Source organism: Sorangium aterium, from assembly GCF_028368935.1.
In the GTDB taxonomy this organism is placed as follows: Bacteria; Myxococcota_A; Polyangia; order Polyangiales; family Polyangiaceae; genus Sorangium; species Sorangium atrum.
In genome coordinates this window covers 1,152,596-1,235,000 of sequence record NZ_JAQNDK010000005.1, presented here as the reverse complement: position 1 = coordinate 1,235,000, position 82,405 = coordinate 1,152,596, and the positions used below count along the sequence as shown (strand labels likewise).

The window sequence follows — 82,405 nt, the reverse complement described above, 5'->3', positions numbered from 1 at the left end:
TCTCCCTCGTGCTGTGATCGCCGCGTCGCGCGCCGAGCTCAGCTGAGGGCCAGCATGCGATCGATCGGGACGCGCGCGCGCTCGCGCAGCTCGGGCGCCATCTCGAGGCGCGGGGCGAGATCGCGCAGCGCGAGATAGACCTTCTCGAGCGTGTTGAGCCGCATGAAGGGGCACTCGTTGCAGGCGCAGTTGCCCTCGGGCGGCCCCTCGATGAACTCCTTCTGCGGCGACGCCTTGCGCATCTGGTGCACGATGCCGCTCTCCGTCGCGACGATGTACTTCCGGGCGTCGTCCGCGGTGGTGTATTTGAGCAGCGCGGTCGTCGAGCCGATGTAATCGGACATCCGCAGGATCGGCTCCTCGCACTCCGGGTGCGCGATGAGCTTCGCGTCCGGGTGGCGCTCGCGCAGCGCGACGATCTTGCGCAGGCTGAAGGTCTCGTGAACGACGCAGCTGCCCTGCCACAGGCGCATCGGGCGGCCCGTCCGCTCGACGAGCCAGCGCCCGAGGTTCTTGTCGGGCGCGAAGAGGATCTCCTGCCCCTCGGGGATCGCGCGGACGATCTTCTCCGCGTTCGACGACGTGCAGATGTAGTCGCTCTCCGCCTTCACCTCGGCGGAGCAGTTGATGTACGAGATCGCGACCGCGCCCGGGTACCGGGCGCGCCACGCGCGGAAGCGGTCGACGGGGCAGCCGTCGGCGAGCGAGCAGCCCGCCGCGAGGTCGGGGACCACGACGATGCGCTCGGGGTTCAGGATCTTCGCCGTCTCGGCCATGAAATGCACGCCGGCGAACAGGATGACGTCCGCGGTCGTCTTCTTCGCCTGCTGGGCCAGCTGCAGGGAGTCGCCGAGGAAGTCTGCGAGATCCTGGATGTCGCCGTCCTGGTAGTAGTGGGCCAGGAGGACGGCGTTCCTCTCCCGCTTCAGGCGGCTGATCTCGTCGTGCAGATCCAGGCGCGGATCGATGGCGGCAGGCTGGGGCGCGGCGCTCGTCATGGCTACCTAAGGTAGGCACCGCGCGGCGCGCTGACCAGGGCCCCCGAGCCGCGCGGTGCTCGCCGGCGCTCCACGTCGCATCGCGCGCATCTCGCGCAGCCCGCGCCGCGCTCGGCGCCCGTCGGCACCCCAGAGCCCGCCGCGTCCGTCGTTGACAACGGCCGGCACCGGTTCACGATCGAGGCCCGCGGTGGGCCTGGGGAGGAGCTCTCGTCGTGGGCGGCCACCCATGTCCCTCCTGATCCCCGTCGCCCTGCTCGCCCTCGTCGTGCCGCTCGTCGTGGCGCTCCTGCGCGCAAATGAGCTATTTTGCGTGCGCGTCGAGGGGCGCAACGTCCGGCTGCTCCGGGGCCGGATGCCGCAGCGGCTGCTCGACGACATCACGGACGTCCTCCGCGCAGCGCCGGTCGGGCGGGGCGCGGTGCGGGTCGTCGTCGAGGACCGGCGCGCCCGGGTCCACGTGGAAGGGGATATCTCTCCCGAGCAGGCTCAGCAGCTGAGGAACACCGTCTCCATGTGGCCGGTTCCGAAGATCCGCGCGGCCCCGAAGCGCCGCGCGGGCGCATGACCCCTCCGCGCCGACATTTCCACCCTAGCGAGTCAGTCCCGCATGGCCGACGACAAACCCCGAGACAATCCGCCGACCTCCAAGCTGGGGCGCCTCGCGCGCCTCGCCGGCCTCGCGCCCCGCACGATCCCGTTCGCCATCGAGGGCGCGAAGCGCGTCCTCGGCGCGACCCGGACCGAGGAGGAGGAGGCCGAAGCGCGGCGGAGGATGGCCCAGGAGGTCAAGAAGACCGCCGAGGCGATGCTGAAGACGCTGGGCGAGATGAAAGGCCTGCCGCTCAAGTTCGGCCAGATGGCGAGCTACATCGACGGGCTCGCGCCGCCGGGATACGAGGAGAAGTTCCAGGCCACGCTGAAGAAGCTGCTCGACAAGGCGCCGCCCCTGTCGCCGGAGGCCGCGGAGCAGATGATCCGCGAGGAGCTCGGCGCCCCGCCCGAGCGCGTGTTCGCGGCGTGGGAGCGGGAGCCGTTCGCGGCGGCGAGCATCGGACAGGTGCACCGGGCCACGACGAGGTCGGGGGAGCGGGTCGCGGTGAAGGTGCAGTACCCCGGCATGGACAGGGCCATCGAGAACGACCTGAAGAGCGTCTCGATGCTCGAGGCGATGATGGCGCCCATCGCCAAGAAGCTGCACGCCCGGCAGACCGTCGACGAGCTCCGCAAGGTCTTCCTGTCCGAGCTCGACTATGCGCGCGAGGCCGAGATGGCGGACCTGTTCCGCCGCATGAACGCCGGGGACGAGGACGTCTACATCCCTCGCATCCACCACAGCCTCACCACGAGGCGCGTCCTCACGCTCGAGCTCGTCGACGGCATGAGCTACGCCGAGTTCTGCGAGCGCGGCAGCCAGGAGGCGAAGAACCGCGCGGGCCTCTCCATCTGGCGCTTCACCTTCCGCTCGATGCTCCGGTACGGCTGGCTCTACGCCGACCCGCACCCGGGCAACTACCGCTTCCACGAGGATGGCCGCGTCACGATCCTCGATTTCGGCTGCGTGAAGCAGCTCCCGCCCGACCTCGTGGAGGGCATGAAGCGCTACATGCGCGCGGCCATGGACGCGGACTGGAAGGAGTTCGACCGGGCGTGCGTGGAGGTGCTCGGCTACGACCCGGCCGACGAGAGCTGGGATCTCTACCGGAGCTACACGATGGAGCTCATGGTCCCGCTGTGCACGCACGGGACCTGGAAGTGCTCCCCGGAGAAGGCGCGCGAGACCGTGGCGTACCTGACCCGCGGCATCCGGGGGCTCGCCCTCAAGGAGGGAGAGAAGATGCCCACCATCCCCCACGTGCCGAAGATGCCGCAGGACTTCACGTTCGTGAATCGCCTGCAGTGGGGGCTCGCGTCCGTGCTGGCGGGGCTCCGGACCGAGGCGGCGTTCCGGCGGACCATCGATCCCTGGGTGCGCGACGGGGTGCACCCTGTCCCCGATTGAGCGAGGATCGCTGGTAGGCTCGTCGGCGCGGAGAGGCGCGCCGAGGTCGCTTCCGCCGCGGCTCTCACCTTGACCTCGATCCCGCACGCTGTGACATTCGATCGGGGCATGGACGACGAGAGGGCGGCCTGCGAAAGGCGCGTAGGAACGACCCTGCGGGGCAAATGGACGATCGATCGCCTCGTCGGGATCGGCGGGATGGCCGCCGTCTATGCCGCGACCCACAAGATCGGGCGGCGCGAGGCGATCAAGATCCTCCACCCCGAGGTGGCGCGCTCGAAGGACCTGCGCGCCCGGTTCGAGCGCGAGGCGCAGGCCGTCAATCGGTTCCAGCACCCCGGCGTGGTCGAGATCCGCGACATCGACGTGACCGAGGACGGGGCGCCGTTCCTCGTGATGGAGCTCCTGGACGGCGAGTCGCTCGCCGACCGGCTCCAGCGGCTCGGCAACATCGAGATGGGGGAGATGCTGCGGCTCATGGATGAGCTGCTCGACGTGCTCGGAGCCGCGCACGAGCAGGGGATCATCCACCGCGACATCAAGCTCGACAACCTCTTCGTCGAGAAGACCGGGCGCCTCAAGGTGCTCGACTTCGGCATCGCGCGCATGCGCGACGGCGTGAAGACGGCGATGCGGACCCGGACGGGCGCGACGCTCGGGACCGTGTCGTACATGGCCCCGGAGCAGGTGCGCGGCATCTCGGTCGACCACAGGGCGGATCTCTTCGCCGTCGGCGCGACCATGTTCCGGGTGATCGCGAAGCGGCGCATCCACGAGGCGCGCACGGAGTCCGAGCTGCTCGTGAAGATGGCGACCATGGCGGCGCCGCCGCTCGCGAGCGTCGCGCCGGAGACGCCGCACGGGCTGTGCCTCGTCGTGGACAGGGCGCTCGCGTTCGATCGCGACCGACGCTACCCGGACGCCCGCACGATGCAGGCCGACGTGCGCGCGCTCCTGCATGGAGCGGCGCCGCCGCACGCGTCGGCGCGCCTCGCGGCGGGCGACGTGCCGTCGGCGGGCGCGCCGCAGCTCTCCCCGATGCTCCTGGCGGCGGCCGCCTCGGCGGACGCGCAGGCCGAGCCTCCGCCGCGGCCCGCGGCCCCGTCGGGCGCGAGATGGAACGAGATGGGCCCGGCGCCCGCGATCGGATCGGAGCTCGGCCCAGGCAACAGCGGGGCGCCCTCGTGGGAGGCCGCCACGATGGCGGCGCCCGGAGCTCCGCGCGGGAGCGCCATGGATGCGGCCCAGGCGCACGGAGGTCACCCCGGCATGGCGCAGGCCGTCCCCGGCGCTCCGAATGGACCGCCGTCGGCCCTGTACAACACCGGAGCCGGCCACGCCGGAGCGCACGGCGCGCCCGCACCGCGGCAGGGCGCCGGCGCGCCGCACAGCGCGCCAGCCTCGCTCCACAACACAGGCTCGGGCCTGCACAACGTCGGCCCGGCCTACGGCGCCCCCGCCTCGGCGCACGGCGCCAGCGCGCCCCACAGCGCACCGGTCTCGCTCCACAACACAGGCTCCGGCCTGCACAACGCCGGACCGGCCTACGGCGCGCTCGCCCCGGCGCACGGCGCCAGCGCGCCCCACGGCCCGCCAGCTTCGCTCCACAACACAGGCTCCGGCCTGCACAACACCGGACCGGCCTACGGCGCGCCCGCCTCACGGCACAGCGCCGGCGTGCCGCATGGCGCGCCCGCCTCGCTCCACAACACCGGCTCGTCGCTGCACAACACCGGCTCGTCGCTGCACAACACCGGCTCGTCGCTGCACAACACCGGCTCGTCGCTGCACAACACCGGCTCGTCGCTGCACAACACCGGCTCGGCCTACGGCGCGCCCGCGCCGCCGCACAGCGCCAGCGCGCCCTACGGCGAGCAGCCGGCCGCCGCGTGGGCGCCGCGCCACGCTCAGCCTAGGCTGCCGCCGAAGCTCGTGATCCCGCTCGCGCTCGGCGGCGTGGCGCTCGTGCTCGTGAGCGTGCTCGCGGTCTGGATGGCGCTCCGCGACGAATCCCAGAACGACGCGGTCCGGCACGATCTGCTGCCGGCCCAGAGCGCGAGCGCCGGGCCGACCCAGCTCTCCCCGTCGTCGGAGAGCACCGACGAATCGCGGAGCAACGCGAACGAGCCAGGAGCGCGGAGCAACGCGAACGAGCCAGAGACGATGCGCCCGGACGCGCCGAACGCTCCGGCGAGCGCGCCGCCCGCGAGCACGTTCATCATCGACTTGACCAAGAAGAAGCAGCGGACGAGAAAATCACGCCAGGACTGAAGCCAGATCGCCGAACATGGAGCTCCGCCCCCTCATGGTGACGAGGACAACCCCGCGCGCGCGATCGATGCTCGTCGGGTCTGCGCTGGTGCTCACGCTCTCGGGAGCGTGCTCGGACCCGGTGCCGATCGGCCCACGTCCCGACGCCGGCGGCGACGGTGGAGGCGGCGACGGTGGAGGCGCGCCGCTCTGCAGCGTCGGCGACGTGCAGCCCTGCTATCCCGGCCCGGCAGACACCGAGGGTGTCGGCGTGTGCGCGGCGGGCGTGCGGAGGTGCCAGCCAGACGGCCAGAGCTTCGGCGAGTGCGAAGGCGCCGTGGTCCCGAGGCCCGAGGACTGCAGCACCACCGTGGACGACGACTGCGACGGCGCGACGAACGAGCCCGACGCAGGGTGCGTGTGCACCCCGGGCCAGATCAAGACTTGCTACAGCGGCCCCGAGGGGACGAGCGGCGTGGGGCTCTGCGCGGTGGGGCTGCAGATGTGCGACCTCTCGGGCACGTCATGGCGGCCGTGCGGCGGCCAGGTCACCCCGCAACGAGAGACATGCACGGACGACACCGACGAGGACTGCGACGGCTTCGCCTGCAGCACGCCGCTCTGGGGCGCCCTCTACGGTGACCAGAACACCCAGAGCGCGACCAGCGTCGGCGTCGACGCGCAGGGAAACATCTATATCGGCGGCACCTTCTCGGGGACCATCAACCTGACCGGCAAGGAGACGGGCGCCCTCGTCAGCATCGGCACCTCCGACGTGTACGTCGCGAGCTTCGACCCCTCCGGACAGCACCGCTGGAGCGTGAGGTTCGGCGGCAGCGGCGCCGAGACGCTCAACGGGCTCGCGGTGACGCCCGAGGGCAACCTCGTGCTCGGCGGGACGTTCTACGGCTCGTTCACGTTCGGCGGCACGACGCTGAGCAGCGTCAACGCGCTCGACACCTTCGTGGTCACGATGAGCGGAGAGAAGGGCGAGCAAGGCTGGGCTCGCCAGCTCGGCGACGCGGCGGATCAGACGCTGCGCTCGATCGCGGTGGACCCCGCCGGAAGCATCGTGATCGCCGGCTACTTCAGCGGATCGCTGGTCTGCGCGCCGTCGCCCGTCCCGGGCGGCGACCCGATCTGCGCCACCAGCAAAGGCGGCACCGACATCTTCGTGCGGAAGTACGATCCGCTCGGCGCCGTCGTGTGGACGAGGATCTATGGAGACGACAAGAACCAGTTCGCGACCAGCGCCGCCGTCGGCAACGACGGCAGCGTGTTCGTCACGGGCCGGTACAACGGCACCCTGACCGTCGGCTCCCGGCAGGTGAAGAACACCGGGCTCGGGCCGAACCTGTTCGTCCTGAAGCTCGACAGCAGCGGGAACGGCGTCTGGCTCTCGGACTATGGAGACACGGCGTCGCAGGCAGGCACCGGGATCGCCGTCGCTCCCTCGGGCGCGGTGCTCGTGACCGGGACGTACATGGGCGAGCTCAACTTCGGGCCGGCCGGCACGCTCCCCGCCAACGATGTGCAGACGGCGTTCGTAACGTCGATCGCCACGGACGGCGTGCCCGTGTGGGCGCGGTGGTTCGCCGGAGACGGCACGCAGGAGAGCACGTCGATCGCCACGGACGCGGAGAACGCCGTGGTGGTGACCGGCTCGGTCCAGGGCGTCGTCGACCTCGGCGGCGGGCCGCTGCCCGGCGGCGGCGGCTTCGACGCCTTCGTGGCGAAGCTCGACCCCGATGGCAACCACCTCTGGGGGAAGGTGCTCGGCGCCGCCGGCAACCAGAAGTCGAACGCGGCGGCCATCGCGCCGAGCACGAAGGTCATCGCGCTCTCTGGCACCGCCGAGGGGAAGATCGACTTCGGCCTCGGCGAGCACGCGGCGAACGGCACCGACGCGTTCGTCGTGCTCCTGTCGCCGTAGACCGGAGCCGCCGCCCCGGTCACGGGGCGCCGCGAGCGCCCGCAGGGACGAGGTCGACGCGGCCGAGCTCCTCGTTGGTCGCCGCGATGGCGGCGCGGATCGGCTCGCCGACGCCGTAGCGACGGCTCGCGCCGACCAGCGCCTGGGCGGCGACGTCGATCCGATAAGGGCCGCCCGGCAGCGCCTCCAGCGCGATCGTGCCCGTCGCGCCGGACTCGACCATCTGGACGACGAGGCCGAACGGCTTGATGGAAACGATGTTGCCCTCGATCTCCTCGCCGACGCGGGAGGCGAACAGGCGCGCCACGAGCATGCGGTGCCGCTCCGTCTCGGCCTTGGCGGCGCTGCGCGCGCGCGCGTTCAGGTGGTGGGCGAGCGACGCGAGCGCCTCGGCGTCGACGCGCTGGTCGCGGTGGCCCTGGAGGTAGCGCTTGACCACGCGGTGCACCGCGAGGTCGGCGTAGCGGCGGATCGGGGACGTGAAGTGCAGGTACAGCGGGGCGCCGAGGCCGAAATGCAGGCCTCCGGCGGCCGTGTACCGGGCAGGGCCGAGCGCCTTGCCGAGCACGGTGCGGATGCCCGGCGCGAGCTCGGAGCCCCTGTACTGCGCCTCGAACGCCGCGAGGCCGAGGGGGCTCAGGCGCGCGCCGAAGCCGGCCTCGACGCCGAAGTTGTGCGCGAACTGCTCGAGCGCGCGGATGCGATCCTCGGTCGGCTCGTCATGGACACGAAAGATGCAGGGGAGCCCGCGCGCCACGAGCCAGCTGGCCACGGCCTCGTTCGCCGCCACCATCAGCCGCTCGATGAGGCGGTGCGCGCCCGTGTCGGAGCGCGGCGAGACGCCGGTCGGCTCGCGCGTCTCGGCGTCCAGCGTGACGTACGCCTCCTCGCGATCGAGCTCGACGCCGCCGCGCGCCGCGCGGACCGTCGACAGCCGCGCGGCCGCGGTGCGGAGCCAGCGCACGACCGGCCGGGCCGCCTCGGGGATGCCGGCGGAGCGGCCCGTCGTCAGGAACTCCTCGACGGCGTCGTACGAGAGGCGGGCGTGCGAGCGGATCACGCTCTCGTGGAGGTCGATCGACCGGATGCCCCCCTCGGGATCGATGCGCAGCTCGACCGTGACCGCGAGCCGATCGACCCCCGGCAGCAGGCTCGCCGCCTCGCTGGAGATCGCGTCGGGGAGCATCGGGATGACGCGGCCGGCCAGGTAGACGCTCGTGCCCCGGGCGCGGGCCTCGAGATCGAGCGGCGAGCCCTCGGGGACGAACGCGTCCACGTCGGCGATCGAGACGAGGACGCGGAGCGCCCCGTCGGGCCCGGCGGGCAGCACGGAGACGGCGTCGTCGATGTCCGTGGTGACGGGCGCGTCGATCGTGACGGTGATGACGTCGCGCAGATCGCGGCGGCCGCGCGCGAGCTCGCGCTCGACCGACACCGCCGCCACCGAAGCGCGCGACGCCTCGAGGACCTCGCCCGGGAACACGGCGCGCACGCCGTTGCGGGCGAGGCAACGCTCGATGCCGAGGTCGGCGCTCGACGAGACGACGCGGGCCGGGACGACCGCGGCGCCCTCGATGACGGCGACCACCGCGGCGCCCTCGGGGAGGTCGTCGGCGCTGCCCGGCTTGAACGGCCAGTCCGTGTTGGAGACGAGGCGATCGACCCGGAGGTGCGGCCGCTTCGCGTGCGATACGACCGTCCCGAAGAGCTCTGCGCGATCGCGCTGGACGAGGGCGAGCTGCGACGCGCTGAAGCGGCCCGGCTCCGCCTCGACGACGACCGCGTCGACGACGTCGCCGTCGAGGAACGGGTTCAGATCGGGCGGCGCGATGAAGGCGGTCGCCGAGCCGAGGGCAGCCCAGCCCGGCCTGCCCGGCGCCCCCGCCTTCTCCGGAGAGGCCTCGATGTTCAGGAACCCGAAGCCACGGGGGTTGACCGAGATGCGTCCACGAACGGGTGCGTGCATAGGCGCGGAAGGTACGCCAGATCCCGGCGCTTTCGAGCACAAGCTGCCCGCCGAGCCCGCATTGATGTCACAGAATTATTGCAACACGGTAAACAGGCAGCGGCGCGACGCCGTGGCTTCGCGCGCTGCATGCCGAGATGCGCTCGGGGCCCAGGGTGCCTCGCGCTGCGCTGCAACGACGTGCGGGCGGCTTCGCGGTTCCACGTGCGCCGGGCCCCGTGCGTGGGCGCGACGCCACGGCAAAAGTGCCTCCGTGGACGGTCCGCGGCGCCGGATCGGCTTATACTCGGCACATCGTGGAAGACGCAGGGGACATCATCGAGCTAGCGCGTGTGATGCCTCGGGACCGCTTCGTCCGCCAGGTGACGAACCTGCTCCTCGTGGTGTCCGAGGCTGGTCCGGACAACCAGCAGATCGCATTCCGGACGGTCGCCGCATCGCCGGCGGCGCACCGGAAGCCGCCGCCTCCGCCCGGTCCAGCGAGCGAGGTGTTCCAGCTCGTCAAGGCGAAGGGCAATCCCTATCTCGACCAGATCTCGGTGGGCCGCACGCGCAATTGCGACGTGGTGCTGCGCCACCCCTCGGTGTCCAAGCTGCACGCGCACTTCCGGCGGAATGAGCAGGGGCAGCTCGTGCTCATCGACAACGGCTCGCAGAACGGGACCCGCGTGAACGGCAAGGTGCTCTCCGAGAGCGAGCCGCAGGAGGTCGCGGTGGGCGACGTGATCCAGTTCGGCCGGCTCACGACGTCGCTGCTCGATGCGGCGGCCCTCTTCGACCTCGTGCGCGAGCAGGCGCGCCTCGCGAGGGATCAGGCGAGCCGGTGAGCGCCGCGCGCGGCGGCGCTCAGAACCGGTATCCCACGGAGACGTTCGGAAAGAACATCGTGAACGTGCCGTGGGCGAGCTCCTCGAACACGACCTTCTTGTCCGGCGCGCAGTCGACCGTGGGGTGCGCCGCGTCGCACTCGGCGGCCCCGACCACGTAGGTGTTGCCCGTCTCGAGCGGCGGGCCGTCGACGAGAAAGAAGCCGACGCCGAGGCCCGCGCTGGCGCTGAGGCGCCCGAGCTTCAGCCGCAGCCTCAGCTCGGGCATCGCGAACGGGGCGGCGGCGCGGACGGCCCTGCCCGCGTTCTTCACGGCCACGCCGACGGTCCTCTCCGCGTCCGACGCCGTGCCGGTCACCTCGTCGCTCATCTCGGCCAGCACCACGCCGAGCCCGAGCGCGCCGCCGACGTCGAGCCACGACGACAGCCCGTAATAATAGCTGCCGCCGACGATCACCGTCACGCCGGCCATGCCGATGTCGTCGTGAAAGCTGTAGCGGATGGGGAGCCTGCCGTTGCCCCCGCCCGGAGCGGCGTACGTCGCGTCGAGCGAGCGATCGAGCGTCGTGCGGAGGCTCAGGTACCCGGCCGTGAGCTCGATGGCGGCGCCGATCGGGAACTGGTAGCTGCCGCGCACGCCGGCCAGGACGCCGGACGGGCGCGAGATGCCCGAGCAGCTGTAGCTCTCGCAGCTCCGCTCGGCGTCGCTCTCGAGCGACGAGGCGAAGGCATAACCACCGGTCGCCTCCAGCCGGAAGACGCCGACCCTCCGACCCCAGCGCGGGTGCGCGTCGTCGATGGCGAGCGGCAGGACGATGTCGCCCGTCGTCGTCCTGTCGACGGTCGCGCGGAGCGTGCGCGCGAAATAGCCCGGCTCATGCGCCTCGAAGGTGTGGCGCCCGAGCGGCAGGGCCCCGCGCCACTGCCCCTTGCCGACCGGGACGCCGTTGATGGTCAGCTCCGCGCTCAGCGGCTGGGCGACGACGCGGACCTCCTCGCCGAGCGGCCCCGCCTCGACCGTGGCGACGGCGAGCTGCCCCGCGATGACGCTCGCCTCGCGGGGCGCAGAGCCGAAATTGCCCTTGCGCACCGAGTAGAAATGCGGGCCAGGCGCGAGCGCGCCCTCCCAGGGCAGCTGGCCGATCAGCGCGCCGTCGATGGTGAGATCGGCGCCGACGAGCCGCTCGTCCTCGATCTTCAGCCGGCCCGTGCTCGCGAGAGGATCGAGCTTCGCGTCCACCGACGTGGTCTCGGCGACGCGGACGGTCAGGATCCGCTCGAACGTGTGCCAGCCGTCCTTGACCACGCGGAGCGTGTGATCCCCGGGGAGCAGCCGGACCGGGCCGGCGAGGGGGAGCCGGCCGCGCGACCTCCCGTCGATGAGCACCAGGCCGTCGACGTTCGACGAGACGACGACGCTGCCGATCCGCGCTCGCAGCGTGGCGATCGCGGACGCGACGCTCCGGCGCTCCGGCTCGCCGAGCTCCGCGCGGAGCTCCGTGAGCAGCGTCTCGTAGAGCTCGAGCGCCTCGTCGTAACGCCCGAGCTGATCGAGACAGAACGCGGCGTTGAGGGTGTTGGGCACCGACGCGACGACCTGGCGCGATCTCAGGTAGAGCTCGAGCGCGCGCTGGAAGTCGCCGATCTTGCGCAGCTCGTTCCCTTCTTGAAAGAGCGCCTTGGCCCGGGCGAGCGCCTCGTCCGTCGACGTGGGCGACGCGGGTGACGCGGGCGCTGTGGCAGGCGGCTCGGGTGGCGCGCCCGGGACAGCCGCTGGCGGGGGCTGCGCGCGGGCCGGAGACGCAGGCGCCGCGCTCGCCACGGCGAGCGCGCACGCCGCAAGGCAGCGCCGCAGGGCGCGACGGGCGCGCGGCATCGGTCTCACCACCGGTCGACCGGCACCACCGCGGTCGGAGCCGGCGGAGCCATAGGCGCCCCCGTGGCGGAGGGCGTGGCAGGGTCCCCCACGGGAAGAGCGCCGCGCGGGGCGCGGGTCTTCCTGTCACGGCGCGGGGCAGGCTCGGAGGCCGCGACCGACGCAGAGGCCGGCGCGGGCGGCTGGAGATCGATGCGATCGGGGCGGACCGTGCCGTCGCTCAGCATGAACACCGTCCCCTTCGTGGTCGCTTCGCCGCGGGTCACCTCGATCTCGAACGTGTCGCCGGCGTTGCCCGTCAGGTCGAGCCGGCCATCGCTCACCGGGCGCGCCGCGCCGTTGACCCGCGCCGTCGCATCCTTCGGGAGCGTCACGACGGCGGTGAAGGACGCCGGCGCCGGCGCAGGCGCAGGCGCAGCCGCGACGGGCAGCGCGGGCTCGCTCGGCGCGGCTGGCGACGCGCCCCGATCGTCGCCCGTCGAGGCGCGCAGCGCGAGGCCGCCGCCGAGCGCGGCCAGGGCGGCCACCGTGACCGCCGCCCCGACGAAGCGCCGCCGTGTCGCGCCGGAAGGCGCGTTCACCGCGGTGAAGGAGCTGCCGCCGATGGAGCGCTCGTCCCCCTCGACCGATCGCGAGAGCCTGGACTCCTCGCGCAGCGCGGAGATCGGGGTGGCGCCGGCGCGCCGCTCGGGGTCGATGCCCCGCAGCTGCTCCAGCGTGACGGCGCCGGAGCCCTCCGCGTGCGGCTCGAGCGCGGCGATGAGCTCCTCCATGCTCTGCCAGCGCTCCGCAGGATCCCGCTGGAGGCCGCGGTGCACGACGGCCGCGAGCGCCGGGGAGACCCACGGCGCGGCCCCGGAGAGCGGCGGCACGCGCTCGGTGCAGATCGCGAGCAGGAGCTCGGCGAGCGAGGCGTCGGGATCCCAGGGGCAGCTCCCGCAGAGCGCCTGGTAGAGCGAGACCGAGAGGCTCCAGATGTCGGAGCGATGATCGACGTCCTTCGCCATCTTCGCCTGCTCGGGAGACATGTAGATGGGCGACCCGAGCACGCCGCCGGCGCGCGTGAGCTCGTGCGAGACGCCATCCCCCGTGCGCTTCGCGATGCCGAAATCGCACACCTTGACCACGATCCTGCGATCGCTCGACGACGGCGGGCGGATGGATCCGGACGGGCGCCGGCCCGACGGCGGCGGTCGGACCGAGCCGGACGAGCGCCGGACCGACGGCGGCCCCGCGGCGAGCGAGCCGCGCTGGGTGGACGGCGGCGCCGACGCGAGCGGGCCGCGCCGGGTGGACGGCGGCGCCGACGCGAGCGGCCCGCGCCGGGTGGACGGCGGGGCGATCGAGGTCGACGGGCGCTGGGCCGCGCCCTCGAACGGCGCGTGCAGGAAGAGGTTCGCCGGCTTGATGTCCCGGTGCACGATCCCCTCGGCGTGCGCCGCCGCGAGCCCGCGCGCGGCCTGGATGAACACGCGCACGACGGGCTCCGGCTCCAGCGGCCCGCGCATCCTGAGGAGCTTGGCGAGGTCCACGCCGTGCAGGAGCTCCATGACGATGAACGGCGTCGCGAGCGTGAGGTCCATGCCGAGCTCGAACGTCTTGACCACGTGCGGGCTCTGGATCGCGGTCACCGCGCGCGCCTCGCGGATGAAGCGGCGCACGGCGTGGTCGTCCTGCCCGACGGCGCTCTTGAAGATGACCTTGGCCGCCACCCGCCGCCCTTCGGGCGACTCCGCGTCGTAGACGGCGCCCATCCCGCCGCGCCCGATCAGCCGGCGCACCGCGTACCGGCCGCCGAGCTCGCGGCCGACCAGCGGATCGATCTCGGCGCCGGCGCGCTCGGCGACGGCCTCGCGCAGCTCGGGATCGAGCGGCGTCAGCATGTCGATGGTGATGCGCTCCTCGCTGCCGGACGCGGCGCGCAGCGCCTCGGCGAACGCCTCGATCGACGGGTAGCGCCGGTCCACGTCGCTGTGCAGCGCGAGCGAGAGCGCGGTCGCGAGGCGCGCCTCGATCCACGGGGCGCGGTCCTGGATCGACGGGAACTGCGCCAGGGACGGCGCCGGCGCGTCCGCCGCCGTGTCCGCCGGGCCGAGCTCGGCGGTGTCCGCCGTGACGTCGAGCTCGGCCCACGGCGAGACGCCGCAGAGCATCTCATAGAGCGTCGCCGCGAGGCCGAACACGTCGCCCCGCACGTCCGCGGAGCGGTCCCGCGGCCCCGACTCCTCGCGCAGAGGACCGGTGCTCCTCGCCGCCTTGCCGGGGGCGGAGGTGGCCGTGTCACAGCCCTTCGAGAGCCCGAAGCCAAAGACGCGGACGAGGATCTCTCCGCTCGCGAGGTGCTCCAGGAAGATGCGCGGCGGCCGCACGTCGCGGTAGACGAGGCCCGCGGCGTGCCCCGCCGAGAGCCCCGCGGCGGCCTGGAGCGCGATCCGCACGGCGACCTCGGGCGCGAGCGGCCCCGTCTCGGCGAGCAGGGCGGCGGCGTCGGTCCCGTCGAGCAGCGGCATCACGAGGTAGGCGAGATCGCGCTCGAGGTCGTGGCCGGCGTCGACGATCGGGACGACATGCGCGTTGTCGAGCTTCGCGGTGACGCTCGCCTCGCGGGTGAGCCGTGAGAGCGTGTCCTCGGTGACGACGTCGGGCCGCAAGACCTTCAGCGCGACGCGGCGACCCGAGGGGCCCCTGGCCTCGAACACGACACCGAAGCCCTGCGCGGAGAGGACGCGGACGATCCGATATCCGCCGGTGAGCGCGCCCCCCACGAGCGCCGTCGGATCCGCCAGAGGTGCTGTCCGGCCCATGTCCTCAAGCATACGACGGCCCATCGCGCCCCACAAAGCATGAGTGCCACGCGACCTCGGAGGCGCGCTGGGCGCGGGCGCCGCACCGCCGCGGAGCGCCGGCCACGCACCTACAACGACGCCACGCGCGGCGCGGCGCGGCGCGACCGCCGAATGTAGGCGCGACAACCGCAGATAATGCGATGAACGGACCGCCGTATACGCAAGAACACGCGGGGACACGCGAGGACACGCAAGAACACGGGGGGATACGCGGGTATACGCAAGAACACGCGAGGACACGCAAGAATACCGGGGGATACGCAAGAACACGGCGGGACACGCAAGGACACGCAGTAAGCCCTTTGAATCATGGAATATTTATCTAATTTGTCTTGCCGGCCGGAAGCTCGCGAGTTTAGATTCCCATCATCCGATTCACAGCCGCTCGATCAGGATCTGAGCAGGACTGGTTGATCTCAAGCGCGCACCCCGATGTGCGCCTCCCCCGCCGGGGGAGCCGGAGGCACCATGACCCTGCGATCCCTCGGGCGCGCGCTCGCCGCCCTGACGGCCTTTCTCGTCCTCACGCTCGTCCTGGCGCGACCTGCGCGCGCCAAGGGCCCTTCCGTCGATGAGCGGCTCGCCAAGGTCCTCGCGCGGCACGGCTTCACCGGAGAGATCGAGTCGACGCTGGAGTCGCGGCTCGGGCGGAAGCTCGACAAGAAGCTCGCGAAGCTCGGGCGTGACCTGTTCTTCGACAGCCTCCTCGGCCTGAACGACGACAACTCGTGCTCAGGGTGCCACGCGCCGACTGCGGGCTTCGCCGACACGCAGTCGATCGCCATCGGCATCGACAACAACGGCGTCGTCGGGCCGCACCGCACAGGGCCGCGCAACCAGCGCCGTGCCCCCACCATCATCAACACGGCCTTCTATCCCACGCTGATGTGGAACTCTCGGTTCTTCGCCGTGTCCGGCGACCCCTTCGACAACAGCCAGGGGTTCTCGTTCACCGCGCCGGAGGGGACGTCGCTCTCTTCCCTGCCGCACCTGCTCAACGCCCAGGCGTTCATCCCGCCGACCGAGGTCACCGAGATGACCGGGTACGAGGCGCCGCAGTCGCACGACGTCGTGCGCGAGGAGGTCACGGAGCGCGTGAACGACGTGAAGGCGTACCGCAAGCGGTTCGCCAAGAGCTTCCGGGCGGTGAAGCGAGGGGACGACATCACCTACGAGATGATCGCGGCCGCCATCGCCGAGTTCGAGATGTCGCTCACGTTCGCCGACGCGCCCATCGACAGGTTCGCCCGCGGCCGCCGGAACGCGATGACGCTGGAGCAGAAGCGCGGCGCGCTGCTCTTCTTCGGCGAGGCGGGGTGCGTCAGGTGCCACGCGGTGTCGGGGGAGTCGAACGAGATGTTCAGCGACTTCCAGCAGCACGCGATCGGCGTGCCGCAGATCGCGCCGACCGACGATCCGGCGCACTCGAACGTGGTCTTCGACGGCCCGAACGCCGATGAGGACTTCGGCCTGGAGCAGGTCACGGGCGATCCGGCCGATCGGTACAAGTTCAGGACGTCGCCGCTGCGCAACGTCGCCCTCCAGCCCACGTTCTTCCACAACGGCTCGTTCACGTCGCTGGAAGGCGCCATCCGCCACCACCTCGACGTCTACACGTCGGCCACGGAGTACACGAACAAGCGCCTCGACCGCGATCTGCGGGGCCAGATGGGCCCGCTCGCCCCGGTCCTCGCCGCCGTCGACCCGCTGCTGGAGCAGCCGATCGACCTCACGGAGGAGGAGATCAGCTGGCTCTGCGCCTTCGTGGGAGAAGCGCTGCTCGACCCGCGCGCCACGCCGAAGCGGCTCGCGGCGCTCATCCCGGAGGAGCTCCCGAGCGGGCGCGAGGTCCACCGCTTCGAGTAGCCGCGGGCCGGGCAGGCGGCGCTCCCCCGGTCGAGCGCCCGCCGGCACCTCGGATCAGCTGCGGTCGAGGCAGCTGTTCAGCGACTCCTTCTGGATGCTGCACTCCTCGTCGTACTTCGCGGGATCGCAGTTGTCCTCGGCGTGGTTGCGACACTCGAGGTACGAATCCCAGGCGTCGTGACAACCAGCCTCCTCGGCGGCCTCCGTATCGGCGCTGCACATCGCGAGGCAGCTCTGCTCCGTCGTGGCGTCCCCCGGGCACTCCACGGCTTGCTCGCAGAGCTCAGGGCAACCCTCCTCCTCGCCGTGCTCGTCGCTGCAGCCCAGGGCGACGAGGGCGAGCACCATCATTGTCATTACCTTCATCGGCCCACCGTATCACGAGAGCGACGCTGCGCGCCGGCGCGGCCCAGGTGGGCGCCAGTAGGCGGCCGCCTGGGCGGCGCGCCGGCTCGCTCCGGCGACCGCTCCCGGGAGGGCGCAGATCAAGGCAGAAGGCGGGAGAGGAGGCTCCACTTCGCCGAACGACCGGACTTCATGGCGAGGACCGTGGTCACGCCGATCACGCCCGCCGTGAGGGCGATGTTGAGCGGCCCCATGACGCCGAGGAGCCGCTGCCGCGCCGTGGCCCTCGCGGGCCAGCGCGGCCCCGGCGCTTCGTCTTCCTTGAGGAGGGGCGCCCCGCCGTCGGGCGCCTCCTCGCGCATCTGCTGTCCGCCCATCATGCTGGCGACGCTCGTGGCGAGCGTCGCGCCCAGGAGGATGTCCTTCAAGCGCACGAGATCGCGGGTCTCACGGTCGATCGATCGCCCCGAGATCACCGTCCGCCCGATGAACCAGGTGGCCGCGGCGGTGCCGAGCGAGATCGCATTGACGAGGTTGTACCGCTGCCAGGCGTCAGCGAGCACCTTGCCCCGCTCGGCCTCGGAATGGATATCCTTGACCGCCTGGCGCAACGCCAGCCGACCGAAGAGGGGGCCGCCGAACCCCGCGGCCAGACCGAGCTCATGCAGCACCCATGCAGACGTCGAGAGAGTAGCCATGTCGTTCCACCTCGTCGCGACGCGCCAAGCAAGATCGTGCCCAGGGCTTGACTGCGCTCCATGATCCAGGTCGTCGCAGGCGCGCCGTCTCGGCAGCGCGCCGGCGTCCGCGAGGTCGGGCCCGGCGCGGCCCCCACGAGAACGGCGTTTGCCCGGCGAGAGCTCAGGTCGACAGGTACGTCGCGCCGCCGCGCAGCACGGCGTTCCCGCGAGCGCCGCTGAACTCTCGTCCGGCGGATGAACCACGCTCGTCGACGAGCGCGGCGGCGGCGGGGCGGAGCACGTCGGCCACGGCCTGCTGCCGCAGCCGGTGGAGCTCGTCGGCGGCGAGGAACCCGTGGGAGGGCGGGAGATCGCTGTCTGCGATGCCCGGCGCTCCGGCGCCCACCTGGTCGAGCGCGCGCGAGAAGGCCCCGGCGACGCGCTCTCGAAGGCGCGCGCCGCCCGTCGTGACGGCCCAGCGGACGAACGCCCATGCGAGCTCTGCGTGGCGCGCCTCGTCGCGCGCGATCGCCTGGAGCGCCATGCGCACCGCCGGCGGCCGCGCCGCCTGCGCCGCGATCTCCGCCTCGATGGCCGAGAGGGTCTCTCCGACGCAGCCCTCCACGACGGTCGCCAGGGTGAGGGCCTCGAGCGAGCCGAGGTCGTCGAGCGCGCCGTGCAGGGGCAGCGGGCCGACGCCCACCGGCTCCCCCGCGTACGCCGACGCGATCGCGAGCGCGAGGCGCGCGTGCCGCACCTCGTCGAGCGCCGCGCGGTGCGCCGCTTCGAGCAGCTGGGGCGGGGCGCCCTGCGCCATCAGCGCGAGCGCGAAGCGGCCGAAGGAGGCGACCGAGGCGTGCTCGTTCTGACCGCGCTCGGCCCAGCGCCGGGCGAGCTCGCGGCGCTCCGCGGGCGCGAGCTCGCTCAGGTCGGTGTCGGCGAGCGCGCGCTCGAAGCGCCGCACGTCGGTCTGCGACCACGCGCTCGGGGCGTGCGCGAGCGGCGCGACGCGGGGCTCGCCCCGGACGAGGAGAGGGCGCCCTTCACAGGAGATGGAGCCGACGAGGTAGCAGCAGCTCGCCGGATCCGACGCGGTTCGGTTCGCGTAGGGGCCCTGGATCCACCCGGCCGCGCCCTCTCCCTCGGCGCTGCACGTGCATGTCCCCGAGCCGGGCGGCAGGTCGTCGAGGTGCGGCGCAGCCTCGGTGGCCGCAGGGCAGGCGCCGCCGACCGGCGCCGTGCAGTGCACCTCGTAACAGCACTGGCCGTAATAGCCACCATCGTGAAACGGTCCAACGCAGGTCGGATCCGGATAAGGGTCGAGCGGCGCCGAGGCGTCGGGAGGATCGACTTCGCCACCTCCGCCGGCCCCCGATGTCACGCCTCCCGTCGAGCTCGAGCTGGAGCTCACCCCCGATGCCGCGCCTCCCGTCGAGCTCGAGCTCGCCCCCGACGCCGCGCCTTCAGGCGCGCTGGAGCTAGGGCCGGACTCGACATGCGTGCCGCAGCCCGACACCAGCGCGAGGCTCGCGCCCCACTGGGACGCGACCAGGATTCGAAGCAGGAAGTTTCGCATGGACGGCGACAAGCAAGGCATGTACCGGGCGAACACACGTCGTTTCGGCCGCCGAGCGAGCCCGCCGTGCCAGCGTGTGCCATCGTCCTGCCGTCAGGCATGCGGCCTCGGCCCTCGCCGCCGGTCGACTTTCCATCTGGCCGCGGTCCTGGATACCGGGTCTCGATGTCACCAAACCACCGGCCTGCCGGCCAGATCTGGAGCGGTGCGGGGGTGCGTCCCTACCGATGAGGCCTCATGCGGATCGTTCTCGATAGCTCCGTCGCCATCGCCTCGATGAAGCCCGCAGAGCCCGGGCACGCGGACGCGCTCGCCTTTCTCGAGCGCGCCCGCGCCGCCTTGGCCGCGGGCGCGGCGCGCGTGCTCGCGCCGCCCGAGCTATGGCTCGAGGTGTACGTCGCCGAGCAACGGCTCGCGGTGTCGCGGCGGGCCGCGCCCGCGGCCACGAGCCCGCTGGGAGGCCTCGCGATCGAGCTTGTCGCGCCCGAGGACGCGGGCGCCATCACGGAGTTCCTCGCCCAGCTGACGAGGCGCATGCGCGGCCGCAGGCCCTTCGCCAACGCGACCGACCTCGTGTATCTGTGGGCCGCCCGCCGCGCGGATGCGACCGTGGTGACGCTCGACGAAGGGCTCCTCAAGTACCACGGTGTCGTCTGCGATGTGACAAGGCCGCAGCACGTTCGGTTCGGATAACGCGCTGCAGCGAGCGGCAATCCACTTCGCGACACACGCCGTGCCAGAAACGTCGAAAACAGCGTCTCTGGATGCTCACGGCGCAAGTTTACACTCCGTGCATATGCACTTGTCGCACCCGGCGAGGGCAGCTATCCCTGAGCGTCGCAGCGGAGCGCGCGGAGCTCGCGGGCCTGAGCTGCGCGGCGAGGCGCATGCGAAGTACATCGCTTATTTCACCGGTCCTCTCGGTGAGCTTGGCCCTCTTGACCACGCTGGCTGCGTCGCAGGCCCACGCCCGCCGCTCCGGGATGGCGGTGGAGGGGTGCAACGGCTGCCACACCGGCGGCGCGGTGCCGGATATCACCATCGACTATAGCCCCAAGAACCCGGGGGCCGGCGAGGCGGTGACTCTGCAGGTGCAGATCCGGTCTGCCAACATCAACGCCGGGGGCGTCTATCTCCTCACCGAAACAGGCCGGCTCTCCCCCATCAACGGTCAAGGCACCAAGCTCATCGACGAGCACCAGCTCGTCCACGACGCGCCGAAGCGAGCGAGCGGCGGGGTCGTCCGCTTCGACGCGCAGTGGATCGCGCCGGGCGCGCCGGGCGGGGTCGTCGTCAAGGTGTGGGCCCTCGCTGCCAACGGCGACAACAGCCCGCGCGGAGACGGCGCTTCGTCCGCCGACACAGCGTTTGCCTACGGATGCACCGGGACGACGTATTACCTCGATCGCGACGCCGACGGATACGGCGACTCCAGCGCGCCCAGGGTCGATTGCACCCGGCCGGCCGATCACGCCGACCGCGGCGGCGATTGCGACGACTACAGCGTCAACATCCATCCCGGTCAGGAAGAGGCGTGCAACGAGATCGACGACGACTGCGACGGAGAGATCGACGAGGAGCTCGCGGTCACGACGCAGTATGAAGACGCCGACGGCGACGGCTACGGCTCGTTCTTCGGCGCGACCGTCACGGCGAAGTGCCCCCCCGAGGGGTACGCGCCGAGCTCCAACGACTGCAACGACAGATCCCCCGACGTCCACCCGGACGCGCCCGAGATATGCAATCTCGCCGACGACGACTGCGATGGCCGGATCGACGAGGGCGTGCGCGAGGTGTGCGGCGTCGGGATGTGCGCGCGGGAAGCGAGCGCGTGCACCCCTGGGTCGTGCACGCCCGGCGAACCGACCGCCGAGGTGTGCAACGCGCTCGACGACGACTGCGACGGCGAGGTCGACGAGGACCCAGGCCTCTGCGCGCCCGGCGAGGGCTGCCCGAGCGGCACGTGCAGCAGCAGCAGCAGCGGGACCGGCGGCGGCACGGCCGGGAGCACCGGCAGCGCCGGAAGCGCCGTTGCCTCCGCGGGCTCCGCGGGCGGCGGCGCGCCGGACGAGGGTGGAGCGGACAGCGGCGGTTGCGCCGTCGACGCCGGCGCCCCCGGCGGCGGGTCTCCGTGGCGCCTGCTCACGCTCGTCTCGCCGTTCGCCCTCCTCGCGTTGCGGCGCCTGCGGAAGGGTGGCACCCTACGGTAAGCCTTCCTTCCGAGCCCGAGGTCGACACGCATGCTCTACCGCCGCTTCGGTCGCACCGAGATCAAGATGCCTGTCCTCTCGTGCGGAGGGATGCGGTACCAGCAATCCTGGAACGACAAGGACCCCATCTCGCCCGCGAGCCAGCGCAACATCGAGGCGTGCATCGAGCGGGCGATCGAGCTTGGAATCAATCATATCGAGACCGCGCGAGGGTACGGCACGAGCGAGGAGCAGCTCGGGAAGATCCTGCCGACGCTGCCGCGCGAGCGGATCATCGTCCAGACGAAGGTCAGCCCCGAGGCGGATCCAGCGGAGTTCCTTGCGACGTTCGAGCGGTCGATGAAGCTCCTCCGGCTCGATCACGTCGACCTGTTCGCGCTCCACGGCGTGAACGACGAGACGCGCCTCTCGTGGTCGCTGCGCAAAGGCGGCTGCCTGGACGCTGCGCTCGAGCTGAAGCGGCAAGGCCGCGTGCGCGCGGTGGGGTTCTCGACGCACGCGGCGCCGCGCGTGATCACCGCGATGGTGCAGGACGGCCGATGCGATTACGTCAACCTGCACTGGTACTACGTGAATCAGCTCGCCTGGCCGGCCATCCAGGCTGCGGCCGAGCAGGACATGGGGGTCTTCATCATCAGCCCCACCGACAAGGGAGGCAGGCTGTACGAGCCGAGCGACAAGCTCGTGCGGCTCTGCGACCCGCTCTCGCCGATCGTGTTCAATGACCTCTTCTGCCTCGCTCGTCCCGAGGTCCACACGATCAGCGTCGGGGCGGCGCGCCCGGCCGACTTCGACGAGCACATGAAGGCCTTGCCGCTGCTCGACGGCGAGGGCGCCGCGCAGGCCGCGCTGGCGCCGATCCTGCGCCGGATCGACGAAGAGCTCGAGCGGGTGCTCGGCCGGGCGTGGCTCGAGACATGGCACGTCGGCCTCCCCGACTGGGAAGCCGTCCCCGGGCACGTCAACATCCGCGAGATCCTGCGGCTGTACAACTTCGCCCGCGCGCTCGACATGACGGCCTACGGCAAGATGCGGTACAACCTCCTCGGCGGCGGCGGCCACTGGTTCCCGGGGAACCGCGCCGATCGCGTGCGGGAGCTCGATCTCGCGCAGGCCCTCGCGGGCGCGCCGCAGCGGCACCGCATCCCCGAGGTGCTGGCGGAGGCGCACGCGCTGCTCGCAGGGCAAGAGGTGAGGCGCCTCGGCAAACACTGAGTCTGAGCTTCGCGCGAGCGCGGCGAGCGGCTCCACGGCGGGTGAGCCGGGCGCGCGCCTCCGTCGGCCACGGAGGCGAGCCCCCGCGTTGCAAAAGCGGGAACGGCCGACAGCGCACGGTTCTTGCCGCGTCCTGCCCTTGTTCGACATCCTCCCCTGGTGGGTCGGGGACAGTCGTTCCAAGGAGGTCTCTCATGCGCATTCACGGTACAGGGACGATGGCGCTCCTCTGCGCGCTCGCGTTCGCGGCAGGGGCAGGCTGCAATTCCGGCGGAGGGGATAGCGGAAGCGGCGGAGCGAGCGCAGGCACCGGCGGCGCGAGCGCGGGCACCGGCGGCGCGGGTGCTGGCAGCGGCGGCGCGGACGCCGGCAGCGGCGGCGCGGGTGGTGGCACGGGCGGCGCAGGCGCTGGCACCGGCGGCGGGGCGGAGGAGCTGAGGTGGTATCTCACATGCGGCGATCCGGTATGCAGCGGGCACCGGCCGCGCGACGGGGTGAAGCCATGCACCGACGAGAAGGAGGGGGCCCCGTGCGCCGCACCGGACGCGACGTGCGATCCCGCGAACGACTGCAACGCGCAGCTGCTCTGCACCAGCGACGATCCGACGCAGCGTCCGGGGGGTTGCCCCAGATCCCGCGCCCGGTACAAACACGATATCCGGTACCTGCCGGAGACCGAGCTCGCGCGCGTGCGCGACGAGCTCGTCGCCACGCCGCTCGCGACCTGGCGTTACAACCACGAGGGCGGGCACGGCCGCGAGCATCTCGGGTTCATCATCGACGACAATCCGGCGAGCCCGGCGGTCGCGAGCGACGGCGATCACGTCGACCTGTACGGATACACGAGCATGGCCGTGGCAGCGATCCAGATGCAGCAGAAGCAGATCGCCGCCCTCGAGCGCGAGCTCGCGGCGCTCCGCAAGGAGCTCGACTCGGCGCGGCAGGCGGCACGCCCGCCGGCGTCCAAGGCGGCCGGCCGGGCCCCACGATAGAACAGCCGCAAACGCTGGGAGCCGGGGTCAGTCGTCTTCGAACGCGTGCCGCCGGAGCTCCGCGTCGATCCGCACCACCGACCGGGCGTGCGCGCGGCGCGCGTCGGCGAACACGGCCGGGTGAGCGCAGGCCGCGAGGATCTCGAGCGACTCCACGATGCGGGGACCAGGGCGATTGAAGAAGGCGTTGCCGTCGGCGACGTACACGCGGCCTTGCGCCACGGCCCGATACGTCGCCCAGGGCAGCACGCGGGGGAGGAGGTCGAGCTCATCGAGCGTGCGCTCGAGGGTGAAGCCGCACGGCTTGATCATCACCACGTCGGGATCGAGCGCGGCGAGCGCGGCCGGCGAGAGCGTTGGCGCGTGCTCACCGGGTCGCGTCACGAGGGGTTCCCCGCCTCCAAGGGCGATGAGCTCCGGCATCCACGTGCCGCCGATCATGACAGGATCGATCCACTCGACCGCGAGCACGCGCGGCCTGCCCGGCGCCGCGGCCGCGCGCGCGGCGGTGACGGCGACGCGCGCGCGCAGCCGGTCGACGAGCGCCTCGCCGCCTGCCGCGCGGCCGATCCCCTCGGCGACGCGGCGAATGTCGGCCCAGATGTCGTCGAGCCGCGTCGGGTGCAGGTTGATGATGCGCACGTCCTGCCGCGCAAGGCGGGCGACGGCCGCGCGGACGTCATCGAACGAGACCGCGCAGACGTCGCAGAGGTCCTGCGTCACGATCACGTCCGGCCGCGCCTCGCGGAGGGCGTCCAGATCGAGGTCATAGACCGCGAGCGCGTCCCGGAGGACGTCGCGGACCGCGGCGTCGATCTCCCGGCTGGAGCGCGCCGGCCTGAGCCGCGGGCGCGTGAGCACCGGGAGGCCGGTCAGCCCCTCGGGGAAGTCGCACTCGTGAGAGACACCGACGAGCTCGCTCTGCGCGCCCAGCGCGCAGACGATCTCGGTCGCGGACGGCAGCAGGGAGGCGATGCGCATGCGCGGTATTCTATCTCCTGGCGATCCCCGCGGGGCGCGGCGGGCACAATGCTCGTGAAGACAGGAGGTCCCCATGAGACTGCAAGGCAAGATCGCGCTGGTCACAGGGAGCAGCCGGGGCATTGGCCGCAGCATCACTGTCCGGTTCGCCCGGGAAGGCGCCGACGTGGCGCTCACGTACCACAAGAGCAAGGAGGGCGCCGAGGAGGCCCTCGCCGAGGTCGAGGCCGCTGGAAGGCGAGGTCATCTGTTCGCCGTCGACGTCGCCTCCGTCCAGAGCGTGCAAGGGCTCATCCAGGAGGCCGTCGCGCGCTTCGGCCGGCTGGACGTGCTTGTCAACAATGCCGGGCTGGAGAAGCGGGCGCCGTTCTGGGAGGTGACCGAGGAGGACTACGATGCGGTCATGAACACCAACCTCAAAGCGGTGTTCTTCGGGAGCCAGGCGATGGTCCGTCACCTGCGCGAGTCGGGACGCCCCGGCAAGATCATCAACATCAGCTCGGTTCACGAGGATCTTCCGTTTCCCCACTTCGCTTCGTACTGCGCCAGCAAGGGCGGCGTCCGCATGCTCACGCGCACGCTCGCCGTGGAGCTGCGCGGCACCGGGATCACCGTGAATGCCATCGCGCCGGGCGCGATCGAGACGGCGATCAACGCCGCTCTGCTCAAGGATCGCGAGAAGCTGAGCGCGCTGCTCGACCAGATCCCGCTGGGCCGCCTGGGAAAGCCAGAGGACGTGGCCGGGCTCGCCGTGTTCCTCGCCTCGGCGGACGCCGATTACGTGACCGGCTCGACGTACTTCGTCGATGGCGGGCTGACGTGGAACTACGAGGAGCAGTAGGCGGGGCACGGCCCCTCGCCGAGGAGCGGCGTCGTTAGACCGCCTGAGTCGAGAAAAGTTTCCGACAGGATGCAATGCAGCGTGGCCGAGGCCGGCGCCGGCGCATGCCGCTGCGATACCTCGGCGCGGAACGTCTTTTGCTCATACGTGACTGGCGTAACCGGCGTAACCCGCCACGACATATCGCATTTTTGCGTCACGCAGCCAGCTCCTTGTGGCACCATGCGCGCATGACGGAGATCAAGACCTATACAGGTGGCTGTCACTGCGGGAAGGTTCGCTACGAGGTCAAGGTGGACCTGAGCAGTCCCGTGGTCATGTGCAACTGCTCGCGCTGTTCGAAGCTGGGCGCGATGCTGGCCTTCGCGCCGGTGGACCAGCTCACGCTCAAGGAGGGTGGCGACGTTCTCACCGATTACCAGTTCAACAAGAAGGTCATTCACCATGTGTTCTGCTCGGTCTGCGGCGTCGAGTCGTTCGCGCGGGGAGTCGGTCCCAACGGACAGGAGATGTGCGCCATCAACGTCCGTTGCCTGGACGACGTCGACATCGACGCGCTCAAGACGATGAAATTCGACGGGAAGAGCCTGTAGGCGCGCCCAGGCAGTCCGGGTCCGCGGCGAACGCGGCCGAGGCCGGCGCAACGGGCCGCGGGCCCGGAGGCTGCGGCCGACCACCGCCGGCCCTGCGCCCGCGCTTGCGCACCTCCCGCCCGCGCCCCTTGCCAACCCGCAGGCGCAAGCCCCGGCCACACGGGTAGACTGGGCGCCCGATGTCGATCGAACAAGCAAGCGCGCTCCTGGCTTCGGCCCGCTCAGCCCTCTTCATCACCGGCGCGGGGGTCTCCGCGGCCTCTGGCATCCCCACCTACCGCGGGATCGGAGGGCTCTACAGCGAGAAGGCGACCGACGAGGGGCTCGCCATCGAGGAGGCGCTCTCGGGCGAGATGTTCCAGCGGCGCCCCGAGGTCACGTGGAAGTACGTCCACCAGATCGAGCGCGCGTGCCGCGGCGCGCGGCTCAACGCAGCGCACGCGGCGATCGCCCGGATCGAGCGCCGCCTCGCGCGCTGCTGGGTGCTCACCCAGAACGTCGACGGGTTTCACCGTGGCGCAGGGTCCACGAACGTCATCGACATCCACGGAGATCTCCACCGCATCCTCTGCACGCGCTGCCCTTATGAGGCGCACGTCGGCGATTACGCGAAGCTCGCCCCCTGCCCGCGCTGCCCGGCGTGCGCCGCGGTGCTCAGGCCCGATGTCGTCCTCTTCGGGGAGATGCTCCCCCTGGAGAAGGTCGAGATCCTCCGGCGAGAGCTCGCGCGGGGCTTCGATGTGGTCGTCTCGATCGGGACGTCGAGCCTGTTCCCCTACATCACGAGGCCGGTCCTGGAGGCCGCGCACTCCGGGGTTCCGACCCTCGAGATCAACCCGGCGCTCACCGCGATCTCCACCGCCGTTTCGGTGCGGCTTCCGATGCGCGCTGTCGAGGCGCTGGAGGGGATCCTCTCGCGCATCGAGCCCGGCAGCTGACCTCGCCGCACGCGGCGCGTGGCCCGCGTAGGACGTCGGCGAGCTGGGACCGTCCGCCGGCACCGACGGATTCGAGAGCAAGACCCGGAGTGCGGCGATAGTCGCGCGCGTTAAGCTCGCCTCGTGACCCGCAAGAAGCGCCGGAAGGAGGCAGACGACATGTCGGGAAAGGCCCATGCGCTCGCCGTCGGGGTGAAGAGCGACCCTCGCTGGGCAGCCGTGATCGCCCGCGACGCGAGCGCCGATGGCAAGTTCTTCTACTCGGTCAAGACGACAGGCGTGTACTGCCGTCCGTCCTGCGGCGCCCGGCCCGCGAGGCCCGAGAACGTCGGCTTTCATCCGACCTCGGCCGCCGCCGAGCGGGCGGGCTTCCGGCCGTGTCTGCGCTGCAAACCCGACCAGCCCCCGCTGGCCGAGCGCCAGGCGGCCCAGGTCGCCCAGCTGTGTCGGCTCATCGAGAGCAGCGAGCAGGTGCCGAGCCTCGAGGAGCTGGCGCGCCATGCGGGGCTGAGCGTCTTCCACACGCATCGTGTCTTCAAGGCCGTGACGGGGGTGACGCCGAAAGCGTATGCAGCGGCGCACCGCGCCAGGCGGGTGAGGGCCGAGCTCGGCAAGAACGGCACCGTGACCCAGGCGATCTACGCGGCCGGGTACGGCTCGGGCGGGCGCTTCTACGAGCAATCGAACCAGGTGCTGGGCATGACGCCCACGAGGTACCGCGCCGGAGGTGCACAGATGGAGATCCGGTTTGCGATCGGGGAGTGCTCGCTCGGCTCCATCCTGGTCGCCGCCACGGCGCGAGGCGTGTGCGCCATCCTGCTCGGCGACGACCCGGCGGAGCTGGCGCACGATCTCGAGCGCCGGTTTCCTCGGGCCCACCTGCTCGGCGCCGACGCCGGGTTCGAGCAGCTCGTCGCAAAGGTGGTGGGCCTCGTGGAGCGCCCTCGTGCCTCGGTCGAGCTGCCGCTCGACATCCGCGGCACGGCGTTCCAGCAGCGCGTCTGGCAGGCGTTGCGGGACATCCCTGGCGGTACGACCGCGAGTTATGCGCAGATCGCCTGCGCCATCGGCGCTCCGAGGGCGGTCAGGGCCGTGGCCCAGGCGTGCGCGGCCAACGCGCTGGCCGTGGCGATCCCGTGCCATCGTGTGGTGCGGAACGACGGCGGCCTGTCGGGCTATCGCTGGGGTGTCGAACGCAAGCGCGCGCTGCTCGACCGGGAGGCGGGCGCTTGAGCGCGCGCCGCGACGACGTCCCGACCGCGAGCGGCGTGGACGAGCGGGTGGCGGCGGCGGACTGGGCGCGCGTGTCGCAGGACCTCGACGCGCAGGGCTGCGCGGTGATCGAGGGCTTGCTCGCCCGGACCGAGTGCAACGATCTGGCCGCATTGTACGCGCGCGATGAGCTCTTTCGCAGCCGGGTGGTGATGGAGCGGCACGGGTTCGGGCGCGGGGAGTACAAATACTTCGCGCACCCGCTGCCCGCGCTGATCGCCTCGTTGCGGACCAGCATCTACCCGCGCCTCGTGCCCGTCGCCAACCGCTGGAGCGCTGCGATGGGCCTCGAGGTCCAGTATCCGGAGGAGCACGCGCGCTTCGTGGAGCGCTGCCATGCCGCAGGCCAGGTCCAGCCGACACCGCTCCTGCTGCAGTATGGCGAGGGTGACTACAACTGCTTGCACCAGGACCTCTATGGCGAGCACGTCTTTCCGCTCCAGGTCGCGGTGCTTCTCTCCGAGCCCGAGCGCGACTTCGCGGGCGGCGAGCTCGTGATGACCGAGCAGCGCCCGCGCATGCAGTCTCGACCGATGGTGGTGCCGCTGCGCCAGGGTGATGCGGCGGTGTTCGCGGTCCGTCATCGACCCGTACAGGGCACGCGGGGGATGTACCGGGTCAACGTCCGGCACGGCGTCAGCCGCGTGCGCTCGGGGCATCGCCACACGGTGGGCATCATCTTCCACGACGCGGCGTGATGGCGCGCGAGGGGAGCGCAGGCGAGTCCGTCGTGCAGAATAGCGCACCGCATCAGACGCCCCCGGAGCCTCCCCGGGCCACAGCTCAATCGCTCGCGGAGGGCGCGAGCGGCACCTTGAGATAGACGCGATCGACGTGGATGACGACGCCGACCGACTCGCCCCGTGGGCGTGATCTTGACGCGCATGTCGGAGGTGTGGACCTCGCAGGCGCGAGCGAGCAGCGCGTTGCCGAGCTCGCGCTGGATGTCCCCGGCCAGCAGGCTGTGCGCCCGGGTGCAGCCCGATATCGCGAAGATCTCGCCGTTCGCGTACTCGTACTTCTGCCCGGAAGCCCGCTCGAACGCGAGATACTCCGCGGGCGAGAGCCCGGTGCGCCTGGCAGGATGCGCCATCTCGCGGACAGCTCAGGGCTTCCGCCCGGCGGAGGCGAGGCGCCCCCGGCGCGCCCTCCCCTACTCCCCCTCTACCCCGGCTCCGCCGCCGCCCCCGGCGGCGCGGCCGGCTCGGCCTTCTTCGGCTGCTTCTTCCTGCGGCTCTCGAGCCACGCCCTGCGCTTCTCCACCCACTTGGCGAGATCCTTCGCAAGCCAGCCGCCCTTCTGCCGCCCCACGATCTCCCGCAGCAGCAGCGCGGCCTGGCCGTGCCCGATGCGCATCGCGAACAGATCGTCCATCACGATCTTCGCCCACCGCGTCCGGCGCACCGAGTCCATGTGATCGACGAACTGCTCTATCCGGAGCAGCACCTTCGTCCCGACCCCCGTCTTGCCCGTCACCACGAGCGCCGCCGTCTTCTCCTTGTCGAGCGCCTCGAGCCTGCGGATCGCCCCGTCGATCAGGTTCGCGTGCTCCGCCCACCCGGCGCCGCCCTGCTCCTTCGCCGCGCGCGTCGCGGCGAGCGCCTCGCGCAGATCGATCAGGCCGAAGTCCGAGTACGAAAGGAAGAACGTCAGCACCTCGCGCCGCGCCGACGCGTTGCTCTGCATCCGCTCGATCGCGGTCCTCACGCGATCCATCGAGAGCCACCGGTAGACGAAGTCGAGCCCGGTCCCCTTGATGTTCTGCGACCCCATCAGCCGCGCGTCGAACCCCGGCGGGATCTCGCGCGTGATGAAGTCGATCACCTTGTCCCCCTTCGCGTCGGCGTTCCACAGGACCGCGATGCGCTCGAGGCACAGCTCGCGGAACGCCACCCGGAACGCCTGGTTGGCCTCGGCGTCCGCGCCCCGCGACAGCGCCGCCTCCACCTCCGCGCGCGCCTTGTCCCGGCGCGCGAGCCGCCGCGACAGCCGCGCCGCGTGGTGGATGATGTCCGGGCGGATGTCGTCCTCCCCCGCCGGCGGCGCGTGCGCCTCCAGGGCCTGCTTCACCGCCGCCTCGATCGCCTCGGGCTCCCCCTTCTTCCCCGCCACCCCGGGGCCGCCCACGATCGCCGCCGCCGCCGCCTCGTCGATCGCCGGCAGCGCGCGCAGCATCCGGGTGAGATCCTCCTCGAAGGCGCCCGCCCGCGCCGGGATGCCCAGCTTCTTCATCTGCTCGTCGAAGCGCTCGAGCGCGCGCTCCTTGCCCCCGTCGCCCGTGATCACCATGTCCCGGAGCCGCGCGTCGAGCCCCTCGGTGATGAACTGCATCATCCCGCCGAGGTTCGAGTTGATCAGCACCACGTGATCGACCCCGATGTCCTCCACGATGATCTGCGCGAACACGCGCGACCGCGCGACCCGGTCCGCGCGGTTGTTCACCACCATCACCGTCGCCTTGCCGGGCGTCGCGTCCATGTCGTGCTTGTCGAACGCGAGCCGCGTCCAGTTCGACATGAACCCGGCGCGCTCGTTCGCGCTCATCCCGTTCGAGAACGTCAGCTTCCGCCCCCGGTACTGCACCGTCGGGTACGTCTTCAGGACGCCGAGATCGAGGATCACGTGATCCGCGATCTCGACCAGCGCGAACTCGCGATCGACGCCGAAATGGTCCGCGAGCGCCAGCACCAGCGCCACGTTGCGCGGGTGCTCCTGGTACGGGAGCCGATCCAGGAGGTCGACCGGCAGGAGGTCCGCGTCGATCGGCGGGATCGCGACGAGGTTCGTCCCCTTCCGCTGCGCCTGGTCCTTGAGCAGCGGGAGCATCTGCTCCTCCGTCGTGAACGACAGCCCGTCCGTGGGCATGAAGCGCGCGATCACCCGGGCGACGTCCTCGCCCCCGGGGCCCTGGATGTCCTCGTGATCCGGGTAGGCGTTCGTCAGCGTCGTGATCTCGTCGCGCATCCACTCGGAGCAGAGCGTGTCCACGAAGAGCGGCTGGAGCGCCATGCACTCCCAGAGGAACACCTGGGCGCGGAGGTTCCGCCCGGCGGTGAGGATGTTCCGCTGCTCCCAGATCGTCGCCTTGTCGTACGGGCGGTGATGAAGATCTCCTGCGCCGGCAGGTCGCGCATGGCGTGGATGAACATCGCCTCGCAGCCGGTCGTCTTCACGACGACGTCGTAGCGGAGCGCGTGGAACAGCGCGGCCTTGAGCCGCTCCGAGCCGCTCTTGCCGCGCGTCCCCCAGCCGCCGATCGTGAGCGGGATGCCCCGGCGGGCGCGCTCGATCTGCGCCGCGATCCACGCGGCCCGCAGCACCATGTACGCGAGGACGAGGAACACGATCCACGCGAGCTGCGTCGGGACGTTGCCCGCCGGAGAGACGAGGTACGAGAAGAAGCCGTCGATCCAGACGGGCACCGACGGGCCGGCGAGCCAGTCGCGGCCGCTCTGGAGCACAGGCGGCAGCGCGACCGCGAGGTACTTGACCGGCAGGTGCGGCTCAATCGCGTACGGGCGCCCCTCGACCTCGCCCCCGGTGTCGCCGAGCGCGACCGTGAAGCCGAGCTCGCCCGTCATCAGCGTGAACTTCTTCTGCTCGGCCGGCTCCTGCGCCACGAGCGCGCGCATGCGGGCCTGGGCGTAGCGGTCGTAGCGCAGCGTGAGCAGGGCGCGGGCGCGCAGCCGGTGCGCGAGCTTGGCCGGGCCGCGCACCGTGACCGTGCCGCGCGCCGTGATGAGGCGGATCTCGCGCTGGGTCAGGCTGGCGGCGGCGAGCAGGTCGTCGATGCGCGGGACGAACGGACCCCAGCCGCCGACGGGCGGGTACACGTGGCGCTCGCCCGGCACGCGCGTCGGCGTGACCTCCGCCATGCCGACCGGCGGCGCGACGAGCTCGCCCGCGAACAGGCGGCCGCTCGTGTGGATCCACCCCTTGCGCTTGTCCGGCATCGGCGTGCGCATCTCGTGGACGAGCCGCCAGAGGCGGAAGCCGCGCGGCTCGCCGCGCGTGAGCAGGTACCGTCCCCGGCCGCGGCGCCGCAGCGTGTACGTCATGTCGCCGCGTGACGCGACCGCGAGCGCGCGCTCGACGTCCCTGGGCTCGGCGTCGGCCGGGAGCTCGACCGGCGCGCTCTCGCCCTCCAGGAGCTCCGACGCCGCGGCGAGGAGCGTCTGGCGGATGTGCTCGGCGACCGGGCGGCTCTCGACCTCGAGCAGCCGCAGCGCGGCGGCGGCCTCGTCCGACAGGTCCGGCGAGATCGCCGGGCGGCTCGCGAACTCGGCGAGCAGCTCGACGAACGTCCCCGGAGGCAGCGGGGCATAAGGCCCGGCGCAGAGCGTGCGCACCGCCTCGAGGGCCGCGCGGGACGCGAGCGGCGGGCCGGGCTTCGCGAGGGCGAACCGGACGGCGCGCTCGGCGAACGGGGCGGCGTCCGCGTGGTCGGTCGCGTGCCGCGAGAGCTCCCGCAGCGCGTACCCGCGGACGCGAGGCGACCCGTCGCCCTCGGCGAGCTCGACGAGCGCCGTGAGGGCGTCGGCGCCGCCGAGCTCGACGAGCTGGCGCACGAGCTCCTGGCGGACGTGCTCGCTCGGGTCGTCGCGGGCGAGCAGCGCGATGGCGAGCGGGTCCACGCTCGCGGGCGCCATGCGGGCAGGCGGCGCGCCGGCCGCGGGATCGGCGCTGAGCCGGGGCGCCGAGTCGGGCGCGGGCGCGTCGGGCGGCTCGGCGCCCTCGGAGCCCTCGCGGGCGCCTCCGGGGGCGGCGGCGGTCTCCGGCGCGATGCTCGACCGGCTGGCGCGGCTGGCCTGCGCGCCGCTCCAGCGGCGCGGGTCCCGCGCCGCGCCGGTGAGGCGCGCCGCGCGATCGAGCAGGATCACCGGGGCGGACGGGCGCGCCGCCGCGCCGAGCAGGCGCAGGGCGTTGCGGCGGAGGATGGGGCCGTCCTTGTCGGCGGCGTCCCGCGCGCGCAGGCGCTCGGCCAGCAGGGAGAACGCCTCGTCGGGGAACAGGAGGACGCCGATCTCGAGGGCGGCGATCTGCACCCAGCGGGACGCGTTGACCCCGCGCGACCACGCGAGCACGGAGCGGGCCGCGTCGAGCCCGAGGTGGCCGAGCCGCTCGCGCGCCGGGAGGCGGTGCAGGAGGGCGACGGCGGCGAGCAGCGCGGCCCGGCGGACGGGCGCGGGGCGGCTCGGCTCGGCGTGCGCCACGGCGAGCCGAAGGACGCCGCCGTCGCGGGCCACGTGCAGCGCGTCGGACGGGTCGTCGAGGTGCTGCGCGAGGTGGGTGAGCGCGTGGTAGGCGATCTCGATCTCGTCGAGGCGGTCGGCGATGGCGGTGGCGAAGCGCTCCTGCGCCGCCTCGAGGTCGAGGTTGCGGCCGAGCGCCGAGAGATCGCCGGCCTGCTCGACGCGCGCCACGGCCCAGCCGAGCAGGGAGGCCGCGCCGCTCCTCGCGCTCTGCCTGCGCTCTCGCGCCCAGACGCGGAGCTGCCGGGCGAGGAGCTCGCGCCGCTCGGCGGGGGTGGCGGCCGACTGGTAGGCGAGCACGAGCGCGGACTCGGCGCTGCGCAGCCGATCGACCTCGGCGGCCGCCCCGTCCGCGCACCGGGCGAGCGCCGCGAGCAGCGCGGGCCTCGGGTACTCCTCGTCGCCCAGGTCGGCCGTGACGCGCGCGACGACCGTGGCGATGGCGCGCGGGCGCAGGCGCACCTCGATCTGAGGGAGGCTGTCCTCGATGACCTCCGGGATCGACCGCGGCGCGGAGGTCCAGGAGTCAGGCGCCTCGCGCGAGCTCACGGCGCCTCCGGGGCCGGGGCAGAGCCCCGAGAGAAATGGAGCGCACGAAGGTGAAGGGGACGCGCACGAGGGCGAAGGCGACCTTGCGTCGTGGAGCGAGGGGCACCGTGCGGCGAGACCATCGGCGGGCGAGCAGCGTACACCGCCGCCTGTTCAGGGCGTGCCCTCCGCGAACGTGTCGCAGTCCTCGACGCGGCCGCCCTGCATGCCGCGCTTGAACCAGGTGACCCGCTGCGCCGACGAGCCGTGCGTCCACGTCTCCGGGTTGACCCTGCCGGTCGCGGCCTTCTGCAGCCGATCGTCGCCGATCGCGGACGCGGCCCGGAGGGCCTCCTCGACGTCGCCCGCCTCGAGCAGGTCGCGCTTCGCCGTGGAGTGGGCCCACACGCCGGCGAAGCAGTCCGCCTGGAGCTCCATCTTCACGGAGAGCGCGTTCTTCTCGCCCGGGCGCGCGGCCTGCAGCTGGCGCAGGCGGCGCTCGGTCCCGAGCACGTTCTGCACGTGGTGGCCGATCTCGTGGGCCAGCACGTAGGCCTGGGCGAAGTCGCCTGGCGCGCCGAACCGCGCCTTGAGCTCGCGGTAGAAGCCGAGGTCGATGTACGCCGTCCGATCCGCCGGGCAGTAGAACGGGCCCATCGCCGCCTCGCCGATACCGCAGCCCGACCTCACGGAGTCGGTGAACACCGTCAGCTGGGGCGCCGGATAGGCCTGCCCCTTCTGGCTGAACACCTGCTTCCACACGGCCTCGGTGTCGTCGAGCACGAAGGACACGAAGTCGACGAGCCGCTCCTCCTCGGGCGAGCTCGTGCGCCCGTTTTGCCCGCCGGGGGTCGCGGCCCCCTGACCGAGCCCCGACAGGAGATCCTTGCCGAAGACCAGCGAGAGCACGAGCAGGATCACCGTCCCGCCGACACCGAGCTTCGCTCCGCCGGATGCGCCGCGGAGGTCTCGGAGGTTCGCACTGCGTTTCCCAGGTGTCCAGCGCATGGCCAGCGCATGTATAGCGTGGACTGCGCATCGGGTGGTACCTTAGCTTTCGGTCAGGACGTGAGGGTATTGCTCGCCTGGCGGGCCGGCCTGGTCGCGCGGCGCGCGAGCGAGCGAATCGCCCCCTGCGCGTTGCCACGAAGAACACGAGGCCTCTCTCGGCGTCTCCCGAGAAGACACCTCTCTGCGCCTTCAGGCGTCCTGGCGGTACCTCTCCTCGACTCGCCCGGTGCTCCGGGCAGCGCTCCGCTCCCAGAGCCCCAGCGCGCGCGCACACGGCAGCACCACCTGGGCGAGCGCGGCGCCCTGCAGCGCGCGCACGTCGGCCCCGCCGAGGTGGCCGTGCGCCGCGAGCGCCGCGGCGCGGCCGCCGCCCGGCTCGGCCCCCGGCGGGGGCGGACGCTGCAGCGACGCCGCGGCGGCCTCGAACACCTCGGCCACGGCGCGGCGGACCGGCTCGCCGCCGGCCCCGATCGCCCACGCCACCGTCAGCCAGGCGAGCTCGGCGTGCCGGGACTCGTCCTCCGCGATCACCTCGAGCGCCGCCCGCGCCGCAGAATCCTCGGCGCGGGCGCGCTTCTCCGCCGCGATCACCGCGGCCACGGTCTCGCCCACGCAGCCCTCCTCCGCGGCGGCGCGCGCCAGCGCCACGAGATCCGCGGCGATCGGCACCGCCGGCGGCATGGGGAACGCCGAGGGTCCGACGGGGGCGCCCCGGTAGGCGGCCGCGAGCGAGAACCCGAGGCGGGCGTGGCCGACCTCGTCGAGCGCGGCGATGTGGGCGGCCTCGACGAGCGACGACGGCGCGCCGTGCGCCATGAGATCCAGCGCGAAGCGCGCGAACGACGCCACCGACGCGTGCTCCTCGAGCGCGCTCCGGAGCCAGCCGCCGGCGAGCGTCTCCCGCTCCTCGTCCGTCAGCTCCGCCAGCGAAGGCCGCTGCCCCCCCGCGCCGCTCGCCGTCGCACGCCCGAGCCATCCGGCCTCCGCCTCCCGCGGCGCCGCGGTCACCCGGTGCCCCTCGAGCGTGAACGGCCGGCCCTCCATGGGGCAGGTATCGCTCAGATCCTCGGCTTTCACCTCGTAGCAGCACGCGCCGTCGCGCAGCTCTCCGTCGCTCTCCACCGACACGACCCTGTCTTCGCAGTGCCAGTAGATGCTCTCGAACTCCTCCCACGCCTGCCGGCGGTCCAGGCACGCTCCGAGGTCCTCGTGCCACTCGAAGCACCGGATGTCGGCGGGCTCGGCTTCGGGCTCCCCGCAGCCCGCAGCTGCGACGAAGAGGGCAGCGGCCGTCGAGGGGCCGGCGCTCAGGAGGAAACGGGCGATGAGCGTTCGTCGAAAGGATCGGTCGAGCAGCATGGCGTGCACCTCCAGCCCATGCCTGCTGCCTCATGAGCGCTGCGAGGAGCCTGGAACAGGGCGGCTTGTGCGGGCCGCTATCGCAAGCCATGTACCACCGCCGGTCGCAGCTCGATCGCGTCGAGATCAGCGGTCTCTGCGGGAAGCGCGGCACACACACCCTCGATCGTCGCGCCGCAGCGCTGACACACTCCGGCACTCCCCGGCCCGGGCGTGACCGCGCCCGGACCTGCGCGACGGCGCCGCCTACTGGGGGCTCACGTTGGTCGTGAACGACGCGTTCCGCAGGATGCGCCGCTGGCCGAGCGGCGTCGTGAAGCCGTTTTCCTTGTGGAAGGTCGAGCCGATCCCGCCGCAGCTCGGATCGTCCCCGGCCCACCGCTCCGGGCAATGCGCCAGGATGTAGTCGCGATCCGGATTGCTGCCGCCGGGGCCCTTCCACCGGGTGTGCTTGACGCAGGCGGCGCCGTCCGCCGTCCACTCGGCCTCGAGGCTCATGCCGGAGCCCACCGTCTCGGTCTGGATGCCGAGCGCATCCCAGACGTCGATCGCCGTCCCGGTCTGCGTGTGCGGCACGCCGTCGCCGCAGTAGTCCGCGCGCACCATGCGGATGCACGCTTGATGGAAGTACGAGAGATCCCTGTCCTCGCAGCCGCTCGCAGCGCACTCCGCCTCGGCCTCCCATTCCCTGTAGCCCCACTCGGCGCACTTCCCGATCGCGGCGCCCTGACAGGCGAACGTGAACATGCCCGCGTCGTCCGAGTGAGCCCCCGTCACCGCGTCCCACGTCCCCTTCACCGGGATCGCGTCGAGGCCCTCGCCGCAGATGTTCACCCAGACCCCGGGGCCGGCGTTGTGCTTCACCGTGTAGTAGAGGAGCCCGTCGCGCTCGACGACGTTCGTGATGCGGACGGCGACCGACGACCCATCGTCCAGGACCGCCTCGATGTCCGCGCCGATGAAGTCGGCCCCGGCGACCGGCGCGCCGTCGCCCTCGCGCGTCCCGACCAGCGTCGTCGCGTCCAGCGAGACCCCGTTGAACCGAACCCCGTTGAAGCGGACCCCGTTGAACCGAACCCCGTTGAAGCGGACCCCGTTCAGGTTCATGCCGTTGAGCCTGCTCATCGCGAACGAGCTCTCCGCCAACGCTTCCTCGTCCTCGCCGCCGTCGATCTCCGCGACGCAGCCGGCGCCGACCGACAGGAGCAAGACCATCGACCCTGCCAGGAACCCTCGCTTCAACATGATCGCCTCCGAACGCTGCCGCTAAAGCCGTGACGCCTTGCGCATCGACGGTCTTCCCTCCGGCGGTCGAGCCCCGATCACGCGAGCGATGAACCCCGCGGCGGTCCGAGCGCCGCGGGCCTCGTCGCCTTCACGGTGGTGGAGGGAACGAGGCGCAGATGCGGAGCCCGATCACCGGGTCGAGGAAGGTGCCATCAACGACGGTCCGGTTGTCACTTCGGACCGAGGTTTGATCATAGATATAAGCACCACCTCGCAACAGCACTTTGTCGGTCTCGATCGAAGAGATGGCCCACTCCAGCACGTTTCCCGCCATATCATCGACCCCGAACGGACTACGTGAGGCAGGGTGCGAGCCCACCTCATCCGGCCCCATCGTGGAGCTCTCCTTGCCGTAGGTCTCATCGAAGTTGGCGTCGCCGGGAGACAGCCTGTCCCCGTGCGGGAAGATGCGGCTGTCGGCGCCCCGCGCCGCGCGCTCCCACTCGTAGTCGGTGCAGAGGCGGGCTCCGCGGACGCGGCCTGTCCTGTGGAGCCACGCGGCATACTCGGTGGCCTGAGCGAAGGAGATGCCCGTGACGGGGAAACGAAGCCAGTCCTGCTGCGCGCGGACCGCCCGCGATGGATACACGAGCGGCTCCCCTGCCCGCGCCGTATACGCCTGCACCGTGGGCTGGATCGTGAGCTGCCACACACCGTTTGGCAGGCGGCGCAGCCCCAGGGCGCCAGTCATGGCGCCATTGCCCGCCTGGATGGACGAGCTGCCGCGGGACTCCTTCGGGAGCGCCTGGATGTGGTCGAGCCACTCCTGGAACGTCGTTTCGTGTCGCGCGATGAGGTACGCGCCTGTGCGGATCTCGTGGAGAGGAACGGTGGAGAGGAACGCCCACCGGTACATGTCGTCGAGGGCGGCGCCGAAGAGGAACCGACCCGGCGGGATGTAGATGTACCCGGGAGGAACGTCCCCGGCGTGCGGCAGCGGGATGGAGAGCTTCAATGACTCTCCGCGTTGGACCAGGAACGGATAACGCACGATGGTGCGATTCCGCGCCTCGCAGGTGAGGAGGTAGGAGCCCTGCGCGAGCGCGATGCTCGCGAAGGGCGTCGTCCCGAGGAGGCGCTGTCCGACCAGCTGCCGGCGCCCCTCCGCGTCGCTCTCGTACCGCTCCAGCGTGATGTCCGCGCCGGGGGGATCGGTCTCGATGGCGACCTCCGCGGGCGCGTTCCATCGCTGCCGGCGCTCGCCGTCGGGATCGTACGTCGTCATGCGCTGGAGCAGCTCGTCGCGCAGCGAGGCGTGGCCGCGCGCGTCCGCGGCGAGCGCGCGCTCGTAGAGCACGTCGCCGAGCCGCGCGCGCGCGTCGTTGCGGGCGCCGTCGAGCGTGAGCGCCGCCTCCAGCTTCTGGCTCACCTGCAGCTGCAGCCGCTCGACCTCGGCGGCGCGCCGCTGCGCGCGCTCCCAGAGCGCCTCTCCCTCGTCACGGAGCCGGCGATCGAACGCGGAGAGCGCCTCCGTGCGGAGCGCCTCGGCCTCGGCGCGCTCGATCGCCGCGGCGGACGAGGTGAGCGCGGCCTCGTGGATCTTCCTGTCCGCCCGCGCGGCGAGCTGGCGCGCCGCCCTGAGCTCCAGCGTGCCATAGAGCATCACGGCGACGAGCGGGACGCCCACGACGAGGGCCCACCGGACCGCGCGCTGCGTCAGGACGGCGCGCCGCGACGCCCTCAGGAACGCCGCCTCGCGCGGCGGCAGGTCGGCCGGGTCGAGGCCCCTCGCCTCCTTGAGCTGGCGCGCGCTGAAGAGCGCGTCGCGGCGCCGGCCGAGCCGCTCCCACTCGGCGGCCGAGGCCTCGAGGCGCTGGCGCGTCGCGCGCTGCTCGCGCTGCTCCTCGAGCCAGTGGCGCAGCGTCCCCCAGCCGTGGATCAGGGCCTCGTGGGCGATCTCGTAGACCGTCCCCTGCTCGCCTTCGCGGGCGAACAGGAGGCGGCCCTGGACGAGCGCGTCGAGCGCCGCACGCGCCGCCCCGTCGCCGCCCTTCTCCGCGAGCTCGCCCTCGGCGCGCCGCGCCCGCGTGCCCTGCGGGGTGATGAGCGCGCCGAGCAGCCGCCGCGCGGCCGCGTGGACCTCGGGCGGCATGCGGCCGAGCACGCGATCGGCGTGGCGTGCGAGCGCCCCCTCGACCCCGCCGATCTGCGCGAGATCGGCGCTGCTGAGCGGCGCGTCGGGCGCGGCGCGGGCGTCCCAGAGCTCGGCGAGCGCGAACTGGAGGAGCGGCAGCCCGCCCTCGGCGCGCGCGGTGGACTCGACGAGCGCGTCGACGACCGCGTCGGACTCGAACGCGACGCCCTTGGCCCGCGCCGGCCCGGTGATGGCCTCGCGGAGCTTGTCCGCCGACATCGGGCGGAGCAGGTAGAGCGCGCGCTCGATGTCGTCGCCCAGGCCGGAGATGCCGGCGACGCGCGCGAGGAAGTCGCCGCGCACCGTGGCGAGCAGGCGCAGGGAGGGCGAGCGCGCCGCGAAGGCGCTGAGCACCTCGCCGACGAGCGCCGCCTCTCCCGGGCTGCTCAGCGTCGCGAGCTCCTCCATCTGGTCGATGAACAGCACGAGCCCGCCGCGCTCTCCGAGCCGCGCGCGCAGGTCCCGGGCGAGGGAGCCCGGCGCGGCGCGCACGGCCTCGGCGATGCGCTCGGCGGGGGCGCCGAGGACCGGCTCGAGCGCGGCGGCCAGCGCGGCGAGCGGGTGCCGGCCCGGCACCATCATGGCCGTCTGGAAGGCGCGCCCGCCGCCGAGGGCGCCCTCGAGCACGAGCGAGAGCACGCCGGCCCGGCAGAGCGAGGACTTGCCCGAGCCCGAGTCGCCGGCCACGACGATCATGGGCTCGGAGCGGAGCCGGTCGAGGATCGTCCCCGTCTCGGAGCTGCGCCCGTAGAACACGGCGCGGTGCTCGAGATCGAAGACGAGGAGCCCGCGGTAGGGGTTGCCCTCCGGGGCGACGGAGGCGTGGCGGCTCCTGGCGAGCAGCTGTTCGAGCGCGTCGCGCAGCTCGTCGCCCGAGGCGAAGCGGTCGGCCGGATCGATCTCGAGGCACCGCTCGATGACGGCCGCGAGCCGCGGGTCGACGCCCGGCGCGAGGGCGGCGAGGGGCCGGGGCGCATCGCTCTGGACGACGAGCGGGAGCTCGCCCATCGGCACGTCGTGGTGCGGCGGGACGCCGGCGCAGAGCTCGAAGAGCAGCGCGCCGAGCGAGTACACGTCGGAGCGGCGCGTCGCGAGCTCGTCGCGCCACAGCTCGGGCGGCAGGTAGTGGGGCGTGCCGCCGCCGACGCTCGTCGTCGCGTCGAGCAGCCGCGCCGCCATCTCGGCCGCCTCGCGGAACTCGCCCTCGAGCGGCTCGTCGCTTGGTGCGATCGCCGCGTCCGTATCGCCCTGCGCCCCTCGCAGGGCCTCGCCGCCAGAGAGCGCATCCGCGCCGAGCGAGTCGGATCGCCCTCCGGGGCTGTCGGATCGGGCCCCGGGCATGTCCGATCGCCCTCCAGGGATGTCGGATCGCCCTCCAGGAACGTCAAATCGCGCTCCAGGGATGTCGGATCGCCCTCCAGGGATGTCGGATCGCGCTCCGCGCGGGTCGGGCCGCACGGCGGGCTCGAGGAGCTTGGCGAGGCCGAAGTCGAGGAGCTTCGCCTCGCCCTCCGCGGTGAGCACCGCGTTGGCCGGCTTGATGTCGAGGTGCAGCACGCCCCGGCGGTGGGCGGCAGCGAGGCCCCGCGCAAGGCCCGCCCCGAGATCGAGCACGCGGCGCGAGGGCATCGGCACGTCGACGCGGTCGAGGCTCTGGCCGCGGACGAACTCCGAGACGACGAACAGCCGCCCCCGGAGCTCGCCCACGCGGAAGACGGCGACGACGTTGGGGTGGTGGATGCGGGCGGCCGCGCGCGCCTCGGCGAGCAGCCGCGCGCGCACCTCGGCGTCCGCGGTCGCCGCGCGGATGAACTTCACCGCGACCATGCGGTCGAGCAGCGTGTCGTGCGCGAGGTAGACATCGCCCATGCCGCCGCTGCCGAGCTTCTGGAGGAGCCGGTACTCGTCGAACCGGCTCGGCGGGTGGAAGCTCGACGGGCCGGGGCTCTCCGGGCCGAAGCTCGACGGCGGCAGGACGTCGCCCGCCCGCGACTGCGTCTCCACGCCGCCGGGGCGCAGGATCGCCTGCGAGAGGGTTGGAGAAATCTTCTCTTTCACGAGGGTCCGCCCCGCGCCGGGCGCGCGGGGAATATACCCGAGCTGAGCGTTCCCCGTGTGGTCTGCCCGACGCCACGCTGCGCGGCGGCTGACTGATCTTCCTCGAGGAGACCACCGGGCAGTTCGTGACCGAGGAGCTGACCGGCGCGGGCACCCCCACCGCGGCAAGCGCGCGCCTGTCAGGCGTCGTGGACCAGGTCGGCTCTGTCGCTCGCCATCGGGCTGCCCTGGGACAAGGCCATGATCGTCAGACCTGTAGACGTGAAAGGAAGCAGCCGCGACGCGTCGCGATCTACGTCAGCGCTTCCTCTGCGCCGGCCGCGGTCACGGCCTGCTCAAGCCATCGGTGCAACGTGGGCATGTCGACGCAGGCGTCGATCTGCGCCTCCAGCGCGGGACCGAGCGTGAGCCCACGCCGCGCCAGCACCGTGCGCAGCGCGGCGCGCGCCTCGGTCAGCCGGCCTTCCTGCTGACCCTCCTCGATGAGCTCCTCCTTCACCTCCGGGCTGTCCGCGAGCAAGGTGCGCAGGATCCCCTGTCGGCGCGCCTCGATCTCCGGATCATCGGAGCGAGCGAACCGCCGCTTCAATTCCTCCTGGGTCCACGGTGACATCAGCATATACTGTAGCATGGAGAGCACCCATTCCACTTCCCGCCGCGGTGCGACCCACCGGGCGAATTCGTCCAGGGCCCGTCCCGAGCGTGCCACCAGGAACGGCACCAGCTCGTCCCGCAACGGCAGCTCGTTGGCCGCGATCCAGAGAAACTGAAACGGCGAGGGGCCGATACGGTAACAGCCAGGCGCAAACCGCTCCAGCGCCCGCACGCCGTGCAGCCACGACGGCACGTGAGGAGCGATGAGCCACAACGGCTCCTCCCCCATCCACGGCGGCACGCGCTCCTCGACCCGCTCGACCTCCCGCGCCTGCCGGCGCAGCAGCGCCCGCTTGAGCTCCACCACGTCCACGTGATCGCCGGGCATCTTCAGCTCGACGAGCGTTTCCTCATGTCCCCGAGCCTCCGGCCATGGCGCAGCCAGGGGAGTCAGACCGTCGGGCCGCAGCACCCGGAGGTAGCCGTCGGCCTGCACCCGATCGAGGCGAACCTCGGGCGCCTCCTGCCATGCGGCGGCGCTGCCCGTGACCCGCACCGCTTCCTCCGCGAACGTCTGCTTCGCGAACCGGTCCAGCTTTCCCACACGGCTCTGATATCGATGCTCGCGCACAGGCGCACTTGAAATAACCACTCTGCTCGACAGAAATAGAGAGATGATTCCGGCAGAACGCGCGTAATTGTGTGAGCCTGAGTGCGCCGGGAGCCCAGAGACTCACGACGGCCGGCGGGCATGGTCATGCTGCCCTCCGAGGACGAGCCCCGCGTGCATCCTCAAACCGATCGGAGCGTTCCCCGGGCGGTCCGCCGCCCGACGCCGCTCGACGGGCTGGCCAACGGGCACGCAGATCTGCTCTGTTACGGTGTTGCGGCTGTTGTCTACACCGGCCACGGCGACCTCGCGTGGCCAGGAGCGATCTCGGGGTGGCAGCGAACATGCGCAGATCTCCGCGGAATGACGCCGGGCTCCCCCGCGGAGCCCGGGCCTGGGAGCCATGAGCGACGTCGACGTCCGGCTCGCCTGCGAGCCGCTGGGGGAGTGCGTCGTGCTGGAGCTCGCGGGGCGCGAGGCCATGGATGCCCTCTCGTCGTGGGAGGTGCGCGTCGCCGTCCCCGACGAGGTGGATCTGGCGGCGCTCCTCCGCGCCCCGGCGACGCTCGCGCTCGTCGACCCTGCCGAGGGCTCCGAGCGGCTCGTCCGCCTCCTCGTCGTCGAGGCGAGCTGCGATCTCCGCCGCGGCCGGGAGCGGATCTACGCGCTCCGCCTCTCGGATCCGCCATGGCTCCTCACGCTGCGCGGCGGCTACCGGGTCTTCCTCGAGAAGACCACCGAGCAGGTCGTGACCGAGGTGCTGGCGGGCGCGGGCGTTCCCGCGGCGGCGATCGAGCCGCGGCTCGCGGGCGCGTACCCGGTGCGGCCCCAGTGCGTCCAGTACGCCGAGGCGGAGTGGGCGTTCATCGAGCGCCTGCTCGCGGACGAGGGGATCTCGTACTGGTTCGACACCACGGCCGAGGGCGAGCACCGCATCGTCCTCGGCGACGGCAACGGCTCGCACGACGGGATCGAGGGCGGCGCGGCGCTCCCCTACGCCGGGCCCCGCGGGGCGAAGCTCGGGGCGCGCGCCCTCTCGTCGCTCGAGTGGGAGGAGCGGGCCGTGGCCGATCGGGTCAACGTGCGGGACTTCGACGTGCGGCACCCGGACGTTTACATCGACGGCCACGCCGGCGAGGGCGAGCTCGCGTGGCTCGAGGTCCCGGCCGGCGTCCCCAGCGCCGAGGCCGCGAAGGCGCGGGCCAGGCGGCGGCTGGAGCAGCTGCAGCGCGACAAGGTCGCCGTCACGGGGGAGAGCGACTGCATCCGCCTCGCGCCAGGGCGCCTCGTGGAGATCACGGGCGCGGGGGCGGACCTCTTCGAGCAGCGGATGCTCGTCGCCGAGCTCTCCCACCGCTACGCGCGGCCGAGCCGCGACGGCGGCGCGGCCACGCCCTATGGAAACCGGATCGCGCTCAGGCCGACGAAGGCCGCGGACGGTGGAGCTCACCCGCCCTTCCGGCCCGCGATCCGCCCGGCGCCCGCGGTGGAGCACATCGACGGCGCGGTGATCACGGGGCCGCCGGGCGAGGAGATCCACGTCGACGATCTCGGCCGGATCAAGCTGCGCTTCCTCTGGGATCGCTCCGGGATCACGGACGACCGCGCCTCGCGCTGGATCCGCTGCCTCCAGCACCCGCTCGGCGCCTCGATGTTCCTGCCCCGCGTCGGCTGGGAGGTCCACGTCGGCTACCTCGACGGCTCGCCGGATCGCCCCTTCGTCCTCGGCCGCGCCTACAACGCGACCGCGGTCGCGCCGTTCCCGCTCCCCGCGGCGTCGGCGACGACCGCGCTCCAGTCCTGGACCACGCCGAGGAGCGGCGAGACCCAGGGGATCACGATGGTCGACGACGCGGGCGCGGAGGCGCTCTCGATCCACGCCTCGCGGGATCTCTCGGTCAAGGTCGGCGGCCCGGAGACGACGCGGATCGACGGCGACGACGCGCAGGTCGTCGGCCTGTCGCTCACCAGCAACGTGCTCGGGAGCCACGCCGCGCGCGTCGGGGCGACCCAGCGCGTCGACGTGGGGCAGGAGATGCTCCTCTCGGTCGAGGGGGCGAGCTCCGAGCTCGTCGGCGGGGCGGAGCTCGTCGACGTCACCGGCAACCGCGCCGTGCTGGCCAGCGGGTCGTGCGTCGAGGTCGTGGGCGGCGGCTACGCGCTGCTCTGCAACCAGTCCAACGTCAACGTCAGCGGCGGCTGCGCCCGGGTGGTGCTCGGGACGACGTCGATCGCGAGCGGCCTCGGCGTCTCCGAGTCGGTCGCGGGGGCGCGCACCTACGCCTGCCGCGGGTCCCGGACGATCCGCTGCAGCAGCTACGCCGAGTCGATCAACGGCGGCAAGCGGAGCCAGGCGGGCGCGGTGCACGAGCGGGCCGCGGGGAACGTCGGCGTCAAGGCGTCGATGGGCACGATCACGGCCGGGAAGGTCTCGATCGGCGCGGGCGGGAAGGTCTCGATCAGCGCGCCGGTGGTGACGATCCAGGCCAGCGGCAGCATCGCGGCGGGCACGATGACGCTGGGCGGCGGCAAGCTGAAGACGACCGGCGGCGTCACCCACGTGGACGGCGGCACGACCCGGCGCGCCAGCGGAAAGGCGGGCAAGTGAGCGAGCGACCCATCCTGCTCGAGATCCCCGGCGTGGACGCCGAGCTCCGCGTCCACGCGTGCCAGGTCGAGGAGCGCGCCTGCGCCCCGACGGTGGCCCACGCGCGCTGCGCCGCCTTCGTGGGCGGCGAGCCCGCCGAGCTTGCGGCGCTCGATCTGATCGGCCGCGCAGCGACGCTCACGCTGCGCTTCCACGGCGTCGAGCGGCGCTTCGCGCTCGCTGTGGAGGCCGTCGAGGAGCGCGACGCCCACGCGCGCGTGACCCTCGCCTCGCCGGTCGCCCGGCTCGACGAGACGCGCGACTACCGGGTCTTCGTCGACGAGAGCGCCACCGAGATCGCGGCGCGCGTCCTCGGCGATCACGGCGTCCGCCTCGACCTCCGCGCCCGCCGCGCGACGGCGAAGCGGCCCCACTGCGCGCAGGTCTTCGAGAGCGACCTCGGCTTCTGCGCCCGCCTCCTCGCCGAGGAGGGCATGAGCTGGTTCCCGGACGACGGCGATCCCGCGCTCCTCCACGTCGCCGACGCGCCCGAGACGTTCCTCGACTCGGGCGCGGCGATCCCGTGGCGCGACGAGGCGGGGCTCGTCCCCGGGCGAGCCCTGTACGCGGCGCGGATCCGCAGGCGGGTGGCGGTCGAGAAGGTCGCGCTCAAGGCGTACGATTTCACGCGGCCGATGCTCGATCTGAGCGGCGCCTCGGGCGAGGGCGCGCTCGAGTGGTACGAGGTCCCGGGCGCCCTCGACGATCCAGACGCGGGCCGCGAGCTCGCGGCGATCCGCCTCGCGGAGCGCCGGGCCGGGGCGACATCGCTCGAGGGCGAGGCCACGGCGCCGGAGCTCCGCGCCGGCGAGATCGTCGAGGTGACCGGCCCGCCCGAGGAGCTCGGCGACGCGCGCTGGCTCGTGCTCGCCGTCGTGCACGAGGCGAGGGCGGAGGGGGGTCCGGAGGAGCTCGCTTACCGCGCTCGCTTCGAGGCGGTCCCGGCGCGCGACGGCTTCCGCCCGGCGCGCCGCGCCCCCGCGCCTCGCGGCGGCGCCGGGACCGCGGTGGTCACCGGGCCGCCGGGAAAGGAGATCGCCCTCGACGAGCACGGCCGCAGCCGCCTCCGGCTCCGCTGGGATCGCCAGGACACGCGCGACACGTCGGACGACCGGAGCTCCGGCTTCGCCCGCGTGACCCAGCCGCAGCTCGCGGGCGCGATGCTGAACCCGCGGGTCGGCTGGGAGGAGCTCATCGGCTTCAGCGACCGGGGCGGGGAGATCCCCGTGATCCTCGGCCGGATGGTCAACGCCGTCCAGGCGCCGCCCGCCGCGCTGCCCGCGAAGAAGGTCGAGACCCGCTTCGGCACGCGGGCGACCCCGGGCGGCTCGGGCGGCAGCGGCGTCGGGATCAGCGACGAGGCCGGGAACGAGCGCCTCGGGCTCGACACGTCGGGCGACTACCGGGAGCGGACCGAGAACGACAAGCGGACCGAGATCGCCGGGCGATCCGAGCGCGTGGTCGGCGGCGCACGGACGGTCGAGGTCAAGGAGCGGCGGGTCGAGAAGGTGGCGGGCGCGCTGTCGCTCGAGGTGGGCGGCGAGCGCAAGGTGGCGGTCGACTCGAACTACGGGCTGAAGGCGGCCTCGGAGGCGATCACCGTGGGGGGCGCCCGCGTGATCCGCGCCGGCGGCGACTACCTCACCGTGACGCCGAGCTTCGTCCGGATGGTGGGCGGCGCGAAGGAGGAGGTCGGCGTCGAGCACCAGAGCGTGTTCGTCAAGGGCGCCTCGACGCTGCTCGTCGGCGGCTCGGTGAGCACCACCGCCGGCCCGTCGGAGTCGGTGGGCGTGGCCGGCGCGGCGATCGTGAAGGTCTCGGGCGCGCAGACGATCGACGCCGGCTCCTACGCCCTCACCGTGCGGGGGCTCTACGCCGAGAGCTTCGGCTCGCGCAGCGTCGCCGCCGGAGGCGACGTCGCGGAGAGCTTCGGCAAGGTGACGACCACCTCGCGGGGCGCCGCCGACATCGCCGGCGCCGAGGTCGCCGTCGAGGCGGCCGCGAAGCTCACGATCAAGGCGCAGGGGGTGACGATCACCATGACCCCCGGCTCCATCACCATCTCGGGCAAGCTCGAGGGTCCGACGTCGAGCGTGGAGGAAGGGGTTCATCACTATGGCTAGGTCGCGCACGGTCCAGCAATCGACCGCCCGCCCCGCGCGGGGCGAGGCGAAGACCCTCGGTCCCGGGCTCCACCCGGGGGTCGTGGAGATGATCGCTGCGCGCGGCGAGGAGGAGAGCGACGCGCGCCCCGCGTTCCAGGTGCGCTCGAGCGACGGGCGCCGGCTCCTCGCGACGCTCGCCGCCGGCGTCTCGCCCGCGTTCATCGAGGAGTGCATGCGCGAGGGCCGCACCGTCGTGCTCGCGGACGCGCCCGGGGGCGTCGCCATCCTGGGCGCGCTCCAGACGGCCTCGGCGCCTGCGCCGGACGCGCACGGGACGCTGGCGCTCGACGCCCGCCACCTCCGGCTCCGCGCCAGGGAGACGCTGGAGCTCGAGGTGCCGGGTTCGAGCCTCCGGATCGAGCCCGGCGGCGCGGTGCGGATCGAGGGCGACCGGCTGGTGATCGACATGGCGGCGCTCGTGCGGATCTTCTCGGCGCGGGTGGAGCTGCCGTGAGCGGCGTCGCGCTGACGATCGAGGGCGATCCGGATCTCTCGCCGTCGCGCGTCCGCGGCGTGGAGCGGCTCGGGGAGGCCTCGGCGTTCGAGATCGATCTCCACGGCCCGAGGGACGCGCTCGTCGCCCCCGGGAGCGTGCTCCGCAAGGCGGGGCGGCTCGCCCTCGACGCCCCCGCGGGGAGCAGGACGTTCCTCGGCGTCGTCGCCCGGTTCGCCGTGATCGCGAGCGATCACGAGCACCTCCGGGCTTACCGGCTCACGCTGGCGTCGCGCTTCGCCCTGCTCGGGCTCACCCGGAGGGCGCGCACCTTCCAGGAGATGACGGCGCCGGAGATCGTCGAGCAGGTGGTGCGAGGGGGCGGCTACAGGACCGTGCGCAAGCGGCTCGCGGCGCCCTACCCGAAGCGCCGCTACGTCGTGCAGTACCAGGAGAGCGACGCGGCGTTCGTCCGGCGGATCTGCGAGGAGCACGGGCTGTATTTCCGGTTCGAGGACGACGGCGAGGGCGAGGTGTTCGTCCTCGAGGACGACTCCGCCTCCGCCGAGGACGCTTACCCGGGCGGCGTCGCGCTGGTCACGCGCAGCACGCTGGACGAGCCGGGGCCCGTCGCGGTGGACGCGGCGCGGCGGATCCGGCGCGCGGCCGGCAAGGTCGTCCTCCGCGATCACAGCCCCGATCAGCCCCGGCTCGCGCTCGAGGCCGAGGCCTCGGGGGGCGTCGAGGCGGAGCGGGACGTGGAGGTCTACGAGGCGCCCGGCGGCTTCGCTTCGCCGGCGGAGGGCGCGGAGCGCGCGCGGATCCGGCTCGAGTCGCTGCGCGCCGAGGCCGCGCGCCTGTCGTTCGACAGCAACGCGCTGGCGCTCTCGCCCGGCGCGCGCTGCCGCCTCGTGGAGGCGCCGGACCACCACGGCCTCGTCCAGGCCGGGGGCGACTTCGTGGTGACCGACGTGGCGCTGCGCTGGGACGCGGGCGATGGGGTCTTCCGCGCGAGTGTCGGGGCGATCCCGGCCAGCGTGCCCTTCCGCCTGCCGAAGGTCACGCCGAGGCCGCGCATCGCCGGGGTGCAGTCGGCCTGGGTCACCGGGGAGCGCGGGCAGGAGATCCACCCCGACGCGCTCGGCCGCGTCCACCTCCGCTTCCACTGGGATCTGCACGGCGAGGGCGACCAGCGGAGCAGCCTGCCCGTGCGGGTGGCGCAGCCGCACCTGCCGGATCCGATGCTGCTGCCGCGCGTGGGCTGGGAGGTCTTCGTGATGTTCGAGGACGGCGATCCGGATCGCCCCGTGGTGCTCGGGCGCTCGTACAACGAGAAGCAGCGGCCGCCCCTCGCGCTGCCCGCGAACAAGACGGTGACCTCGATCGCGACCGACAGCTCGCCGGGCGCGGGGGCGCGGACGGCGATCCAGATGGACGACGCCGCCGGCCGCGAGCACGTCCTCGTGCACGCGCCCTTCGCCAAGGAGACGACGGTCGGGGGCGATCACGAGGCGCAGACGCTGAAGAACGAAGACCTCCAGGTCGGCGCTGCCCTGCAGGCCGAGGTCGGGGGCGACGAGTCGACCTCGGTGCACCTCGGGTACATCGGCGGCTACGGCTCCCGCAGCGTGACGGTGGGCGCCGCGCAGCGCCAGAGCGCGGGGGGCAACTTCGTGAGCGAGGTCGGCGCCGAGACGGCCGTGGTGGGGGGGATGCTCGTGGAGCAGGCCGGCAACCCCGTGAAGGGCGCGGCCAACCTCGCCGCGTCCGCGCTGCTGTCGAAGGTGAGCGCGCGGGGCGCTGCCGGGCAGATCGCGGCGTCCGCGATGGGCGCGTCGCGCGCGGCCTACGAGGGCTACCAGGCGAAGGGCGCGGAGGGCGCGCTCGCCGCGATCAAGGACAGCGCGGCGGGCAGCGCGATGTCGCTGCTGCCGGGGGGCGAGGCGATCCTGGCGGCGGTGAAGGGGTCGTCGAGCCCGATGCCGTGGGATCACGGCCGGCCCGCGCAGGGCGAGGCGGCGCCGGGCGGCGGGGCCGCGGGCGCGAGCGGCGCAGGCGGCGGCCCGGCGGGCCCCGGCCCGGGCCACCGCAGCGTCGTCGCGAGCGGGTCGTACACCGAGGCGGTGGGCGCCCTCTACGCGCTGACCACGCCGGGCCCCGTCTCGTGGGTGACCGCCGGCCCCGCGACGACCGTGATCAACGGGAGCCACACGAGCAGCGCCGCGAGCGCCGGCCTCACGGTGGGCGGGGGCCTCGGCGAGTGGCTCGGATCGCTGAACATCGGCAGCCGGGGGGCGATCACCCGGAGCGTCGCGGGGGCCATGACCTCGGACGTGAAGGGCGCGCTGAGGATCAGCGCGGGCGGCTCGTACACGCTCACCGCGAAGAGCGCGCTCACGCTCGAGGTGAGCGGGAACCTGAAGCTCGGCGGCAGCCCGATCACCTTCCGGTGCGGGGCGTCCGAGATCTCGGCGACGCCGGCGGGCGTCACGATCAAGTCCCCCTCGATCACCATCACCGGGAGCTCGAAGCAGTCGGGCTCGCTCACGCACCGATGAAGCTCACCGTGCTCGGCCTCGGCCTGGTCTCGCCCGCCGGCGCCTCGGCGCGCGATCACGTCTTCTTCCCGCGCGCCGGAGCGCCGCCGCCCCCGCCGTCGCCGTTCATCGGACCCGACGGGCGCCGGATCGACGCGCGCTACTGCCCGTGGATCAGGCCCTCGCAGGCCGACGCGGGCCGCCTCCTCGCGCTCGCGCGGGGCGCCGTCGCCGAGGCGCTCGCGGCGCTCCCGGGAGGCGACGCCGCGGGGATCCCGCGCTTCGTCGTGGCGCCGGCGCCACGGCCGGGGCTGCCCGAGGGAGCGCTCTCGGAGCTGGCCCGCGCGCTCGGCCCCGCGGCGCAGCGCTTCACAGGGGCGGCGGGCGCGTTCGCGGCGCTGGCGCGGATCGCGGAGCTGCTCGCGGGCGGCGCGGGCGGCGCCGCGCTCCTCGTGGGCGTCGACTCGTTCGCCGGGGTGGACGCGCTCGCCGAGCGGCGGCGGAGGCCGGAGAGCCCGTGGCTGCTCGCGCCGCCGCCGCCGTCCGAGGGCGCGGGGGCGCTGCTCGTGGCCTCCGCGGAGCAGGCGTCGCGGTGGGGGTTGGCGGGCGTGGGAGAGATCGTGGCGAGCCGGTACGCGCCGGGGCGCGCGACCGACGAGGACGACGAGCCCGTCGACGCGGCGGCGATGACGGCGCTCCTCCGGAGCCTGCCCTCCGCTGCTGGGTCGATCCAGGCCGTCTTCGGGCAGGGGCGTGTTGGCGCGCTCCGGTGCCGAGAGTGGCAGTTCACCACGGCGCGGTGCGCGGAGCGGCTGTCGCCGAGCTATTTCGATCGCTGCCTGGAGGCGGAGATCGGCGAGCTCGGGGCCGCGGCGGGCGTGATGGGCCTCGCGTGCGCGTTCGCGACGGTCCGCCATGGGGCGGCGCCGCCGGAGGCCGGGAGGTCGTTCGTGGCCTGGGCGATCTCCCGCGATGGCACCCGCGGGATCGCGCTCGGAGCCGCGGCGCGGACGGGAGCAGGCAAGGTCGCGGCGGGAGCGGAGGGGGCGCTTCCGGTGATGACGCCGCTGTCGGGGGCGGTGATCGCGCGGGGGGTGGAGCGCGAGGTGTTCGTGCCGCCGCCGGCTGAGGTGGAGGAGCCGGGAGACGAGGCGTGGATCGAGGAGGGGGCTGGGGTGGCGGGCGCGGCGAGCAGCGGGGCGGCGAACGATGTGGCGCCAGCGCTCCCGGCGCTGCCACGCGAGAGCGCCCCCGCGCCGGCGGTGCGGCTCGACGCGGGGCGCGTGATTGAGGTGACGCTGGCGGGGTTCTACGCGTCGGTCGTCGATCACTGCGCCGAGCTCGTGGCCGCGCTCGCCCGCGACCGCGTCAAGGGGCGGCGTTCGTGGCTGCCGGAGACGGAGGCGCGGATGCTCCGGCAGATCGACGCCATCGTGGCCGCGGGGCCCCGCGCGCTGATCGACGTCGCCGCGTTCTGGGAGCGCTGGATGGACGACCCGTGGAAGTCGTTCGCCGGCGCGCTCTCGCTCGCCGCCTTCGCGGGCGACGACGCGCTCGCCGCGATCCACCGGGCGGCGCACCTGCTCCCGCAGGACGCCGAGGACCATGCGATCGCGGTCGCCGAGGCGCTCGCGCTGGTCGAGCGGCCTGGGCTCGCGGGGCTGGCGCGGGCGCTGTCGGCGTCGGCGCACCCGATCGCGCGGGCTGCCGGCGTGAACCTGCGCTCGATGCGCGGCGAGCTGCCGGTCGAGGCGCTCGCCGCCGCGCTCGCCGACGAGCACGACGCGGTGGTCCGCGCCGGGATCTGGGGCTGTGAGCGGCTACCGCCGGCGCAGCGTGCGCGCTTCGTCGAGCGCTTGCGGGAGCTCTGCGGCGGGGCCTCCCCCGACGTGGCCTGGTCGGCCGCGCGGGTGCTCGTGATCGGCGGCGAGGTGGGGCTGGTGCGCGACGAGGCGCTGAGCGTGCGGCTCGGCTTGCGCGCAGCGGAGCTCTTCCCGCTGGCCGGCGAGCCGGGGGACTGGCCTCGGCTCGAGAGCCTGCTCGGCCGCCACCGGCCGACGCGCGCGGCGCTCTCCGCAGTGGCGCGCTTCGGCTGCCCGGCGAGCGCCGGCTGGATAATCCAGCGGCTCGACGACGAGGCGCTCGCGGACGATGCGGCGGAGGCGCTGCGCACGCTGTTCGGGCAGAGCGTCGAGAAGGCGCGGGAGCTGGACGCTGGGGCTTGGCGGGAGGCGATCGCGGCGCTGCGGCTCGATCCAAAGGGGCGTTACCGCGGGGGGCGCGAGTTCTCGATCGCAGGGGCCGTGGAGGAGTGCGCGTCGAGGAGGCTGTCGCGCCTCGCCGTGGAGGCGCGGATCGACGAGCTGCGCGCGCGTCTGCGGCTACCCGATGCGGTCGACGTGAGCGGGCTCTGGGCGAGGGCGGAGGCGAACCTGGCGGCGTTCCTGAAGGTGGCGCAGAGCCGGGGCTGAGCGCAGGGGGCGAGCGGGAGAGGGAGAGAACGCCGTGGCGACGATCAATTACAAATATATTGCGACGACGCGGAGCAATCACTTCTGTCCGAGCCCGCTCCCTGCCGTCAGCACGGCGCCGCCGCCGCCTCCGACCGGGCCGGTACCCAGCCCGTTTGCGTACGTCGCACTCTCGTCGAGTGCCACGGATACAGGCGAGCGGATCGAGATTGGCGGTGCGCCAGTGCTCCTGCATGGCAGCACGATGGATGTCGAGAAGCCAGGCAACATGCCTTGCCAGGGGACCGGGGGCGACGTGGTGACGCTCGTCGTGAACAAGGCGTGCAATGTCTCCACCTCGTCAACAACCATCAAGTCCAGCGATCGTGGGATCGCCTGTACCGGCGACCAGGTGAGCCTCAACGCGGCTGGCGTGGCTGCAAACGTCTCCCAGGTCAGCGGTGTGCTCCTGGCGGCGGACATCATCCAAGCCACCACGGCCAACAACACCACCGTCAACATGACTGTCGTTCTCGATCCGATCTCCGTCGCATCTGGCGCTATGATCGACGAGACCACGGACATCTCGATTCCCGGCCTCATCCCGATCGATTGGAAGCGCCTCTACAGCTCTTCTCGCATCCGCGAGCACACCCCGCTCGGGCGCGGGGGTTGGACGCACACGTACCACCAGTGGATCGAGCTCGACGGCGACACGCTGCGCCTCCGTGATGCAGACGGCGCGACGATCACCGTGTCCGATACGAAGCCACGGAAGCCAGCGTTCCACCGCGGCAGGCGCCTCGTCATCACCCGCGACCTTCGTGGCGGTGCCACCGTTTTCTCACTCGATACGCGCCTCACACGGACCTTTCGCCCGAGCGGCGGTCGTGCGCTCCTCCACGAAATCGCCAATGAGTCAGGGCAGAAGGTCGTTCTCGAATACGACGCGGAGCGGCTAGCGCGCATCATCGACGCCGCGCGCCGGACGATCGTCATTACCCACGACGGTGACGGCCATATCGTGCGCCTCGATGTTTTTCCCCCTGGCGGCGAGCAGCGCGCTCCGGTCCACTCGATCTTGTTCGCGTACAGCGACGACGGCGAACTCGTGCGCGTCATCGATCCGCTCGGTCACGCGGAAACGTACGGCTACGACGACCAGCGTCGCCTCAATCGCAAGACGCTGCCGACCGGCCTATCGTTCCACTACCTTTACGATCCCGAGTCCGGCCGCTGCATCCGCTCCTGGGGAGACGGCGATCTCCACGCCGGCGATCTCACCTATGATCTCCAACAGGGGATCACTCACCTCACCGGTAACCCGGAGCCCCGCGTCTTCACGTGGCGGCCCAAGGATGGCTCGGTGATACGCGAGGCCACGACCGACGGCCTCGCTGTACGCGATCTCGAGTTCGACGCCGACGGCCTGCTCCTCAAGACAAAGAACGCTGCGGGCGACCCCCTGACATTCACCCGCGACGGGCGGGGGAACATCACCCGCATCACTGATCCTCTCGGCCGCACGATCGAACTCGAGTACTCGGAGGATCTCCTGGTACGACGCCGCGCTGACGGCCTGACCACCGAGTATGGCTACGACTCTCGGAACCAGCTCACCTCGGTGAAATATGCGTCCGGCGCATTCCTCAAGCTGACGTACGACGAGCAAGGACGCCTCGCCGCGGTGCACGGACCGGACGGGCTTCGCGGGGCGTTCATCTACGACGAGCAGCACAACGCAATCGAGGAGCACACGCCCCGTGGAGCGGTCCGCCGGTGGCGCCACGACGCGCTCGGAAGGCCAGTCGTCTATACCGATCCTCTTGGCAGGGTGACGCGCCGCGACCTCGACGCGCTCGGCCGGCCGGTCGCGCTTCACATGCCCGATGGAACCTCGGTGCGCTTCGAGCACGATGCGCTCGGCCGCCTCACTCGCCGCATGGACGCTCTCGGGCGCGTCGAGACGTTTCGCTACGCCGGCCTGAAATCCCCGATCGAGGTGACTCAACCCGACGGGGCGATCTGGTCCTTGTCGTTCGATCTCAACGAGCGCCTGCAGCAGGTGAAGAACCCGAAGGGGGAGACCTTCGATCTCCGGTACGACCGCGCAGGCAACCTCCGCGAGTACCGGTCGTATGACGGCCGCGTCTGTCGCGCGCGCCACGGCAAGAACGGCGGCCTGGCACGTGTGGAAAACCCCGACGGCACCTTCCGCGCACTCCGCCACGACGGGGCGGGGGCGATCGTTGCCGAGGAGACGCCGCACGGAGCCGTGAGGATCGAGACGCCCGAGGAGCTCGTTGTCGAGCACACCGTCGAGGATCCAGCCGGGGAGGTGCGCGTGCGGGTCGAGCGCGATCCGCTCGGCCGTGTGGTGGCCGAGACACAAAACGGACGGACCATCCGCTACGCGTACGATGCCCAGAATCGTTGCATTGCACGCCACCTCCCGACCGGGCACGTGACCCGTTATGCCTACGACGAAGAGGGCAACGTCTCCTCTCTCGATCACGACGGCTACCGCGTGGAGATTCACCGCAATCTCGCTGGCTCGATGATCCGCAAGGTCTTCTCGAGCGCAGGCGTGGAGGCGCGACGCGAGGTCGACCCGATGGCGCGCCCGACGCGCGACTGGGTCGGTGCCGCCGGACGCACGCTCGTGGATCGTCTCTACACCCACGATGCCTCCGGCGCGCTCGTCGAGCGCAACGACCTGCGCTGGGGCGTCACCCACTACCACTACGACAGACTCGGGATGTTGCTCGAGGCGAGCAGCTCGAAAGGGCACGAGTCCTTTGCCTACGACGCGGGGGGATCGTTGAAGCCCGCGGGCTCGTCTTGGAAGACGGCGCCGGGCGGCCTTTTGCTCCGCACCGAGGAGGCCTCGTATACCTACGATAACGCGAACCGACGCACGCGCGAGACACGGTCCGACGGGGAGACCGAGTACCTCTGGGACTGTCGCGGCCAGCTCCGCGAGGTCCGTCGCCCCGACGGCACGCGCGTCCTCTTCGCCTACGATGCCTTCAGCCGACGGATCAGGAAAGAGATCGTCCCGCCCTCCGCCCCGAACGCGCTCGAGTCGGTAGAGGCGCCGATGCCCCGCGTGGTCGAGTACCTGTGGGACGGCCTGTGCCTAGCCGCCGAGCTCGACTCGGAGCGCGGTGTGCGCATCTTCGTACACGAGCCAGGGACGATGAGCCCGCTCCTCCAGCAGGACGGCACGAAGATCTATGCGGTGATCACCGACCACCTTGGCACCCCGACCGAGCTCATTGGCCCGCAGGGTGAGGTTGCGTGGTCAGCACGTCACTCGGCCTTCGGCCGCACCGTCGAGACCGTACGTCCTGCGGGAGGCCCGCCCGTGGCGTCCCCCTTCCGGCTGCTCGGACAGTATCACGACGAGGAAACGGAGCTCTGCTACGTCCGCTACCGCTACTTCGATCCGAAGACGGCGCGCTTCTTGAGCCCGGATCCGCTGGAATTGTTCGGTGGCCGCAACCTGTTCGCCTTTGACGGCAGCCCCACCACTCACGCGGACCCGTTAGGCCTTTCCTGTCTCGTTATCGGCAACCCGCTGCACGACAGTGCCGTCCGTTATGCCATAGGACGCATCGCGCCAAATCCTGCGAATTATCGCATCGTGATCCATGGGGAACCCCACCATGTCGCGTCGTCAGACGTGAACGGGATGAGCACGACACATACACCAGACCAGCTCATTCAGATGATTCAAGCTGCCGGAAACTACAACGGAGCGCTGCTCATCACCCTGAATTCATGCAACACGGGCCGCATGCCGAACGGCGTAGCCCAGCAGGTCTCCGGCGCCTTCCCCAACCGCAACGTCTGCGGCCCGAACGATCTCGTCTGGGGGATCGGCCAACACATTGCACCTCCCATCGGCATTGGGAACAGCGTGACCTGGGCACCTACGCCCCAAGAGTTGGCCGATGCCAAGCCCGATCCGACGCGCCCCGGTCAGTGGAACTGGTTCAGGAATGGCAACCCGCACCAGGAGAGCCACAATGTCTATGACCAGCACACGGCGCTGACCAAGACGCAGCCTCTCAACGTGTCTCCGCCGAAAGATCCGCTGCCCTTCCGGTGAACCCGTGGAGCAGCACCGACGCTCCACCGAGTCTCACGCACCGACCTCGCGATCGGCATCCAGTCAGCGGCATGCGTTACTCAGCCGCGCGCATGATAGAGAACGACATCATTCTGCTTCAGATCTCCGAAGTCAATAGCGAGCCACAGATCGCCCTCCTCGTCGATGCGGAGCTGATAGTCAGATGGAAAGCACCGGTTCGGATAGAAGAAAATCGGAATGGGCTCCCAGACCTGCCCTCCCACCAGCCGACAAATAGACAATGAGCCGAAGCGCTCGAACGAAACCATATAAAATCCGCCCAGGGGCGAGACCACCAGCTCGCGCTGGACCCATTTGCTACTCAATGGCATTTGCGGAAGCATGTGCCATCTTCCATCAAGGTGGTAAGCACCAAAGGGCTCCTCGGACGCCAATCTCCCTTGGGCGATCCAATCATAGGGAGAAGGACCGAAGTTCACAAAGATGCTCGACCCGGCCAACTCGGGGAGCGACTGGAAGTCGAGCCTCTCCCCTTCGCTTCCCCCTCGCGGGAACAACCACCATCCAGGCGCAAAGTGTGGGGACCGCTGGATCTCGAAGAGAATGTCGCCGTCCTTCGTTACCTTATAGGACGACAAACTCAAGAAATCCGGAACGGGGCGCTCGACGAACAGAAGTGGGATGGGTCTGTCCGAGCCATCTACCCATCTGAGCTTGCCGTCGACGGCCACGGCAAGCACCCCGTCCGCCCAACCACGGGCCCACGCGATGCCCGGCTGCTCGACCCATTGCCCACGCCCCTCGTCCCAGCGGAGCATCCCTTCCCTCGGATAAGGCGTTCTGCCCGAGAACGCCCACCCCACTTGAGCCGAGATCCAGGCGCAGTCTGGCCACCGTCCGTCGATGGTACGAATATCTTTCAGGTCGAGAGGGGGCGAGAACACCCCCTGATCATCCGGTGCGGCCACAGCCTCCGTCTTCCGCTGCTCGAGGAGCTGCCCGCCCTGGGCCTTCGCGATGTAGGGGCCCGTGGACGCGATGATCGTTCCCTGGAGCTGGTGCAGCCGGATGGGCTGCCGGGATGATGCGATGGCCGTAAACATGCCTGCCTCACTCCTTCCCCTTCGCGCTCCCTCACCGCTTCGCGCGAACCCGCTCTCCCGCCGCGACCAGCTCCCGCATCCACTTCATCCGCAGCCCCGGCTCCGCCGCGAACCTCGCCTGCCACGCCGCGTCCTCGGCGCCCTTCGCCTCGCGGGTGAGCCCGTAGCGCGCGATAGCCTCCGTCGCCGTCGCGGGGCTCGCCGCGATCTCCGCGAGCATCGCAGCGTAGTCTTCCAGCGAGAGCCGGGGACCATCGGCCGCCGGCGAGCGCGCGCTGCCGCCCGACGACGGCGCGGCGCCCGACGACGGCGCCCCGGGCGACGGGGCGAACGGGAGCGCCGGCTTCGCGGCCTCGAACATCACAGGCGCCGTCCCGACGCCGGGCGTCCCGGCAATCGACTCCTCCAACGCCCCTTCACGCAACGGTGGCAGCCCCGTAGCCGGCAACCCGGAGCGCGGCGCGTCCCGCTCGCCCACGCGCGACCCAAACGGCAGCGCCGGCCGGCTCGGCGCCGGGAACACCGGCGCCGTCTCGGCGATCTCCTTCGGCGCGAGCACCGGCTTCGGGAGCTCCGGCGCGGCCAGCGACGGCAAAAGCGCGGGCCTCGCCGCCGGTGCCGGCGCAGGCGGCTCCACCCTCTCCGCGCCCCCCGGCTGCTTCACGAACGGCAAGATCAGCTTCGATAAATCCCGCGGCAAATCCGCCGTCTCGCCCCGCACCGCCACCACGGCCCGCGCCTTCTTCACGGCCGCCGCCGCGCCGCCACGCGGCCTCCGCGTCGCCGCCCTCAGCGCCGGCGCCTCAGGCCGCACCTCCGGCGCCGGCCCGGGCGCTGCGGCGAGGATCGCCGTCGCCTCGGCGCGCACGCCCCCCTCCGCCACGATCCGCTCCTGCCAGGCGCCCAGCAGCCGGAACACGTCGCCCTCGCCCAGCCCGCGCGCATCGAGGAAACCGAGCGGGTCCTCCGACGCCGTGAACGCGCGGAAGAAATCGAGCCAGGCGCGCAGGTCCGTGTCGAGCGGAGGCACCTTGCGCTCCACGTGCGCCTGCGCCGCGAGGCGGTGCTCGTCGCACGCCGCGATCAGCGCCCCGTCCCCCATCGCGCTCTCGGCGAGGCGCGCGGACCAGGCCTCCTCCGCCGACGGCCAGGCTCCGGCGGCGATCGCGGCGTGCTCCAGGCTCGCCTCGAGCGAGACGCCCTCGGCCGTGTACGCCAGCACCGCCGCATAGGCAGAGAGCGGCACGCCCGCGATCTCGGGGTCCACAGGCCCTCCGGAGCCGCCCGCCGCGTCACCCATCGCCGCGCACCACGACCTCGCGCAGCACCCGCCGGCCGCGGCCTATCGGGAAGACGGCGCGCGCCACGAGCTCCACCCGCCGCGCCTCGGGCAGGATCAGCACAGTGTCGATCGGCGGCCGCACGACCACGCGCTCGCCCGTGTCGTAACGCGCGCTCGCCACCACCGGAAACCCCGGCAGCGCGAAGACGACCGGCTCGAGCGACATGCCGGCGATGCCCACCGGATCCCCGGGCACGAGGTGCTCCTCGAACTGGAGCGAAGGGTGGGCGACGTTGCCGAAGCGGATGTCCTGATCTTCAGGAGGGAGCGGCATCCGCGTCGCCTTCCACCGCTCGTCGAACGTGCCAGCGTGCTCGAGGCGCGGCGACCAGTGCATCATGATCGCGCCGAAGCCCACCGGCGCATGGCGATCCGACGCGGACGCGTGGGGCCGCTCCGGGTGCTCGATCTGCGGAGCCCTCGTGTCCACGAGGTCCGCCGCGCTCCTCGCCGCGCCGACGCCGGCCGGGTTCCGGAGATCGACCACCGAGAGATCCTCCGACATGCCGCCATACGCCCGCTCGTAGACGATCGGCACGCGCTCGAACGGCGCAGCAGGCCCGATCCCGACGCCGAGGACGCCCTTGAAGAAGAAGCGCTGCCCGTGGACGCGCAGGGGCGTCAGCCGCTGCCTGACCCGCACCGCGACGTCGAGCACCCTCACCTTCTCGGGGGCGACCGCGTCGCCGGTCACCACCACGTCCGTGCCCAGCTTGGCGACGCCGAGATCCGACGGGAAGCGGAGGCTGCTCCGCGGACTCTCGGGCTCCCAGGGCTCGTCGGCGACACGGACCGGCGCGGGATCGTCGGCGAGCCTCGAGCCCCCGCTCCGATCGAGGACGAACGTGCCCTTGACGATGGCGACCAGGACATCGTTGCCCTCGCGATCGAGGAGCGGCACGGGCTGGACGGCGAAGGGGGTCTGGTTCGCGATGCTCACGGACGAGGATCCGACGGTGGGTCTTGCATCCTATACGCAGGCACGCCGCAGACACCGAAGATCGCTTCAGAGAAGCCGGCGCTCAGCGCCCGGTCATGTAGAACGTGCCGAGGCACATCTCGTCGGTCGTGCCCTCTCCCCAGACGACATCCCTGGGGACCCGCGGCTGTCCGTCGATGATCGGCTGCTTCTCGGGCGTGTTGTCCCAGTGGCACTCGATCGACAGCTTGTCGCCCGGCTCGAGCACCTTGGGCTCGGCGAGCTTGTAGTTTCCCTGCCAGTGGAAGTCCCAGCGCGGGATGTCGAGCACACACTCCGAGCCGCCGCCGGCGCGCTCGATCTCGAGGCGCGCGCGCGTGCCGAGCGTATGCATGTGGAGGCCCACCCAGTGGATCTCGATCGGCGCGTTGTCCGCGAGCGCCCGGGAGGGATCGGCCCCCCAGCGATGGACGACGTCGCTCTCCAGGGCAGGGATCATCATGGAGTCGCCGCTGAGCCAGGCCGGGTTCGCCCACGGCTGCATCGTGCCCTCCCGCTCGACGGAGCTCTCCAGCGTCACGTCGATCGCGGTGCGATCCGGCAGCTTGCCCGCCGTCAGCGTGTTGTAGTGAACCTGCAGGATCAGCCTGGAGCCAGGCTCGATCCGAGTGCCCGCCCCCGGCGGGAAGATCATGCTCCCGCCGCCGGGCACCCAGCCGCCGAGCCAGCGCGGCTTGAGCCCAGGGCCGCCGTAGCAGGGATATCCCGGGCCCGGGTCGGACGCGTCGAGGGCGTCGAGCTCGGCGAGCTGGTCCGGCGCCGCGATGAAGGCGATCACGTGGTGGACGACGCGCTGCTCGCCGGGCCTGATCCCGAAGCCGGTGACGTAACGCGTGGCCTCCTCCGGCCAGTCGATCACGAAGCAGCGGTACTCGTCGGGCCCCGTCTGCGGGGTGTACTCGACCGGCATCTCGAGCGTCCGGTCCACCCGCGCGAGCGCGCCGCTCGCCGGCGGCTCGATCGGCGGGCCCTCGTCCGCCGGGTCGCCCAGGGCCGCGCCGCCGTCGACCCACGCCGCGATGGTCTGGATCTGCTGCTCGGACAGGGAGCGGTCGCCCACGTACTCGGCGCAGGCGTTGTCGGCCGGCCAGGGGGGCATCGTGCGCTCGACGACGGCCCGCTTGATCGACGCGGCCCAGGACGCCGCGGTCTCGTGGCGCTCGAGCGAGAACGGCGCGACGCCGCCGTCGCTGTGGCACCCCGCGCACCGCGCGTCGAAGATGGGTTTGACGTCCCGGTAGTACGAGACGGCGGCCTGGACGCCGCCTCCTGCAGCGGCCCCGGCGTCATCGCCGCCGCAGGCGGAGAGGGCGGCCAGCGCCGCCGCAAGCCGTGCCCATGAGCCCGTGGTCCCCGCGCACCTCGTCATAGAACACCTGCCCCGCGTCAGCGGCGCTCCTGGACCCCGCCGCCCGCGGGCTCGCGCTGGAGGAAGAACGCGATGACCTCGGCGAGCTCGTCGCGCGCGGCCACGAGGAGCACCGTGGCGCCCCCCGCGACGACGGAGGAGCCGCGCGGCGCCTCGACGCGGCCATCCGGGCGGTAGACGCCGGCGAAGACGCACGACGAAGGGAAGCTCGCGCTGCCCGCGATGGTGCTCACCGTGCGGCCCGCGACCACCGAGTCGACCGGGATGTCGAGCTCGAACGCGACCGACTCGCCGGTGCCGAGCACCATCGCGTGGCGGACGCCAGAGTGCTCGATCGCGGTGGCCATCGCGCCGATGAAGACGTCGATCTCGGAGAGGATCCGGTCGACGCCCGCGCGGACGTACACGCTCCGGTAGGCGGGGTCTCGCATGCGCACCATCACGCGCTTGGCCCCCGCGGCCTGCGCGAGGAGCGCCACGGCGAGGTTGTCGGCGTCGCGGCGAAGCATCGCCACCACCACGTCGGCGCGCGCCACCTCGGCCTCCTGGAGGAGCCCGGCGTCGGTCGCGTCGCCCACGAGCGAGACGAGGCCGTGCCGCTCGAAGGCGCTGTTCGCGATCGACTCGTCGCGATCGACGATCGTCACGTCGTGGCCCATCTTCGCGAGGTGGACCGCGACGCTGAGCCCTGCGCGCCCGGCGCCCGCGATGAGAACGCGCATGTCAGCTCTCTCCTTCGTGCTCGTGAGGGTGCGCGGCGTGTCCGCCGGGGAGCTCCACCATGGCCCTGTCGATCCGGTTCACGTGGGCGTGCGCGGTGTCGGCGGCGATGAGGCCGCGCCTCGCCGCGTCGAGCACCGCCGCCTTCTGCGCCGAGAGGAGGGCGAGATCGGTGAGGTGGTCGCGGACCACCTCGCCCTGCGGCGTCTGGAGCGCCACCTCCGCCTGGATGACCTGCCGCTGGAACGAGGCGCGGCGCTCGGCGTGCTCCTTGCGGGACACGAGGCCCGCCGCGAGCAGATCGTCGAGCTCGGACTGGCCGCGCCGCGCCGCGATGAGCGTAGCCTTCGCGGCGTCGAGCACGCTGTCCGCCGTCGGGATCGCGACCCCCAGGACCTTGAGCAGCCGCGCGAACGGCAGCGCCTGCGCGACCAGCGTGACGAAGGTCACGCCGAAGACGATCGTGATCAGGCGGTCGCGGTAGGGCAGGCTGCTCGGGAGGCTGAGGACCGCCGCCATCGACAGCGCGCCCTTGATGTTGCCGACCAGCATCACGTGCTGCCAGCGGAAGGGCACGACCTCGCCCGTGAGCGCCCGGAGCACGCCGAAGCAGCCGTAGACGGCCACCGCCCTGCCCCCATGCAGGGCGATCAGCGCGAGGCCGATGGACGCCGCCTCGCGCACGAGCATATCCGCCTGGATCTGCATGCCGACGAGCTCGAAGAGCACCACGTTGAGGCAGAAGCCGCTCGTCTCCCAGAAGCCCTGGAGCGCGAGCACGCGCGAGGGCTCGAGGATGCGGCGCGCGGCCTTGCCGACGATCACCCCGAGGACCACGACGGCGATGACCGGCGAGGCGTGGAGCCGCTCGGCGAGCAGGGCCGTGGCGAAGACGAGCACGATGGAGGCGAGGATCGCGGTCAGGTGATCCGGCGTGCGGCGGAGGAGGGACGCGCCGACGGCGCCGAGCGCGCCCCCGACGGCCGCGCCGCCGGCCATGGCCAGGGCGAGGGCGCGGAAGGACTCGGCGCCGTCGAAGGTGCCGCTCACGAGGACCTGCGACGCGAGCACCACGAGCACGAGCGCGGTGCCGTCGTTGAAGAGGCTCTCGCCTTCCATGATGGCCGCCAGCCGGTGCGGCACGCGGACGCTGCGGAAGGCGAGCAGCACGCTCACGGTGTCGGTGATCGAGAGCAGCGCGCCGAGGAGGAGCGCCGCGGCGAACGGGAGCGCGAGCAGCTGCGTCGCCACCGCGGCGGTGCCGAGCAGCGAGATGAGCACGCCCGGCACGGCGAGCGCGAGGATCGGCCGGCTCGCGCCCCTCAGGCTGTCCGCGTCGGCGAACAGGGCGCCCTCGAACACGAGCACCGGGAGGAACGCGATGAGGATGACCTCCGGGTCCATCGGCGCCTTCGGGAGCACGTCGACGACGACGAGCAGCAGCCCCACGAGCACGAGCGCGACGTTGTAGGGAATCGCGACGCGCTTCGCGCCGATCGCGACGCCCGAGCCGACGGCCAGGACGAGGAGCAGGCTCTCGAGCCGCTCCCTCACGGGGCACCTCGCGGCGGCGGCGCGAGCACGAGGGAGAGCGCCCGCGGCGGGCGCGTCGCGATGTGCACGGAGTCCGCGTGAGAGCTCACCGTGGATCCTGCGCTACCTGATCGCCTCCGGAATCGCAAGACGCGAGAGCGCATCGTCGGGCGGCCGAGCGAGAGGCGCGCGCACTCAACGCCGCGCGCGTGCGCCTCTCGCTCGGCCGCCCGGGAAGAGGTGCGATATCGATAGATCACACGACGCGACATCGGGGACATCATCGCTTCCTCGTCGTGGAGCGATCCCCGACACCGGCTCTCAGCGCCCTCGATGCTCTTCTGTCAGCCTGCCGGCAGCTGAACGCAGAACCGGCTCCCCCGCCCCCCGTTGTCCGTCACGTCGATCCTGCCGCCGTGCGCCTCGACGACCAGCCGGCAGAACGTCAGCCCGAGGCCGCGGCCGGCCGAAGTGATCGCGCCCCCGTCGGCGAGCCGCGCGTACTTGTCGAAGATGCGGTCGCGCAGGTGGGCCGGGATCCCCAGGCCCTCGTCGCACACGTTGAGCTCGACCCAGCCCGGGCCGAGCCACCGCGCCTCGAGGCGCACCGCGCCGTGCGGCGGGCTGTGGCGAAGCGCGTTGTCGACGAGGTTCAGCAGAACGCGCCGCACGAGCTCCTCATCGGCGCGGAGAAGGCACCTCGGCATGGCGGGGCAAAGCTCGATGCGCTGCCCGCGCGACGCCGCGAGCGGCTCCAGGATCTCGGCCACACCTTCGAACAGCGACGCAGGGTCGAGCTCGGTGAGCCGCAGGACGAACATCCCGTGCTGGCGGCTCGCCACGTCGAGCAGGTTCAGCGCGGTGCGCTGGATGACCTCGGCCGAGGTGAGGACGGCATTCCATCGGCGCCGCTCCGGCTCCGGAAGATCCTGCTTCTTCAGGCGTGCCTGCGCGGCGAGGATGATACCGGCGGCGGGACTCCTGAGATCGTGCGCGAGGAACTCGCTCAGCGCCTCGCTCTGCCGCTGGAGCTCCTCCAGGGCCTGTTGCCTCTCCGCGAGATCGCGGTTCGCCGCCTCGACCTCGCGCGCCCGCGCCTTGCCCTTCTCCAGGCCGTCGTGGAGCGCGACGTTCTCCAGGGCCACGGCGGCGCTGCCGGCGAGCGCCTGGAGCAGCGTCACCTCGCTCTGCGCGATCTCTCGTATGGAGCTCCAGTAGACCCCGAGCGCCCCGAGAGGAGCGCGCGCGCGGATCGGCACCATCGCCATGCTCCGCACGTAGGTCGGCCGATAGGCGTCGATCGGGACGCGAGGATCGCGCGTGATGTCGCCGATGACCGCCGGCCTCCGATTCAGCATCACCCAGCCGCTGACGCACGCCGACATCGGAAACCGTCTCCCCTGCCAGAGGGGGGCGATCGAGTCCTCCTGCGCATAGTAACAGAGGTCACCGTCGCGGAGCACGAAGGACGCGCCGTCGGCGCCCGTGAGGTCGCGGGCGGCCCGATCGACAATCTGCATGATCGTCTGGAGGTCGCGGGCCAGCGAGAGGTCTTGCACGGCGCTGATGAGGCGCCCGCAAGGATGGAGTTGTCGGAAACTCGGGTCCGAGTCAGCGAAACTCTCGTGGCCCTCGGGTTCCATTCCGTACGATGTCTAACGCGCGCTGGCGCGCACGACAAGGCGAGCGCGACGCGTCAAACGACGTTCCCCGGCGCGGGTCGCCGCCAGCGCCCGCGCGCCCGCCTCGCGCTCGGCGGCCGTGCAGCGGCGGCCGCTCTCCAGGCGGCGAGCCCGAGGCCGACCTCTCGATGGATCACGCGCGTCTCCGAGCGCCGCGCCCGCTCGCGTCCTCGTACAAACAGCAGAACCCACCTTCCGCCACAACCGGTGTCGGCCATCGCTTCATGCCGAGCGCCGAGGGGCGATGTGGTGGGGCAGCGGGCCCTCGCCGTCGGGCCGGGTCGCGCGCGCCTCGATCCGCCGCGGCGCGGCTAGCGATGAGGCTGGCGCCTCGACGCCCCCAGATGATATCACCAGGTTACGGTTCGCCATGGTGCCAGGCTCGATGACCCCAGCGCCGAGGATCAGAGCAGCATCCCACCTCTTCGCACCCGGTGCCCTGACGGCGCTCACAGCGCGTTTGTTCACCTACCGTGAGAGGCGTGAGGCTGGCGCGCCGAGGTTCGTCGCTTCTGGCCTCTTGCAAGGACTCAATGGACGACAGGCTCGCTTCGCTCTCATGTAAGACACTGCTTGACGGCACACCCACACCGCTGGCGTTGCTCTCCAGCGCCGGCGAGGTGGTCGCCTGCAACGCGGCCTGGGAGAGCTGCGTTGGCCCGTCCGGGCGGCTCCTCGAGCGCGTCCACGAGGACGATCGGGGAGAGCTGTCCGCCCGGATCACGGGCGCGCGCGCCGCCGCGGGCAGCGTCTCCGCCGCGGCGCGCGTCGTGGGCGCCCGCGGGGAGATCGTCCAGCTGCACTGGACGCTGTGGCGCGCCGACGACACGGCGCTCTGGGCTGCCGTGAAGCCCGATCGCGGGGCGTGGGAGGCTCAGGCGCGCATCCTCGTCGACGTGTTCCAGACGATGGATGCGATCGTCTGGTGGTGCGATCGGGCGGGCACGCTCCACGTCTCCGACGGCAACGGGCTCGAGAGCATGGGGCTCAAACGAGGTCAGCTCGTCGGAATGAACATGTTTGATCTCTACGGCGCGGACGCGGATATCATGGGCCTGTGCAAGCGCGTCCTCGAGGGGGAGCCGGTCCGCACGGACACCGTGGCCGGGGGCGTGCACTGGATCGTGCACTACGCGCCCCGCCGGAACGATGACGGCGAGATCGTGGGCGTCCAGACGTTCGGCATCAACCTGGCCGACGATGTCAGGCTCGCGGTGAAGGGGGAGCTGCTCCGCGCTTGCATCGACAGCATGCCCATCGCCATCCTGGCGTTCGACAGGACCGGCAGCTGCGTGATCGCGCAGGGCGGAGCGCTCGCGCAGATCGGTTGTACGGAGCGAGGCGAGCTGGGCAAGCACATGCGCGAGCTGTGCGGCGACACCGAGGATGTTCGCGCGGCCTTCGAGCAGGCCCTCTCCGGGGAGATCGCGCAGGTCGAGCAGGTCCGGCGAGACAGGATCTGGCGGACCAGGTTCGTTCCCCAGAAAGACGTCCTCGGGGAGACCACCGGCGTCGGCGCCATCTGCGAGGACATCACGCAGCAGCTCCGCGTCGAGCAGCAGCTCCGGGAGCAGCTGCGGTTGACGCAGGATCAGCAGGAGTCGATCGCGCGGCTGTCGAGCCCCATCATCGAGGTCTGGCAGGACGTGCTCATCGTCCCCTTGATCGGCTCTGTCGACGCGGATCGCGCGGCGATGGTGATGGAGTCGCTGCTCGCGAGCGTGGTGGAGAAACAATCCGCCTTCGCGATCCTCGACCTCACCGGGCTCGATTCGGTCGACACGACGACGGCGCAGCACCTCATCAAGATCATCAATGGGTTGACGCTGCTCGGCTGCAAGGGCGTGGTCACCGGCATCCGCCCGCCGGTCGCGCAGACGATGGTCGGCCTCGGCTTCGATCTCTCGCAGGTCAAGACGCTGCGCAGCCTGAAGGAGGCGCTGCGCTGGTGCATGGGCGCCCGGCGCGGCGGAGGCGCCGCGCCGCACCGCCTGGAGCGCCGCTGAAGCGCCGCGCCGCACCGCCTGGAGCGGGCTGAGGCGCCGCGCCGGCCGCACCGCGCTCCACGCGGTGCGGCCGTCGCTGGCTCGACGCAGCCGACTCAGTGGCTCGTCGGATCCGCGGGATCCGTGCCCGCGTCGCACTCATCGCCGTCGAGGAACCCGTCGCCGTCGCGGTCGATGCCGACGCGCGTGCCCGAGCCCGGCGGCACGCAGGTGTACGTCACCGGGTGCCCGGTGAGCGCGGCGAGCGAGCGCAGGACGAGATCGCTCAAGGGCGGGGCCGCGGCGCGCGCCGTGGTGAACTGGCCACCTCCGATATAGAGCAGGCCTGTCTCCTCGAGGAGGAACGGGAGCTTCGCCACGAGGTCGCACTCTCCGGCCTCGGCGCGCTGGCGCAGCAGGTCGATGCGCGGCCAGGCCGCCGTGGCGTTGTGCGAGCCGAGCGTGACCTGCTGCCCGACGATGGGGGCGAGGTTCGTGTCGAACGCCAGCATGAACTCCACGGCCTGCTCGCGGAGGAGCTCCCCGGGCGCGCCGGGCGGGAAGCCGTTCGGCGAGAACTCGCTCTGCTCGAAGCCGATCGCCTGGTGGAAGCGGAACAGCGTGTCCATCACGCCGTCGTGCATGAACCCGAAGCCGCGGATCTGGTCACCCTTGAAGTCGTTGTCTCCCGGGTGGAAGAGGCTCAGGACCGGGGCCATGCCGAACATGCCGATCTTCTGGTACATGTTCCGCAGGTGCGGGATCTTGAAGCTCTGGCCGTTCTCCTGGCCGATGCTCGCGCCGTCCGTCCCGAAGAAGCCAGGGAAATCGCTGGTGCCGGCGTTCCCGTCCGGGTCCAGGGTATGGCAGGAATTGCACGAGAAGGTCCCTGCGCCGCCTTCGCGGAAGAAGTGATCGCGCCCGGCCTGTTGATCGGCGTTCAGCGAGTTGTCGAGGTTCCGGATCGGGTTCGGCGGATACGAGAGCTGGAGGATGAAGTCCGTGAACGCCTCCATGTCCTCGTCGGGGATCGGCGCGTGCCGGCCGAGCAGGTTGGTGAAGCCGCCCTGGAATTTCTTGAACCCCGCGCGCTCGTCGAAGGCCCCGCTGTCCGGCTGCGCGGTGGACGCGTCGTTGCCGCCCGTGCGGTCGCCGCGCCAGTGCATCGGCCCGTGGTTGGCCATGCCGCGCAGGCTCTGGGTCGTCATGGGCCCTTTCATGGGCTTCAGCGAGGTATCGGCGGGGAACGGCGGGTTGATGTTCGTGAACGGCCCAGGGTTCGTCACGGTCTCCCCGTCGGGGTTGCCGAGGTCCCATGCCAGGCTATCGAGGTCGCCGAAGACGTGGCAGCTCGCGCACGACGAGTCGCCGTGGGCCGACGAGAAGCTCGCGTCATGGAGGAACCTGCGCCCGCGGACCACGCTCTCCGGCTCGGGGTTGTGGAGGGCGATGTGGGCCGTCTCGGCGTGCGTGGCCGTGTTGACGATCGAGATGGAGTTGTCGAAGCGCGTGAGCACGTACAGCCGGCCGCGCGGCTGATCGAGCGCGAGCCCGCTCGGCCCGCCGCCGGTGACCTGGATCTGGCTCGCGAGGCTCGGCGTGAAGGTGTCATTCTCGATCTGGGCCGTCTGGAAGACCCCGACCTTGCTCGACCCGAACGCGGCGACGTAGAGCTTCGATCCGTCGCTCGTCACCGCCATGTCGACCGGCGTGGCCAGGCTCTTCGCGTTCTCGGCGTTGGGCACCGGAGCGCAGCACGTCGAGTAATCGATGTGCTTGTTCAGGTGCCGCGGCAGGACCGAGCCGCCGCTGCCGAGCACGGAGATCCGGCTCTCGTGCAGGTGTCCCCGGACGCTCGTGCCCGCGAAGGTGCCCGGGCCCTCGAAGCGATCGAGGTTGAACGCCTCGGTGTTGGAGACGTAGACCTTCCCGTTCGCCGGGTTGACGACCATGTTGTAGAGGACGGTCCCGACGCCGGTGAAGAAGCCGGCGCTGCCGGGCCGCTGGACAGGGGGATTGGCCGTGGCGTCGATGACGAAGACGTCCTTGTCCGGCAGCGAGAACATGACCGAGTCGTCCCAGGGGTTGCCCCCGGCGTCGACCCAGTGGGCGCCGTTGTGCTGGACGATGAGCGACGTCGTCAGCTGCGGCTCCCCGAGGTGGTTGGTGAACGGCGGCAGCATGCCGCCTTCGTCCTCCACGATCGCGCGGTGCACGGCGGTCGTGCGGTTGCCGGTGTGGAAGCCGGCGGCGTACACCGAGGCCCCGTCCGGGCTGACCGCGAGCGCCCGCGGCGTGTCGGTGAAGAAGGAGAGGATCGTGAGGGGCGTGCCCCCGAGCGACGGTTGGGTCGCGACGGCGTTCGCGTTGAACACCCAGACGTCGGCGCGGCCGACCCCGGGCGTCGTCAGCTGCGGATCGAACGGCGCGTTCTGGCCCCGGTGGGCGGCGGTGATGAACGCGCGCGAACGCCCGGGACCACCGAAGACGATGTCCCGCGGCTCGTCCCCGACGAGGAGCGTGCGCACGACCCGCGGCCGCAAGGGGAACGAGACGTCGACGACGCTGACGCTATCGGAGAGGTGATTGACGACCCACACCTCGCCGTCGTTGCGCGCCGCGACGGCGACGGGCTCGAGGCCCACGCTCACGGAAGAGATGTGCGTCAGACCACCCGACGAGACGTAGAAGATCTCCAGGCGGCCGTCGGGTGTATTGGCCGCGAAGAGCAGGTTACGACTTGGTGAGAGCGCGAGCGGTCGGACCTGACCGCTCTCGAAGAGGGTGTACGACGGAGCCGCCTCCGCGGGGGGTCCGACAGCGAGGCAAACGAGCGTGGCGGCGGTGAAGAGCAGGCGATTCTGGGAGCGCAGTGCACGATGTGGGCGCATACCGACCTCCTTGCCAGGGGGCTTTGGCAAAAGGACTCCTCAGTGTAGGAGTGCACGGTTATCCTTGAGGAATCAAGAACTTCCTAATGCCGTTGGTGTGCTCCCTGTTGTGCAGCCAACAAGGGTGACGTCGTGATGCGGCCGTGTCGCATTCGTCGAGTGTCCAGCCGCATGTCGCGTCGTGTGTTTCATCGTGTGTATGGGCGAATTGCCTACACAGTGGCCGCGTCGACGACTGCGGTGTGCACCAGCGGAGGCGCTGGACTCAGGGGGCGGGATCGCCCGGGCCGAGCTCCGAGATCGCCTGGCGCACGACCCCGCCCCGGACCCAGACCCAGACCTCGCGGGCGTCCACGTAAGCGATGTCCAGGATGGTGGAGAGCTCGGGTGGCGTCGTGAACGACCAGTGAAGGGCGTCGGACAGGCGATAGACATGGATCAAGTTTTCGCCGATCGCATAGACCGCGTAGAAGCCTTCCCCGGCGGCCGAGATCCGGTGTCCGATGCGGGGACCTGGCCGGCGGCTCTTCGGGACGAGGGCCTCGCTCGCCGCCGCGAAAGGGCTGGTCCAGAGGGTGGACGGCCCGTAGAGCTCGCCGTCCGAAGCCGGCCCCGCTTCCAGCCACACGAGCGTCTGCCCGTCGCTCTTGATGTCGGCGATGACCCGGGAAGAGGGCGCCCGGAGCAGCGGCTCGGCGGCACGGGTCTGTCGGTTCCAGATCCACGCCTCCGGGGTGTTGACCTCGAAGAACGCCACGCCGACCGCGCTATCGCCGACCGGAAACATCTGACCGAGCGACGGCGCATCGCCGCCTTTTGTCAGGCCGAACACCCCGGCCTGATTGCTGTTCCTGTCGTAGATGGTGATCGTGCCGCCATCGAGACCCGATAGGACGAGGGTGTCGTCGCTCGCCTCGAGACCATGGCTCGGCATATCGACCGGGATGGGTTGGCTCACGGTGGCGAGGTCGCCGTAGGCGGAGACGAGGTAGGCCGAGGCGGGCGCCTCGACGCTCACCCTCTGCGCGCCGAGCCATACCCGTTCATGGCCCACCGCGGGCACTGTCGGAATGCAGGTCTTGTGCCGCCAGGCGGCGAGCGGTCTCCCGTCGGTCTCGTAAACGCCCGTTCGTCGCTCCCCCAGGCGCCTGATGTACAACCCGACGCGGTAGCCGTCGTTCCAGCGCACCACGCTCGGCGACGCGGTTCGCGGATAGTCGTCGTGATCCCAGTCGATGGCGAGGGACGTGCACCCCGGAGCGCCCCCCGAGCACGGCTCCCAGCGCAACGGGGGCAGCGCCTTCTCCGGCTCGTCGGCGACGTCGATCTGGCACCCATCGAGCCAGCTCACCGCTTTCCAGGCGCTGTCGGCTGGATGCTCGGGCGCGTCGGACGTGGCGTCCGGGCCGGCGTCTCCCGGAACGCCAGCGCCGGTCGCCGCCTCGCTTGCCGTCCCCGACCCGCGCGTGCCGCCCTGAGCCGCGCCATCGGTCGTCGGGTGCCCGCCGGCGCCGTCGGCGAACGGAGGCTCTGGCGGGCCGGGAGAGCAGCTCGCCGCCAGGGCCGACAGGGAGAAGAAGAGCGGCGCCGCGTGCGCCGCGAGACTGGCAAGGAGGTTGTGTCGCATGGCTCAGAAGATCGTGGGAATCTTGTTGCTGGCGGGCGTCGCGAAGCTGCCGAGCGACACCTGGGCCGTCGAAGCGACGTCGACCGAGGCCGCGCGGGTCAGGGCGATGGTGTGTTCCCCCACCATCGGAGCGCCGATGAGGTGGTGCGCCGCCTCCTTGTGCCCAGCGAACGAGAGGGCCCCCGTCGCGCTGATGGTGAACCTGGCGAACGCCGCTTCCGGGTCCGTGCTCGTCGAGCTCGCGGGCGCGGTCGCGGCGAGGACCAGGTCGCCGGCCTCGCCCGGGACCAGCCAGTATCGCTCGAAATGGTTCCACCAGACGGGGAGCTCCGCCAGCGTCTCGACCTCGTGGTTCGGTTTCCACCGCCGCAGCGTGATGAAGTTGCCGCCGTTGTCGATCAGGTAAACGAAGCGGTCTTCCAGGCGAAAGGTCGCGCCGAGCACGGCGCCTGGCCGGGCGTTCCCTGGAATCTCGATCTCCGACCAGAGCGCCGAGTCCACGTCGAGCATCCAGGCCGAAGGGTTGGGCTGCGACCCTGCCTGACCATCTGTGGTCCCGCCGATCACGAAGAGCCGGCGATTGGTCGCCGAGAGCACGAGCCCCTCATTCCCCTGCAGCTCAGGTCCGTTCAACGGCCACGTGCTGCCCTGAACGCCGGCGAAAGGAACGACGAACGGCGCCCCGTCGTGCCCGGCGCTGAACACATGCGCTGCGAGCTGGCTGTCCCCCGCGGCGTCGAGTGCGACGCCTCTCAGGATCGTCTCGCCAGGAAGGCGGTCCCGAATCAACCGCCGGAGCGGCTCGGCGGCGGCGATGTATTTGAAGGTCCCGTTGGCGACATTGCGGTAGAATTTCTCGGTGTCGGTGGTGATCCCGGGCACGAGCTTCAAGCCATTCGGCGTGGCCTGGTAGACCCGGCGCGTAGGATCATGCGGATCATTGATGTGGAATGTGTCGGCGAAGCTCAGCGGACACTCGGGGCAGAACCTCTTCGTATCCAGGGTGATGGCACCTGGCTGGACCGGCGGCCTGTCCCCCGCGTCGATGGACGCGTCGCCCGACAGGTAATAGTTGCCGTACTCGATGGCCTGGGCCGTGTCGTATCCGGCCACCTGCGGGAGGTAGCCGGTCGCGTGAACGAACAGTACCCCCTGGACCCAGCGGCTCGTCGGGCTCGTGTGCACGAAGCTGGTGCCGAGATCGAGGAAGTCCCAGTAGACAGTCCTGTACAAGATATCCGGCGCCCCGGTGAACTGCACGGAGTGCAGCTTGTCGAGCGTCTTGCCGTTCGCCCACCCGCCGTCGGCGGAGCTCGGCCCGTCCGCGCGGGTAGAGAGCGGGTGCCAGTTGGGCAGCGAGGTGAAGTCCTTCGACAGTCGGCCGCAGCCGGTCGTCGCGTCCGTGTCGCACTCGAGCCGCCCCTCCAGGGTGCTCGTGTCGTAGAACGGGCACTCGCACCACCTCGCCCTGAGCGCTCCGGGCGTCCCCAGGACGTCGCCGCCGATTCCTATCGTCGGCTTCAGGGTAATCCGGTTGCGCATCTCCCAGCGGCAGCCCCCCACGGCGGTGCACGTGGGCGAGGTGAGCGGCAAGGGGGGGATCTCGGCCGCGGGCAGCGAGCCGCCGTCGGTCAGGGTCGCCCTTGGGCAAGGCACCGGGTCGCACGCGTTGGGGCGGAACGTGTCCTTGTAGAGCTGCAGATCGGCGGCGAGGGTCGGCGAGTCCGCGCGAATGATCGGCGGCTCGGACTCGGTCCGATAACCGACGGCCATCTCCGCCTCGAAATTGCAGTTGGAGAGCGGCCCTGGCCCCTCGACGGACACGGTGCCTGGGCACAGGTCGCACGCGGCGCCGAGGCCGTCGCCATCAGGGTCGTCGCCGGCGCCGATGGCCTGCTCCGGGTTGGCGATCGTCGGGCAGTTGTCGCACACGTCGATGATCCCGTCGACGTCCGTGTCCGTCTCGTCGCACTGGCCGAAGTTGTCGCACTGGTCGACGAACCTCGGGCACTCGCCGTCGAAGTTGCCCTTCGCGTCGATGATCCGGTTGCCGGCAGGGGTCGTGGCGCCGAGCATGAAGCCCCGCGCCTCACCGCTGTCGAGCGCAGCGAAGACGTTCTCCATGATGTACGTGCCCGGCAACACCGAGGCCGTCGTCTTGCCGCTGACCGCGCCGCACAGCCTACCTTCCTCGTCGAGGAGAGCTCCGCCGGAGTCTCCGTCGTAGCTCCCGTCGTACTCGTCGCAGATGAACGGCCAGTTGATCAGCGTCCAGATCGTTTCGTCATAGAAGATGTCGCCGTAGTCCTCGTGCGAGCGGTCGTACTCCAGCGGACTATGGCTGTACCTGCGCAAGGGAGGGACATCGGAGCAGACGACCAGATCGTCCGCCCCGCTCCCGAACCCCACGATGGTACCGTCGAAGCTCGAGCCGCACGCATCCTCATCCGGGAGGTGGAGAGGCCTGGCCAGCGTGCGCGGGACGCGCGTGTCCAGGCGAAAGACGGCGATGTCACGAGACCGCAGGTCGTCGTCGATCCAGTCGATCGGCACGGTAGACGGGACGAAGACCGGGCCCGACACCGCCGTGGTGTGCGCGAAGCTGAGCTGCGCGCTCTGGGGGTCCGCGGCCAATTCGACGATGAAGTTCCGGTTGATGGGGTTCCCGTTCCCGTCGATGAAGCAGTGCTGCGCTGACACCACCCACTGCGGCGTGATCAGCGTCCCGCTGCAGAAGGGGCGTGGCGCCCCCATGTTGGTCAGACTCACGACGTAAGGATACTGGTTGCCGGTGTCCACGATGCCGTTTCCTACGGCGTACGCTGGACCGCTGAAGCACACGCCGAGCGCCGCGAGCGCGCCGGCGACCGACATCCTTTTCAAGCTCGTTCTCATGGACTGCGCTGTTTCCTTCCCGGCAGCCGGGCGCTCGGGCGCCGTACCCTGGAGAGATCGCGGCTTCGCCGGTAGATCCCCTCGAAAGCGGTCTGGCTGCCATGGTGGGCTCAGGCGGCACCTCGCCGAGCGTGGCCTCCACGACACCGGCCAGCGTCCGTCTGAGCTCCCGCTGTGAGCACCGGTAAATCCGCTGCCTGAACCGGACTCCGCAATGACCGTGCCGGCCGGTGCGCTCCGGGTCTCCGCGCGGCCCACGGCGTCGCGCACCGCGGAAACGAGGAATATCGGCCGATGCGGCGCGTTCCACGCCACACGCCCGGCCGGGGCCCCGGCGGCGCCTCGTGGGTGGGAGCGGCGCTTGTCACGCTCTGGCCGTGACATGTCACGGCGGATGTCACGCTCTGGCCGTGACATGTCACGATCGAGCTCCCGAGAAGCAGGCGGCGCCGCCGGCCGCGACGTGGACACCGCCGCGCAGAGCGCCTGGACCGACGGCGCGGCTCGAGACTAGGATGGTCCCCCGTACACATCGAGCCTCGGGAGATCGCCATGTGCCGGAACATCAGGACGCTGTTCAACTTCGAGCCGCCGGCGACGGAGGAGGAGATCCGGGCGGCGTCGCTGCAGTTCGTGCGGAAGCTGAGCGGCTTCAACCGGCCGTCGCAGGCCAACGAAGCGGCCTTCGCGCAAGCCGTGGACGACGTCGCGGCCGCCGCGCGCGTGCTGATGGCGTCGCTGTCCACGACCGCCGCGCCGCGGGACCGCGAGGTCGAGGCGGTCAAGGCGCGCGAGCGCTCGCGGCTGCGCTTCAGCCGGGGCTGAGGCGCGGGGCCGCCGCGCCGTGCTGAGGCGCGGGGCTGCCGCGCCGTCCGGGCGCGCGCACGCCCGGGAGAGCGCGCCGAGCGAAGCGTTCCCCGGCGCGCGCTCGCCCGCGCCGCGCTCGGCCGGCCCTCCGGCTATCGTGTCGTGCCGCGCGCCTTACGCGCCATTGCGCGCTCCTTGCCCTCGCGGCGAGGGCTCGGCGCGGAGGGCTCTCCTTGCCGTGATTGCGCCGCCTGCAGTGATTGCCCTACCCGCGCTTCCCGGGCTCGCCGCTCTGGCAAGCACACGACGCGCGCGGCGATGGTCATGCCCTCGAGGAAGGCCTCGCGCGTCGCGGCGCCGTACTTCAGGCCGCGCGCCGAGGAAACCAGGGTGTCCGCCAGCTGGCGCCCGGTGACCCCCGCGGGCTCGTAGGCGGCCGCGAGCCCGGAGGCGCGCAATGCCTCGGCCACGGCCTCGACGAACCGCCCCTCGTGCTCGGCGACGAGGGGGCCGACGAGCTCGTTCGCGGCGGTCGAGAGATCCGCCGCGTCGGCCCCGAGCGCGCCAACGAACCGGCCGATCCATGCGTCGAACGCGGCCACGAGCCGGTCCTCCAGGGGGCGCTCCGCGTCGGCGAGCGCGGCGGCGGCGGCGGCGAGCGCGGTGTCGAGGAAGTACCCCACGGACGCGCGGAAGAGCTCCTCCTTCGTGGCGAAGTGGAGGTAGAGGCCCTGCCGCGAGACGCCCGCCGCGCGCGCGACCTCGTCCATCGACGTCTTCCGGAAGCCGAAGCGCAGGAACACCGTGAACGCCGCGTCCATCAGCCTGCGGCGGCGCAGATCCTCGGCGGGTCTGTCGGTGGAGCGCGGCTCGCCCTCGTTCACGATGGTCAGCATTGACAATTGAAGACCAGATTGTCAACAGGAACCTTGACGGTGCGCAGGTGGACTGCCAATAACGTCGGGTGCGCCAGCCCGCCTCCCCGGCCGATCCTCCCGCGCTCTCCCCCTCCCGCGCCGGCCGGGGGGTGAAGATCGGCGTGGTCGCCGCGGCCGCCACGCTCCTCGTCGTCGCCCAGCGCATGGGGCTGTTCGAGCTCTTCGGAGAGCCCGCGCGCATCAAGCAGGCGCTGCTCTCGCTCGGGCCGTGGGGGTATGTCGCGTTCGTCCTGGCGTACGCCGCGCTCCAGCCGTTCGGCGTGCCGGGCACGGTGTTCATCCTGGCGGCGCCGCTCATCTGGCCGTGGCCGGTGGCGTTCGCGCTCTCGATGGCGGGCACCATGGCGGCGAGCGTCGTGGGCTTCTCGTTCGCGCGCTTCGTCGCCCGCGACTGGGTCTCTGCGCGGGTGCCGGCGCGCTTCCGCGCCTACGACGAGGCCCTGAAGCGGCGGGCGTTCCTGACGGTGTTCTTGCTCCGCCTTCTCCTCTGGATGCCGCCCATGCTCCACGTCTTCTTCGGCCTCTCCGGGGTGCGCTTCTGGACGCATTTCTGGGGCTCGCTGGCCGGGTACACCCTGCCGCTCCTGGCGACTGCCTATTTCGGTCAACGGGTCTTCGACGCCCTGCGCGACGCGCCCCCGTCGGCGTGGGCCGGAATGGGCGCCGCCGCGGTGGCCGTCATGGTCCTCCTGTGGCTCGCCAGGCGCTGCTCCAGGCGGGACGTCGTCCCCTCATGAGGATCTTGGCATCGCGACAGGCGCTGTCTCGCGCAAACATGCGCGCCGCTTGCTCACCGATGGCACCGCAGGATAGCGTCCGCCAATGGCGCGAATCCACCTGATCATCGGCCCCGTGGGCGCAGGGAAATCGACGTTCGCACAGCGGCTCTACCGCGACCACGCCGCCCTCCGGTTGAACCTGGATGAATGGATGGCGCGGCTGTTCCGCCCCGACCGGCCCGACACGGGGATCATCGAATGGTATCACGAGCGCACCGCGCGCTGCATCGAGCAGATCTGGAGCCTGACGAGGAGCTCGATCGACGTGGGCACGAACGTCGTGCTGGAGATCGGCCTGATCCGCCGGCGCGACCGCGAGCGGCTGTACAAGCGGGTGGACGCTGCGGGGTACGAGCTCACCGTCTATGTGCTCGACGCCCCCCGGGAGCTGCGTCGCGAGCGGGTCGAGCAGCGCAACCACGAGAAGGGCGAGACGTTCTCCATGGTGGTTCCACCGGACATGTTCGAGCTGGCGAGCGACATGTGGGAGCCGCCCGAGGAGCCCGAGCGCAGCGGGCGCGACATGCGGTTCATCGACACCACGGGCGGCTGATCCGAGCACGGGAGTCCCGGCGGCCGCCGAGCCGTTCCACCCCGTGTCCGGCCTGGACGGCGACGGCGCTGCTCGAAGCTGCCGAGTCGGGGTCGATGAACCGGAATCGACGAAATTTCCTCGCGTCATCGCGCGTCACTGCGCGTCGCCGGGCCGCTGTCCAGGCCCTCTCGCGTTGAAAGCCCGCCGTCGGAGGCTATGCACCAGGCATGCGTGAGCGTCGCCCCAGCCAGACGGCATCCACCGTCGCCCTCCTCCGGGCGCTCGCAGACCAGGGCCTGACCGATGTCCCGGGCTTCGAGGATCCGGTCGCCCACCGGCTGCTGTCGCGCGGGTGGAGCGCCGCGCTGGCGCTGCTCGCGCGCCGGCTCCGGAGCCTGGACCCCGCGAAGCGCGCGCGCGCCCTCGCCCGGCTCTCCGCGGTCCCGCTGCGCGTGATGGCCATCGACATCGAGCTCGAGCGCGCGGTGGAGCTCGGGTGCCGCCAGGTCGCGTGCCTGGGGGCGGGGCTCGACACGCGCGCCTTCCGGATGAAGGCGCTCTCGGCGACCCGCTTCTTCGAGATCGATCACCCGGCGACGCAGGCCTTCAAGCGGCGCAAGGCGGCGGGGCTGTCGCCGCTCGTGGAGCAGCTGACCTACGTGCCCGTCAACTTCGAGCGCGACGCGCTCGCCGCGTGCCTCTCGGCGGCCGGCCATCGACCCGACGAGCCCACCGCGTGGATCTGGGAAGGGGTCGTGATGTACCTGTCGGACGACGCGCTCCGGTCGACGCTGCGGGCGCTCGCCGACGCCTCGGCGCCGGGCAGCGTCCTCCTCGTGAACTACATGGAACCCCCCGCGTCGCGCCGCGGGCAGCGCGTCTTCCACCTGCTCACGTGGCTCTGGAGCGAGCCGCTCATCGGCCTGCGCCGGCGCGAGGTGATGCTCGCGGAGGTCGAGCGGGCCGGGTTCCGCGTGGTGCGCGACACGGGCGCGGCGGACTGGGCCCGGCAGCTCGGCGTCCCGTTCGCGCCGTCCAACCCGGCCGCGAACACACGGCTCCTCGTCGCCGAGCGGCCCGGCCCGGGCGCTGCCCCGCCGCCCGTTCGCCCGCCGACCTGACCCGGCCGGCGGCGCGACTCAGCCCCCGCGCCTCAGCTCCAGGTCGCGGAGCGCCGAGGGTGGCGGGTCTCGATGGCCTCGGCGTGCCCCCGCAGCCCGCGCGCGGCCGGGAGGTTGCCATGCTCCTCGAAGACGTCGGCCAGGGAGAGCCCGAGCACGACGATCTGCTGGGGCTTCTCCAGCGCGCCGACGGCCGGGGCCACGGAGCCCAGCAGCTCGAACGCCCGCCGCCACGCCATCGCCGCGGCGTCCGGCATGTCGGCGTTGAGCGCCGCGTGGCCAGAGCAGCGGTGCATGTCCGCCGCGAACTCGTGGCTCCCGCGGCGGTTCGCGAGCTCTCCGGCGCGCGCGTACGCCTCCGACGCGTCAAGGAAGCGGCGCTGCTTGCTGTGCAGGCTGCCGAGCGAGGCGTAGGCCTCGGGGATGATCGCGAGCAGGCCGCGCCGCTCCGCCTCCTTCAGCGCGGCGACGAACACCCGATGCCCCTCCTCGACCACGCCCGCCGCGATCATCGAGCGCGCGCGCTGCATGGCGATGTGGACGGCCTCCTCGCCCAGCCCCCGGCTCGCCAGCATCTCCTCGGCCTGTTGCTGGAGCCGCGCAGCCTCGGCGTGCCGCCCCGCGTGAAAACACGTGTCCGCCTCGTGCAGGAGGCGCCGCGCGGGGAGGAGCTCCGGGGCGCGGAGGGGCGACTCGGCGGCGATGCGCAGCTCCAGATCGGCGGGGAGGCGCCGCCCGCGCGCCGAGAGATCGGTGAGCACGCGCTCGAGATCGGCGATGGCCGGGCCGTCGGCCTCCGGCCACACGACGCGGGACGCGCCCTCGCCGAGGCGCGCGAGCAGATCGCCGACGCTCGAGTGGACAGGGTCGACGAGGACCCAGCGCACGAGCGCGAGGTCGGGGCAATGCGCGAGCCAGAAGAGGTCGCGGGCATAGGCGCGCGGGTCGTCGATGTGCTGTGGCGCCAGCACGACGACCGCGGTCCCGTCCGGGGCGCTGGCGGCGACGTGCGCCGCGAGGGCGCTGGCGAAGGTGTCGAGCGGCTCGCGCAGCGGGCCCTGCTCGGGCGTCGCGAGCGCCGCCGGGGCGCCGAGCTCACGCGACAGCGAGCGCTCTCGGGCCGCCCAGCCGCGGCTGGGTCCGTAAACCGGATCTGCCAGGACCCACACGGGACGGGGCGCTGGGCCCGCCTCGCCGAGCGCCCGCAGCAGCGCGAGCGTGTGCCCGTGGACGTGTGCCGGCACGATCACGTGCAGCAGTCGGGCTCGCTCGCCCGTGAAGATGGCGCTGAGCGCGCTGGCGAAGTCGTGGATCATGTCGCGGTTCCGGGCGGATTCTTGCTCCGATCGCCGCGGAGGCCAAGCGGAGGCGCCAGCGTCGCGAGGCGGGGCCTCCCCTGCGCCGCGGGCCCCCTCCCGCCCGGGGATCCCTGGCGGGCGGCCAACGCGCGTCGCAGGACGCCACGGTCGAGGCGATGTGTCTCAGGGGGAGCGATCCCCGGGATCCGAGGATGTGGTGACGAGGAGCACGCGCGGGCGCTCGGCGCGGTTTGGCCCGGGCATTGCTGACCAACATGGCCAACGGACATCGTTGACTGAAGGCAGGATGAAGCTGGGAGCTGGACGAGACAGCTCGAAGCCAGCGCAGAGAGTCGTCGAGAAACCGCCGGGCGCGCCGAGGGGGCAGAGCCGCTGGGCGTGGTCGAGCGCGGAGGAGAGGGTACCGTGAAAACAGGGATTCGGTCGCTGCTCCTGGGCAGCATGGTCATCGGTTGCGTCGGTGTGATCGGCTGCGGAGGCAGCAAGCCTCAGCCGGAGGGACCGGCCGAGAAGGCGGGCGAGGCCGTGGACGACGCTGCGCGCGACGTCAAGGACGAGGCGAAGGACGCGGCGGAGTCGACGGGCGACGCCGCCGAGAAGGCGGGGGACAAGATCGAGGAGAAGACGGACAAGTAGCCCGAGGCGATCTCGGGCTGTTCGGGCGATGAGGGGCGAGCCCGCGCGCTCGCCCCTCATCGCGCGTCGAACCATGAACAAGGCTGGCCGGAGCGCCTCGCGCGCGAGATCGCCCCGGCCGGCGATGAAACCCGGACGACCCCGGCCGCGCGGAGGCGCGGCGCACCATGGAGGCAGGAAGATGAAAGCGACGTCATTGCTCGAGAAGCAGCATCGCAAGGTGGAGTCTCTCTTCAAGCAGCTGGAGAGCGGCAGATCGGATCCGGCGCTCGTCCTCGCCGAGCTCGCCAACGAGCTCGCCGCGCACATGGCGATCGAGCAGGAGACGTTCTATCCCGCCGTACAGCAGATCAAGGAGGACGTGATCCTCGAGAGCTTCGAGGAGCACGCCATCGCCGAGCTCGCGCTGAAGCGGCTGCTCTCGACCTCCCCGGAGGATCTCTCGTTCAAGGCGCGGGTGACGACGCTGAAGGAGCTCATCCAGCACCACGTCGAGGAGGAGGAAGGGGAGCTCTTCCCCGCGGTCGAGAAGGTTGTGGACGAGAAGCGCCTCACCGAGCTCGGCAAGTCGATGAAGGCGGAGTTCGAGCAGCGGCTGGCCGAGGGCTACGAGACGCTGCTGCCGGCGGGCTACAAGAAGACGTCCGCGGACCAGGCGAGCCACACGATCCACGAGGGCCACGCGAACGGCGTGGCCCGGGCCTGACGAGGCCCGCTCGAGGGGAGAGGTCGAGCGACGGTCCGGCGGTGAGACATGGAAGACGCGATCGGCTGGG

At 71.8% G+C, this 82,405-nt stretch carries 58 protein-coding genes (2 of these 58 cut by a window edge); 30 read left to right on the top strand and 28 right to left on the bottom strand.

The genetic code is table 11. The features are described from left to right. Positions 1 to 17 carry the end of a hypothetical protein gene (locus POL72_RS42920; RefSeq protein ID WP_272102680.1) on the top strand. It extends 817 nt beyond the left edge of the window, so the window shows 17 of its 834 coding nt (coding positions 818-834); the start codon falls outside the window, past its left edge; its stop codon occupies positions 15 to 17. A 21-nt stretch (positions 18 to 38) separates the two neighbouring features. Here POL72_RS42920 and nadA read toward each other — a convergent pair whose 3' ends face one another. Beyond that, positions 39 to 998, bottom strand: coding sequence for a quinolinate synthase NadA (nadA, locus tag POL72_RS42915; RefSeq protein ID WP_272102679.1), 960 nt, complete (start codon positions 996 to 998; stop codon positions 39 to 41). Positions 999 to 1,227: 229 nt separating this feature from the next. Between nadA and POL72_RS42910 the strand changes: the two genes are divergently transcribed. From POL72_RS42910 to POL72_RS42895, 4 genes are all read left to right on the top strand, one after another. Beyond that, positions 1,228 to 1,566: a DUF3634 family protein gene (locus POL72_RS42910; protein WP_272102678.1), complete on the top strand. Its 339-nt coding sequence runs from the start codon at positions 1,228 to 1,230 to the stop codon at positions 1,564 to 1,566. A gap of 42 nt (positions 1,567 to 1,608) precedes the next feature. Beyond that, the gene (locus POL72_RS42905) at positions 1,609 to 3,000 is read left to right on the top strand and encodes an ABC1 kinase family protein (protein ID WP_272102677.1); all 1,392 of its coding nucleotides are present in this window, start codon (positions 1,609 to 1,611) and stop codon (positions 2,998 to 3,000) included. 108 nt (positions 3,001 to 3,108) lie between these two features. Next, positions 3,109 to 5,271: a serine/threonine protein kinase gene (locus POL72_RS42900; protein ID WP_272102676.1), complete on the top strand. Its 2,163-nt coding sequence runs from the start codon at positions 3,109 to 3,111 to the stop codon at positions 5,269 to 5,271. 34 nt (positions 5,272 to 5,305) lie between these two features. After that, complete coding sequence (locus POL72_RS42895; protein WP_272102675.1) at positions 5,306 to 7,183, top strand: NHL repeat-containing protein; 1,878 nt, start codon at positions 5,306 to 5,308, stop codon at positions 7,181 to 7,183. 19 nt (positions 7,184 to 7,202) lie between these two features. Here POL72_RS42895 and POL72_RS42890 read toward each other — a convergent pair whose 3' ends face one another. Next, on the bottom strand, positions 7,203 to 9,149 hold the full coding sequence (locus POL72_RS42890) for a ribonuclease R family protein (RefSeq protein WP_272102674.1): 1,947 nt from the start codon (positions 9,147 to 9,149) through the stop codon (positions 7,203 to 7,205). 335 nt (positions 9,150 to 9,484) lie between these two features. On the opposite strand from POL72_RS42890, the gene POL72_RS42885 reads away from it, so the two are divergent. Then, on the top strand, positions 9,485 to 9,976 hold the full coding sequence (locus POL72_RS42885; protein ID WP_272102672.1) for an FHA domain-containing protein: 492 nt from the start codon (positions 9,485 to 9,487) through the stop codon (positions 9,974 to 9,976). A 19-nt stretch (positions 9,977 to 9,995) separates the two neighbouring features. On the opposite strand, the gene POL72_RS42880 is transcribed toward POL72_RS42885, so the two are convergent. Next, a complete protein-coding gene (locus POL72_RS42880) occupies positions 9,996 to 11,852 on the bottom strand; it encodes a PEGA domain-containing protein (RefSeq protein WP_272102671.1) in 1,857 nt (618 codons plus the stop codon). A 5-nt stretch (positions 11,853 to 11,857) separates the two neighbouring features. Further along, positions 11,858 to 14,656, bottom strand: coding sequence for a serine/threonine-protein kinase (locus POL72_RS42875; protein WP_272102670.1), 2,799 nt, complete (start codon positions 14,654 to 14,656; stop codon positions 11,858 to 11,860). A 510-nt stretch (positions 14,657 to 15,166) separates the two neighbouring features. On the opposite strand from POL72_RS42875, the gene POL72_RS42870 reads away from it, so the two are divergent. Continuing rightward, positions 15,167 to 16,564 (top strand): cytochrome-c peroxidase, encoded by a 1,398-nt coding sequence (locus POL72_RS42870; RefSeq protein WP_272102669.1) that lies wholly within the window; start codon positions 15,167 to 15,169, stop codon positions 16,562 to 16,564. A gap of 54 nt (positions 16,565 to 16,618) precedes the next feature. Here the strand turns inward: POL72_RS42870 and POL72_RS42865 are convergent, their stop codons facing one another. The 3 genes from POL72_RS42865 to POL72_RS42855 form a co-directional block, all read right to left on the bottom strand. Next, positions 16,619 to 16,930: a hypothetical protein gene (locus tag POL72_RS42865; protein WP_272102668.1), complete on the bottom strand. Its 312-nt coding sequence runs from the start codon at positions 16,928 to 16,930 to the stop codon at positions 16,619 to 16,621. 119 nt (positions 16,931 to 17,049) lie between these two features. Then, entirely contained in the window at positions 17,050 to 17,607 is a 558-nt protein-coding gene (locus POL72_RS42860) for a hypothetical protein (RefSeq protein WP_272102667.1), read from the bottom strand. A gap of 163 nt (positions 17,608 to 17,770) precedes the next feature. Then, positions 17,771 to 19,165 carry a ferritin family protein gene (locus POL72_RS42855; RefSeq protein WP_272102666.1) on the bottom strand — a complete coding sequence of 465 codons (1,395 nt, stop codon included), beginning with the start codon at positions 19,163 to 19,165 and terminating at the stop codon, positions 17,771 to 17,773. Between the two features lie 237 nt (positions 19,166 to 19,402). Here POL72_RS42855 and POL72_RS42850 point away from each other — a divergent pair, with 237 nt between their 5' ends. The 4 genes from POL72_RS42850 to POL72_RS42835 all read left to right on the top strand — a co-directional run bounded on the left by POL72_RS42850 (position 19,403) and on the right by POL72_RS42835 (position 23,582). Further along, positions 19,403 to 19,858, top strand: coding sequence for a PIN domain-containing protein (locus tag POL72_RS42850; RefSeq protein WP_272102665.1), 456 nt, complete (start codon positions 19,403 to 19,405; stop codon positions 19,856 to 19,858). Between the two features lie 245 nt (positions 19,859 to 20,103). Beyond that, complete coding sequence (locus tag POL72_RS42845; protein ID WP_272102664.1) at positions 20,104 to 21,375, top strand: putative metal-binding motif-containing protein; 1,272 nt, start codon at positions 20,104 to 20,106, stop codon at positions 21,373 to 21,375. A gap of 30 nt (positions 21,376 to 21,405) precedes the next feature. Continuing rightward, a complete protein-coding gene (locus POL72_RS42840) occupies positions 21,406 to 22,590 on the top strand; it encodes an aldo/keto reductase (RefSeq protein WP_272102663.1) in 1,185 nt (394 codons plus the stop codon). A 194-nt stretch (positions 22,591 to 22,784) separates the two neighbouring features. Further along, the gene (locus POL72_RS42835; RefSeq protein ID WP_272102662.1) at positions 22,785 to 23,582 is read left to right on the top strand and encodes a tail fiber domain-containing protein; all 798 of its coding nucleotides are present in this window, start codon (positions 22,785 to 22,787) and stop codon (positions 23,580 to 23,582) included. Positions 23,583 to 23,609: 27 nt separating this feature from the next. Here the strand turns inward: POL72_RS42835 and POL72_RS42830 are convergent, their stop codons facing one another. Further along, positions 23,610 to 24,563: an ABC transporter substrate-binding protein gene (locus POL72_RS42830; protein ID WP_272102661.1), complete on the bottom strand. Its 954-nt coding sequence runs from the start codon at positions 24,561 to 24,563 to the stop codon at positions 23,610 to 23,612. 73 nt (positions 24,564 to 24,636) lie between these two features. Here POL72_RS42830 and POL72_RS42825 point away from each other — a divergent pair, with 73 nt between their 5' ends. From POL72_RS42825 to POL72_RS42805, 5 genes are all read left to right on the top strand, one after another. Continuing rightward, positions 24,637 to 25,404 carry an SDR family NAD(P)-dependent oxidoreductase gene (locus POL72_RS42825; protein ID WP_272102660.1) on the top strand — a complete coding sequence of 256 codons (768 nt, stop codon included), beginning with the start codon at positions 24,637 to 24,639 and terminating at the stop codon, positions 25,402 to 25,404. 230 nt (positions 25,405 to 25,634) lie between these two features. Beyond that, entirely contained in the window at positions 25,635 to 25,997 is a 363-nt protein-coding gene (locus POL72_RS42820) for a GFA family protein (protein ID WP_272102659.1), read from the top strand. A 179-nt stretch (positions 25,998 to 26,176) separates the two neighbouring features. Further along, complete coding sequence (locus POL72_RS42815; protein ID WP_272102658.1) at positions 26,177 to 26,935, top strand: NAD-dependent deacylase; 759 nt, start codon at positions 26,177 to 26,179, stop codon at positions 26,933 to 26,935. A 123-nt stretch (positions 26,936 to 27,058) separates the two neighbouring features. After that, positions 27,059 to 28,168 carry a bifunctional DNA-binding transcriptional regulator/O6-methylguanine-DNA methyltransferase Ada gene (gene ada, locus POL72_RS42810; RefSeq protein WP_272102657.1) on the top strand — a complete coding sequence of 370 codons (1,110 nt, stop codon included), beginning with the start codon at positions 27,059 to 27,061 and terminating at the stop codon, positions 28,166 to 28,168. Further along, a complete protein-coding gene (locus POL72_RS42805) occupies positions 28,165 to 28,905 on the top strand; it encodes a 2OG-Fe(II) oxygenase (RefSeq protein ID WP_272102656.1) in 741 nt (246 codons plus the stop codon). The genes ada and POL72_RS42805 overlap by 4 nt, the downstream gene beginning before the upstream one ends. Here POL72_RS42805 and POL72_RS42800 read toward each other — a convergent pair. The 8 genes from POL72_RS42800 to POL72_RS42765 all read right to left on the bottom strand — a co-directional run bounded on the left by POL72_RS42800 (position 28,788) and on the right by POL72_RS42765 (position 43,061). Then, positions 28,788 to 29,300, bottom strand: a complete 513-nt coding sequence (locus tag POL72_RS42800; protein WP_272102655.1) for a Uma2 family endonuclease — start codon at positions 29,298 to 29,300, stop codon at positions 28,788 to 28,790. The two genes, POL72_RS42805 and POL72_RS42800, sit on opposite strands and share 118 nt — an antisense overlap. A gap of 71 nt (positions 29,301 to 29,371) precedes the next feature. Beyond that, complete coding sequence (locus tag POL72_RS42795; protein WP_272102654.1) at positions 29,372 to 31,216, bottom strand: hypothetical protein; 1,845 nt, start codon at positions 31,214 to 31,216, stop codon at positions 29,372 to 29,374. Then, the gene (locus tag POL72_RS42790) at positions 31,147 to 34,008 is read right to left on the bottom strand and encodes a hypothetical protein (protein WP_272102653.1); all 2,862 of its coding nucleotides are present in this window, start codon (positions 34,006 to 34,008) and stop codon (positions 31,147 to 31,149) included. The genes POL72_RS42795 and POL72_RS42790 overlap by 70 nt, the downstream gene beginning before the upstream one ends. 153 nt (positions 34,009 to 34,161) lie before the next feature. Further along, positions 34,162 to 34,995 carry a KPN_02809 family neutral zinc metallopeptidase gene (gene ypfJ, locus POL72_RS42785; RefSeq protein WP_272102652.1) on the bottom strand — a complete coding sequence of 278 codons (834 nt, stop codon included), beginning with the start codon at positions 34,993 to 34,995 and terminating at the stop codon, positions 34,162 to 34,164. A 192-nt stretch (positions 34,996 to 35,187) separates the two neighbouring features. After that, positions 35,188 to 36,357, bottom strand: a complete 1,170-nt coding sequence (locus POL72_RS42780; RefSeq protein WP_272102651.1) for a hypothetical protein — start codon at positions 36,355 to 36,357, stop codon at positions 35,188 to 35,190. 246 nt (positions 36,358 to 36,603) lie between these two features. Continuing rightward, a complete protein-coding gene (locus POL72_RS42775) occupies positions 36,604 to 37,602 on the bottom strand; it encodes an ADYC domain-containing protein (protein ID WP_272102650.1) in 999 nt (332 codons plus the stop codon). Between the two features lie 130 nt (positions 37,603 to 37,732). After that, complete coding sequence (locus POL72_RS42770) at positions 37,733 to 41,836, bottom strand: nSTAND1 domain-containing NTPase (protein ID WP_272102649.1); 4,104 nt, start codon at positions 41,834 to 41,836, stop codon at positions 37,733 to 37,735. A gap of 292 nt (positions 41,837 to 42,128) precedes the next feature. Further along, positions 42,129 to 43,061 (bottom strand): hypothetical protein, encoded by a 933-nt coding sequence (locus POL72_RS42765; protein ID WP_272102648.1) that lies wholly within the window; start codon positions 43,059 to 43,061, stop codon positions 42,129 to 42,131. A 382-nt stretch (positions 43,062 to 43,443) separates the two neighbouring features. On the opposite strand from POL72_RS42765, the gene POL72_RS42760 reads away from it, so the two are divergent. From POL72_RS42760 to POL72_RS42735, 6 genes are read left to right on the top strand one after another with little or no spacing between them, the layout of a single operon-like run. Then, complete coding sequence (locus POL72_RS42760; protein ID WP_272102647.1) at positions 43,444 to 45,648, top strand: type VI secretion system Vgr family protein; 2,205 nt, start codon at positions 43,444 to 43,446, stop codon at positions 45,646 to 45,648. Then, positions 45,645 to 47,810, top strand: a complete 2,166-nt coding sequence (locus tag POL72_RS42755; protein WP_272102646.1) for a type VI secretion system Vgr family protein — start codon at positions 45,645 to 45,647, stop codon at positions 47,808 to 47,810. Before POL72_RS42760 ends, POL72_RS42755 begins: the two co-directional genes overlap by 4 nt. Further along, entirely contained in the window at positions 47,803 to 48,306 is a 504-nt protein-coding gene (locus POL72_RS42750; RefSeq protein WP_272102645.1) for a hypothetical protein, read from the top strand. Before POL72_RS42755 ends, POL72_RS42750 begins: the two co-directional genes overlap by 8 nt. Further along, positions 48,303 to 50,843 (top strand): type VI secretion system Vgr family protein, encoded by a 2,541-nt coding sequence (locus tag POL72_RS42745; RefSeq protein ID WP_272102644.1) that lies wholly within the window; start codon positions 48,303 to 48,305, stop codon positions 50,841 to 50,843. The genes POL72_RS42750 and POL72_RS42745 overlap by 4 nt, the downstream gene beginning before the upstream one ends. Next, positions 50,840 to 53,293, top strand: a complete 2,454-nt coding sequence (locus POL72_RS42740) for a hypothetical protein (RefSeq protein ID WP_272102643.1) — start codon at positions 50,840 to 50,842, stop codon at positions 53,291 to 53,293. The genes POL72_RS42745 and POL72_RS42740 overlap by 4 nt, the downstream gene beginning before the upstream one ends. Before the next feature lie 34 nt (positions 53,294 to 53,327). Then, positions 53,328 to 57,386 carry a DUF8616 domain-containing protein gene (locus POL72_RS42735; RefSeq protein ID WP_272102642.1) on the top strand — a complete coding sequence of 1,353 codons (4,059 nt, stop codon included), beginning with the start codon at positions 53,328 to 53,330 and terminating at the stop codon, positions 57,384 to 57,386. An 80-nt stretch (positions 57,387 to 57,466) separates the two neighbouring features. Here the strand turns inward: POL72_RS42735 and POL72_RS42730 are convergent, their stop codons facing one another. From POL72_RS42730 to POL72_RS42700, 7 genes are all read right to left on the bottom strand, one after another. Continuing rightward, the gene (locus tag POL72_RS42730) at positions 57,467 to 58,471 is read right to left on the bottom strand and encodes a hypothetical protein (protein WP_272102641.1); all 1,005 of its coding nucleotides are present in this window, start codon (positions 58,469 to 58,471) and stop codon (positions 57,467 to 57,469) included. Between the two features lie 31 nt (positions 58,472 to 58,502). Next, positions 58,503 to 59,771 carry a hypothetical protein gene (locus POL72_RS42725; RefSeq protein WP_272102640.1) on the bottom strand — a complete coding sequence of 423 codons (1,269 nt, stop codon included), beginning with the start codon at positions 59,769 to 59,771 and terminating at the stop codon, positions 58,503 to 58,505. Continuing rightward, positions 59,764 to 60,753 (bottom strand): DUF2169 family type VI secretion system accessory protein, encoded by a 990-nt coding sequence (locus POL72_RS42720; RefSeq protein WP_272102639.1) that lies wholly within the window; start codon positions 60,751 to 60,753, stop codon positions 59,764 to 59,766. Before POL72_RS42720 ends, POL72_RS42725 begins: the two co-directional genes overlap by 8 nt. Before the next feature lie 82 nt (positions 60,754 to 60,835). Continuing rightward, positions 60,836 to 62,161 carry a monooxygenase gene (locus POL72_RS42715; protein WP_272102638.1) on the bottom strand — a complete coding sequence of 442 codons (1,326 nt, stop codon included), beginning with the start codon at positions 62,159 to 62,161 and terminating at the stop codon, positions 60,836 to 60,838. Positions 62,162 to 62,178: 17 nt separating this feature from the next. After that, positions 62,179 to 62,883: a potassium channel family protein gene (locus tag POL72_RS42710; RefSeq protein WP_272102637.1), complete on the bottom strand. Its 705-nt coding sequence runs from the start codon at positions 62,881 to 62,883 to the stop codon at positions 62,179 to 62,181. Position 62,884: 1 nt separating this feature from the next. Next, positions 62,885 to 64,435, bottom strand: a complete 1,551-nt coding sequence (locus tag POL72_RS42705; protein ID WP_272102636.1) for a cation:proton antiporter — start codon at positions 64,433 to 64,435, stop codon at positions 62,885 to 62,887. Between the two features lie 323 nt (positions 64,436 to 64,758). Beyond that, positions 64,759 to 65,973 (bottom strand): GAF domain-containing sensor histidine kinase, encoded by a 1,215-nt coding sequence (locus POL72_RS42700; protein WP_272102635.1) that lies wholly within the window; start codon positions 65,971 to 65,973, stop codon positions 64,759 to 64,761. Between the two features lie 656 nt (positions 65,974 to 66,629). Between POL72_RS42700 and POL72_RS42695 the strand changes: the two genes are divergently transcribed. Beyond that, a complete protein-coding gene (locus POL72_RS42695; protein WP_272102634.1) occupies positions 66,630 to 68,102 on the top strand; it encodes a PAS domain-containing protein in 1,473 nt (490 codons plus the stop codon). 95 nt (positions 68,103 to 68,197) lie between these two features. On the opposite strand, the gene POL72_RS42690 is transcribed toward POL72_RS42695, so the two are convergent. From POL72_RS42690 to POL72_RS42680, 3 genes are all read right to left on the bottom strand, one after another. Then, positions 68,198 to 70,972: a hypothetical protein gene (locus POL72_RS42690; RefSeq protein WP_272102633.1), complete on the bottom strand. Its 2,775-nt coding sequence runs from the start codon at positions 70,970 to 70,972 to the stop codon at positions 68,198 to 68,200. Positions 70,973 to 71,237: 265 nt separating this feature from the next. Then, positions 71,238 to 72,599, bottom strand: a complete 1,362-nt coding sequence (locus tag POL72_RS42685) for a hypothetical protein (RefSeq protein WP_272102632.1) — start codon at positions 72,597 to 72,599, stop codon at positions 71,238 to 71,240. Positions 72,600 to 72,602: 3 nt separating this feature from the next. Further along, the gene (locus tag POL72_RS42680) at positions 72,603 to 75,494 is read right to left on the bottom strand and encodes a trypsin-like serine protease (protein ID WP_272102631.1); all 2,892 of its coding nucleotides are present in this window, start codon (positions 75,492 to 75,494) and stop codon (positions 72,603 to 72,605) included. 552 nt (positions 75,495 to 76,046) lie between these two features. On the opposite strand from POL72_RS42680, the gene POL72_RS42675 reads away from it, so the two are divergent. Further along, positions 76,047 to 76,319 (top strand): DUF2277 domain-containing protein, encoded by a 273-nt coding sequence (locus tag POL72_RS42675; protein WP_272102630.1) that lies wholly within the window; start codon positions 76,047 to 76,049, stop codon positions 76,317 to 76,319. Positions 76,320 to 76,453: 134 nt separating this feature from the next. On the opposite strand, the gene POL72_RS42670 is transcribed toward POL72_RS42675, so the two are convergent. Then, positions 76,454 to 77,197 (bottom strand): TetR/AcrR family transcriptional regulator, encoded by a 744-nt coding sequence (locus tag POL72_RS42670; RefSeq protein WP_272102629.1) that lies wholly within the window; start codon positions 77,195 to 77,197, stop codon positions 76,454 to 76,456. A gap of 68 nt (positions 77,198 to 77,265) precedes the next feature. Between POL72_RS42670 and POL72_RS42665 the strand changes: the two genes are divergently transcribed. From POL72_RS42665 to POL72_RS42655, 3 genes are all read left to right on the top strand, one after another. Further along, positions 77,266 to 77,976 (top strand): TVP38/TMEM64 family protein, encoded by a 711-nt coding sequence (locus POL72_RS42665; protein WP_272102627.1) that lies wholly within the window; start codon positions 77,266 to 77,268, stop codon positions 77,974 to 77,976. Between the two features lie 85 nt (positions 77,977 to 78,061). Continuing rightward, complete coding sequence (locus tag POL72_RS42660) at positions 78,062 to 78,571, top strand: P-loop nucleotide/nucleoside kinase family protein (protein ID WP_272102626.1); 510 nt, start codon at positions 78,062 to 78,064, stop codon at positions 78,569 to 78,571. Between the two features lie 209 nt (positions 78,572 to 78,780). Continuing rightward, positions 78,781 to 79,674 carry a class I SAM-dependent methyltransferase gene (locus POL72_RS42655; protein WP_272102625.1) on the top strand — a complete coding sequence of 298 codons (894 nt, stop codon included), beginning with the start codon at positions 78,781 to 78,783 and terminating at the stop codon, positions 79,672 to 79,674. A 32-nt stretch (positions 79,675 to 79,706) separates the two neighbouring features. Here POL72_RS42655 and POL72_RS42650 read toward each other — a convergent pair whose 3' ends face one another. Next, entirely contained in the window at positions 79,707 to 80,990 is a 1,284-nt protein-coding gene (locus POL72_RS42650) for a hypothetical protein (protein ID WP_272102624.1), read from the bottom strand. Between the two features lie 408 nt (positions 80,991 to 81,398). On the opposite strand from POL72_RS42650, the gene POL72_RS42645 reads away from it, so the two are divergent. The 3 genes from POL72_RS42645 to POL72_RS42635 form a co-directional block, all read left to right on the top strand. Continuing rightward, positions 81,399 to 81,629, top strand: coding sequence for a hypothetical protein (locus tag POL72_RS42645; RefSeq protein ID WP_272102623.1), 231 nt, complete (start codon positions 81,399 to 81,401; stop codon positions 81,627 to 81,629). 181 nt (positions 81,630 to 81,810) lie between these two features. Then, the gene (locus POL72_RS42640; RefSeq protein WP_272102622.1) at positions 81,811 to 82,335 is read left to right on the top strand and encodes a hemerythrin domain-containing protein; all 525 of its coding nucleotides are present in this window, start codon (positions 81,811 to 81,813) and stop codon (positions 82,333 to 82,335) included. Positions 82,336 to 82,383: 48 nt separating this feature from the next. Then, a protein-coding gene (locus POL72_RS42635) for a hypothetical protein (RefSeq protein ID WP_272102621.1) crosses the window boundary here: on the top strand, positions 82,384 to 82,405 show its 5' portion. Its footprint extends 452 nt past the window's final position; only the first 22 of its 474 coding nucleotides appear in the window; it begins with the start codon at positions 82,384 to 82,386; the stop codon falls past the right edge of the window.

Excerpts from the sequence above, each read along its gene's own strand:
- POL72_RS42680 (WP_272102631.1), bottom strand. The coding sequence starts at position 75,494 with ATGAGAACGAGCTTGAAAAGGATGTCGGTCGCCGGCGCGCTCGCGGCG.
- POL72_RS42820 (WP_272102659.1), top strand. The coding sequence starts at position 25,635 with ATGACGGAGATCAAGACCTATACAGGTGGCTGTCACTGCGGGAAGGTT.
- POL72_RS42855 (WP_272102666.1), bottom strand. The coding sequence starts at position 19,165 with ATGCGAAACTTCCTGCTTCGAATCCTGGTCGCGTCCCAGTGGGGCGCG.
- POL72_RS42730 (WP_272102641.1), bottom strand. The coding sequence starts at position 58,471 with ATGTTTACGGCCATCGCATCATCCCGGCAGCCCATCCGGCTGCACCAG.
- POL72_RS42775 (WP_272102650.1), bottom strand. The coding sequence starts at position 37,602 with ATGTTGAAGCGAGGGTTCCTGGCAGGGTCGATGGTCTTGCTCCTGTCG.
- POL72_RS42840 (WP_272102663.1), top strand. The coding sequence starts at position 21,406 with ATGCTCTACCGCCGCTTCGGTCGCACCGAGATCAAGATGCCTGTCCTC.
- POL72_RS42725 (WP_272102640.1), bottom strand. The coding sequence starts at position 59,771 with ATGGGTGACGCGGCGGGCGGCTCCGGAGGGCCTGTGGACCCCGAGATC.
- POL72_RS42740 (WP_272102643.1), top strand. The coding sequence starts at position 50,840 with ATGAAGCTCACCGTGCTCGGCCTCGGCCTGGTCTCGCCCGCCGGCGCC.
- POL72_RS42695 (WP_272102634.1), top strand. The coding sequence starts at position 66,630 with ATGGACGACAGGCTCGCTTCGCTCTCATGTAAGACACTGCTTGACGGC.
- POL72_RS42850 (WP_272102665.1), top strand. The coding sequence starts at position 19,403 with ATGCGGATCGTTCTCGATAGCTCCGTCGCCATCGCCTCGATGAAGCCC.
- POL72_RS42880 (WP_272102671.1), bottom strand. The coding sequence starts at position 11,852 with ATGCCGCGCGCCCGTCGCGCCCTGCGGCGCTGCCTTGCGGCGTGCGCG.
- POL72_RS42750 (WP_272102645.1), top strand. The coding sequence starts at position 47,803 with ATGGCTAGGTCGCGCACGGTCCAGCAATCGACCGCCCGCCCCGCGCGG.
- nadA (WP_272102679.1), bottom strand. The coding sequence starts at position 998 with ATGACGAGCGCCGCGCCCCAGCCTGCCGCCATCGATCCGCGCCTGGAT.
- POL72_RS42900 (WP_272102676.1), top strand. The coding sequence starts at position 3,109 with ATGGACGACGAGAGGGCGGCCTGCGAAAGGCGCGTAGGAACGACCCTG.
- POL72_RS42905 (WP_272102677.1), top strand. The coding sequence starts at position 1,609 with ATGGCCGACGACAAACCCCGAGACAATCCGCCGACCTCCAAGCTGGGG.
- POL72_RS42875 (WP_272102670.1), bottom strand. The coding sequence starts at position 14,656 with ATGGGCCGGACAGCACCTCTGGCGGATCCGACGGCGCTCGTGGGGGGC.
- POL72_RS42640 (WP_272102622.1), top strand. The coding sequence starts at position 81,811 with ATGAAAGCGACGTCATTGCTCGAGAAGCAGCATCGCAAGGTGGAGTCT.
- POL72_RS42670 (WP_272102629.1), bottom strand. The coding sequence starts at position 77,197 with ATGCTGACCATCGTGAACGAGGGCGAGCCGCGCTCCACCGACAGACCC.
- POL72_RS42655 (WP_272102625.1), top strand. The coding sequence starts at position 78,781 with ATGCGTGAGCGTCGCCCCAGCCAGACGGCATCCACCGTCGCCCTCCTC.
- POL72_RS42825 (WP_272102660.1), top strand. The coding sequence starts at position 24,637 with ATGAGACTGCAAGGCAAGATCGCGCTGGTCACAGGGAGCAGCCGGGGC.
- POL72_RS42690 (WP_272102633.1), bottom strand. The coding sequence starts at position 70,972 with ATGCGCCCACATCGTGCACTGCGCTCCCAGAATCGCCTGCTCTTCACC.
- POL72_RS42710 (WP_272102637.1), bottom strand. The coding sequence starts at position 62,883 with ATGCGCGTTCTCATCGCGGGCGCCGGGCGCGCAGGGCTCAGCGTCGCG.
- POL72_RS42815 (WP_272102658.1), top strand. The coding sequence starts at position 26,177 with ATGTCGATCGAACAAGCAAGCGCGCTCCTGGCTTCGGCCCGCTCAGCC.
- POL72_RS42860 (WP_272102667.1), bottom strand. The coding sequence starts at position 17,607 with ATGGCTACTCTCTCGACGTCTGCATGGGTGCTGCATGAGCTCGGTCTG.
- POL72_RS42650 (WP_272102624.1), bottom strand. The coding sequence starts at position 80,990 with ATGATCCACGACTTCGCCAGCGCGCTCAGCGCCATCTTCACGGGCGAG.
- POL72_RS42910 (WP_272102678.1), top strand. The coding sequence starts at position 1,228 with ATGTCCCTCCTGATCCCCGTCGCCCTGCTCGCCCTCGTCGTGCCGCTC.
- POL72_RS42835 (WP_272102662.1), top strand. The coding sequence starts at position 22,785 with ATGCGCATTCACGGTACAGGGACGATGGCGCTCCTCTGCGCGCTCGCG.
- POL72_RS42895 (WP_272102675.1), top strand. The coding sequence starts at position 5,306 with ATGGTGACGAGGACAACCCCGCGCGCGCGATCGATGCTCGTCGGGTCT.
- POL72_RS42830 (WP_272102661.1), bottom strand. The coding sequence starts at position 24,563 with ATGCGCATCGCCTCCCTGCTGCCGTCCGCGACCGAGATCGTCTGCGCG.
- POL72_RS42780 (WP_272102651.1), bottom strand. The coding sequence starts at position 36,357 with ATGCTGCTCGACCGATCCTTTCGACGAACGCTCATCGCCCGTTTCCTC.
- POL72_RS42675 (WP_272102630.1), top strand. The coding sequence starts at position 76,047 with ATGTGCCGGAACATCAGGACGCTGTTCAACTTCGAGCCGCCGGCGACG.
- ypfJ (WP_272102652.1), bottom strand. The coding sequence starts at position 34,995 with ATGCGCTGGACACCTGGGAAACGCAGTGCGAACCTCCGAGACCTCCGC.
- POL72_RS42660 (WP_272102626.1), top strand. The coding sequence starts at position 78,062 with ATGGCGCGAATCCACCTGATCATCGGCCCCGTGGGCGCAGGGAAATCG.
- POL72_RS42685 (WP_272102632.1), bottom strand. The coding sequence starts at position 72,599 with ATGCGACACAACCTCCTTGCCAGTCTCGCGGCGCACGCGGCGCCGCTC.
- POL72_RS42890 (WP_272102674.1), bottom strand. The coding sequence starts at position 9,149 with ATGCACGCACCCGTTCGTGGACGCATCTCGGTCAACCCCCGTGGCTTC.
- POL72_RS42760 (WP_272102647.1), top strand. The coding sequence starts at position 43,444 with ATGAGCGACGTCGACGTCCGGCTCGCCTGCGAGCCGCTGGGGGAGTGC.
- POL72_RS42795 (WP_272102654.1), bottom strand. The coding sequence starts at position 31,216 with ATGGCGCTCCAGCCGCTCTTCGTGGACACGCTCTGCTCCGAGTGGATG.
- POL72_RS42865 (WP_272102668.1), bottom strand. The coding sequence starts at position 16,930 with ATGAAGGTAATGACAATGATGGTGCTCGCCCTCGTCGCCCTGGGCTGC.
- POL72_RS42715 (WP_272102638.1), bottom strand. The coding sequence starts at position 62,161 with ATGACGAGGTGCGCGGGGACCACGGGCTCATGGGCACGGCTTGCGGCG.
- POL72_RS42800 (WP_272102655.1), bottom strand. The coding sequence starts at position 29,300 with ATGGCGCATCCTGCCAGGCGCACCGGGCTCTCGCCCGCGGAGTATCTC.
- POL72_RS42870 (WP_272102669.1), top strand. The coding sequence starts at position 15,167 with ATGACCCTGCGATCCCTCGGGCGCGCGCTCGCCGCCCTGACGGCCTTT.
- POL72_RS42885 (WP_272102672.1), top strand. The coding sequence starts at position 9,485 with ATGCCTCGGGACCGCTTCGTCCGCCAGGTGACGAACCTGCTCCTCGTG.